The 114054-nt window shown below is 69.9% G+C and carries 108 protein-coding genes and 3 tRNA genes (2 of these 111 running past the window's edge); 67 read left to right on the top strand and 44 right to left on the bottom strand.

Features of this window, described 5'->3' with window-relative positions; genetic code table 11:
* Positions 1–2115: the 3' portion of a thiol reductant ABC exporter subunit CydD gene (cydD, locus tag ABD798_RS07725; protein WP_344872102.1), read on the top strand. 1203 nt of this gene lie to the left of the window's left edge; the window shows 2115 of its 3318 coding nt (coding positions 1204–3318); its start codon lies off the left edge, out of view; its stop codon occupies positions 2113–2115.
* Positions 2116–2125: 10 nt separating this feature from the next.
* Positions 2126–3256, top strand: coding sequence for a GAF domain-containing sensor histidine kinase (locus tag ABD798_RS07720; RefSeq protein WP_344872100.1), 1131 nt, complete (start codon positions 2126–2128; stop codon positions 3254–3256).
* Here ABD798_RS07720 and ABD798_RS07715 read toward each other — a convergent pair.
* Entirely contained in the window at positions 3225–3875 is a 651-nt protein-coding gene (locus ABD798_RS07715; RefSeq protein WP_344872098.1) for a response regulator, read from the bottom strand. The genes ABD798_RS07720 and ABD798_RS07715 overlap by 32 nt on opposite strands.
* A gap of 101 nt (positions 3876–3976) precedes the next feature.
* On the opposite strand from ABD798_RS07715, the gene ABD798_RS07710 reads away from it, so the two are divergent.
* Complete coding sequence (locus ABD798_RS07710; protein ID WP_344872096.1) at positions 3977–4429, top strand: Hsp20/alpha crystallin family protein; 453 nt, start codon at positions 3977–3979, stop codon at positions 4427–4429.
* Between the two features lie 54 nt (positions 4430–4483).
* On the opposite strand, the gene ABD798_RS07705 is transcribed toward ABD798_RS07710, so the two are convergent.
* Positions 4484–5089: a macro domain-containing protein gene (locus ABD798_RS07705; protein WP_344872922.1), complete on the bottom strand. Its 606-nt coding sequence runs from the start codon at positions 5087–5089 to the stop codon at positions 4484–4486.
* Between the two features lie 167 nt (positions 5090–5256).
* Here ABD798_RS07705 and pheA point away from each other — a divergent pair, with 167 nt between their 5' ends.
* Both pheA and ABD798_RS07695 read left to right on the top strand, forming a co-directional pair.
* On the top strand, positions 5257–6168 hold the full coding sequence (gene pheA / locus ABD798_RS07700) for a prephenate dehydratase (RefSeq protein WP_344872094.1): 912 nt from the start codon (positions 5257–5259) through the stop codon (positions 6166–6168).
* Complete coding sequence (locus ABD798_RS07695; protein ID WP_344872092.1) at positions 6132–6785, top strand: histidine phosphatase family protein; 654 nt, start codon at positions 6132–6134, stop codon at positions 6783–6785. Before pheA ends, ABD798_RS07695 begins: the two co-directional genes overlap by 37 nt.
* 206 nt (positions 6786–6991) lie before the next feature.
* Here the strand turns inward: ABD798_RS07695 and ABD798_RS07690 are convergent, their stop codons facing one another.
* Together ABD798_RS07690 and ABD798_RS07685 are read right to left on the bottom strand one after the other, a co-directional pair.
* Positions 6992–7342 (bottom strand): metallopeptidase family protein, encoded by a 351-nt coding sequence (locus ABD798_RS07690; protein WP_344872090.1) that lies wholly within the window; start codon positions 7340–7342, stop codon positions 6992–6994.
* 7 nt (positions 7343–7349) lie between these two features.
* Positions 7350–8423 (bottom strand): septum formation family protein, encoded by a 1074-nt coding sequence (locus ABD798_RS07685; RefSeq protein WP_344872088.1) that lies wholly within the window; start codon positions 8421–8423, stop codon positions 7350–7352.
* Between the two features lie 165 nt (positions 8424–8588).
* Between ABD798_RS07685 and ABD798_RS07680 the strand changes: the two genes are divergently transcribed.
* From ABD798_RS07680 to ABD798_RS07655, 6 genes are all read left to right on the top strand, one after another.
* Positions 8589–9326 (top strand): hypothetical protein, encoded by a 738-nt coding sequence (locus tag ABD798_RS07680; RefSeq protein ID WP_344872086.1) that lies wholly within the window; start codon positions 8589–8591, stop codon positions 9324–9326.
* The gene (locus ABD798_RS07675; protein ID WP_344872084.1) at positions 9327–10493 is read left to right on the top strand and encodes a glutathionylspermidine synthase family protein; all 1167 of its coding nucleotides are present in this window, start codon (positions 9327–9329) and stop codon (positions 10491–10493) included.
* 67 nt (positions 10494–10560) lie between these two features.
* Complete coding sequence (locus tag ABD798_RS07670) at positions 10561–11028, top strand: DUF350 domain-containing protein (RefSeq protein WP_344872082.1); 468 nt, start codon at positions 10561–10563, stop codon at positions 11026–11028.
* Between the two features lie 71 nt (positions 11029–11099).
* Positions 11100–12362, top strand: coding sequence for a serine--tRNA ligase (serS, locus tag ABD798_RS07665; protein ID WP_344872080.1), 1263 nt, complete (start codon positions 11100–11102; stop codon positions 12360–12362).
* A 181-nt stretch (positions 12363–12543) separates the two neighbouring features.
* The gene (locus ABD798_RS07660) at positions 12544–13095 is read left to right on the top strand and encodes a TetR/AcrR family transcriptional regulator (protein WP_344872078.1); all 552 of its coding nucleotides are present in this window, start codon (positions 12544–12546) and stop codon (positions 13093–13095) included.
* Entirely contained in the window at positions 13092–14624 is a 1533-nt protein-coding gene (locus ABD798_RS07655) for an MFS transporter (protein WP_344872076.1), read from the top strand. The genes ABD798_RS07660 and ABD798_RS07655 overlap by 4 nt, the downstream gene beginning before the upstream one ends.
* Here ABD798_RS07655 and ABD798_RS07650 read toward each other — a convergent pair.
* Positions 14613–15428: an alpha/beta fold hydrolase gene (locus ABD798_RS07650; protein WP_344872073.1), complete on the bottom strand. Its 816-nt coding sequence runs from the start codon at positions 15426–15428 to the stop codon at positions 14613–14615. The genes ABD798_RS07655 and ABD798_RS07650 overlap by 12 nt on opposite strands.
* Positions 15429–15449: 21 nt before the next feature.
* Complete coding sequence (locus ABD798_RS07645) at positions 15450–16310, bottom strand: LLM class flavin-dependent oxidoreductase (RefSeq protein WP_344872071.1); 861 nt, start codon at positions 16308–16310, stop codon at positions 15450–15452.
* Between the two features lie 37 nt (positions 16311–16347).
* Between ABD798_RS07645 and ABD798_RS07640 the strand changes: the two genes are divergently transcribed.
* Positions 16348–17148: a Cof-type HAD-IIB family hydrolase gene (locus tag ABD798_RS07640; protein WP_344872069.1), complete on the top strand. Its 801-nt coding sequence runs from the start codon at positions 16348–16350 to the stop codon at positions 17146–17148.
* Here the strand turns inward: ABD798_RS07640 and ABD798_RS07635 are convergent.
* From ABD798_RS07635 to ABD798_RS07625, 3 genes are read right to left on the bottom strand one after another with little or no spacing between them, the layout of a single operon-like run.
* Complete coding sequence (locus ABD798_RS07635) at positions 17093–17662, bottom strand: hypothetical protein (RefSeq protein ID WP_344872067.1); 570 nt, start codon at positions 17660–17662, stop codon at positions 17093–17095. The two genes, ABD798_RS07640 and ABD798_RS07635, sit on opposite strands and share 56 nt — an antisense overlap.
* Entirely contained in the window at positions 17659–18423 is a 765-nt protein-coding gene (locus ABD798_RS07630; RefSeq protein ID WP_344872065.1) for a helix-turn-helix domain-containing protein, read from the bottom strand. The genes ABD798_RS07635 and ABD798_RS07630 overlap by 4 nt, the downstream gene beginning before the upstream one ends.
* The gene (locus tag ABD798_RS07625) at positions 18401–19618 is read right to left on the bottom strand and encodes an MFS transporter (protein WP_344872063.1); all 1218 of its coding nucleotides are present in this window, start codon (positions 19616–19618) and stop codon (positions 18401–18403) included. Before ABD798_RS07625 ends, ABD798_RS07630 begins: the two co-directional genes overlap by 23 nt.
* A 147-nt stretch (positions 19619–19765) precedes the next feature.
* Here ABD798_RS07625 and ABD798_RS07620 point away from each other — a divergent pair, with 147 nt between their 5' ends.
* From ABD798_RS07620 to ABD798_RS07610, 3 genes are all read left to right on the top strand, one after another.
* Positions 19766–21649 (top strand): DUF8189 domain-containing protein, encoded by a 1884-nt coding sequence (locus ABD798_RS07620; RefSeq protein ID WP_344872061.1) that lies wholly within the window; start codon positions 19766–19768, stop codon positions 21647–21649.
* A 79-nt stretch (positions 21650–21728) separates the two neighbouring features.
* Positions 21729–23123: a hypothetical protein gene (locus ABD798_RS07615; RefSeq protein WP_344872058.1), complete on the top strand. Its 1395-nt coding sequence runs from the start codon at positions 21729–21731 to the stop codon at positions 23121–23123.
* Positions 23124–23223: 100 nt separating this feature from the next.
* Positions 23224–24045 (top strand): helix-turn-helix domain-containing protein, encoded by an 822-nt coding sequence (locus ABD798_RS07610; protein ID WP_344872056.1) that lies wholly within the window; start codon positions 23224–23226, stop codon positions 24043–24045.
* Here ABD798_RS07610 and ABD798_RS07605 read toward each other — a convergent pair.
* The 6 genes from ABD798_RS07605 to ABD798_RS07580 all read right to left on the bottom strand — a co-directional run bounded on the left by ABD798_RS07605 (position 24014) and on the right by ABD798_RS07580 (position 29453).
* On the bottom strand, positions 24014–24742 hold the full coding sequence (locus tag ABD798_RS07605) for an ESX secretion-associated protein EspG (RefSeq protein ID WP_344872054.1): 729 nt from the start codon (positions 24740–24742) through the stop codon (positions 24014–24016). The two genes, ABD798_RS07610 and ABD798_RS07605, sit on opposite strands and share 32 nt — an antisense overlap.
* Positions 24743–24744: 2 nt before the next feature.
* Entirely contained in the window at positions 24745–25839 is a 1095-nt protein-coding gene (locus tag ABD798_RS07600; protein WP_344872052.1) for a PPE domain-containing protein, read from the bottom strand.
* Between the two features lie 18 nt (positions 25840–25857).
* On the bottom strand, positions 25858–26442 hold the full coding sequence (locus ABD798_RS07595; protein WP_344872050.1) for a DUF3558 domain-containing protein: 585 nt from the start codon (positions 26440–26442) through the stop codon (positions 25858–25860).
* Positions 26435–26842 carry a hypothetical protein gene (locus ABD798_RS07590; protein WP_344872048.1) on the bottom strand — a complete coding sequence of 136 codons (408 nt, stop codon included), beginning with the start codon at positions 26840–26842 and terminating at the stop codon, positions 26435–26437. Before ABD798_RS07590 ends, ABD798_RS07595 begins: the two co-directional genes overlap by 8 nt.
* An 86-nt stretch (positions 26843–26928) precedes the next feature.
* The gene (locus ABD798_RS07585) at positions 26929–27918 is read right to left on the bottom strand and encodes a lysylphosphatidylglycerol synthase domain-containing protein (RefSeq protein ID WP_344872046.1); all 990 of its coding nucleotides are present in this window, start codon (positions 27916–27918) and stop codon (positions 26929–26931) included.
* A gap of 404 nt (positions 27919–28322) precedes the next feature.
* Positions 28323–29453, bottom strand: coding sequence for a hypothetical protein (locus tag ABD798_RS07580; protein ID WP_344872044.1), 1131 nt, complete (start codon positions 29451–29453; stop codon positions 28323–28325).
* A 186-nt stretch (positions 29454–29639) separates the two neighbouring features.
* On the opposite strand from ABD798_RS07580, the gene ABD798_RS07575 reads away from it, so the two are divergent.
* The 3 genes from ABD798_RS07575 (at position 29640) to ABD798_RS07565 (ending at position 32279) form a co-directional block, all read left to right on the top strand.
* Positions 29640–30737 carry a DegT/DnrJ/EryC1/StrS family aminotransferase gene (locus ABD798_RS07575; protein WP_344872042.1) on the top strand — a complete coding sequence of 366 codons (1098 nt, stop codon included), beginning with the start codon at positions 29640–29642 and terminating at the stop codon, positions 30735–30737.
* Entirely contained in the window at positions 30734–31705 is a 972-nt protein-coding gene (locus ABD798_RS07570; RefSeq protein ID WP_344872040.1) for a Gfo/Idh/MocA family protein, read from the top strand. Before ABD798_RS07575 ends, ABD798_RS07570 begins: the two co-directional genes overlap by 4 nt.
* A gap of 175 nt (positions 31706–31880) precedes the next feature.
* Positions 31881–32279 carry a hypothetical protein gene (locus ABD798_RS07565; protein WP_344872038.1) on the top strand — a complete coding sequence of 133 codons (399 nt, stop codon included), beginning with the start codon at positions 31881–31883 and terminating at the stop codon, positions 32277–32279.
* On the opposite strand, the gene ABD798_RS07560 is transcribed toward ABD798_RS07565, so the two are convergent.
* Positions 32258–33898, bottom strand: a complete 1641-nt coding sequence (locus tag ABD798_RS07560) for a hypothetical protein (protein WP_344872036.1) — start codon at positions 33896–33898, stop codon at positions 32258–32260. The two genes, ABD798_RS07565 and ABD798_RS07560, sit on opposite strands and share 22 nt — an antisense overlap.
* A 117-nt stretch (positions 33899–34015) precedes the next feature.
* Between ABD798_RS07560 and ABD798_RS07555 the strand changes: the two genes are divergently transcribed.
* Together ABD798_RS07555 and ABD798_RS07550 are read left to right on the top strand one after the other, a co-directional pair.
* Entirely contained in the window at positions 34016–34933 is a 918-nt protein-coding gene (locus ABD798_RS07555; protein ID WP_344872034.1) for a hypothetical protein, read from the top strand.
* Between the two features lie 94 nt (positions 34934–35027).
* Entirely contained in the window at positions 35028–35744 is a 717-nt protein-coding gene (locus ABD798_RS07550; protein WP_344872032.1) for an ABC transporter ATP-binding protein, read from the top strand.
* 24 nt (positions 35745–35768) lie between these two features.
* Here the strand turns inward: ABD798_RS07550 and ABD798_RS07545 are convergent, their stop codons facing one another.
* On the bottom strand, positions 35769–38003 hold the full coding sequence (locus tag ABD798_RS07545) for a hypothetical protein (protein ID WP_344872030.1): 2235 nt from the start codon (positions 38001–38003) through the stop codon (positions 35769–35771).
* 163 nt (positions 38004–38166) lie between these two features.
* Here ABD798_RS07545 and ABD798_RS07540 point away from each other — a divergent pair, with 163 nt between their 5' ends.
* Both ABD798_RS07540 and lhgO read left to right on the top strand, forming a co-directional pair.
* Positions 38167–38922: a glycosyltransferase gene (locus tag ABD798_RS07540; protein ID WP_344872028.1), complete on the top strand. Its 756-nt coding sequence runs from the start codon at positions 38167–38169 to the stop codon at positions 38920–38922.
* 7 nt (positions 38923–38929) lie between these two features.
* Positions 38930–40111, top strand: a complete 1182-nt coding sequence (gene lhgO / locus ABD798_RS07535) for an L-2-hydroxyglutarate oxidase (protein WP_344872026.1) — start codon at positions 38930–38932, stop codon at positions 40109–40111.
* Here the strand turns inward: lhgO and ABD798_RS07530 are convergent.
* Positions 40108–41493, bottom strand: a complete 1386-nt coding sequence (locus ABD798_RS07530; protein WP_344872024.1) for an MFS transporter — start codon at positions 41491–41493, stop codon at positions 40108–40110. The genes lhgO and ABD798_RS07530 overlap by 4 nt on opposite strands.
* Positions 41494–41598: 105 nt before the next feature.
* Between ABD798_RS07530 and ABD798_RS07525 the strand changes: the two genes are divergently transcribed.
* Positions 41599–42435, top strand: coding sequence for a helix-turn-helix transcriptional regulator (locus ABD798_RS07525; protein ID WP_344872021.1), 837 nt, complete (start codon positions 41599–41601; stop codon positions 42433–42435).
* 210 nt (positions 42436–42645) lie between these two features.
* On the opposite strand, the gene ABD798_RS07520 is transcribed toward ABD798_RS07525, so the two are convergent.
* Entirely contained in the window at positions 42646–42828 is a 183-nt protein-coding gene (locus tag ABD798_RS07520; protein WP_344872019.1) for a hypothetical protein, read from the bottom strand.
* Positions 42829–42854: 26 nt separating this feature from the next.
* Entirely contained in the window at positions 42855–45302 is a 2448-nt protein-coding gene (locus ABD798_RS07515) for a GcvT family protein (RefSeq protein ID WP_344872017.1), read from the bottom strand.
* Positions 45303–45400: 98 nt separating this feature from the next.
* Here ABD798_RS07515 and ABD798_RS07510 point away from each other — a divergent pair, with 98 nt between their 5' ends.
* Together ABD798_RS07510 and ABD798_RS07505 are read left to right on the top strand one after the other, a co-directional pair.
* A complete protein-coding gene (locus ABD798_RS07510; protein WP_344872015.1) occupies positions 45401–46327 on the top strand; it encodes a phosphotransferase in 927 nt (308 codons plus the stop codon).
* Positions 46328–46341: 14 nt separating this feature from the next.
* Positions 46342–46914 (top strand): DUF3558 family protein, encoded by a 573-nt coding sequence (locus tag ABD798_RS07505; protein ID WP_344872013.1) that lies wholly within the window; start codon positions 46342–46344, stop codon positions 46912–46914.
* Positions 46915–47073: 159 nt separating this feature from the next.
* Here ABD798_RS07505 and ABD798_RS07500 read toward each other — a convergent pair whose 3' ends face one another.
* Complete coding sequence (locus ABD798_RS07500; protein WP_344872010.1) at positions 47074–48927, bottom strand: PIG-L family deacetylase; 1854 nt, start codon at positions 48925–48927, stop codon at positions 47074–47076.
* Positions 48928–49062: 135 nt separating this feature from the next.
* Between ABD798_RS07500 and ABD798_RS07495 the strand changes: the two genes are divergently transcribed.
* The 7 genes from ABD798_RS07495 to ABD798_RS07465 all read left to right on the top strand — a co-directional run bounded on the left by ABD798_RS07495 (position 49063) and on the right by ABD798_RS07465 (position 58325).
* Positions 49063–50079, top strand: a complete 1017-nt coding sequence (locus ABD798_RS07495; RefSeq protein ID WP_344872008.1) for a glycosyltransferase family 2 protein — start codon at positions 49063–49065, stop codon at positions 50077–50079.
* Entirely contained in the window at positions 50076–50498 is a 423-nt protein-coding gene (locus ABD798_RS07490) for a GtrA family protein (protein WP_344872006.1), read from the top strand. Before ABD798_RS07495 ends, ABD798_RS07490 begins: the two co-directional genes overlap by 4 nt.
* Positions 50495–52732, top strand: a complete 2238-nt coding sequence (locus ABD798_RS07485; protein WP_344872004.1) for a hypothetical protein — start codon at positions 50495–50497, stop codon at positions 52730–52732. Before ABD798_RS07490 ends, ABD798_RS07485 begins: the two co-directional genes overlap by 4 nt.
* A gap of 738 nt (positions 52733–53470) precedes the next feature.
* Positions 53471–54658 (top strand): UDP-galactopyranose mutase, encoded by a 1188-nt coding sequence (glf, locus tag ABD798_RS07480; protein ID WP_086820882.1) that lies wholly within the window; start codon positions 53471–53473, stop codon positions 54656–54658.
* A 6-nt stretch (positions 54659–54664) separates the two neighbouring features.
* Complete coding sequence (locus ABD798_RS07475) at positions 54665–56638, top strand: glycosyltransferase (RefSeq protein ID WP_344872002.1); 1974 nt, start codon at positions 54665–54667, stop codon at positions 56636–56638.
* A 245-nt stretch (positions 56639–56883) separates the two neighbouring features.
* Complete coding sequence (locus ABD798_RS07470; protein WP_344872000.1) at positions 56884–57396, top strand: phosphatase PAP2 family protein; 513 nt, start codon at positions 56884–56886, stop codon at positions 57394–57396.
* Positions 57397–57398: 2 nt separating this feature from the next.
* Positions 57399–58325, top strand: coding sequence for a decaprenyl-phosphate phosphoribosyltransferase (locus ABD798_RS07465; protein WP_425549174.1), 927 nt, complete (start codon positions 57399–57401; stop codon positions 58323–58325).
* A gap of 57 nt (positions 58326–58382) precedes the next feature.
* Here the strand turns inward: ABD798_RS07465 and ABD798_RS07460 are convergent, their stop codons facing one another.
* The 6 genes from ABD798_RS07460 to ABD798_RS07435 all read right to left on the bottom strand — a co-directional run bounded on the left by ABD798_RS07460 (position 58383) and on the right by ABD798_RS07435 (position 70508).
* Positions 58383–59546, bottom strand: a complete 1164-nt coding sequence (locus ABD798_RS07460) for a phosphotransferase (RefSeq protein ID WP_344871997.1) — start codon at positions 59544–59546, stop codon at positions 58383–58385.
* 126 nt (positions 59547–59672) lie between these two features.
* Positions 59673–62498: a PQQ-dependent sugar dehydrogenase gene (locus ABD798_RS07455; RefSeq protein ID WP_344871995.1), complete on the bottom strand. Its 2826-nt coding sequence runs from the start codon at positions 62496–62498 to the stop codon at positions 59673–59675.
* A gap of 259 nt (positions 62499–62757) precedes the next feature.
* Positions 62758–65565 carry a PKD domain-containing protein gene (locus ABD798_RS07450; RefSeq protein ID WP_344871993.1) on the bottom strand — a complete coding sequence of 936 codons (2808 nt, stop codon included), beginning with the start codon at positions 65563–65565 and terminating at the stop codon, positions 62758–62760.
* Positions 65566–65652: 87 nt separating this feature from the next.
* Positions 65653–66408, bottom strand: a complete 756-nt coding sequence (dprE2, locus tag ABD798_RS07445; protein WP_344871991.1) for a decaprenylphospho-beta-D-erythro-pentofuranosid-2-ulose 2-reductase — start codon at positions 66406–66408, stop codon at positions 65653–65655.
* On the bottom strand, positions 66405–67760 hold the full coding sequence (dprE1, locus tag ABD798_RS07440; RefSeq protein WP_344871989.1) for a decaprenylphosphoryl-beta-D-ribose oxidase: 1356 nt from the start codon (positions 67758–67760) through the stop codon (positions 66405–66407). The genes dprE2 and dprE1 overlap by 4 nt, the downstream gene beginning before the upstream one ends.
* Before the next feature lie 24 nt (positions 67761–67784).
* Positions 67785–70508 (bottom strand): arabinosyltransferase domain-containing protein, encoded by a 2724-nt coding sequence (locus tag ABD798_RS07435; protein ID WP_344871987.1) that lies wholly within the window; start codon positions 70506–70508, stop codon positions 67785–67787.
* Between the two features lie 53 nt (positions 70509–70561).
* Between ABD798_RS07435 and ABD798_RS07430 the strand changes: the two genes are divergently transcribed.
* Both ABD798_RS07430 and ABD798_RS07425 read left to right on the top strand, forming a co-directional pair.
* A complete protein-coding gene (locus ABD798_RS07430; protein WP_344871985.1) occupies positions 70562–70690 on the top strand; it encodes a hypothetical protein in 129 nt (42 codons plus the stop codon).
* A 107-nt stretch (positions 70691–70797) separates the two neighbouring features.
* Positions 70798–71232 (top strand): GtrA family protein, encoded by a 435-nt coding sequence (locus ABD798_RS07425; RefSeq protein ID WP_344871983.1) that lies wholly within the window; start codon positions 70798–70800, stop codon positions 71230–71232.
* Between the two features lie 147 nt (positions 71233–71379).
* Here ABD798_RS07425 and ABD798_RS07420 read toward each other — a convergent pair whose 3' ends face one another.
* From ABD798_RS07420 to wzm, 5 genes are all read right to left on the bottom strand, one after another.
* Positions 71380–73980, bottom strand: coding sequence for an arabinosyltransferase domain-containing protein (locus ABD798_RS07420; RefSeq protein ID WP_344871981.1), 2601 nt, complete (start codon positions 73978–73980; stop codon positions 71380–71382).
* A 267-nt stretch (positions 73981–74247) separates the two neighbouring features.
* A complete protein-coding gene (locus tag ABD798_RS07415) occupies positions 74248–74511 on the bottom strand; it encodes a hypothetical protein (protein ID WP_344871979.1) in 264 nt (87 codons plus the stop codon).
* 86 nt (positions 74512–74597) lie between these two features.
* Complete coding sequence (gene glfT1 / locus ABD798_RS07410; RefSeq protein ID WP_344871977.1) at positions 74598–75533, bottom strand: galactofuranosyltransferase GlfT1; 936 nt, start codon at positions 75531–75533, stop codon at positions 74598–74600.
* Complete coding sequence (gene wzt / locus ABD798_RS07405) at positions 75530–76321, bottom strand: galactan export ABC transporter ATP-binding subunit Wzt/RfbE (protein WP_344871975.1); 792 nt, start codon at positions 76319–76321, stop codon at positions 75530–75532. Before wzt ends, glfT1 begins: the two co-directional genes overlap by 4 nt.
* 17 nt (positions 76322–76338) lie before the next feature.
* The gene (wzm, locus tag ABD798_RS07400) at positions 76339–77202 is read right to left on the bottom strand and encodes a galactan export ABC transporter permease subunit Wzm/RfbD (RefSeq protein ID WP_344871973.1); all 864 of its coding nucleotides are present in this window, start codon (positions 77200–77202) and stop codon (positions 76339–76341) included.
* Positions 77203–77346: 144 nt separating this feature from the next.
* Here wzm and ABD798_RS07395 point away from each other — a divergent pair, with 144 nt between their 5' ends.
* Genes ABD798_RS07395 through ABD798_RS07380 form a run of 4 tightly spaced genes read left to right on the top strand, consistent with a single transcriptional unit; the run spans position 77347 to position 81137 of the window.
* Positions 77347–78336: an ABC transporter substrate-binding protein gene (locus ABD798_RS07395; protein WP_344871971.1), complete on the top strand. Its 990-nt coding sequence runs from the start codon at positions 77347–77349 to the stop codon at positions 78334–78336.
* A 49-nt stretch (positions 78337–78385) separates the two neighbouring features.
* Positions 78386–79357, top strand: a complete 972-nt coding sequence (locus ABD798_RS07390; protein ID WP_344871969.1) for a FecCD family ABC transporter permease — start codon at positions 78386–78388, stop codon at positions 79355–79357.
* Positions 79354–80364 (top strand): FecCD family ABC transporter permease, encoded by a 1011-nt coding sequence (locus tag ABD798_RS07385; RefSeq protein WP_344871967.1) that lies wholly within the window; start codon positions 79354–79356, stop codon positions 80362–80364. Before ABD798_RS07390 ends, ABD798_RS07385 begins: the two co-directional genes overlap by 4 nt.
* Positions 80361–81137, top strand: coding sequence for an ABC transporter ATP-binding protein (locus tag ABD798_RS07380; RefSeq protein WP_344871965.1), 777 nt, complete (start codon positions 80361–80363; stop codon positions 81135–81137). Before ABD798_RS07385 ends, ABD798_RS07380 begins: the two co-directional genes overlap by 4 nt.
* On the opposite strand, the gene ABD798_RS07375 is transcribed toward ABD798_RS07380, so the two are convergent.
* Positions 81119–82378: an MFS transporter gene (locus tag ABD798_RS07375; RefSeq protein WP_425549173.1), complete on the bottom strand. Its 1260-nt coding sequence runs from the start codon at positions 82376–82378 to the stop codon at positions 81119–81121. The two genes, ABD798_RS07380 and ABD798_RS07375, sit on opposite strands and share 19 nt — an antisense overlap.
* A gap of 117 nt (positions 82379–82495) precedes the next feature.
* On the opposite strand from ABD798_RS07375, the gene amiA reads away from it, so the two are divergent.
* The 5 genes from amiA to ABD798_RS07350 all read left to right on the top strand — a co-directional run bounded on the left by amiA (position 82496) and on the right by ABD798_RS07350 (position 87280).
* Positions 82496–82600 (top strand): streptamidine family RiPP, encoded by a 105-nt coding sequence (gene amiA, locus ABD798_RS07370; RefSeq protein WP_246842970.1) that lies wholly within the window; start codon positions 82496–82498, stop codon positions 82598–82600.
* A gap of 78 nt (positions 82601–82678) precedes the next feature.
* A complete protein-coding gene (locus tag ABD798_RS07365; protein WP_344871957.1) occupies positions 82679–83518 on the top strand; it encodes a hypothetical protein in 840 nt (279 codons plus the stop codon).
* Entirely contained in the window at positions 83515–84900 is a 1386-nt protein-coding gene (locus ABD798_RS07360; protein ID WP_344871955.1) for a CocE/NonD family hydrolase, read from the top strand. The genes ABD798_RS07365 and ABD798_RS07360 overlap by 4 nt, the downstream gene beginning before the upstream one ends.
* The gene (locus tag ABD798_RS07355) at positions 84897–86240 is read left to right on the top strand and encodes a YcaO-like family protein (protein ID WP_344871953.1); all 1344 of its coding nucleotides are present in this window, start codon (positions 84897–84899) and stop codon (positions 86238–86240) included. Before ABD798_RS07360 ends, ABD798_RS07355 begins: the two co-directional genes overlap by 4 nt.
* Positions 86237–87280, top strand: coding sequence for a hypothetical protein (locus ABD798_RS07350; protein ID WP_344871951.1), 1044 nt, complete (start codon positions 86237–86239; stop codon positions 87278–87280). Before ABD798_RS07355 ends, ABD798_RS07350 begins: the two co-directional genes overlap by 4 nt.
* A 36-nt stretch (positions 87281–87316) precedes the next feature.
* Here ABD798_RS07350 and ABD798_RS07345 read toward each other — a convergent pair whose 3' ends face one another.
* The 3 genes from ABD798_RS07345 to ABD798_RS07335 form a co-directional block, all read right to left on the bottom strand.
* Positions 87317–87661, bottom strand: a complete 345-nt coding sequence (locus ABD798_RS07345) for an RNA polymerase-binding protein RbpA (protein WP_344871949.1) — start codon at positions 87659–87661, stop codon at positions 87317–87319.
* A gap of 147 nt (positions 87662–87808) precedes the next feature.
* Complete coding sequence (locus tag ABD798_RS07340) at positions 87809–89089, bottom strand: YncE family protein (protein ID WP_344871947.1); 1281 nt, start codon at positions 89087–89089, stop codon at positions 87809–87811.
* Between the two features lie 79 nt (positions 89090–89168).
* On the bottom strand, positions 89169–89726 hold the full coding sequence (locus ABD798_RS07335) for a bacterial proteasome activator family protein (protein ID WP_344871945.1): 558 nt from the start codon (positions 89724–89726) through the stop codon (positions 89169–89171).
* A gap of 123 nt (positions 89727–89849) precedes the next feature.
* On the opposite strand from ABD798_RS07335, the gene ABD798_RS07330 reads away from it, so the two are divergent.
* Positions 89850–91049: a cysteine desulfurase-like protein gene (locus ABD798_RS07330; protein WP_344871943.1), complete on the top strand. Its 1200-nt coding sequence runs from the start codon at positions 89850–89852 to the stop codon at positions 91047–91049.
* Positions 91050–91069: 20 nt separating this feature from the next.
* Entirely contained in the window at positions 91070–91726 is a 657-nt protein-coding gene (locus ABD798_RS07325) for a class I SAM-dependent methyltransferase (RefSeq protein WP_344871940.1), read from the top strand.
* Positions 91727–92225: 499 nt separating this feature from the next.
* Here the strand turns inward: ABD798_RS07325 and ABD798_RS07320 are convergent, their stop codons facing one another.
* Positions 92226–93221, bottom strand: coding sequence for an NAD(P)H-quinone oxidoreductase (locus tag ABD798_RS07320; protein WP_344871938.1), 996 nt, complete (start codon positions 93219–93221; stop codon positions 92226–92228).
* Positions 93222–93448: 227 nt separating this feature from the next.
* On the opposite strand from ABD798_RS07320, the gene ABD798_RS07315 reads away from it, so the two are divergent.
* The gene (locus ABD798_RS07315) at positions 93449–95005 is read left to right on the top strand and encodes a M28 family metallopeptidase (protein WP_344871936.1); all 1557 of its coding nucleotides are present in this window, start codon (positions 93449–93451) and stop codon (positions 95003–95005) included.
* A 57-nt stretch (positions 95006–95062) separates the two neighbouring features.
* Here ABD798_RS07315 and ypfJ read toward each other — a convergent pair whose 3' ends face one another.
* On the bottom strand, positions 95063–95989 hold the full coding sequence (gene ypfJ / locus ABD798_RS07310; RefSeq protein ID WP_344871934.1) for a KPN_02809 family neutral zinc metallopeptidase: 927 nt from the start codon (positions 95987–95989) through the stop codon (positions 95063–95065).
* An 88-nt stretch (positions 95990–96077) separates the two neighbouring features.
* Here ypfJ and ABD798_RS07305 point away from each other — a divergent pair, with 88 nt between their 5' ends.
* From ABD798_RS07305 to ABD798_RS07295, 3 genes are read left to right on the top strand one after another with little or no spacing between them, the layout of a single operon-like run.
* A complete protein-coding gene (locus ABD798_RS07305) occupies positions 96078–97238 on the top strand; it encodes an alpha-hydroxy-acid oxidizing protein (protein WP_344871932.1) in 1161 nt (386 codons plus the stop codon).
* A 12-nt stretch (positions 97239–97250) separates the two neighbouring features.
* Positions 97251–98402: an endonuclease/exonuclease/phosphatase family protein gene (locus tag ABD798_RS07300; protein WP_425549172.1), complete on the top strand. Its 1152-nt coding sequence runs from the start codon at positions 97251–97253 to the stop codon at positions 98400–98402.
* Positions 98399–98971: a GNAT family N-acetyltransferase gene (locus ABD798_RS07295; RefSeq protein WP_344871930.1), complete on the top strand. Its 573-nt coding sequence runs from the start codon at positions 98399–98401 to the stop codon at positions 98969–98971. Before ABD798_RS07300 ends, ABD798_RS07295 begins: the two co-directional genes overlap by 4 nt.
* Before the next feature lie 63 nt (positions 98972–99034).
* On the opposite strand, the gene ABD798_RS07290 is transcribed toward ABD798_RS07295, so the two are convergent.
* Complete coding sequence (locus tag ABD798_RS07290; RefSeq protein ID WP_344871928.1) at positions 99035–100741, bottom strand: bifunctional metallophosphatase/5'-nucleotidase; 1707 nt, start codon at positions 100739–100741, stop codon at positions 99035–99037.
* A 183-nt stretch (positions 100742–100924) separates the two neighbouring features.
* Here ABD798_RS07290 and ABD798_RS07285 point away from each other — a divergent pair, with 183 nt between their 5' ends.
* From ABD798_RS07285 to ABD798_RS07260, 6 genes are all read left to right on the top strand, one after another.
* Positions 100925–101356 carry a MarR family winged helix-turn-helix transcriptional regulator gene (locus ABD798_RS07285; protein WP_425549190.1) on the top strand — a complete coding sequence of 144 codons (432 nt, stop codon included), beginning with the start codon at positions 100925–100927 and terminating at the stop codon, positions 101354–101356.
* Positions 101357–101393: 37 nt separating this feature from the next.
* Positions 101394–101478: transfer RNA gene (locus tag ABD798_RS07280), tRNA-Ser, on the top strand.
* A gap of 121 nt (positions 101479–101599) precedes the next feature.
* Positions 101600–102340, top strand: coding sequence for a DddA-like double-stranded DNA deaminase toxin (locus ABD798_RS07275; protein ID WP_344871926.1), 741 nt, complete (start codon positions 101600–101602; stop codon positions 102338–102340).
* A complete protein-coding gene (locus tag ABD798_RS07270) occupies positions 102337–102756 on the top strand; it encodes an Imm1 family immunity protein (RefSeq protein ID WP_344871924.1) in 420 nt (139 codons plus the stop codon). The genes ABD798_RS07275 and ABD798_RS07270 overlap by 4 nt, the downstream gene beginning before the upstream one ends.
* Positions 102757–102762: 6 nt before the next feature.
* Positions 102763–102918 (top strand): hypothetical protein, encoded by a 156-nt coding sequence (locus ABD798_RS07265; protein ID WP_344871922.1) that lies wholly within the window; start codon positions 102763–102765, stop codon positions 102916–102918.
* A gap of 57 nt (positions 102919–102975) precedes the next feature.
* Entirely contained in the window at positions 102976–103776 is an 801-nt protein-coding gene (locus ABD798_RS07260; protein WP_344871920.1) for a lysophospholipid acyltransferase family protein, read from the top strand.
* Here ABD798_RS07260 and ABD798_RS07255 read toward each other — a convergent pair.
* Complete coding sequence (locus tag ABD798_RS07255; protein WP_344871918.1) at positions 103715–104164, bottom strand: Lrp/AsnC family transcriptional regulator; 450 nt, start codon at positions 104162–104164, stop codon at positions 103715–103717. The genes ABD798_RS07260 and ABD798_RS07255 overlap by 62 nt on opposite strands.
* A gap of 92 nt (positions 104165–104256) precedes the next feature.
* Here ABD798_RS07255 and ABD798_RS07250 point away from each other — a divergent pair, with 92 nt between their 5' ends.
* Genes ABD798_RS07250 through ABD798_RS07240 form a run of 3 tightly spaced genes read left to right on the top strand, consistent with a single transcriptional unit; the run spans position 104257 to position 105958 of the window.
* Positions 104257–105084, top strand: coding sequence for an LLM class flavin-dependent oxidoreductase (locus tag ABD798_RS07250; RefSeq protein WP_344871915.1), 828 nt, complete (start codon positions 104257–104259; stop codon positions 105082–105084).
* Positions 105081–105497 carry a nucleoside deaminase gene (locus tag ABD798_RS07245; RefSeq protein ID WP_344871912.1) on the top strand — a complete coding sequence of 139 codons (417 nt, stop codon included), beginning with the start codon at positions 105081–105083 and terminating at the stop codon, positions 105495–105497. Before ABD798_RS07250 ends, ABD798_RS07245 begins: the two co-directional genes overlap by 4 nt.
* Before the next feature lie 38 nt (positions 105498–105535).
* On the top strand, positions 105536–105958 hold the full coding sequence (locus tag ABD798_RS07240; protein ID WP_344871908.1) for a VOC family protein: 423 nt from the start codon (positions 105536–105538) through the stop codon (positions 105956–105958).
* On the opposite strand, the gene ABD798_RS07235 is transcribed toward ABD798_RS07240, so the two are convergent.
* The gene (locus ABD798_RS07235) at positions 105959–106405 is read right to left on the bottom strand and encodes a hypothetical protein (protein ID WP_344871906.1); all 447 of its coding nucleotides are present in this window, start codon (positions 106403–106405) and stop codon (positions 105959–105961) included.
* Between the two features lie 10 nt (positions 106406–106415).
* Positions 106416–106874 carry a hypothetical protein gene (locus ABD798_RS07230; RefSeq protein WP_344871904.1) on the bottom strand — a complete coding sequence of 153 codons (459 nt, stop codon included), beginning with the start codon at positions 106872–106874 and terminating at the stop codon, positions 106416–106418.
* A gap of 364 nt (positions 106875–107238) precedes the next feature.
* On the opposite strand from ABD798_RS07230, the gene ABD798_RS07225 reads away from it, so the two are divergent.
* The 4 genes from ABD798_RS07225 to ABD798_RS07210 all read left to right on the top strand — a co-directional run bounded on the left by ABD798_RS07225 (position 107239) and on the right by ABD798_RS07210 (position 109188).
* Positions 107239–107757, top strand: a complete 519-nt coding sequence (locus tag ABD798_RS07225; protein ID WP_344871902.1) for a hypothetical protein — start codon at positions 107239–107241, stop codon at positions 107755–107757.
* Between the two features lie 157 nt (positions 107758–107914).
* A complete protein-coding gene (locus ABD798_RS07220; RefSeq protein ID WP_344871900.1) occupies positions 107915–108424 on the top strand; it encodes a hypothetical protein in 510 nt (169 codons plus the stop codon).
* Between the two features lie 63 nt (positions 108425–108487).
* Complete coding sequence (locus ABD798_RS07215; RefSeq protein WP_344871898.1) at positions 108488–108748, top strand: hypothetical protein; 261 nt, start codon at positions 108488–108490, stop codon at positions 108746–108748.
* Positions 108745–109188, top strand: a complete 444-nt coding sequence (locus ABD798_RS07210) for a PIN domain-containing protein (protein ID WP_344871896.1) — start codon at positions 108745–108747, stop codon at positions 109186–109188. The genes ABD798_RS07215 and ABD798_RS07210 overlap by 4 nt, the downstream gene beginning before the upstream one ends.
* Here the strand turns inward: ABD798_RS07210 and hisC are convergent.
* Positions 109185–110240: a histidinol-phosphate transaminase gene (gene hisC, locus ABD798_RS07205; protein WP_344871892.1), complete on the bottom strand. Its 1056-nt coding sequence runs from the start codon at positions 110238–110240 to the stop codon at positions 109185–109187. The two genes, ABD798_RS07210 and hisC, sit on opposite strands and share 4 nt — an antisense overlap.
* A gap of 139 nt (positions 110241–110379) precedes the next feature.
* Here hisC and ABD798_RS07200 point away from each other — a divergent pair, with 139 nt between their 5' ends.
* The 5 genes from ABD798_RS07200 (at position 110380) to ABD798_RS07180 (ending at position 113639) form a co-directional block, all read left to right on the top strand.
* Positions 110380–111084, top strand: coding sequence for a dienelactone hydrolase family protein (locus ABD798_RS07200; protein WP_344871889.1), 705 nt, complete (start codon positions 110380–110382; stop codon positions 111082–111084).
* 51 nt (positions 111085–111135) lie between these two features.
* The gene (locus ABD798_RS07195; RefSeq protein ID WP_344871887.1) at positions 111136–113124 is read left to right on the top strand and encodes an acetoacetate--CoA ligase; all 1989 of its coding nucleotides are present in this window, start codon (positions 111136–111138) and stop codon (positions 113122–113124) included.
* Complete coding sequence (locus ABD798_RS07190) at positions 113121–113300, top strand: hypothetical protein (RefSeq protein WP_344871885.1); 180 nt, start codon at positions 113121–113123, stop codon at positions 113298–113300. The genes ABD798_RS07195 and ABD798_RS07190 overlap by 4 nt, the downstream gene beginning before the upstream one ends.
* A 138-nt stretch (positions 113301–113438) precedes the next feature.
* Positions 113439–113528 (top strand) — tRNA-Ser (locus tag ABD798_RS07185).
* Between the two features lie 38 nt (positions 113529–113566).
* A tRNA-Arg gene (locus tag ABD798_RS07180) sits at positions 113567–113639 on the top strand.
* Positions 113640–113703: 64 nt separating this feature from the next.
* Here ABD798_RS07180 and ABD798_RS07175 read toward each other — a convergent pair.
* Positions 113704–114054 carry the 3' portion of a hypothetical protein gene (locus ABD798_RS07175; protein WP_344871883.1) on the bottom strand. 102 nt of this gene lie beyond the right edge of the window, so the window shows 351 of its 453 coding nt (coding positions 103–453); its start codon lies off the right edge, out of view; it ends in the stop codon at positions 113704–113706.

Here is a 114054-nt window from a genome sequence, read left to right as displayed (position 1 = left end):
ATCACGCGGCTGGACCTGCCGAGCGGGGCGGGGAAGTCCACGGCGCTCGGAGTGCTGCTGGGCTTCGTGAAGCCGGAATCGGGCACGATCACCGTCGACGGCACCGAACTGTCCACTGTGGACATCGACAGGTGGCGCGAGCAGATCGCCTGGGTGCCGCAGCGTCCGGCATTCGCGGCGGGAACGGTGGCGCAGGAACTCGCGCTGGCGGTGGTCGACCCGACAGCCGAAGAGCTTGCGGAAGCGCTGGACTCAGCCGCCGCGCTGCACCTCTGTTTCCGTGATGTGGACGAACTCTCGCTCGGTGAGCGGCAGCGCGTCGCGATCGCGCGGGCGTTGCTGCGCGTGAACCGGGGCGCGCGAATCCTGTTGCTGGACGAGCCGACGGCGCACCTCGACGCGGCGACCGCGCAGCGCGTCATGGCCACTGTGCACGAAGCCGCCCAGCGCGGTGTCGCGGTGCTGCTCGCCGCCCACCGCACCCACGATCCCGCCGCCGAACTCGACGCCGGCGGTGGCGGCACGGTGCGGGCGGCCACCCAAGCAGGTCGTCCGCACCGGCCCGCACCCATCCGCGAGCTGATCACCGCGCGTTCCCTCGGCGGAGCGCTGATCGGGGCGGCGGCGCTGTGCAGCGGCATCGCGTTGACGGCGGTGTCGGCCTGGCTGATCGCGAAGGCGTCGCAGCAGCCGCCGATCCTGACGCTCACGGTCACAGTCGTTGCGGTGCGCACGTTCGGGATCGGGCGCGCGGTGCTGCGCTACCTCGAACGCCTGGTGTCGCACGACGCCGCATTCCGCCTCGCGAGCAGGCTTCGCGTGCGGTTGTGGGAAACGTTGGTGGCACTGGGTCCTGCGCGGATCGACCGCGAAGCCGCCCAGCGCCTCGCGGAGGACACGGACACGATCCGCGACCTCGTGCCCCGCGTGCTCGTGCCACCGCTGGTCTCGGTCGCGGTGCTGGCGACGGCGGTCACGGTCGAAGCGATGATCCTGCCGGAGGCGGGATTGGTGGCATTGATGGTGTTGGGCGTCGCGGCGGTGCTCGCGCCGGTGACGGCGTTGGTGGTGGAGCGGCGCGCATCGGTCGCACTGGCCAACGGGCGCCGTGACGTGAGCGCGAAGGTCCTCGTGCTGCTCGAAGCCTCGGCGGACCTGATTTCCTTTGGCGCGCACCATGATCGGCGGGCGGACCTGGCGAGGGTGGACGCCGAGCTGGCCGTGCGCTCGCGCCGTCAAGCGCTCGGCGTCGGCGCGGCCAACGCGGTGATCGTTCTCGCGACGGGCCTCACCGCGCTCGCGGGCATCGCGCTCGGCGCGGTGGCCAAGATCGACCCGCTGCTCATCCCCGTGCTGGCCCTCATCCCGCTCGCCACGGCGGAAGCGCTTGCCCTGCTGCCGCCCGCTTTCCAGCAGTTCCGCGCGCTCCGCACCCATCACGTGCGCGCCGACACGACACCGGAGCCTGTGAAGCGTGTTCACAGGACGACAGGCGGTGTTCGGCTGCACGGCGTCAACGTCGGGTGGGCGGGCAACGAGGTGCTGCGCGAGGTCGACCTGGCGGTGGAGCGCGGGAGCTACACCGTCGTCGTGGGGGAGTCGGGGAGCGGGAAGTCGACCTTGCTGGCGTTGCTGCTCGGCTTCCTGGACCCGAGCGCCGGACGCGCCGAAGTGCCGGAGCGCGTCGCCTGGTGCCCGCAGGACGCCCAGCTGGTCTCGACGACGCTGAGGCAGAACCTGTTGCCCGCCAAGCCTCACGCCACCGACGACGAGCTGAGAGCGGCACTGCGGAGCGCGGGCATGAGCGAGTGGACGGACCGCATGGACGTGCTGCTCTGCGCAGGCGGTGCGGCGGTCTCCGGGGGCGAAGCGCAGCGGATCGCGTTGGCGCGGACGCTGCTCGCGGCCGACGAGGCGGACCTGGTGCTGCTCGACGAACCCACGTCGCACCTCGACGAGCGCACCGCCGACGAGGTGCTCGGACGGCTGCGCGCGGCGCTCGCGGGGCGGACGGTCGTGCACGTGACGCATCGACTTGACGACGTCCGTCAAGGCGACACCCTCATCGAGGTAGCCGCAGGTCGGGTGCTGCTGCACGAGCCGGTCCATGCGTAGTCTGGCAAGTGTGGACCCCACGCTCGCGGCCCGCGCGCTCGCTGCCTCCACCGAGATCACCACGGCCGCCCTCGAAGGTGACGACGTGGACGGAGTGCTGCCGCTCGTCGTCCAGCGAGCCGCCGCGCTCGCCGAGGCGGACCTGGGGCTCGTCACGGTCCGCGCGGAGGACGACCGGCTGACCGTCGAGGCGGCGCACCCCCTCGCGGACGACGGCCTGGTGGGGCTCACGCTCTCCGCCCGCTCGGCCGCCGCTCGCGTGGCGCGGGGCGGAGTGCCCGTCGCGGTGGACGACTTCGTGGTGGACCCGCGCACGGCGCCGTTCGTGCCCGCCGCGCTCCGTGGCTACGGGCCGTTCGCGGTCGCGCCGTTCGGCACGCGGGAGCGGCGCCTCGGCGCGCTCGCGGTGTACCGGCGCAGGGGCGCGGAGCCGTTCAGCAAGATCACCGTGGACCTGCTCGCCAGCTTCGCCGCGCAGGCTGGGCTGGCACTGGTGCTCGCGGAGGGCGCGACCGCCCGGCGGCGCGTCGCCGTCTACGAAGAGCGGGAGCGCATCGCCCGCGACCTGCACGACGTGATCGTGCAGCGGCTCTACGCGGCCGGGATGCAGCTCGACCTGCTGGGGCGGCGGTTGGCGACGCGCCTTGACCGGGCCGACGCCGCGCGGATCGCCGACGCCGTCGACCAGCTCGACCAGACCATCGAGGAGGTGCGCGGCACCGTCCGCGCGCTGCGCTCGCCCGACCCCGAACCGCCCGCCGACCTGCTCGCGTCGGTGCGCGCGGAGGTGGACATCGCGGGGGAGCTGCTGGGCTTCCCACCGAGCCTGGATGCCAAGGGGGACTTGGACAGCGTGCCCTCGGAGGCCGCCGACCACGCCAGGGCGGCGCTCCGCGAGACACTGTCCAATGTGGTCAGGCATTCCGGCGCGCACACGGTGGGCGTGCGCATCCGGCGGAAGAACTCCTTGCTACGCCTGGAGATCGTCGACGACGGCTGCGGCATCCCGAAGGACGTGTCCAAGCGCGGACTGCGTCACCTCGAAGAGCGCGCCGAAGCGGCGGGCGGGCGGTGCAAGATCACCTCGTCCGCGCGCAGCGGCACCAAGATCACCTGGGAGATTCCCCTCGCGTTCGCTTAGCGATCCACGCGGCGGCCTGGGTGCGTCGTTGCATGCGCAGCTTCGCGAGCACGGACGTGACGTAGTTCTTCACCGTCTTCTCGGCCAGGAACAGCCGCTCCGCGATCTCGCGGTTCGACATGCCCTCGCCGATCGCCTCCAGCACCTTGCGCTCCTGGTCGGTCAGCGCCGCCAGCTCGTCGGCTGGCTCAGCCGCCTCGCGCCGCATCCGCTCCAGCACGCGCGCGGTGGTCTGCGGGTCCAGCAGTGAGCGTCCGGCCGCGACCTCGCGCACGGCGGTCACCAGGTCCTGGCCGCGCACCTGCTTGAGCAGATAGCCCGACGCTCCGGCGAGGATCGCGCCGACCAGCGCCTGCTCGTCGTCGAAGGCCGTCAGCACCAGGCAGAACGGCGGCTCCGGGAGATCGCGCAACCTGCGGCAGAGCGTCACGCCGTCGCCGTCGGGCAGGCGCATGTCCACCACGGCGACCCGGGGGCTCGCGGCCTGGGCGCGGACCACCGCCTCCTCGGCCGTGCCCGCCTCGGCGACCACCTCGATGTCGGGCTCGGAGTCGAGCAGGTCGCGCAGTCCCCTGCGGACCACCTCGTGGTCGTCGACGAGCAGCACGCGGGTTGTCACGCGTCACACGGTACTGGGAACAAGCGGCGGGGGTCGTCCGTTAGCACTCATAGACGCCGAGTGCTAAAGCCGGTAGTCAGAATACGTAGGGAGGGATTCGGATGGCTCTCGCAGTGCGTGACCCGTTCACGTCGTTGATCAAGCAGATCGACGCCGACTTCGACCTGCTGACCCGTCGTTCCACCAGGGTCAACAACCGCGCCGGGGCCTTCGTTCCCCCGGCCGACGTGCACCGTGACGGTGAGGACGTCGTGATCACCCTGGAGCTGCCCGGCATCGACATCGAGAACGGTGTCGACGTCGAGGTCAGCGAGCGCAAGCTGACCGTCAGCGGCCGCCGTGACGCGGGCGCCGAGGACGGCGCGGTCTTCCGCGAGCTGCGCGGCGGCGAGTTCCGCAGGGAGTTCCGCCTGCCGGAGGGCGTGACCGGCGACAACGTCGAAGCAGACTACGACCGCGGACTGCTCCGGGTCCGGGTGCGCGGCGTCGTCCGCAAGCCCGTCGAACCCGCGAAGATCAAGGTTCGCGGTAGCGAAGGCAGCGCTGTCAACTGACGCTGCCAACGAAGGCGCCCTGGTACCTCCCCCACCAGGGTGCCTTCGCCTTTCCTAGGCCATGACCTCGTCCCACGCCGCGGCGATCTGCCGCGCGCAGTCCTGGGGCGAGACCCCGCCGACGCCGGTGCCCAGGCCGGGCATGGCCAGCGCGCTGACCGCGCGCCGCAGCGGGGTGCCGCTCTCCAGCCGCCCGCTAGTCCAGAGCCGGAACACCGCGCGCGCCGCGAGGTAGGGGTGCACGGTGTCCTTGGGCAGCCGCTCGCCGGGCTCGCGCATGGTCGGCGCGCTCACCAGCCACGCGGGCATGGGGCGGCCCGTGCGCACCACGAGCGCTTCACCGACGGGCAGCTCACCGCCGTGGTAGGTCAGCACCGCCCGCCGCACGGTCTCCTCGATCTGCGGGAACACCTGCGCGTAGACGGCGTCGATCCCGCCGCGCATCCAGCCGTAGGAGTTCGCCGGGCTGACCACCGCGTCCACGTCCAGCTCCAGGATCGAGCCCCGGTGCACGCTGATCTCCGGCCGGTCCCGCGCGATGTCCAGCCACGCCTCGGCCAGGTCGTCCTCGACCGCGCAGAGCACGAGCTGAGGGGTGCGGCGCGGAGCGGGGATCACCGCGGGGGAGGTCTCGTCGATCCGTCGGTCAGCCGTGTCCATGCGTTCCGCATCGCCGCTCACAGCTCAAGCATCGCTTGAGAGGGGGGAAACATTGCAAGGGCGGAGAAGGGGAGTTGATATGTCTTTCGCGTCTCACCCCGATCTGACCCGTTCGGCCGCAGCCGATTCGTCTTCTGGGTGCCGAAACGCCGCTTAAGGTGGAGCGTGTGCCGCGCATCGCTTACCTAGGTCCTGAGGGGACGTTCACCGAGCAGGCCGTGCGCCAGCTGCTCACCGACGTCGCCTCCGCAGAGCTGGTCCCCGCCGAGTCCGTCGCCGCCGCGCTGGACGCCGTCCGCTCCGGTGAGCGCGACGCCGCCTGCGTGCCCATCGAGAACTCCGTCGAGGGCTCGGTCACCTCGACGATGGACGCCCTCGCGGACGGCGCGCCGCTGGTCGCGGTCGCCGAGACCATGCTCCCGGTGCGCTTCGACATCCTGGTCCGCCCCGGCGTCCGCGCCGAGGACGTCCGGACCGTCACCAGCCACCCGCACGCGCTCGCGCAGGTCCGGCGCTGGCTGAGCGTCCACCTGCCCGAAGCCGCCCAGTCCGCGACCACCTCGACCTCCGCTGCCGCTGTCGCCGTGCGCGACGGCAACGCCGACGCGGCCGTGTGCGCGCCGCTGGCCGCCGAGCGGTACGGGCTGGACGTGCTCGCGGGTCAGGTCGCCGACGTGGAGGACGCGGTCACCCGCTTCCTGCTCGTCCGCCGCCCCGGAGAGGTGCCCGCGCCCACCGGCGCCGACCGGACCACCGTCGTCGTCGTGACCGGCGACTCCGTCGGCTCGCTGGCGCGGGTGCTCAACGAGTTCGCGCTGCGCGGGGTGAACCTCACCCGGATCGAGTCGCGGCCGATCAAGGGCAGCTTCGGCGAGTACCGGTTCTTCCTCGACTTCGGCGGCCACGTCGGTGAGGCGCACGTCGGCGAGGCGCTCGCGGCGCTGCGGCGGCACTGCCAGGACGTGCGCTTCCTCGGCTCCTTCCCGCGCGCCGACGAGGGCGGCTCCAGCGGCTCCGACGAGGCGTTCACCGACGCCGCCGCGTGGCTGGCCGACATCCGTTCCGGAGGGCGGGCGTGAGCTGTCTGCGCGTCGTACTGGTCAGGCACGGGCAAACTCAGTCCAATGTGGACTTGATCTTGGACACCAAGCTGCCGGGCCCTCCGCTCACCGGTGAGGGGCGCAGCCAGGCGCTGAAGGCCGGCCTCGACCTCGCCCACGAGCCCGTGATCGCCGTCTACGCGAGCGAGGCCGCGCGCGCCCAGGAGACCGCCGCGCCGATCGCCGACGCGCACGAGCTGGACGTGGTCGTGCTGCCCGGGGTGCACGAGGTGCAGATCGGCGAGCTGGAGGGGCGCTCAGACCAGCCTGCCGTCGAGCAGTACCGCGAGGTCTACGAGGCGTGGATGGCGGGCGAGCTCGACCGCGCGATGCCTGGCGGCGGCGAGACCGGACGGCAGATCCTGGACCGCTACGTCGAAGCGCTCGACCGCGTCAGGAGCGCGCACGCCCAGGGCACGGTCGTGCTGGTGAGCCACGCCGGGGTGATGCGCTTCATCGCCGGGCAGCTCGTCGCCGACCTGGACGAGGTCGCCGCCGGGCGGTGGTACCTGCCCAACACGGCGCGCGTGGTGCTGGAGGTCGACCACGAGGGCTGGCGCTGCCTCTCCTGGCCGGACGAGCAACTGACCGCCTAGCGTTCGATCCCGCGCGCCGCCAGGTTCGCTGGTCTTGAAGTACAGCGAACTCCCGCCGCGGCTGTCTCCAACCGCCACAAACTCCGGGGCGGCTCGCGGTGATGCCCAGGTTTGTGGCGGTTAGCGATGATCATCGGCGGGGTTTGCTGGTCTTGAAGACTGGTGAACGTCGGCGTTGACGGAGTGCTCGACGATCAGCTGACCGCCTAGCCCCAGCCCATGTCGTGCAGCTTGTGGTCGTCGATGCCGAAGTGGTGGGCGATCTCGTGGACCACGGTCACGGCGATCTCGTCGACCAGCTCGTCCTCGTCGTTGCAGAAGTCCATCAACGCCTCGCGGTAGATGAAGATCCGGTCGGGCAGGACGCCGCCGTAGGTCGAGGTGCGCTCGGTCAGCGCGACGCCCTCGTACAGCCCGAGCAGCGTCGGCTCGTCGGGATTGCGCTCCTCGACCAGCACCACGACGTTGTCCATGGCGGCGGCCAGCTCCGAGGGGATCAGGTCCAGCGCCTCCGCGACCAGCTCGTCGAAGCGCAGCCGCGAGATCTCGACGGGCATCGGCGGATCAGCCGCCGCCCTGCGAGGTGGGCGGGGTGGAGCCGCCGGGACCACCGTGCTCGCCGCCCTGCTGGTCGACGGAGACGTCCAGCTGGTCGGTGACGTCGGTGCCGGGCGCACCGGGCGGGGCGGGCGCACCGGGCGGCGCGACCGGGACCTGCGCCAGCGCGGGCTCCTTGCCGATGTCGACCTTGCCGGGGGCGCCGGCCTTGACGCTGCCGCTGATCGGCGCGAGGCCGGACTTGTCGGGCAGCTCGGTGCCGACCTTGCAGACCACCCTGCGCGAGCCCGCCATCCAGCTGTCCTGCTTGCGGGTGTCCCAGTAGACGGTCAGGCCCTTCTGCTCGACCGCGTTGGGGCCGCCCGCGTACTCCGCCGCCAGCTTCGAGCACTGCACGCCGAGCAGGGTGTCCTGCTTGGCCCGCTCGTCGGGGTACTCCGACGGGAAGTGCGCGCCGAGGTCGACGACCCCGACCACCTCGTAGGCGTGCGCCTTGTCGCAGGTGACCGGGTCGGCAACGGCGCGCCCGCTGATGCCGACGCAGGTGCCGACGGAGTGCACGTTGGACTGGTCGATGGCCTTCGCACTGCCCACGATCGGGTACAGCACGCCCGACGGGCCCGCGGCCTGGACGCCGCACCAGAGCTTGCGGTCGCCGTCGTCCCAGCTGTTCTTGGTCGGCTTGAGCGCGCTCACGCTCAGCCTGCCCGCCGGGTCCAGCCTGCCCTCCAGCGCCTCGACGGACTTCTCGGCGCACCAGCTCTGCCCGATCTGGTTCCACCTCGGCTCGTCGGGGAAGGCGGCGTCGTCGCCGAAGTTGGGGTCGGTGGACAGGTCGGCGGTCAACGTCAGCTCGAACAGGTGCGGCTTCTCGCAGCCGACCTTGGAGACATCGCTCGCATCGGCCTTCGTCCAGTTCAGGCACGTCCCGGGCGGGGCGTCGGCGAGCACGTGCCCCGGCCCCGCGCCCGCGCCGGAGGAGCCGAGCTTCCAGCCGAACGCCGTGCTCGCCACCAGGATGAGCAGCGCACCGGCGAACGCGCCCGCCATGACTCGGCGGGTGCTCTGGGTGTGATCCATGCGGTGGGTCCGATCGCGGGTCTGGAGGGCAGGGGCTAACGGCATCTACCCCATGATGCCCGTTCCGGCCAATCCAAGCGTCTATCCGGGTGACCTGGGTTGCTATTTGGCCACTGTCGTACGTCACACCCGGGACCTCGGTACGGTGCCGCTCGGGAGTGGTTGATGACGAACAACGAAACGCCGGGCGGCGAGCACCCGCCCGAGCCGAAGCAGACACCGTCGACCCAGCAGGGTCCGTCGGGGTCCGAGCCCGCCTCCGCCGAGCAGCGGCCGTCCGCCGACGCCCGGCCCGACCCGGCCGCCGAGTCAGCCGACCAGCCGACGGCGCAGGTCAAACCGGTCGAGACGCCGGCGCGGCCCAAGCGCGGCCAGATCAACTTCCAGGACCCGGGCACGACAAGGGCCCGCCCCCCGACCGTCGCGGAGCAGCGCGCCCGCGAGGCCGCGCGGCGCGAGGCGCGGGCGCGCAGGGAGGCCGAGGAGGCGGAAGCCGCCCGCAAGGCCAAGCTGCGCAAGCGGCTGCTGATCGGCGGAGGCGTCTCCGTCGGCGTCGTCGCGCTGGTCGCCATCTGGTACGCCGCGTCGCAGCCCGACGACGTCGAAGCGCGCTGCGTCGACAACACCAACACCGTCGTCGACGACAAGTACTGCGACGACGACTACGCGCGCTCCAACGGCGGCTACAGCAGCGGCGGCGGCAGCACGTTCATCTACCTCGGTGGAGGTGGCCGCCAGTACAGCTACAACTACGGCGGCTCCGGGGCCATCGGGCAGAAGGTGACCGGCGGCAGCTCCATCAAGCCGAGCGGCGCCAACATCTCGACCCCGTCCGGCAAGTCGGTCCAGCGCGGCGGCTTCGGCGTCCGCAGCGGGACCAGCGGCAGCAGCGGAGGAAGCTGAGTGCACAGGCAGACCTCCGAGCCGCGCGCGGACTGGGAGCGCAAGGTCGCGGAACAGGGCCTGGTGTTCGGCAGTCCGGCCGCGGGCCCCGGCGGCGTGCAGCGCCCGTACTGGGACGAGTCGACGCACTACGTGTTCAGCCTCGACGAGGTCCTCTCGGTCGAGGCCGACGTGGAGCTGCTGCACTCCATGTGCCTGGACGCGGTGGACAACGTGGTCACCACGGAGCGCTACCGCGACTTCGGCCTGCCGGAGTGGGTGTGGCCCGCGATCGCGGACTCGTGGAAGCGCGGCGACCCGCACCTCTACGGCCGCTTCGACCTGCGCTACGACGGCAAGGGCCCGGCGAAGCTGTTGGAGTACAACGCCGACACGCCGACCTCGCTGCTGGAGGCGGCGGTCGTGCAGTGGCACTGGCTGACCGACACCCACGAGGGCGACGACCAGTGGAACTCCATCCACGAGAAGCTCGTGGAGCGCTGGAGCCAGCTCGCCGACCGGCTCCCGGCCGGGCAGGTGCACTTCACCTGGTCGGCGGCGGACTCCAGCGGTGAGGACCACGTCACCGCGGCCTACCTCCAGGAGACCGCGGCCGAGGCGGGACTGGACACCGTCGGGCTGGCCATCGAGGAGATCGGCTGGGACCCCGAGCTCAAGCGCTTCGTGGACCTGCGCGAGGACGTCATGTCCACCGTGGTGAAGCTCTACCCGTGGGAGTGGGTCGTCGACGACCCGTTCGGCAAGCACGCGGTGGAGACCCAGCCGGGGACGCTGTGGGTCGAGCCGCTGTGGAAGATGCTGCTGTCCAACAAGGCGCTGCTCGCGGTGCTCTGGGAGATGTACCCCGGGCACCCGAACCTGCTGCCGTGCTTCCTGGACGAGCCCGGCTTCCTCACCGAGTACGTGCGCAAGCCGCGCCTGGGCCGGGAGGGCTCGAACATCCAGATCGTCGCTCCCGGCATGGAGCACGAGACCGGTGGCGTGTACGGCAAGGAGGGCTACGTCTACCAGCTCTTCGACCCGCTCCCGGAGTTCGACGGCATGCGCCCGGTGCTGGGCGCGTGGGTGGTCGGCGACCACTCGGCGGGCCTGGGCATCCGGGAGACCGTCGGCCTGGTCACCGACGACGGCGCGGCGTTCGTGCCGCACCGCATTCCCGAGTCATGAGATCGCCCATCACCATCCATAATGGACAGTCAGGGAGTCTTCCCGGCTCCGTCGTAGGAGGAAGTTCGTGACCACCCAACTCGCCGTCTCGTCCCTGGCGCTGGAGGAGGGCTTCGGCGGAGCGCTCCTGCGGGGCGTCGGCGCCATCGCGCTGTACGCGGTCGTCGGCCTGCTGCTCATGCTCGTCGGCTTCTACGCCATCGACTTCACCACCCCAGGCAAGCTCAGCCAGCTCGTCCGCAACGGCGCGCCGAACGCGGTCGTGATCACCTCCGCCGGTCTGATCAGCATGGCGTTCATCGTCGTCGTGGTGATCAACAACGCCGGTGGCAAGCTGTCCGAGGGCCTGCTCTCGGCGCTGGTCTTCGGCTTCGTCGGAGTGATCGTCCAGGTGCTCGCCGTTCGGCTGCTGGAGTGGGTGACCCGGATCGACATCGGCAACCTGATCCGCTCCGAGGTCTACACCCCGGCCAGCCTCGTCGTGGCCTCCGCGCACCTCGCGCTGGGCCTCGTCGTGGCCGTCGCGATCAGCTAGGTGGATCTTGGGAAACCGGGAATCGGCGGGCAGTCGATTCCCGGTTTTCCGCACCACTAAGCTCACCAGGTGTGATCGACCTCAAGACGCTCCGCGAAGATCCGGAAGCCGTACGCGATTCGCAGCGCGCGAGGGGCGAGGACCCGTCCCTCGTCGACGCGCTGCTGTCCGCCGATGAGCGGCGCCGCGCCACGGTCTCCCGCGCGGACTCCTTGCGCGCCGAGCAGAAGCAGTTCGGCAAGCAGGTCGGCAGGGCGCAGGGCGAGGAGCGCGCCGCGCTGCTGGCCAAGGGCAAGGAACTGAGCGCCGAGGTCAAGGCCGCCGAGGCCGAGCAGCACGAGGCCGACGCGGAGTTCACCGCCGCGCACCGCCGCGTCTCCAACGTCGTCGAGCAGGGCGCCCCGCACGGCGGCGAGGACGACTACGTCGTGCTCAAGCACGTCGGCGAGAAGCGCGAGTTCGACTTCGAGCCCAAGGACCACCTGGAACTGGCCGAGCGCCTCGGCGCCATCGACATGGAGCGCGGGGCCAAGGTCTCCGGCTCGCGGTTCTACTTCCTCACCGGCGTCGGCGCGCAGCTGCAGCTGGCCATGCTCAACCTGGCCGCGCAGCAGGCGATCGGCGCGGGCTTCACGCTGATGGTCCCGCCGGTGCTGGTGCGCCCGGAGATCATGGAGGGCACCGGCTTCCTCGGCGCCCACGCCAGCGAGGTCTACCGGCTGCGCGATGACGACCAGTACCTCGTCGGCACCTCCGAGGTGCCGCTCGCGGGCTACCACTCGGACGAGATCATCGACCTGAGCGCGGGCGCCAAGCGCTACGCGGGCTGGTCGACCTGCTTCCGCCGCGAAGCCGGCTCCTACGGCAAGGACACCAGGGGCATCATCCGGGTCCACCAGTTCGACAAGGTGGAGATGTTCGTCTACACCCGCCCGGAGGACGCGCACGAGGAGCACAAGCGGCTGCTCGCGTGGGAGGAGCAGATGCTGGCCAAGGTCGAGCTGCCCTACCGGGTGATCGACGTGGCCGGTGGCGACCTCGGCAGCAGCGCGGCCCGCAAGTACGACTGCGAGGCGTGGCTGCCCAGCCAGCAGGCCTACCGCGAGGTCACCTCGACCTCCAACTGCACCACCTTCCAGGCCCGCAGGCTGTCGGTGCGCTACCGCGACGCCGACGGCAAGAGCCAGATCGCGGCGACGCTGAACGGCACGCTGGCCACCACGCGGTGGATCGTGGCGATCCTGGAGACCCACCAGCAGGCCGACGGCTCGGTCAGGGTGCCGGAGGCGCTGCGCCCGTACCTCGGCAAGGACGTGCTGGAGCCGATCCGCTGAGAGCGAGTACACGCACGTCGGGGGCGGTGTCCACTTCGGACACCGCCCCGCTGTCTGAGAGACGTCTGAAGAACTCGGCCGCGGTGTTGCGGGTGGACGGTGCGCCGATGCAAGATCATGAGTTTCGAACGTTCTCCGCATTACTGAGACGCCGCTGTCTCAACCGTGTTAGCGTCCCGCCGTGGTGACCGATCGGGACCAGGTTTTGCGCGCGGCCGCGTCGCTGCTGGTGCGCAACCACGGCGCCTCCATGACCGAGGTCGCCGAGGCCGCCGGGATCAGCAGGGCCACCCTGCACCGGGTCGTGCCCAACCGCGACGCCCTGCTCGACCAGCTGCTCTGGCTGGGCCTCGGGGAGACCGTCACCGCGCTGACGGCGGCCCGGCCCGAAGCCGGTGCTCCGCTGGCCGCCCTCGAACGGGTGGTCGTGGCGCTGACCCCGGTCGCCGAGCTGTTCCGCTTCGTCACCACCCAGCCGCTGGACGCGACCACCCCCGAGTTCCAGGCAGGCTTCCACGCCCTCGACGAGCGGTTGACCGCGCTGTTCCTGCGCGGCCAGGATTCCGGAGCCTTCCGGGGCGACCTGCCCGCGACCTGGATGGTCGACGCGCTCGCCAGCCTGCTCTTCGCCGCCGCGCTCGCGGCCCGCGCGGGCAGGCTTCCCGGGAACGACAACCCCCGCGCTGTCATCGACCTGCTGGTGGGTGGCGTCACGCGAGGAGAAACCGAGTGACCGCTTTGTCCTCCGTCCACGAGACCAGCCCGGTGAGCGTGCGGCACCGGTGGATCGCCCTCGCCACGCTGGTACTGGCGATCCTGTTGGTGTCGCTGGACACCACGGTGCTCAGCCTCGCGATCCCGCACCTCACCGAGAGCCTGAAGCCGACGAGCACCCAGATCCTGTGGATCGGTGACATCTACGCGTTCGTGCTGGCCGGGCTGCTGGTCACGATGGGAACGCTGGGCGACCGGGTCGGCCGCAAGAAGCTGCTGCTGATCGGTTCGGCCGGGTTCGGCCTGTTCTCCGCGATCGCCGCCTTCGCCCCGAGTGCGAACCTGCTGATCCTGGCGCGCGTGGTGCAGGGCGTCGCGGGCGCGACGCTGATGCCCTCGACGCTGTCGATCATCCGCAACATCTTCACCAACCCCAGGGAGCGCGGGTTCGCCGTCGCCGTCTGGGGCGCGATGGCCTCGGCGGGCGCCGCGCTCGGCCCGCTGGTCGGCGGCGTGCTGCTGCAGCACTTCTGGTGGGGCTCGGTCTTCCTGATCAACGTGCCGGTGATGATCGTGCTGATCGGCGTCGGGCTGTGGGTGCTTCCGGAGTCCAAGGACCCGGTGCCAGGGGCCTGGGACCTGCCGAGCGTGTTCGCCTCGCTGGTCGGCGTCGTCGCCGTGGTCTACGGCGTGAAGGAACTGACCGTCTACGGCTGGGCGCAGCCGCTCGCGCTGCCCGTCGCCGCGCTCGGCGTGTTCGCGCTGGTCTGGTTCTGCCGCAGGCAGATGGTGATCCCGCACCCGCTCGTGGACATACGGCTGTTCAGAAACCCGAAGTTCAGCAGCGCCATCATGTCCACCCTGCTCGCCGTGCTCGGCCTCGCGGGCGCGTCGTTCATCCTGTCCCAGTTCCTCCAGCTGGTGCAGGGCTACAGCCCGCTCAACTCCGGTCTGCTGAACCTGCCCGGCACGGTCGGCGCGGTCACCGGCGGCCTGATGTCCAGCACCATCGCGCACCGCTGGTCGGCCAGGAAGGCCACTTCGATCGGCCTCGTGGTGATCGCGGCGGGCCTGTGCATCGCGCTCGGCTTCGAGCCCGACACCAGCGCGTGGACCGTCGGCCTCGTCATGTTCACCGCGGGCGGCGGCGCCGGACTGGCGTTCACCGTCAACGCGAACCTGGTGCTGACCGCGGCCCCCAAGGAGAAGTCCGGCGCCGCGTCGGCGCTGTCGGAGACGGCCTACCAGCTCGGCGCTGCGCTCGGCATCGCGCTGCTCGGCTCGGCCACCTCCATCGTCTACCGCAACAGCATGGCCGTGCTGGCGCCCGTGCTCCCGCAGGACGTGTACGCCGGAGCACGGGAATCGATCGGCGCCGCGCTCGCCGCCGCGCCGAAGCTCCCGCCGGAGCAGGCCGCTCAGCTGGTGGACGTGGCCCGGCACGCGTTCGTCAACGGCGCCGTCGTCGCCGCGGGTGTCGCTGCCGCACTGCTGATCAGCGCCGCGACGTTGTCGTGGTTCGTGCTCCGCGAGAAGTCAGAGTCCTGAGCGGACCGCTTCGACGAAGGCGGTCGGGTGGGACAGCTGGGGGGCGTGGCCAGCGCCTGGGATCACGCGCACCCGCGCCTCGGGGAGCAGTTCGGTGATCGCCTGCACCACCGCGCGGTAGATGGGCAGCGTGTCTCCGCCGGTGGTCACGGTGACCGGGATGCCGAGGCCCGCGAGCGCTGACGCGTCGACGGCCAGGCGGTCGGGGTCGCGGTACTGGTCGAGCCAGGTCTCCGCGTTGGCCATCATCGTGGCGCGCTGTTCGGCGTCGAACAGGCCCAGCCAACTGCCCTCACCGAAGCCGACGTGCTCGACGAAGGTCCGCGTGCCCGCCTCGACGTCGCCGAAGCCGAGCAGTTCAGCGGCCTCGCGCATCCGCCGCGCGGCGGTCAGCCGCAGCTCGTCGGCCTCGGGGTCCTTGATGGACAGCGCGGCGAACAGGGGTGGCTCGTGCACGAGGACGCTGCGCACGGCCTCGGGGCGTGTCGCCGTGGCCAGCAACACGATCGACGAGCCGTAGGAGTGCCCGACGAGGTGCGCTCGGCCGCCCGCCACCGACTCCACGACGGCGAGCAGGTCGGAGACGTCCTCCAGGATGCTGCCCTGGCCGCGCGGAGCGGTGCTCGCCGTGTGGCCGCGCCGGTCGTAGCGGATCACGGTGGCGTGCTGGGAGATCGGGCCTGCGACGCGGTCCCAGCTGCGGTGGTCGTCCCAGGAGCCGTGGACGAACACGATCGGGTCGCCACGGCCCTCGCTGGTCCACGCCAGCCGTGTCTGCCCGAGGTCCAGCACTCCGGTCCGCATGGTCCCGGACGCTACGCCGGGCTAGCGGTAGCGCGGGATGACGCTCGTCACCACGTCTTCCAGGACGTCGATGTCGCCCGCGTACCAGTCGCTCTGCCTCGGCCAGTGCGTGATGACGTCGGTGAAGCCCAGCTCGGCCGCACGCCCGGTGGCGTCCTCGAAACTGTCCACACTGGACAGTGAGAAGACCGGGGCGGAGTCGAGCGAGAGCGCTCTGTCCACTGTGGACTCCCCGGTGAGGTCCCGGTGCCGCGCGATCAGCTCCGCGACCGCCTTCCACCACGACTCCAGGTCGTCGGACTTCGGGCCGGTGGTGACCCAGCCCTGGCCGTGGCGCGCCGCGAGCCGCAACGACCTCGGGCCGTTGGCCGCCACCAGGAACGGGATTCGCGGTCGCTGCACGCATCCGGGCAGTGTGCGGGCGTCCACGGCGTTGTAGTACTCGCCGGAGAAGTCCACGTGGTCGGTGGTGAGCAGCGCGTCCAGCAGCTCCAGGAACTCGCCGAAGCGGTCGACCAGCGCGCGCGGGGGCAGCGGTGTCTCACCGAGGATCGTCGGGTCGAGCGCGGCGGCTCCCGCGCCGACGCCGAGCGTGCAGCGACCGCCGGAGATGTCGTCCAGCGCCATGAGCTGCCGCGCGAAGGTCACGGGGTGCCGGATGCTCGGGTTGGCCACGAGCGTGCCCAGCCGGATGCGCGAGGTGCTGAGCGCGGCGGCGGTCAGCGTGCTCATGGCGTCGAACCACGGGCCGTCGGCCAGCGAGCGCCAGGCGAGGTGGTCGTAGGTCCACGCGTGGTCGAAGCCGTAGGACTCCGCCCTCCGCCAGCGGTCGCCGCCCTCGGACCAGGGCTGATCAGGGAGAATCACGATTCCGAAGCGCACTCCGACCACGCTATCCCGGATTGGGCAGGATGGGCGTGTGACGACTCCGCGCTTGATCGCCTCCGACGCCGACGGCACCCTGCTCACCCCGCTGGAGCGGGTCAGCGACCGCACCGCGGCCGTCGTGCGGCGCGCCGTGGACGCGGGCGCGGTGTTCGTCATCTCGACGGGGCGGCCGCCGAGGTGGACCCGGCCGATCCTGGACCAGCTCGGCCTGTACGGCCTGGGGGTCTGCAACAACGGCTCGATGGTCTACGACTTCGCCGAGGACCGCGCGCTCAGCGAGCACTCGCTCGACCCGATCCTGCTGCGCGACGCGGCCGAGGCGGTGCTGAAGGCCATCCCGGGCAGCGCGCTCGCGGTGGAGCGGGCCGAGGGCTCCTCGGAGCAGTGCTTCCTCGCCGAGCAGGGCTACGTCCACGCGTGGCCGATGGACGAGTCGGTCCTGGCGCCGCGCGATGAGCTGCTCGGCAAGCCAGCCGTGAAGCTGTTGGTCCGCAACACGTTGATGACCAGCGACGAGATGGCGACCGCCGCCAAGGCCGTGCTCGACGATTCGGTCGACGTGACCTTCTCGATCGGCTCCGGGCTGATCGAACTGGTGGCCAAGGACATCACCAAGGCCACCGGGCTCCAGCTCGTCGTCGACCGGCTCGGCCTCACCGCCGCCGACGTCGTCGCGTTCGGCGACATGCCCAACGACATCGCGATGCTGGGCTGGGCGGGGCTCGGCGTCGCCATGGGCAACGCGCACCCCTCCGCGATGGAGGCCGCCGACGAGGTCACCGCGCCGAACTCGGAGGACGGGGTGGCTCAGGTGCTGGAGCGCTGGTTCTGACCAGTCGCGCCGCAGCTCGTGGGTCGTCCGCGTGGAAGCGGACGCCGTGGACGGTGCGCCCGTCGAACTCCTGTGGCGGGTCGAACTCCACGAAGACCGTGGTGGTGTCGCCCGCTGCGATGTTCAGCACCTCGCCGACCACCGCGACCTGGCGTTCGTGGTTGCCCTTGCGCTCGGTCCGCACCGCGCGGACCGCGGCGAGCGGGAAGGACACCGCTAGGCCCGTTCCGTTGCGCAGCAACAGAGTTTCGGAGCTGACGACGTGCGGGCGGGTGATGAGCGACGCGATGTGGCCGAGCAGCCAGAGGACTCCGTAGACGCTGAGCACCAGCAAGATCCAGCGCACGGTCGCCCACGGCACGAGGAACTCCACGGCGACGATCTCCACCAGTGAAGCCACGAGCAGGGCGACGAGGACGGTCGTGGACTCGCCGGAGTACCCCACGGCCGTGCCGCCTTCGGGCACGTCCTTCTTGCCTCGCAGCAACAGGAAGAGGGCTCTGAACGCGATCACTTCGGCTCCTTCCGCGACACGCGCTCGGCGATGACGTGCATGAACCTCCGCTGTGCGGGGGCGAACGAGTCGACGAAGTCGAGGAACAGCGCGTCCATCGGCCCCGCGTTCTCCTGGAGGTCTCCTTGGGCCATCTCCGCGAGCTGTGGATTGCCCGCCAACAACTTCTCCACCAGCCGCTCGACCTCGGGGCTGTCCTCCGGCTCGTCCGCCAGCGCCTGGAAGCTCCGCGAGAACTCCACCATCGCCGCTTGGTGGCCAGGGCTGCCCCACAGCGCGCGGTAGGCCTCGGTCAGCCGGTCGACGCTGTCCGGCGAGGTCACGATGACCAGCAGCACGGCCTCCTTCTCCCGGCGCAGCAGCTGTTGGTCCACCCCGGCCGCTTCGAGCCTGCGCAGCATTTCGCCCAGCTCGCCGGGGATCTCCGGGTCTTCGGTGGACGTGCGCAGCTCCGCGATCCGCTTGCGCTGCGCGGAGATCCGTCGCTCCTGCCCGGCAAGCTCATCGTCCAAAGTGGACAGAGCTTCGTCGAGCGAGCGCGGTTTCTCGCCGAGCAGTCCGCGAATCTGCTCCAACGACAGGCCCAGATCGCGCAGTCGGCGAATGCGCGAGACGGTGATCAGCGCCTGGGTGCCGTAGCGGCGGTAACCGGAGGCGTCCCTCGGCGGCTCCTCGATGAGCCCCTCCGCCGTGTAGTGCCGGACCGCGCGCACCGTCGTTCCGGCGAGTTTGGCCAGCTCACCGATGGTCAGCACCGACACGCACCTCCTCCATCCTCCGCATCCCGGGGAGCAGCAGCACGCCCACCGCGAGCACGGCCCAGACCACTGTGATCAGTGTGCCGGTGGTGTGCACGCCTAAGCCGCTGATCAGCCAGCCCCCGGCGAAGGTGCCCACCGGCGTCGCGCTCAGCAGCGCCGCGTTCTGCACGCCGAACACCCGCCCGCGCGCGTCCTCCGGAACTCGTTCGCTGGTGAGCACCACCATCAGCGGCTGCATCGGCCCGCTGACCACGCCGAGCACCGCCGATGCCGCGACGAGCCACCAGTAGCCGGGCAGCGCGGCCAGCCAGGCGATGGCGCCGACCGAGGCGACAAGCGAAGCGGTCAGCCAGCCGCGCCTGGACAACCTCGCGCCGACCGCCGCGTAGACCAGGTTCCCGCCGATCATGCCGAGCGCCGAAGCCATGATCACCGGGCCGAGCTGACCCGCCGAGCCGCCGGTGGCGATGAAGTGCGCGGGCAGCAGGAGCATCTGCAACGGCGCCATGACCAGCACGCTCGCCGCAGCCAGCGCCGTCAACATGATCAACACTGGCTCGCTCCGCAGCACCGTCGCCGCGACCTTGAGGTCCTTCGTCCAGTGCTGCTTCTCCGACGGCGTCGCGGTGCCGAGGGTCGCGGGCAGCAGCCAGGTCAGCAGCGCCGCGGCGGCCGAGGTCGCGGCCGTGACCCACAGGGCGGTCGCGCTGTCCAGCCAGGTCAGCACGAGCGCGCCGAGCGCGGGACCGGCGATCAGGGTGGTGCCGACCATGGCCTGGCGGAGCCCGCTGAGCCGCTCCAACGTCATCCCCGTCGCCTTCGCGACGTCCGGCAGCAGCGTCTCGCGCGCGGTCATCCCCGGGATGTCGAAGATCGCGCCCGCGATGCCCAGCGCGATGAACCAGCCGATGTCGAGCCCGAAGACCACGTCCACCACGGGCAGCGCCGCCACGCACGCCGCGGAGGCCAGATCCGCCCCGACGGAGATCCGCCGCCGCCCGATCCGGTCGATCACCACGCCGCCCGCGATCGCCGCGACCAGCATCGGGATCCCGGTGGCGGCGGTGACGACCCCGGCAGCCGCGGCGTCGCCGGTGCGGGTGAGCAGCAACCACGGCAGGGCCATCCCGGCGATGGAGTTGCCCAGCAGGGACAGCGTCTCCGCGCCGAGGAAGAGGACCACCAGTCGCTTCATGCGGACAGCGTCGAGGGTTGACGCGGCGTCAGGGTCAAGACGCTTGCCGATTGGTCACAGTTTCGCCACGTCACCCGCACCGATCAGGCGAACTCAGGACACTCGAAGCAGTGACGGGGGTCACTTTCTGTCTGGGGGGAGCGACGAATGTCGTGCATCAAACGAAGGACTCTGCTCGCGGCCGGAGCAGTCGGCGCGGTGGTCGGAACCGTCGGCTTACCGGGATCACCGAGCTTCGCGCTCGCGGCCGACAAACTCGCGGCCAACAACGCTGAACGGCACTTGGCGGTGGTCGGGCACCCCGACGATGACCTGCTGTTCATGAATCCCGACATCCAGCAGGGGATCGCTCGCGGCTGCGTCACGCGCACGGTCTTCCTGACCGCCGGTGAGTACAACGGCACCGACGACCTCACGCGCGAGCAGTACGCCGCCGACCTGCAACGAGGGATGCACGCGGCCTACGCGGTGCTCGCGGGCGTCGCCAACGACTGGACGCGGAGCGCGGTGACGATCGCGGGCAAGCAGGTCGAGCTGCACACCCTGCGCCCCGCTCCGCACGTCGAGCTGATGTTCGTGAACATCCCGGACGGCTTCGACGAGCGCTACGACCACCCGATGACCAACCTCTGGTCGCGCTCCGGGTTCGCCACCGACACCCTCGTGCCGACCGGCGGGCCGATCACCGCTGTCCAGCGCTACGACCACAACTCGCTGACGGCGATGCTCACCGAGCTGATGCGTCAGTTCGCGCCGACCGTGATCCGGCTCCAGGACACGGTTCCCGACCCGCGCTACCTCGGCGATCTCGGTGAGCACGAAGACCACGTCGCCACCGCGAACTTCGCCATGAAGGCTGCGCGTGCGTATAGAGGGCGGGCCTACATCTCCGCTTACCGCTGCTACAGCATCGACCACTTCCCGGAGTGCGTTCCCGAACCGTTCCTTGGCACGAAAACCACGGCGTTCCAACGGTTCCAGGACTTCGACCCGTTGACCGGTCCGACCTTCGACGCGCACCTGCGCCGCGTGTACCGCCGCTGGCCGGTCGACGGCGGCTGGGCGATCCCCGGCTTCGTCTTCGCTGTAACGGCCGAAGGACTCCTTGTGTGGCAAGGGAATTCCTCGGGTTGGTCGGCTCCCGTGCTCGCGGGATCGGGCTCCTACGCGCCGCGTGTCTCCGCTGCGCTCAACGCCAACGGCCGCCCTCAGGTCGCCGTGCTCGACCTCGACAGCGGCCAGCTGCGTACGGCCTTCCGCTCCGGTTCGGTGTGGGTGTGGTCCACGGTCAGCCGTCCGCCGGGCAGCGGTGAGTTCTCGTCGACGCCCACGTTGGTCAGGGGCATCGACGGCAGGCTGCACCTGTTCGCCCGCAACAACTCCGGTGGGTTGAGCGCGACCGCGCAGACCAGCGCGGGCGGCTCCTTCGGCGCGTGGAGCAACCTCGGCGGCGGGCCCGACGTGCAGGACTCCATCTCCGCGTTCCTCGGCCCCGACGGCCAGATCGACGTCTTCGCCGACGGCCGGGGCAGAACCCTGCGCTGGCGGGCGGCAGCCGTCGGCTTCGCGCTCGACTCCGCGTTCCCGCAGATCGAGTGCGTCGGCGCGTCCGCCGTGGCCAGCAACGCCGACGGGCGCGTCCAGATCTTCAACCGCGAGCACGTCGACGGGGCACTGGGCACCGCGTACGAGCTGCCCGGCGGTGGGTGGTCCCCGCAGATCGCGCACCTCGGCGGCACGGGGTGGACCACGCCGGTCGCGGTCACCACTCCGCAGCCCGACAGCCGGATGGTCGTGTTCGCGCGCAACGACTCCGGCGGCGTGAGCATGGCCCGTCAGTCCACAAAGGACGGTGGATTCACGCCGTGGACCGACCTCGGCGGAGCGGTGGAGTCCGGCCTCGCGGCCCACCTCGACGGCTCCGGCCGCATCCGCCTCTTCGCCCAGCGCGGTGACGGCGGTGTGTGGGAGCGCGTTCAAGCCGCTCCCGGGGCCGACGCGTCCTTCGGGGCCTGGCAACGACTCCCGTGACGCTCGGGTGGCGCTAGCTGGGAGCCGCCACCGTCACTAGCTTTGTAGATCGTTACTTCGCACCGAGGGGGAGTACAGCATGGCCGAATTCTCCGTCGCGTTCACCCGGACCGACATCACGCCGGGCCCCAACACCGCACGCAACCGGTGGATGGCCGGCTACGGCTGGGACCCCCGAGGCAACCCGAACTTCACCACCGCGCGGCCGCTGCGCGCGGAGTGCGTGATGATCCGCCAGACCACGGGTGACCCGCTCATCGCGGTGCGGGTGGACCTGCTCAACCTGCCGACGTACATGTCGCGCAGGATTCGTGCTCGCGTGGTCAACGAGCTGCGCCTCACCGGCAACGCGTCGTTCATGCTCCAGTCCAGCCACACGCACTCCGGTCCCGCGCTGCCGGAGGAGCCCGATCCGTACATCATCTACGGGCTCTCCGGCGCGCAGCTCGACGAGGTCAACGAGTACGCGGACTGGCTCATCCGCCGGATCGTCGCACTGGTCAGGGAAACCGTCGCCAAGGCACCGACCCCGGTCACCCTCTCCTACGGCGAGGGCGTCGCGCGGGCCGCCGTCAACCGCGTCGGCCTCGGCTGGTCGCCCGACGAGGTCCCGGTGCTGCTCGCCCGGCGCGAGGGCACCAACGCCTCGTTCCTCGCCCTCTACGGCTACGCCTGCCACCCGGTCGCGCGGGGCAGCGAACCCGTCTTCGACAGCGACTTCCCGGGTGTGGCGGGCAAGCTCATCGAAACGCAGCTCGGCTGCCCGGCCTTCTTCTTCAACGGAGCGGCGGGCGACCGCAACCCCGACCGCATGGGCAGCGACGCCGACGTCGTCAACGTCGGCACTCGGGTGGGCGAGGGCGCGGTCAAGATCGTCCGCGACGGCGGCCTCACTCCGGTTCGCGGGCCCGTCAAGGCGATCCTGCGCGCCGCGCGGCTGCCGCTGGCCGAGGACCTCACCAACCCGGACGTGCTGCTGCGCTTGGACGCCGCCTACGAGCAGGAGCGCCTGCGCGCGGTGCAGGAGGGCGACGTCCCAGGAGCCCGCTTCTGCGAGTCGATGCGCCGCGAGCTGGCCGACGGCTCCACGCCGGTGGTCTACAACGTGCCCGTGCAGTGCTGGAAGTTCGGCAGCGACTTCGGCATCCTCGGCCTCGGCGGCGAAGCGCTCTCCGGCTACAACGTCGGCACCCGGGCGGCGACCAACCGCAGGCTGTGGGTCATGGCCTACGCCAACGAGATCCCCGGCTACGTGCCCGCCGACGACGTGCTCTGGCACTGGCCGGGACCGGCCTGCTACTACGAGTCCGGCTGGGACGAGAACCCCAAGTTCAGCGGACGGGGCACGAGCATGATGGCCTTCGGCTGGCCCGTCCCGCTCGCCTCCTCGCAGCCGGTCGGCACCAGCCCGGCCACCCCGCAGAGCGCGGAGGGCGTGCTCATGGCCACCTGCCGCAGGGTGCTCGCCGACTGACCCGATCCGGTGAAGCGCACCGGCTGCCCTGGTCCGGGCCCACCCGGCGCAACAAACATGATCGGTTGTGACCGACACGCCGACCGTACGCAAGCGCCGGGTGGGCCGGATCCTGCGGGAGCTGAGGGAACGCGCGGGGCTCAGCCACACCGACGTGGCTGGCCGGATCGAGTCCTCCACCACGGTGATCTCCCGCATCGAGAGCGGGCAGAACAAGATCAAACCGGGGGACGTTCGCGACCTGCTCGACATCTACGGTGCCCCCGACGACCTCCGTGACCAGGTGCTCGACCTGATCAAGGAGGCGGACCGGCCGCGCTACTGGCAGCCCTTCCAACGGCACCTGCCGAAGGTCCAGCGCACCTACCTCAGCCTGGAGTCCGAGGCGTCGCTGCTCTGCGGCATCGACACCGGCACCTTCCACCCGCTGCTGCGCACCACCGACTACGCCCGCGCCGCGCTCGCCGCGGACTGGCGCGCCGGTGATGACGAGACCCGCCGCGACCAGCTGCTGGCGCTCGGCGTCGCCCGCCAGGACCTCATCGGCCGCGCGGAGGACCCGCTCGGCGTCAGCCTCTTCGTCGACGAGTCCGTGCTGCGCAGGCCCATCGGCGGCTTCGAAGTGCTGCGCGAACAGCTCCTGCACGTCCAGGCGCTCGTGGAGTCACCGCACATCGACGTTCGCGTCGTGCCCAACAAGGTCGGCATGCACCCGGGCGTCGACGGGCCGTTCACCCTGCTGCACTTCGACGAGCCGGACATGGAGGTCGGCTACGTCCCGCACCGCGACGGCTGCCTCTACCTGCAACGCTCCCGCGAACTCGACGAGCTCGGCCGACGCCTGGAAACCCTTGCCGCACTGGCGTTCCCGGCATCGGCCACCGCCGGGTTCATCGGCTACCTCCTCGGCGAGATCGGCTGAGCAGCACCTGCTCGACCCGCTGGCTGATCCGGGGCGCGTCGGCGGGAACGACCGTCGTCCACCCCCGCAGCTCCTCGATCAGGTAGCGCCCGGCCGGGGTGTCGAAGCAGGCCACGACCCGGTCGCCCCTGCGCGAGGCGACCGTCACGCCGAACTGGGCGCCGTTGCACCTGCCCCGGATCATGTTCCCCAGCCGCCGCGCGTCACCACTCGGCACACCGGCCGCGGACAGCGCGTCGACCAGAGCCCACTCCGACGTGCCAGCACTGCGGGCGGCCGCGCCGAGCACCTCGCTGGGCACGTTCACGACCTGGCCCGAACCGGCCGCGAGCGGCGGCAGCACGGAGACCGCTGCGCGCGCGAGGTCGCCGGGCCTGATCCACCGCACGGAGAAGCTGTCCTCGGTGAGCACGCCCAGCACCGCGCGGCCCCTCGCCCGCGCGGCGAGCGCCCGCACGTTGCGGTCGACCCACATCCGTCCATCCACAGTGGACTCAGGATTCGCCAGCAGGTGCAGCGCCTCGGCCAGCTCGTCGTGGAAACCTTTGTCCTGCAACTCTTCCAGGGCTTTCGCGATCTCCGCCCTTCGCTCGTCCTCCTCGAATCCACGCGGCGTCACCATGAGTTCGATGGGCATCGGCGGCAGCGCGAGCCGTTCCCACAACACCTGGTAGGCGGACGGCGAGAGCGCGAACACGGCTACTCACCGATGACCGGAGGAGCGACCTGGGGCAGATCGCCGACCAGGTCGTCAGTCACCGAGTACTTCCTGGCGTGCTCGGTCTCCCCTTCCTGTTGCGGTGAGCCAAGAGCAGGCTGCATGAACGACTGTCCCGGCTTGCCCGGCGCGCTCCGCCCGGCGTCCGCGGCGGTGGGCGACGGCGTTGCCGCTCCGCCACCTCGTCCCGTCCCGCCGCCCGGCCGACCGCCCCTCGTGGAACCACCGCCGGAGCCTCCGTTCCCACCGCTTCCCCAGCTCGCGACGCCCCCGGCGAGACCGCCTCCGCCTCCGGTCGCGGCGTGACCGCCGCTGCCCCGGGCCGTCGGATGGGCGCCAGGTTCGGTCGGCGTCGGCTGAAAGCCTTGATGCTCAACGTTTCCGCTGCGACCCGGGTCGCTCGGCGCCGGGTCGCGGTGCTGCTGTGCGACCTCACCGCTCTGCTGCTGCTCGGCAGAACGGCCGCCACCGTCGATCCGGCCACCCGCGCCACCGACCGGCGGGCGGGGCGCGGGGGTCGGAGCGCCGGGAACCTCGATCCCGACCTGCGGGGGCGGGGCGAACGCCGGGAAGTTGGTCCCCGTCTGCGTCGAGTTCTGCGCGTAGGACCGCATCACCTCGGCGGCCCGCAGGTGCGCCTCGTGCGCGGCCTTCTCCTGGGCCTGCCGATCGGTGGTGATGCCGAAGAAGTTCGCGATGCCCTGGATCACGCCGTTGTCCGGCATCGCCGTGACGGCCTGCGGCTCCGGCATCCGGTCCCGCGCCTGCGTGTAGTGCCAGGACTGCATGACCGTGGAGTTCGTGCAGCTCGACGCGTTCGTCCCGGCCAGCTCCGCCCACGGCCCGAACCGTCCGACGTTGGTGCTCGCGCGACTCGCCGCGAGCCCGTCCCACGCCGCCCCGAGCGCCTTCAACCCCTCCGCCAGGTCGAACACCGCGTCCTCGTACTGCGCGCGGAGCTTGCGGTAGAAGGCCTCCGCCAGCCGCGCCGCCGCCACCCCCCTGCCCGATCGGATCTGCCGGTGGAGCTCCTCGTGCGGAACCGCCAGCCAGTTGATGCCCGTCACGTCGCCCATCTCGTCCCCCCGGACTCGTCACGTCGTGGTCATGAGCGTGCTGATCGCCGCCTCGGCCGCCTCGTGCGCGCGACGGCAGGCGAACCCCTCGTCCCGCACCGGCCCGTACCCCCGGGTTTCGCTGAACCCGACGATGAGCACCTGACCGGGCGCGACATCGACGACGACGTCGCAAGCCGGTGCCTCACCAGGAGGCCGTGTTCTGACGACGAGGTCCCTGGACGGGAACCCGCTGACGGCGGTCTCTCGCACGTCGGCGTTGACCTTGCCGCCGGCGAACCGGTCGGCCCCCGTGTGCGGGACCGGCACGAGGTAGAAGCTCTCGAAGGCCTTGTCGTTGGGAAAACGGCAGGACTTCGACTCGAAGACCGAGCTCTCGCCGGGACGCGCGGGCGAATCGATGCCGAAGACGCGTTGCTGCGCGGCGGAGAAGAGCGTGCAGGGGTCGACGTGGGTCAGGTCCAGGACCCGTGGCCGGTCGACGTGCGGGGTCGTCGACGTCGACGTGATGGGCGTGTCGGCACCGACGACGGTGACGCAGCCGGTGAGGGACATCGCGAGCAGGCCGGTGCCGAGCCAGGCGAAGTGGCGGCGATCAGCCATGGTGACCGCCCTCGAACGCCTGGCGGTTCGCCGCCTCGGTGGTGCTCATGAGGCGCAGGGTGTCCTCGAGCCGGTCGATCATCGCTTGCAGTTGGCTCCGGAAGGCGATGATGGCGTTGCGCGCGCATTCGGGCTCGGTGAGCCCTTTGGCGGTGAGCACTTCGGCGATGTACTCGCTGACGCGGTCCTCGGCCATGGGATCGACGACAAGCGCGTGCCTCGCTTCTTCAGAGAGGTCGTCCATGCGCTTTTTGACCCGGGTGATCAAAGCAATCGCTTGCGGGATCTTGTCGCGGTCGATGCGCAGTGTTCCTGGCCGGGCAACGTCCTCGCGCGTGGGCACGTCGGTCCACGCGGTTCGCCAGCGCGGATCTCCGGATATCCCCCCGATGTCCGTCATGAATTGACGGTAACAACGAATAAGGGTAACGAAGAAGGGTCCGCGAAGAATTCTTCGCGGACCCTCCATCTGTCGGGCTAAACGCGTTAGGCATTCACCGGCGTTGTCTTCGACATCTTCCAGCGCGCGAGTCCGGCTGCTCCGCCCGCCATCGCGATGTCGGCCACGGTGAACATCAGCCGGGACACGAGGGTGAACGCGAGGGCCTGCTCAACGGGCATCGTGGTGCTGAGCGCGGAGACGAGGACGAGCTCACGGACACCGGCGCCGGAGGGCAGGATGAACGCGATCAGGCCGACGGTCATGCCGATGGCGACGGCACCCGCGCAGAGCAGCAGCACGCGCACGCTCACCGGGCCGGAGCTGATCGACAGCAGCCACAGGTGCACGCCGAAGAGCACGTAGGACAGCAGCGCGTAGCCCAGCGAGCGGCCGACGGTGCTCCACGGGAGGACGTGGTCCAGCGGTGCCTTCTTGAGCACCTTCAGCACGAAGGAAGCGCCCCAGGTCAGCACCTTCGGGTGCAGCGCGATCAGGCCGACCGGCAGCGCGAGGTAGAGCCACATCAGGCCGGGCGTGGAGCTGAGCATCACCGGCAGCGCCAGGACGCCGAGCAGCAGCGAGGCCACCACGCCGACGCCGAGGTTGATCAGGGTCGCGGTGAACACCCGCGCGCGGGGGAGTCCGGCCTGGCGGCCAAGCTCCATCTGGAGCAGATAGGCCCACACGGAGCCGGGGACGTACTTGCCGAGCGAGCCGACGAGCATGATCTGCGCGCCGCGGAGGGCGCCGATCGGCTTGCCGAGCCCGTCGACGATGGTCTGCCAGCCGAGCGTGCCCGCGGCGATGCCGAGCACGACGGCGAGCTGGCTGAGCACGGTCGAGTGCCACGGCACCGTGACCAGGGTCTTGGACACGCCGTCCCAGTGCGAGTACAGCGCCCATCCCGCCGCGGCGAGCACGAGGACCAGCAACGCCCTGCGCAGCCAGGTCATCAGCACGGCCCTGCCCGTCGGGGCCGGCTGCGGGGCGGGCGCTGCCGATTCGGCCGGCGCGGCCTCGTCCTGCACGGTCATGGGACCTCCGTTGCTCCCGTTGGCTCTCTTCGATCGAAAAAGCATGCGGCTACCCGTCAACCCTGCTGGGAAGTTCGGCGCCGGGACCGGCGACCGCTGAGGAGAGGGCAGCACGCCACGGGGCGGACCCGGGCACAGTGCTCACCACCTGAAAGACGCCGTACCGCCGCGCCGGTTGTCCAGCACGGGTGGAAGCGACCCGATTCACCTCGTTGGGGTAACGCCCCCGGGCGTTACCCCTGGTGGAACTCAGACTGGGGTCAGTCACAGTTCTCGCTCGTCCTGTGCGTGTGCGGCCGGTCGGGCCCATGGAGGCTACCGGCCGTCTCGCGGTGAAACTCAGCCGGTCCTGCTCCGATCGGCGGGAAAACCGACGATTGGGACACCCGGGTGAAGCCGGTGTGCTATTCGCCGGTCACGCTGCGGTGGCCCTCCGACCACGGCCACGAGCCGCCGAAGCCCAGCTCGCGCAGCGCGCTCGGCGAGCAGTGCAGCACGAGCGGGCGCAGCGTCTCCGAAGCCGGCAGCGGCAGCCGTTCCACCCCGACCGCGAGCGCTCCGCCGTCGGGCAGCGCGAGCACTCCGTTCAGCGTCAGCCTGCCGCGCGGACCGAGCGGGCGAGGCGTGCGCAGCCGGTGCCACGCCCCGGAGCCCAGGTGCGCGGCGTAGGCGTCGTCGCCCTCGGCGAAGCCGACCGACACCCGCCCGTCGACCGCGTTGAGCTGGCCCTCGGCGCCCGGCGACCCCGTGAGCCGCCAGCCGGAGCCGGACCAGGTCATGGTCAGCGGGAAGCGCACCCCGGCCTCGTCGGTGCGGTAGCCCACCGCGACCGCGTCGCCGCTGTCCGGGAGCATCGCCACGTCCTGGAGGCTGTGCTCGACGCCGGGCTCGGCGGGGGTGGCGAAGCGCTGCCAGTAGTCGCCGTCGAAGTGCAGGACGACGGCCGTCTCCACGTCGTTCTCGAAGGCCCAGCCCACCGCCCAGACGTTGGTGGCCGAGGTCCCCGCGACCCCGGACAGGCCCCAGTGCTCGCCGATGTCGGGAAGCACCAGCTCGCTCCACGCCCGGCCGTCCCAGCGCTGGACGATGCCGCGCCGGTGGCTGTCCGAGCGGCGGCAGAGGTCGCCGACCGCCCACACGTCGTCCGGGCCGAACTCCGTCATGCCCAGGTAGGAGCCGTGCGAGTCCTCGGGGAACGGGGTGTCCGCGCGCCGCCAGCCGGTGCCGTAGTGGTGCAGCACCCTGCCGTTGTCGCCCGCCGCCCAGAGCTCCTCACCGGCGGCGGTCGTCGCGGTGATCCTGCCGATGTCCGGGACCGGGGCCTCCCGCCAGACCGCGCCGTCGCGGCGCAGCGCCTTGGTCATGTGGCCCGTTCTGGTGACCAGGAAGCCCAGCGCCCACACCTCGGGCACACCCGAAACGCCGATACCCGCGGTGCTGATCACATCGGTCAGCACCGCGTTCAGTTGCGGGGTCCGCTCCTGCTGCCACAGTCGCGTCGCCGTGCCCGCCCCTGGCGAACGTGAAGGCTCCATCACCTGTGTATTCGCTCGAAGGGCCCGCAACGTTCTCCTCCCGGCAGCGTGTCGTGCGCCATATCCCCTCGGACGGGGGACGAAGGCCGTCGTGACGCGGGAGCGGACCAGGCCCGGGGTGACCGGGGATACATGGGTAACGTGGCCGACTGCCATGTTGGTCCTGCCGAGCCGAAAGACGAGTGAATGATCCCCATCACCGTCGTCGACGTCGCCGACGCGGAACCGCTGGTCATGGAGGTCCTGCGTTCGGGCGTCATCGCCCAGGGCCCGATGGTCAAGCGGTTCGAGGATGCTTTTGCCGAGGTCGCTGGCGTGCGCCACGCGATCGCCGTGAACAGCGGCACCACAGCGTTGGTCGCCTCGATCCAGGTCCTGGACCTGAAGCCGGGCGACGAGGTCGTCACCTCGCCCTTCACCTTCGTCGCCACGCTGAACGCGATCCTGGAGGCGGGCGCGACCGCGCGCTTCGCCGACATCTCCGAGGACGACTTCTGCGTGGACCCTGACGCGGTCGCCGCCGCGATCGGGCCGAGGACCAAGGTCCTGATGCCGGTGCACCTGTACGGGCAGATGGCCGACATGAGCCGCCTCGCCCCGCTGGCCGAGAGCAACGGCCTCGCGCTGGTCGAGGACGCCGCGCAGGCCGTTGGCGCGAGCTTCGCCGGGAACAGGGCGGGCAGCTACGGGCTCGGCTGCTTCTCGCTCTACGCGACGAAGAACATCACCACCGCCGAGGGCGGCGTGATCACGACCGACGACGACGTGCTCGCCGACCGGCTGCGCGTGCTGCGCAACCAGGGGATGCGCGCCCGCTACCAGTACGAGGTCGCCGGTCACAACTACCGGCTGACCGACCTGCACGCGGCCGTGGGCATCCCGCAGCTGGAGAAGCTGGCCTCGGTCACCGAGCAGCGCCAGCGCAACGCCGAGGCGCTGTCCAAGGGCCTCGCCGACGTGCCCGGCCTGCGGCTGCCCCAGGTGCTGGCCGACCGCACCCACGTCTGGCACCAGTACACCGTGCTGGTCGGCCCGGACGCGGCCGTCGACCGCGACGAGCTGTCCGCGAAGCTGACGGAGAAGGGTGTCGGCAACGGCATCTACTACCCGAAGGTCGTCTTCGACTACGACTGCTACCGCGACCACCCCGGCGTGATCGCCTCCGACGTGCCGGTGACCGAGCGCGTCGCCCAGCAGGCGCTGTCGCTGCCGGTGCACCCCAAGCTCTCCGAAGCCGACGTCGACAAGGTCGTCGGCACGGTGCGGGAGGTGCTCGGAGCATGAGCAACCCCAGGATCGCCCTCATCGGCGGCGGCCAGATGGGCTCGCTGCACGCCCGCGTGCTCGCCCAGTCCGCCCGCGCCGACCTCGTGCAGCTGATCGAGCCGCGCCAGGAGTCCGGCCGCGTGCTCGCCGACAAGCACGGCGTCGCGTGGGCCCCGGACTTCGACGATCTGTCCACTGTGGACGCCGTGGTGATCGCGGCGGCGACCGAGGCGCACTACGCGCTCGCCAAGCGGGTGCTGGAGCTGGGCAAGCCGTTGCTGGTGGAGAAGCCGCTCGCGGCCACCTACGAGCAGTCGGCGGAACTGGTCGCGGAGTCCGAGCAGCGCGGTCTGCCGCTGCTGTGCGGGTTCCTGGAGCGGTTCAACCCGGCCGTGCTCACCGCCAAGCAGTTCATCGGTGAGGTCGTGCAGGTCAACGCCACCAGGCACTCGCCGTTCGTCTCGCGGATCAAGACCGGTGTCGCCACCGACCTGCTGATCCACGACGTCGACCTGGCGATCGGGTTCACCGGCCAGGAGCCGGACTCGGTGAAGGGCTCCTTCGGCTACTTCCACGGCCAGTCCAAGTCCAACCGGTCCGAGGACAGCGCCGACGCCACGATGTCCTTCGCCAACGGCGCGCTTGCCACCATCTCGGCCAGCCGGATCAGCCAGCGCAAGATCCGCGAGATCTCGGTGATGGAGCTGCACCGGCTGATCGAGATCGACCTGCTGCGCAAGGGCATCACCATCTACCGGCACGTCGCCGACTCGCCCGCCTCCGACGGCGTCGGCTACCGCCAGCAGACGGTCATCGAGATCCCCTCGATCCAGCACAGCGCGGAGCCGCTCGCCGCGCAGCTGGACCACTTCCTCAACCTGCTCGACACCGGCGCCGGGGTCGACGCGGAGCGCAAGGCGATCCTGCCCGCGCACCGCGCCGTGCACGAGGCGACCGTGTCGGCGACGGCGGTCGCCGCCGTCTAGTCCGACCAGCGCGAACGCGGCGGTGAGACTCGTTCTCACCGCCGCGTTCGTTTTTGTGAGTGATTCTCGAATTCGCTGCGAACGATTCTATTGACGTTTTCTTGACAATTGCCAAGATCGCTTGCGTGAGTAATGTCGACAGGGTCCCCGTTGGAACTGGTTCCTGTGAGGAAAAATGCGCAGCTTAATTCTCGTTCCCGTTGTCGCGGCCGCCGCCCTGTCCGCAGGCCTCGTCGGGACCGCCGCCGCGGCACCCGCGGGCATGCCCGCCGCGTGCGCGCAGTTCGCGGCGCTGGTGAAGGACCCGCAGGCCGCGTTCAACATGGAGTGGACCGAGAAAGGCAAGCACATGCGCGGCTGGAAGTGCGCGGTCAAGGAGGCCGCTGCCTGCGAGGTGAACGAGTTCGGCAACACCGCGAAGGTCGTCGACGTCTGGGTCTCCAAGAAGCACCAGCTGAAGTTCTACGAGGGCCTCGGAAACCACAAGTTCGTTGAATCCTACGCACCGACCGGAACTGTGACCCACCTCGCGAAGCCCATCGCTGCCGACGCCTACTGCGTCGCCAGGGGCTGAGGAGCCCACACTCCGGTGAACTGACCGCAGGTGATGCGCTGCCCGTTCAGCCCGGCGCTGATCCTCGCCTCCAGGTCGGTGTAGCCGGTCTCCTGGAACAGCACGAGGTAGTCGCCCTGGGCGTTCAGCTTCGGCACCGTGGCGAGCATGCGCTCCCTGGCGTCGCCGACGAGCTCCAGCGGCAGTGGCCAGTCCAGTGGGAACGGGTTGCGCAACCCGAGCGCCGGGTAGGCGAAGGCGTTGTCCGGCAACACCGCGACGCGTCCGGCGGGGTGGGCGCGCACGCACTCCGCGATCTGCGCGACGTAGCGGTACGTCGACGGCGTGGTGCGCAGCCCGTTCAGCGCGGGGGCGATCAGGCCGAGGCTCGCGGTCAGCTCCTGCTGCGGCTGGTCGCGGTAGGGCGAGGCGTCGTGGGCGTCTGCGACCAGCTTGGACGTGCCCAGCAGGACAACGGCCGCGACCGCGAGCCCGGCCACCGGTCGCAGTGAGCACCTGGGCAGCTCGGGCGTGAGCGACCACAGCACGCTCAGCACGAGCGAGCCGCCGAGCAGCGTCGGCGAGTCGTAGCCCCAGGAGAGCGCGGACATCGCCGCCAGCGCCAGCACGGCCACCGCTCCGTGCGGCGCCCGCTCGTCGAGCGCCCAGCGCGCCACCACGGCGAAGACCAGCGCCCACAGCAGCACCATGCCCCAGTCGCCCGCGCGGAGCATGTCGCCCTGCAGGACGACGAGCAGCGCGAGCGCCGCGGCGAACACGGCCGGGAACGTGGCGATTTCTTTGCGCCGCAACAGGACCAGTGCCGCAGTGCAGGCGGCGAGCCAGAGCATCGTCGTCGCCGCCTCCGGTGACTCCCAGACGGTGAACGCGCGCCGGGGCCACGCGCCCGACGCTCCGCCGAGCTGCTCGACCATCGCCGTGAAGCCGCCCGCGAGCGAGACGAAACCCATATAGGCCAACGGGAACGCGCTCGTCCACAGGAAGTCCAAAAAGGACAGTGAGTGCCGTGCGAGCAGGTAGGTCAGCGTGAGGGCGGCGGCGAACACGAAGCTCTGCTTGGTGAACGCGGCCATCCCGACCAGGAACAGCCCGCCGTACCTCGGCAGCGCCGCGCCCGAGCGCAACCCCGCGCGCAGCGCCCACCAGCCGCAGGCGACGAGGAAGATGCCGTCGATGGTGTGCCAGGCCATCAGCGGGAACGTGTGCAGGTTGACCAGCGCCGCCGCCGCGACCAGACCGGTGCCCAACGGCCCCCAGCTGAGCACGGAGCGCCCGGTGACCAGCGTCGCCAGCGCGATCGTGGCCACCACCAGCTGCACCATCGCGATCATCGCGGAGGTCAGGAACAGCGGGCCGGGCACCGCGAAGTCCAGCGTGTGCAGCAGCGCCGACGCCAGCGGCCGGGCCGAGACGGCGTCGCGGTGCGGGACCTCGCCGTGCAGCAGCCGCCAGCTCAGCGCCAGCGTGAAGCCCTGGTCGGTCGGGTGGAACCCGAACCGGCCGATCCGCGCGACCGCCCAGCCGCTGAGCAGCAGCACCCAGGCGGCGTGCGCGGCGGGCCGCCGCCAAGAGGCGGGCAGTGCCGCGGACCGTGCCCGCGCGGCCAAGGAGACAACCATGCTCCTTACAGCTTCGAAGAGGCGTTCCGGTTGTCCGTGAATTCGCACTTCGGCGAGATTCGAAGGAAAAATCGCTCACGTTCAGCCTTTTTGTGCTGATTGCACTATCTTCTCGGCGTGCGCCGCCCCGTTGTCCTCCCTGTCCTCCTTGTCACCGCCGCCCTCGTCGCCGGTTTCTCGCCCTCGGCCCTCGCCGAACCGCTCGAATCCGCCAAGCCGGACATGACCGCGGCGGTCGCCGTCTACGACCGCCAGCGCGACCGGTTCACGGTCGAGCGGGACGCGGACAAACCGTTCCGCGCCGCGTCGGTGGTCAAGCTGCTCATCGCGCTCGACCACATGTACCAGCGCGATCCCGAGCTGGTGCTGGAGAAGGCGAAGACCGACGAGGCGCGCAACGACATCCTCTACCTGCGCGCGATGCTGCGCGGGAGCTGGGACTACGCGGCGAGCGTGTTCTGGGTGCGCGGCGGCTACACCGACATCGTCAAGCGCATGGTGGAGCGAATCGGCCTGAAGGGCACGAATCCGCCGGAGAAGCCCGGGATGTGGGGCTACACCTCGCTCACCCCGCACGATGTCGTGCGCGTCTACCGGCACATTCTCGACGACGCGCCCGCGAAGTACCGCGACTTCATCATGACCAACATCCACACGTGGGAGAAGTGCGGCGAGGACGCCTGGAACCAGTCCTTTGGAATCCCGCGCGCATTCGGCAAGCCGTGGAGCGCGAAGCAGGGTTGGTCCGCGTGGGGCGCCACCCCGCCGCCCGGTCAGGACTGCTCGCTCGGCGCCGCGCGGACGCCGGCCGGTCCGCCGGTGCCCGCCGCCAAGGAGGACGTGGTCGACCTCAGCAGTCCGCTGCTGCACACCACCGGCACGGTCGGCAAGGACGACCGCAGCATCGTGGTGGTGTTCTCCACCTTCCCCAAGGGCACGACCTGGCAGGAAGGCTCCGACCGCATCACCAGGTACACGCGGGCCCTGTTGCCGTACGTGCCCGGAGCGCGCCCAGGCAGGCCCTCCGATATTTGAGAACCTGACCCCGGTCTATACGCCGAATGGGTGCAGTTCTACGCTGTGTGACCGCACGTAGTAATCGGACTCCGGCGCGGAAGGCATACCCGCGATGACCGAGACAGCGATCGCCACGAGGAACCTCGGCAGGCGGTACGGCAACAAGTGGGCTCTTCGGGACTGCACCCTGCGGGTTCCGGCCGGGCGGGTGGTCGGCGTCGTCGGCCCCGAGGGCGCTGGCAAGTCCACCCTGATGAACATGATGGTCGGCCTGCTGCACCCCACCGAGGGCGAACTGGAGCTGCTCGGCGAGCGGGTCGGACCCACCAGCGTGCTGGAGCGGGTCGCCCACATCGCCGAAGAGGACGCGCTCTGCCGCAACTTCAAGGTGGCGGACCTGCTCACCGCCGCGCGGCTGTTCAACGTGCGGTGGACGCAGAGCATCGCCGAGGACCGGCTGCGCGAGCACGGGATCTCCGTCGACTCCAAGGTCGGCGAGCTCTCCTGCGGTCAGCGCGCCCAGCTCGCGCTCACCGTCGCGCTGGCCACCACGCCGGAGCTGCTCATCCTCGATGTGCCGGTGACGGGCTTGGATCCGTTGGCGCGCAAGGAAACCTTCTCCGCGCTACTGGCGGCACAGGCCGAGACCGGGTGCACCGTCGTGGTGTCCGCGCGCTCGGTCGCCGACCTGGAGCAGCTCTGCGACTACCTCGTCGTGCTCGACGGTGGCGAACTGCGCTTGGCCGGTGACACCGCGGACCTCGTGCGCCGCCACCAGCTCGGCCTCGAAGAGCTCGTCGCCCGCCACCTGGCCCAGCCCGTCGCCTGACGGACCGGGCCAGCGCAGCGGGGGTCAGGCGCTCGCGCGGTCGCGGCGCTTGCGCACGGCGTACAGCACGCTGAACCCGGCGCCGAGGAGCAGTCCGACGCCCAGCAGCGGGATGCCGAGGCCCCAGCCCGGCGGGAAGTAGCTCAGCACCACGGTGCCGTTGGCGGCCTGCGGCAGCTCCAGCTGGACCAGGCCGGCGGGTCCCTGCTTCACCTCGACCGGCTTGCCGTCGACGGTGGCCTTCCACCCCGGCCAGGCCAGCATCGCGAAGGTCACCTTGCCGCCGCCGGAGTACTTCACGGTCTCGCCGGTGAACCCGGTCGAGCGGTCCTCGCTGACCCGCACGCCGGGCGCGGCGTAGGACAGCCGCCCGTCCGGCCACTCGATCTTTCCGTTGCGGTGCAACACGTTCACGATGTGCGTGGTCTGCTGGACCGACCAGCCTGCAGGCGGCTTCGCCGGGTTGAAGTCCGGGACGTAGTCGTTGAGGACCACGACGGTCTCCAGGCGCATCAGGTCGGCGAGCGTCTTGCCGCCGTTGGCCTGCTCCTTCTGCCACAACCGTTGGTAGGCCTCGGGTTGCGTGCCGCCGTGGTACTCCATGTCGAGCTCGTCGGCGAAGGAGGTGAAGCCGATACCGGTGTAGCTGTTCTGCGCCTTCACCCCGGCCACGTGGTACATGTTGCCGAACAGCAGGTCGCGCCACGCGCCGTCCGGGCTGTAGCCGTGCCGCCCGATGGCGGGGCCGATCTCCGCGATCTGCAAGGTGTTCCCGGTGTAGCGGTCGGCGAAGCGCTCCTTCAGCTCGGCCACGTTGGTCGGGAAGTACCACGGCGTGAAGTTGCCGTTCTGCGGCATCACCAGCACCTGCAACAGCAGCACCAGCGCGGTCCCGGCGACGAGCACGGGGGGCAGCAGCTTCGCGCGGTTCTTCATCACCACCCACACCGCCGCCGCCGTGCCCGCCGAGACCAGCACGAAGGCGGGCGCGTGCCACTCGATGTTCTGCGGGGTGTTCGCCCACGCCTGGTAGGTGCCGACGAAGATGATCGCGGCCGAGCCGAGCGCCCTGCGCCGCCACTGGCTCGTGCGCAAGCCCACCGACAGCGCGATGGCCACCAGCACGAGCACCGGCAGGAACACGTACTGCGTCAGCCGCGCGGGCCAGCGGAACAGCCACAGGTCGGACGGCGCGATCGCCATCAACAGGTAGATCGTGCCGAACAGGAACAGTCCGAAGCGCGTGCGCAGCCCCGCCCGCATCGCGCGCCAGGACAGCCACGGCGCGAGCGGCAGGATGAACCACGCGAGGTAGGTCATCGGGAACGTGGTGAACGTGGGGTCGAACATCTCCACGCGCGGCTGGTAGGTCGGCGAGGACATCGTGGCCAGGTCGCCGATCCCCGGGACCATGAAGCCGCTGTTGGAGATGCCGGCGGGCTTGCGCCAGGTGACGGCGGCACCGGTCAGCAGCGGCAGGAACGCCACCAAACCGGTCATTCCGACCGAACCGCCCAGCATGACGATCTGCCAGAACCGCTTGATGTCCTTGATCAGCAAGCGTTCCACGCCGATCACCAGCAGCACGATGATCACGCCGAGCGCGCCGTAGGGGTTGCCGGTGGTCATCGCCAGCGCGCCGAAGGCGAACGGCACGATCGGGTTGAGCAGCCCTCGGGAGAACCGGCGCAGCGACCACCAGAAGTGCGTCAGGTAAGCGAATCCGATCAACCCTGCGACCCAGGCCGAAGCGTCGACGTAGAGCGTGTAGCCCGAAACGGGCAGGGAGATCGCCACGATCGCCGCCGCGAACTCCTTCGCGCCGTACTCGCGGGCCAGGAAGTAGACGCCGAGCGCGAGCACGATCAGGAACTCGACCTTGACGACGGTGGCCGCGAGCGCCAGGTCGGGCAGCGTCGCGACCAGCGCGTAGTTCAGCAGCGAGACCGGGTTCCACAGGCTGATCTGCGCCTCACCGGCGAGGTTGCCGCCCATCCACATGTCCGGGCGCAGCACCGGCCAGTCGCCGGAGAGCAGCTGCTTGCCGATCTCGTGCCAGTACGGCAGGAAGGCCGCGGCCGAGTCGTCCCAGAAGTAGAAGATCGGGTTCTTGATCAGCGGGAACAGCGCGAGCAGGCCGACAACCACGGACACCACCAGCGGGGTGCGCAGGCTGCTCAGCCGCTCCGCCTGCTGGTGGCGGTGCGCCTGCGCTGGGGGAGGGGCGGCCGCGTCACCGCGGGTCTCCGTCGCCGTCACGGGGGTCCTTCCTGGGGCTGCGCCGCGCGCAACCTGGTCGTTCTGGCACAGGGCCCGTCGCGGGTCAGCTGCGGAAGGGCCCACCGCGGCTGCGTGTAAGGTCTGGGCCGCCGTAGCCGGACTTTCACGTCCTCCGGCGGCCATATCGTGCCAGGGAGCTCCAGTGCCGACTTCAGGGACCACCATCTCACTCAGCTACGTGGTGCCCGCGCACAACTGCGCGGCCATCATCGAAGCGACCGTGCGGGAGCTCGGTGAGAGATTCAGCGGTGGTAACGCCGAGATCCTGGTGGTGGAGAACGGTTCCACCGACGAGACCCCCGAGGTCCTCGCGCGCATCGCGGCGAACTGGGCGGTCCCCGGTGTCGAGTTCCGCTCGCTCAGCAGTGAGAAGGGGCTCGGCAACGCGCTGAAGCTCGGCCTGCTCTCCTCGCGCGGCGAGGTCGTCGTGACCACCGCCGACGACCTGCCCTTCGGCTTCGACGAGTACGACGCGGGCATCAAGGTCGACCTGAACCGCTTCCCCGTCGTGGTCGGTTCCAAGGCGCACCCGCAGTCCCAGGTCGGTCGCGGCCTCGTCCGCTGGGTGGCCACCAACGGCTTCCTCGTGCTGCGCACCCTGGTGCTCGGCATGCGCACCCGCGACCCGCAGGGCACCTTCGTGCTCAACGGCGACTGGGCCCGCGAGGTCGCGGTTCGGCTGGAGGAGAAGGGTTTCCTGCTCACCACCGAGCTGATCTACATCGCCGAGCGGCAGGGCGTGCGCACGGTCGAGGTGCCGGTGAGCCTGCGCGCATCGCACGGCGAGCACGGGACCCGGATCAAGCTCGCCGACGTCTGGTACATGGGCGTCGGCCTGGTCAGCGTGCGGCGCAGGCACCGCAAGGCCGCGCGTCGCCCCGCGACAACCAAGGTCTGAGCCGCACGTGCACGTCGCGGTAGTCGGTGGGGGCATCGTCGGCCTTGCTGTTGCGCACGAACTGGCGACGGTTCGCGGTCACACGGTCACGGTGCTGGAGAAGGAGTCCGACTGGGCCACCCACCAGACCGGGCGCAACAGCGGCGTCATCCACGCGGGGCTCTACTACAAGCCCGGTAGCCACAAGGCGAAGATGTGCGTCGCGGGCAACGCGTCGATGGTGGAGTTCGCGCGCCGCAACGGGATCGAGGTCGACGTCTGCGGCAAGCTCGTCGTGGCGACCTCGCCGTCGGAGCTGCCCCGCCTGCGGGTGCTGGAGGAGCGCGCCACCGCCAACGGCGTGCCCGCCGACTTCCTCGACGCCGCCGACGCGATGCAGATCGAGCCCGAGGCGTTCTGCGTCGCCGCGCTGCACGTGAAGAGCACCGGCGTGATCGACTACCGCGAGGTGTGCTCGGCGCTGGTCAAGCGCGTGCGCGCCCGCGACGCCGATCTGCGCACCGGCACAACGGTTCGCGGGATCTCGTCCACTGTGGACGGTGTGGTGCTGGAGACCACGGACGGCGACATCAAGGCCGACTACCTGGTCAACTGCGCGGGACTGCACAGCGACCGCGTCGCGCGGATGGCCGGATTGCGCCCCTCCGCTCGGATCGTGCCCTTCCGCGGCGAGTACTACGAACTGCGCGCCGACCGCCGCGATCTGGTGCGCGGGCTGATCTACCCGGTCCCCGACCCCGCCTTCCCGTTCCTCGGCGTGCACCTGACCCGCATGCTCGACGGTTCGGTGCACGCGGGCCCCAACGCCGTGCTCGCGCTGCGCCGCGAGGGCTACCGCCGCCGCGACGTGACGCCCCGCGACCTCGCCGGAACGCTCGCCTTCCCCGGGTTCTGGCGGATGGCCCGCAAGCACGTGCGCACCGGCTTCGACGAGGTGGCGCGCTCGGTCTCCCGCAAGCGCTTCGCCGCGAGCCTCGCGCGCCTGGTCCCGGCGATCACCGCCGACGACCTGGTGCCCGCGGAGTCCGGCGTGCGCGCGCAGGCGGTCAACCCCGACGGCAGCCTCGTCGACGACTTCCTGATCGAGACCGCGCCGCGCCAGGTGCACGTGCTCAACGCGCCGTCCCCCGCCGCGACCAGCGCGCTGGAGATCGCCCGGCACGTCGCCGACCACGTACCCGCTGACTAGCGCACGGCCCTGGACAGCGCCAGGCCGCTGACGGAGCCGAGGACGAGCAGTCCGGAGAGCAGCGCGAGCGTCACCGAGATGGCGTGGGAGCTGGGCGCGAGTCCCAGGAACACGGTTCCGAACGCGGCGACGCCGACGACCTGGCTGAGCTGCAAGGTCGTGGTCAGCAGTCCGCTGGCGTCGGCGGCCTCGGCCGGGGGCACGTTGCGCAGCGAGTTGCTCAGCAGCGGGCTGAACCCGGCGCCGATCGTCGCGCCCCAGACAGCGAACGCGATGAGCGTGGTCAGGCCGCCGTGGCCGCCGGAACCGAAGCCCACCGCGACGGCGAGGCAGGAGAGCGTGGCGACCGCCAGGCCCACCGGGGTCAGCCAGCGGTGCCACCGCTGGGGCAGCCGCTGCCAGTAGAAGCTGGCGAGGCCGAACGGCAGCCCGAACGCCGTGAAGATCAGCGCGGCGCGCGAGGGGCTGTCGCCGAGGCCGACCTGGAGGTGCAGCGCCGTGCTGAACAGGAACGCGCCGTAGGCCATCGTCGCCAGTGCGAGCGTCACGAGGCCGGAGCGCACTCCGGGAACGCGGAGCACATCGAGGTTGAGCAGCGGGTGCGGCACCCGGCGCTGCACACGGACGAAGATCACCAGCAGCAGCACGCCGACCGCCATCGCCGGGAACGCCCACCCGGGCCAGCCCTGCTCGTGCCCGAGCACCAGCGGTGTCACGACGAGCAGCACTCCCGGCAAGGACAGCGCGAGCCCGACCAGGTCCAGCCTGCGCGCGCCGGAAGGGGTGTCAGCTGGAGCCACCCGCTTGACCAGGGCGAACACCGCGATGCCGATCGGCACGTTGATCAGGAAGACCGGCCGCCAGCCCAGCCCGAACAGGTCGGCGTCGATCAGCGCCCCACCGACGAGCATGCCCGCGACGCCGCCGGTCGCGATCACCGCCGAGTACGCGGACAGCGCCTTCGCCCGCGCCGCCCCGGCGAACCGCAGCTGGATGACGCTCATGACCTGCGGCATCATCAGCGCCGCACCCGCGCCCTGGGCGAACCGCGCGACCACCAGCGCCGCGGCCGTCGGGGCGAGGCCGCACAGCAGCGAGGTCGCGGTGAAGATCAGGACTCCCGTCCGGAACAGCCTGCGCGTGCCGAACAGGGCGCCGAGCCGCGCTCCGGTGATCAACAACGTGGCGTAGCTGACCGTGTAGCCCGCGACGACGAGCTGCAACTCGCTGCCGGAGGCGGCCAGGTCCGCGCGGATGCTGGACAGGGCGACGTTGACGATCGTGACGTCGAGCAGCGCCATGAACTGACCGAGCAACAGGGTGCCGAGCAGTAACCAGCTACGGCGGTCGGGGAGAGCGGGGGACGGGTCGAGAACGGTCATGACGACCACCGTGCGCGCCCGGTCCGGGCGCTACCGAGAGCCCAACGATGCTGGTAGTCCCACTACCACCTTCGTTCTGTCGTACCTCGGTGCCACACTCGTACCGTGACCACGACGGAGCGACCGGGCACCCGCCGCCGCACGGCGCTCGCCGAGTTCCTCAAGGCACGGCGAGCGCGGATCGACCCCACCGACGTCGGCCTGGAACCGGGCGGGCGACGCCGGACCGCCGGCCTGCGCCGCGAGGAGGTCGCGCTGCTCGCCGGTGTCGGCCTGACCTGGTACACGTGGCTCGAGCAGGGGCGGCCGATCAACGCCAGCTACCAGGTGCTCGACGCCATCGCGCGCACCCTGCTGCTCGACGCGCCCGCGCGCCTGCACCTCTACGACCTCGCCGAGGCCACGCCGGTCCGCTTCACCGCGCCGACCACCGAGGTCCCGGAGTCCGTGCTGATCGTCCTGCGCTCGCTCGACCCCGTGCCCGCCGTGCTGGTCAACTCGCGCTTCGACGTGATCGAGGCCAACGACGCGCACACCGAGCTGTTCAGCGGCTGGCACAGCCTGCCGTGCGTGCACAAGAACCTGCTGTGGTGCTGCGTCACCGAGCCACTGGCCCGCCAACGCATCACCAACTACGACGAGGTGGTGCCCTACTTCATCGGGCGGCTGCGCGCGGAGTACGCGCGGCACGTCGACGACCCGGAGTGGGGCGAGGACATCCGCAGGCTCTCCGAGCTGAGCGAGGAGTTCCGCGAGCTGTGGGGACGGCACGACGTCATCGCCCCCAGCCCGAGCAACCTGCGCTTCGACCACGGCCGCGCGGGCGAGCTGACCTTCGTCAACCAGGAACTCGTCGCCGAAGGAGCCGGTGACCTGCGGATCCGGGTCTACACCCCCGCCGACGCCGCCACCTGGGACCGCCTCCCCCGCACCCGCGCCTAGGACCTGTCCTGTAAGCGGTTGAGCTGCGCATTCCGGTCACGGTCTCGCCGGGGGGTTGGGGTGTCTTCAAGACCCCCCAACCCCTCTGTTGATCATCGTTAACCGCCGCAAACCCAGCGGCCTTGCGGGGTTTGCCGTCGTTCGAGACGGCTGGGGCGGGGGTTTGCGGGTCTTGAAGACCGGCGAACCCGATGACTTACAGGACAGGCCCTAAACGGGGGCCACCAGGCCGGGGAAGCGGCCCCGGCCGTCGCAGGAGCGGCAGGGGCGGATCTCGTCCATGGTGATCGGGCGGCCCTCGGTGATGCCGCAGCGGCCGACGCTGCGCTCCCGCATGCCCAGGCAGCCGGGACAGAGGGTGTGCGCGGTGGTCGCTCGATTGGGGGTGCTCACGAGTCCCGAAGGTACCGATCCGTCGCTCACTGTCGAACGCGTTCTCCCCGGGGATCGAACAGCGGTTGCTTGGACACAACGGCCGGTACCCAGGTGCCGAACAGCTCGACCTCGGCGCGCGTGCCCGGTTCGGCCAGCTCAACGGGCAGGTACGCGTAGGCGATGGACGCGCCGACGGTGTAGCCGTAGCCGCCCGATGTGACCCTGGTCAGCACCTTGCCGTCGACGCGAACGGGCTCGCTGCCGAGCACCACGTGACGCGGGTCGCCGAGCACCAGGCAGGCGAGCTTCCTGGTCAGCCCGCGCTCCCTCGCGGAGAGCAGGGCGTCGCGGCCGAGGAACGGCTTGTCGAGCTTCACGCAGAACCCGAGCCCTGCCTCGTACGGGTGAACCTCGGGGGAGAGGTCGGAGCCCCAGAGCCGGTAGCCCTTCTCCAGCCGCAGGCTGTCGATCGCCCGGTAACCGCCCGCGACCAGGCCGTGCTCCGCACCCGCCGCCCAGAGCGTCCGCCAGAGCGCGGCGCCGTACTCGGCCGAGCAGTACAGCTCCCAGCCGAGCTCGCCGACGAAGGTCACGCGCAGCGCGCGCACGGGAACGTCGCCGACGGTGGTCTCCTGCGCGGTCAGGTACGGGAACGCCTCGTTGCCGAGGTCGGCGGGGGTGAGCGGGGCGAGGATGTCGCGGGCGCGCGGCCCCCAGAGCGCGAAGCAGGCGAACTGCCCGGTCACGTCGGCGATCCGGACGTCGGCGCCCGCGTGCCTGCGCAGCCAGCCGATGTCGTGCGAGCCGAAGGCCGTGCCCGTGACGATCATGAACTCGTCCTCGGCGAGGCGGGTGACCGTGAAGTCGCACTCGATGCCACCGCGCGCGTTCAGCGCCTGGGTGTAGGTCACCGCGCCGATCTCGCGCGCGACATCGTTGGCGCACAACCAGTTCAGCAGTTCTGCGGCGCCGCGCCCGCTGACCGAGATCTTCGAGAACGAGGACTCGTCGAACAGTCCGGCGCGCTCGCGGGTGGCGAGGTGCTCGGCGCCGATCGCGGGCGACCAGTTGCGCCCCGCCCAATCGTGCGGCCGGAGCGAGGCGTCTCCACCGTCCACATTGGACTCGTAGTGGTTCACCCTTTCCCAGCCGGACTTCTCGCCGAAGCTCGCGCCGTGCTCGACGTGCCACGAGTACGCGGGGGACACGCGCAGCGGCCGTCCCGCCGAGCGCTCGCGGTGCGGGTAGGGGATGTCGTAGTAGGTCTCGTAGTTCTCCACGACGCGCTTGCGGGTGTAGCTCGGCGAGCCGTAGTGCTTGCCGAAGCGCCGGATGTCCATGTGCGAGACGTCGAGGCCGGGATCACCGCTGACGATCCACTCCGCCATCACCTTGCCGACGCCGCCCGCGCCCGCGATGCCGTGCGCGCAGAACCCCGCCGCGACGAAGAACCCGCCGACCTCGGTCTCTCCCAGGCAGAACTCGTTGTCCGGGGTGAACGCCTCCGGCCCGTTGATCATGCGGCGGACGCCGATCGTGCCCATCACCGGCACGCGCGCCTCGGCGTTGGCGCCGATCTCGGTGAACCGGTCCCAGTCCTCGGAGAGCAGTTTTCCGTTGAAGTCACTGGGAATCGCCTCGAACGCTGAGCCGCTCTGCGCCCACGGCCGGGAATCGCGCTCGTAGCCGCCCATCAGCAGCCCGTCGACCTCCTCGCGCCAGTACACGAGGTTGTCCGGATCGCGCAGCGTCGGCAGGTGCGAGCCGTCGCGCTCGCGCACCGGATCGGTGACCAGGTACTGGTGCGACATCGGCACGATCGGCACGCGGACGCCCACCATCCGCCCGATCTCGGCGGCGAACATGCCACCGCAGTTCACCACGATCTCCGCCTCGATCTCGCCGGAGTCGGTTCGCACGCGGTGCACCCGCCCGTCGCGCAGATCGATGCCGAGCACGCGCGTCTTGGTGAAGATCTGCACGCCCCCGGCTCGTGCGCCCGCGGCCAGCGAGTACGTCAGCTGCGAGGGGTCCACGTAGCCGTCGGTCGGCAGGTACGAGCCGCCGAGCACGCCGTCGGTGCTCATCAGCGGGAACAGCTCTTTGGCCTCAGCGGCGGAGATCTCGCGCAACGGCAGGTCGAAGGTGCGCGCCCAGCCGATCTGCCGCCGGGTCTCCTGCAAGCGCTCCGGCGTGCAGGCGAGCCGGATGCCGCCGCAGGGCACCCAGCCGACGGGGTTCGCACCCGCCTCCAGCTTCGCGTACAGCTCAGCCGAATAGGTGTTCATCCTGGTCAGCGTCGGGTCCGCGCGCAGCTGGCCGACCAGCCCGGCGGAGTGGAAGGTGGAGCCGCTGGTCAGCTCGGCGCGGTCGAGCAGCACGACATCGCGTTCGCCCAGTTCGGCGAGGTGGTAGGCGATGCTCGTGCCGCCGACGCCACCGCCGATCACGACGACGCGGGCGCGGGCGGGGAGCTTTCGGTCCGTGGCCACACCCCATTCGTACCGGCCTGCCGCGCGCGGGGGAACGCCTTGACGCAGACGATCACCCGCAAGACACTCGACGGTTCCCGGCTGGGGGAGGACGCGCGATGACGGCGACTGTTTCCGACGTGCTCGACCTTGTGCCCGGCTGGGCGGGGAAGTCCGTCGAGCGGTTGCCGCTCACCGGCGGGCTCAGTCACCAGGTCGGCCTGGTCAGGGTGGACGGCACCGAGTTCATCGTGCGGGTGCTCGACCCCGCCGTCTCCACCGCCGGGCTCGGCGTTCCGTTGGAGCAGGAGATCGCCAACACCGTGCGCGCCGCGGAGTCCGGCGTCGGCCCCGCCGTGCTGCACGTGCTGGACGAACCGCCGACGCTGGTGCTGGAGTACCTGCCCGGCACCACGTTGTGCGCCGCCGCCGTGCGTGAGTCCGCGCGCATCCCGAAGATCGCCACCGCTGTGCGCGCGCTGCACACCGGGACGCGGCCGTTCGTCAACGACATGGACATCTTCGACAAGCTCGCCGAGCTGCTCGGGCTGTGCGAGCGGCACGGGCTGACCACGCCCGAGGACTACCGCGATCACCTGCCGCTCGTCGAGGACGTGCGCGCGGCACTGTCGGCGAATCCGCTGCCGAAGGTGCCGTGCCACAACGATCTCCTGGCGGAGAACTTCATCGACACCGGCGACCGCGTGCGCATCGTCGACTACCAGCTGAGCGGGATGAACGACCCCGGCTTCGAGCTGGGCAACATCGCGGCGGAGTCCCAGTTCACTTCGGAGCTGACCGAACTGCTGGCGCGGTCGTACTTCGGCGAGGAGTTCCGGCCCGGCCTGCTCGCGCGGACGCGGCTGTTCTCGATCATGTCGAACTTCACCTGGACGCTGTGGTTCTGCATCCACCACGGCCTGCTCGCCAGGCCCGGCAGCGACTTCGACTACTGGGGCGAGGCCGCGTCGAAGTGGGGGCGCGCGCGGGCGGCGCTGGCCGATAACGAGCTGGGCCGGTTGCTTGACCTCGCCCGCCGGGGGTGATGGACACTCTCCTGGTGAGGCGTACCCACCTGACCGCTGCCCTGCTCGTCGTCGCGACCGTCGCCGCCGGTTGCGCCCAGCCGGTGCGCGGTGAGGCGCTGGCCGGGCCGACACCACCGCCCACCACCACGTCCCGGCTGCCGGGCTCCGCGCCGTTCGACCCGTGCAAGATCATCAGCTGGAAGGACTTCCCGCTGGACGTCCGCACCGTCGAGGACGTCACGCCCAGGCACCGCCCACCGAACCCGCAGGAGCCCAACGAGGTCTACTCCGACGGGTGCGCGTTCGACAACAACGAGCTCGTGCCGTTCAAGGCGTTCATGACCCTGGTCATCTGGGGCTCGATCACCAAGATCCGGGTGGACCCGAAGAACCCCGGCGACAAGCCCGTCATGTACGGCAACCGGCGCGGCGTGCAGACCGCCGACGTCGACGAGAAGGGCGTGAAGGGCTGCGTCACCCGCTTCACCCTGGACTACGGCCAGGTCGGCGGGGTCTCACTGATCAACGGCCGCTTCCCGGACGTCGACCCGTGCACGGTCGTCGACGCGCTCGCCGCGAAGATCGTCGAACGCCTCGACTCCTGAGGCCGCCGGGTTCGGGTGTCTTCAAGACCCGCAAACCCCCGCTTCAGAGGTCGCCAACCGCCACAAACCCCACCCGGGGTTTGCCGTCGTCAGCGACGTCCTGCGCTGGGGTTCGTGGTACTTGAAGACTGGTGAACCTCCGTGCTGCCCCGTCGCGGCCTAGCCGCCGAGGGGGACCCAGGGGCGGAAGGTGCCACCGGGAGCGGTCTGCGAGCTGGTCAGCAGGCGTCCGTCGAGGCCGAGCGCGAACAGCGTGATCTTGTTGTCCCGCACCGTGGTCGCCGGGCTTTCCACGACCTGGCCGGGCACCGAGGTCCACGCGCCACCCGTCGACACGGAGACCCCGGCGTTGCGGTCGCGCACGAAGACGGCGAGGCGGTCACCGGCCCACGCCAAGCCCGGAGCGCCGAGGCCACCGGGCGCGGGCAACAGCTGAGGGGCGCTGCCGACGCGCACGACCGCCACGTTCGCCGAGTCCGCGACGCGGTAGGCCAGCGCGAGCTTGTCGCCGCCGATCGCGGTGAGCGGTCCGCTCGGTGCCGGAGCACGGAAGTCGGGGTCCGGGCGAGCGGCTCCACGGAAGTCCTTGCGCGACCAGTGCAGTACGCCCTGCCGCGTCGGCGCGAACAGGTCCCACCCGTCGCGGACCGCAGCGACCGCGATGCCGTCCTGCACGTCGGAGCCGCCGAGGTCGGCCCACCCGGCCGGCCAGGTCCGGCCGTCCAGCGAGGTCCGCATGCTCACGCCGCCCCCGCCGTTGCGGACGAACACCGACAGCTGGCCGTTGACCGCGACCGCGACAGGTGCGCCGCCGTCGAGCTGCCGCGCTCCGCCGCTGTTGGGGTTGCCGAGGTTCGCCCAGCTCGTCCCGGACAGCGCGACGATGTCGTTGGTGTCCAGGCGTCGCGCGAAAACCTGTTGTCCCGCAACGGAAATCGTGGGAGCGAGCGGCCCTCCGGGGTCGGCTGCGGGGACCGGACCGGTCCACTCGCTGTCGGTCTCCTCCCACCGCACGAGCCGCCCGCCGAGCACGGCGAACGCGCGCAGGCGCCCGGCCTTGTCGGCGTCCACCCAGTTCACTCCGCGCGGCCAGCGGTAGTACGTGCGCCGCGCCCACGCGTCGTAGGGGCCGCCCATGCTGACCTGGTCGTCGTGCGGGACGTAGGCGGAGAAGGTGTCCAGCTTCTCGCGCTGCTCCTCGGGCGTGATGTTGATCGGCGCCTCGTCCACGTTGTAGTCGCGGTAGCCCACTGACACGAAGCGCGGAGCCGTGGCCGAGCGCTGGTAGAGGTCGGCGGCCTCCCTGGCGAACAGCGCGGCCATCACGTGGTCGGGGTGGTCGTGGAAGGGCACCCAGTTCCCGGTGTAGCGGCGGTCGGGCGCGGTGTCCTGCGACCGGAGCACGGTCGGCCGGAAGTGCGCGTAGAGCCCGACGAGCGTGTCGATCACCGACTGGCGGTCGTAGAGGCAGTTGACGCCCTCGATCCCACCGGTCGGCTTGAGCGCGCGCACGTGCACAGCGTTCGCGCGGTCCTGCCACAGCCGCACGAGCGCGCGCGGGCCGCCGAGCGCCTTCGTGTCGGCGTTCTCCGGCAGGTTCACGAACACCAACTGCACGGAGGGGCGGGCTTTCAGGGTGTAAAGCTCGACGCGGTGATCATGATCAAGAACAAGCGGTTCCGCATTCCACTCATCACGAACGCGAGCCATTCGCGCATAAGCCGCGCGCGTTCCCGCCTGACGCTTCGCGGCGTAGCCGGAGGTGTCCGCGACGTTGGCCTCACCCGCCGTCAGATAAACCGTCGCGACGGGCTGGCCAACCTTTATCGCGGTACTGACGTCAGGGTTCATGAACAGGATGTCGTCGTCCTGGTGCGCGACCACCTGCAGGTGGCGGACCTCCGGAGCTGAGCCGGGGTTCGTCGCAGGTGGGACCGCGACGGGCTCCGTGCAGGAGAACAAGGCCGCCGCGAGCACCGCCACCAGAACAACCGATACTCCACTGCGACGCATGGTGGCGACGTTAGCCAAGGGCGAAGCGAGGAGAACTCGGGGCCTATAGCAAGGCAACCTGAAGCTCAGCTGAAGCGTCGTACCGAGCGTGATAGCTTGGCGGAGCGGCCCGGTGGGCCGTTTGGGGGAGTGGCCGTGCGTCTGTCCGTAGTCGTGCCGTGTTTCAACGAGGAGCGCGGTCTTCAGCATCTCCACGACGCCCTCAGCACTGTGCTGGCGGTGGCGGCGGAGGAGTTCGAGGTCCTGCTCGTCGACGACGGCAGCTCCGACGGAACCCTCGACGAGCTGCGTCGCATCTGCGCCGAGGACACCAGGTTCCGGTTCATCGCGCTCAGCAGGAACTTCGGCAAGGAAGCCGCGATGCTGGCCGGGCTGTCCCAGGCGACCGGCGACGCCGTCGCGCTGATGGACGCCGACCTCCAGCACCCGCCGGAGCTGCTGGCGAAGATGGTCGAGCTGCTCGGCCACGGCTACGACCAGGTCGTGGCGCGGCGCACCCGCAAGGGCGACAAGCCCGTCCGCACGCTGGTCTCGCGGCTGTACTACCGCGTGATCAACAAGCTGGTGGACGTCGAGCTGAAGGACGGCGTCGGCGACTTCCGCGTGCTGTCCAAGCGCGCGGTCAAGGCGCTGCTGTCCCTCGGCGAGTACAACCGCTTCTCCAAGGGCCTGTTCTCCTGGATCGGCTTCGACACCGCGGTCGTGCCCTACGAGAACGTCCAGCGCCAGCACGGCGAGACCAAGTGGACCTTCGGCAAGCTGCTCAACTACGGCATCGACGGCGTCGTGTCGTTCAACAGCAAACCGCTCCGGATGGCCATCTACCTGGGCCTGCTCACCACGGGGCTGGCGTTCATCTACGCGGTGTACGTCATCCTCGACTCGATCATCGGCGGGGTGGACACCCCCGGCTACGCGACCGTGATGGTCGGCGTGATCGCCTTCGGCGGACTGCAACTGCTGTTCCTCGGCGTGATGGGCGAGTACCTGGGCCGCATCTACTACGAGAGCAAGCGGCGCCCGCACTTCCTGGTCAAGGAGTCCAGCGGGGACACCCCGGTCACCGTCGCGCTCGGCACCGAGGCGATGGAGCACGCGGAGTTCCTCCAGCACGTGCAGGTGCACGGCCACCCGGAATCGACGGCGAAGTGAACTTCGGCAAATACGATCGGGTCGTCCGGTTCGCGGTCGTCGGCGCGATCAACACCGGCGTCTACTACGGCCTCTACCTGCTGATCGGCCAGGTCGCGCACTACCAGGTCGCGCACATCTCGGCGTTCCTGATCGCCATGGTCGGCTCGTACTTCCTCAGCTGCTACTTCACCTTCAAGGTGCGGCCGACCTGGCGGAAGTTCCTGCTCTTCCCGTTGTCCAACGCCACGAGCTTCCTCGTGCAGACCGTCGGCCTCTACCTGCTCGTCGACGTCGTCCGCATGAACGAGGACCACGCGCCGCTGATCACGATGGCCGTGTCCATCCCGATCACCTACCTGGTCGCGAAGTTCGTGCTCACCGATCGTCCAGCCGCCGCGAGCGCGCTCGCCGCCGCCCCACAGGAGAACCCGCGGTGACGACCGCCACCCCTGCGTCCACCGGACCCGTTGAGTCCACTGTGGACGGTAAGAGCGACAAGCCCCTGCTGCGCTTCGGAGTTCCGGTCGGCGTCGCGGTGCTCGTCGCCGTGCTGTCGCAGATCCCGGTGCTGGTCAACCGCGTCTTCTACTACTGGGACGACAGCGCGGCCCAGTTCCTGCCGATGTGGTACCGGCTCGGCCAGCGGCTGATGTCCGGTGACTTCCCGCTGCTGCTGGACACCGAGGCGTGGATCGGCGGGAACCTCACCGCCGAGGCCATGTTCGGCGTGTGGAACCCGGTCAACCTGCTCAACTACCTGCTCGTCGCGAACTTCGACGACCTGGCCAGCGCCGGTGCCGTGGTCAAGGCCGAGTTCATGGTCGTCCTCGCGCTCGGCGTCTACTTCCTCGCCCGCGAGTACGGGGCTTCGCGCTGGGCCGCCTCGGCCGTCGCGGTCGCACTGCCGTTCTCCGGCTTCACGCTGTACTTCGAAGCCAGCATCTGGATCGCCGGGCTGATGGCCTTCGCGTGGGTGCCGCACTTCTGGTGGGCTGCCCGCAAGCTCGCGCGCGGTCGCATCGGCACCATCTGGCCGTTCCTGTTCGGCGCGTTGTGCGTGACCGTCGGCAACCCCTACGGCCTGCTCGGCGTCGGGCTCGTGCTGCTCGTGCTGATGATCGAGTTCCGCGCGCGCAAGGCGATCGTGCGCCTGTTCGCGCTCGGCGCCACGGTCGGCGGCGTTGCGCTGCTGGTGTTCCTGCCGCTGCTGGGCAACTCCGGCGTCAGCTGGCGCAACAGCAAGGAGCTGTTCAACAACGCGCAGCTCGTGCCGTCGTTGCAGGACTACCTCAGTTCGAGCCTGCCGAGCTACGTGCCGGGCATCCACTCGTTCTCCACGATCTCCGTGCGGATGACCTTCCCCGCCATGTACCTGGCGTGGTTCGTGGTGCCGCTGCTGGCGTGGATCGACTGGTCGGTGCTGCGCCGGCGCTGGCGGCAGCTGCTCGGCGTGCTTGTGATCGGCGGCGTGTACCTGGTCGCCACGCTCGGCCCGTCGAACTTCTGGATGTTCCGGTGGCCGCTGCGCCTGGTGGAGTACTTCTACCTCGCGGTGATGGTGCTCTTCGCCGTGCTGCTCTCCGCCGGGCTGCGCCGCGACCACGTCCGCCGTCGCGCGTGGATCACCGTCGGTGGGCTCGCGGTCACCGCGTACCTGTCGTTCTCGTCCTGGCCGAAGATCGCGGTGTGGCACGTCGTCGCGGTGCTGCTGCTCGGCGTGCTCGTCGCGCTCGCGGTGATCCTGTTCCGGCGCGGCGGCAGCCGTCCGCTCGTCGCGGTGCTGCACGTCGGTACGGCGGCGGCGCTGCTGCTCCAGATCGTGTGGTTCCCGATCAACCGCGACGTGGCGCCCTACGGCTTCCCCAGTTCCGTCGCGGAGCTGAAGACCTTCGCCGCGCGCTACCCCGGCACCATGGTCCAGGTCGCCGACCGCGATCCCGTGATCTACAAGGGCAAGGGCCAGTTCCTGGAGCCCGACACCGCCGTGTGGCGCGACCTGTTGTTCGGCAACGTCTACCGCGTCGCGGGCGTGGACACCACGACCTCGTACTCCGGCATGGGCTTCAAGCCGTTCCACAAAGCCTTGTGCCTCAACGACTACGGCGGCGCCAAGGTGCGCGACTGCCCCGGCGACACCTTCTCCAACCTGTGGACCTCGACCCCCGAGGGCGTGCTCGCCGACCTGATCAAGGTGCGCACGATCGTCGTGCAGCGCGCGCTGATCGACGTGCCGTACGTGCCGAAGGGCTGGAAGGTCGCCGAGCGCACGGACTACGTCACCGTGCTCCGGCGTGAGCGCGACATGCCCGACTGGGGTGCCGCCCGGCTCAGCCGCACCACGCCCGGCATGAAGGTCACCGAGGACGCGATGCCCGCCCAGCACAAGGAATCCGTGGCCTTCGAGCGCGGAACCGCCAAGGGCCCGCTGTCCATGACGTTCGCTCGGCTGAACTGGCCGGGCTACAAGGCGACCGTGGACGGCAAGCCCGTCGAGGTGCGCAACGGCCCCGGCGGCCTCGTCACCGTCGACCTGCCCGCTGACGTCTCCTCTGGGCGCCTGGCGCTCACGTGGACGCCTCCTGGCCTCTGGATCGGCGTGGGGGGCGCTGTCGTCGGCCTCCTGGCCGCACTGGTCCTCACCCTCGTCCAACGCCGCCGCCGCTCCTCCTGATCGCTGCCGAGGTTCGGCAGTCTTCAAGACCCGCAAACCCCGCTCGCCGGGGTCTCCAACGGCAGCAAACCCCACGGTTTGCTGCCGTTGGCCGTTTCGGGGTTCGGGGCAAACGGTGGTACTGGCGCCCGAAATGGCTAGACCGGCATCCACCAGAGCAGGTGGGCCGGTCCGCAGAACCCAGCCCAGACCGTGTCCGGCGAGCCGCTGGGGTTTGCCGGTCTTCAAGACCACATGACCCCCGTCCCAGCGGTCTTCAACGACGGCACACTTTGGGCCGCGCTGGGTTTGGGGCGGTTAACGATGACCGTGAGGGGGTTTGCGGGTCTTGAAGACACCAGTACCTTCCGGGGCGAGTGTTCGCGACGTGCCAAGGTGCTTCAGGCTGGGTGGAAACGAAGTTTGTGCGCCAGGTCTCGGGGCGATCTGGGCCACGCCCCGTGACTACGTTGCGTGTCCGAACGGTCGCGGTTGCGCGGGCGCGCCGATCACCTGACAGATGGATGTCTTTCGGGTTGCCGCCGGAGTGCCTCGACGGGGTCGCGGCTGTTCAGCAGCGGCGGCGGCGGGAGCCGGCCGCATCGGGGGGTAGGCCGAACGGGGGCACTTTCCGGGGCGCGGGAAGGGCTGACGTCGGCGTGTCCTGGAAGCCGCGAGCGCGGTGAGTGATAACACCTGATCAAGCCCTTGACAGGGCCGGTTCGGATCGTCGTCGGGACGTCGGTACCCTGGCCAACCGTGAGCTTCGCAGGCTATGACCTGATTGTCGTCGGTTCCGGACTCTTCGGCCTTACGGTTGCCGAGCGCGTCGCCAGCCAGCTGGACAAGCGAGTGCTGATCATCGACCGCCGCGACCACATCGGAGGCAACGCGTACTCCGAGGCCGAACCAGAGACCGGTATCGAGGTGCACCGCTACGGTGCCCACCTCTTCCACACGTCGAACAAACGCGTCTGGGACTACGTGAACCAGTTCACTGAGTTCACCGACTACCAGCACCGCGTGTTCGCCATGCACAAGGGACAGGCGTACCAGTTCCCGATGGGCCTGGGGCTGCTGTCCCAGTTCCTCGGCAAGTACGTCTCGCCCGAGGACGCGAAGAAGTGGGTGGCCGAGCAGGCCTCCGAGATCGACTCCAAGGACGCCAAGAACCTGGAGGAGAAGGCGATCTCCCTGATCGGTCGCCCCCTCTACGAGGCGTTCGTGCGGGACTACACCGCGAAGCAGTGGCAGACCGACCCGAAGGAGCTGCCCGCCGCGGTCATCTCCCGCCTCCCGGTCCGCTACACCTTCAACAACCGGTACTTCAACGACACCTACGAGGGTCTGCCGGTCAACGGCTACACCGCGTGGCTGGAGAAGATGGCCGACCACCCGAACATCGAGGTTCGGCTGAGCACGGACTTCTTCGACATCAAGAACGACATCCCGCAGGGCACGCCGATCGTCTACACGGGCGCGCTGGACCGCTACTTCGACTACGCCGAGGGCTGGCTGGGCTGGCGCACCGTCGACCTGGTGCCCGAGGTGCTGCCGATCGGTGACTTCCAGGGCACGCCCGTCATGAACTACAACGACGCGGACGCCCCGTACACCCGCATCCACGAGTTCCGGCACTTCCACCCCGAGCGCGACTACCCGACGGACAAGACGGTCATCGTCCGCGAGTACTCCCGCGCCGCGGAGAAGGAAGACGAGCCGTACTACCCCATCAACACCTCGGACGACCGCACCAAGCTGGAGCGCTACCGCGAGCTGGCGAAGGCGGAGGCCAAGAACAACAAGGTCCTCTTCGGCGGTCGTCTCGGCACCTACAAGTACCTCGACATGCACATGGCCATCGGATCGGCGATGAGCATGTTCGACAACAAGATCGCGCCGTACTTCACCGAGGGCCGCGCGTTCGACGGTTCGCTGGAGGATTGAAGAGAAGTGGCCGAGCAGCAGAGCACCGCGACCGCGCAGGGGCGTGACGACGCGCCGGACGCCAAGCTGAGCGATGTCAGCTCGGTCCGCGTGGCGGGACGCAACAGCGAGGTCCCCGCCAACCGCGTCCTCCAGCGGGTGATCTTCCCGCGCGACGAGGACCCGTTGGACGTCCGTCCGCTGTACGTGGACGAGCCGTCCAACGTCTCGAACCGGGTGCACTTCACCTCGCGCCGCTCGGTGACGGTCCCGTCCTCGACGAAGACCTCCTTCGCCGCGTACTTCAACGCCTTCCCCGCCTCCTACTGGAAGCGGTGGACGTGGGTCAGCGACGTCGTGCTGCGGATGACGGTCCGCGGCTCGGGCCGGGTGGACGTGTACCGCTCCAAGCCCAGCGGCGACATCGTGCACCTGCAGGGCAAGGCCGTTCGCGGTGCCAAGAACTGGACCGTGCTGGAGTTCCACGTCTCGCTGCAGCCCTTCGAGGACGGCGGCTGGATCTGGTTCGACGTCTTCACCGAGGACGCCCAGCTGGAGATCAAGGACGCCGTCTGGTCCACCGACAAGGACCTGCCGGAGCAGAAGGTCTCCGTCGGCATCTGCACGATCCGCCCGCAGGACGCGGTCATCGCGCTGCACGCGCTGGGTGAGGACCCGGCCGTGCTCGACGTGGTCGGCAAGGTCTTCGTCGTCGACCAGGGCGGCAAGAGGGTCCGCGACGAGCCGGGCTACCCGGAGGCGGTCCGCCGCCTCGGGGACAAGCTGGAGGTCATCGAGCAGGCCAACCTCGGCGGTTCCGGTGGCTTCACCCGTGCGCTCTACGAGGGCATGGAGAACACCGACTGCGAGCAGATCCTGCTGCTCGACGACGACATCCGGCTGGAGCCGGACAGCGTGCTGCGCGCCAACGCCTTCGCGCGTGCGGCGGCCAGCCCGGTGGTCGTCGGCGGGCACATGCTCAACCTCCAGGCCAGGGCCCGGCTGCACAGCTTCGGCGAGGTCGTCGACCTCAAGTCGGCCACGTGGCGCAAGGCACCGGGCGCGGTCACCGACCACGACTTCGGCGAGGAGCCGCTGCGGGAGACCGAGGAGCTGCACCTGCGGATCCACGGCACCTACAACGGCTGGTGGATGTGCCTGTTCCCGCGCCAGGTGATCGACGAGATCGGCCTGCCGCTCCCGTTGTTCATCAAGTGGGACGACGCCGAGTACGCGCTGCGCGCGGGTGCGCACGGTTTCCCGACCGTGTCGCTGCCGGGCGCCGCGGTGTGGCACATGCCGTGGACGGACAAGGACGACGCCACCGACTGGACGGCGTACTTCCACGTCCGCAACCGGCTGATCATGGCCGCGCTGCACAGCCCGTACGACGTGCGCGGGCCGCTGCTCAAGCAGGGGCTCAAGCTCTCGCTGCGGCACCTGTTCTCCATGGAGTACTCCACGGTCGCCCTGCACCAGAAGGCGATCGAGGACTTCCTGGAGGGGCCGGACAAGCTCTTCGAGACCCTGGGCAGCAAGCGCCCGGAGATCCTGAAGATCCGCAACGAGTACAGCGACGCGCACATCCTGCCCTCGGCACGGGAGTTCCCGCCGCCGACGTTCGACCCGGTGAAGGCTGAGCGCCTGCTCAAGCCGCCGGTGAACCCGGTGGTCATCGCGGCCCGTGCCGCGCTGTCGCTGGCGCACCACCTGAAGGAGCCCGACCGCGAGGCCATCGACCGCCCGCAGATCAACGTTTCGGCCCAGGCCGGACGCTGGTTCCTGCTCGGCGCGCTGGACAGCGCGACGGTCTCCAACGCCGACGGCAGCGGGGTCGCCTTCCGCCGCCGGGACCCGAAGCTGTTCAAGCAGCTGATGGCCCGGGCGCTGAACAACCACAGGCGGCTGGCCAAGGAGTGGCCGCGGGTGCAGCGCGAGTACCGCCAGGCGCTGCCGCAGCTCTCCAGCCGGGACGCGTGGAAGCAGCTGTTCGGCTCCTGACGCAACACCGGCCCGGGACCGCGCGTCCAGAAGTAAAGCGCGCGGTCTCGGGCTCAGGTCGTGTTTCACAAGTCCATGTTCGCGATGGCCGAGCCCGCCCCTGGCTGCGCCGTCGGAAAGCCCACGTACAACACCGGTACGCGGTCTTCCCGCCGTCTTGCCAGGAACGACCTCGATCCCGACCCTCATCGAACGAGACTCGTGAAACGCGACCTCGCGTCTCACACGTTAAGAGCTGGAGAAAGATGTCTACGCAGGAAACCGCCGCCCTGTCCGAGGTGCAGCGCCGGATCGCCAAGCCCCCCGTGGTGAAGGCGGCCAAGGCGATGTCGTTCTTCGGCGAGCACGCCGCGGGCTGGCTCGCCATCGGCGCGCTCGGCGCGGTGGTGGACCGCAAGCGCCGCAAGCAGTGGCTGGTCGGCGCGGCGGGTGTCGCGGCCGCGCACGGCGCCTCGATCGCGGTCAAGCGCGTGGTGCGCAGGCCCCGTCCGGACAGCCCTGACGTGGAGATCCTGGTCGGGACGCCGAGCAAGCTCAGCTTCCCGTCCTCGCACGCCACCTCGACCGCTGCGGCCGCGGTGATCTACGGCGGGCTCACCGGCAAGCGGCTCACCCCGCTGCTGGTGCCGCCGATGCTGCTCAGCCGCCTCGTGCTGGGCGTGCACTACCCGACAGACGTGCTGGCCGGGTCCGTACTCGGCGCCACGATCGGCGCCGGCGTCAGCCGCTGGCTGCGCAAATCCGAACGTTCGGAGTGACCATGACCACCTCCGCCCCGGAGACCGCCGCCGTGGAACCAGGTGAGAACAAGCCCAGCCTGGTGCGCACCACCAGGGGTCTGATCAAGGCCGCGCGGCCGCGCCAGTGGATCAAGAACGTCCTCGTCCTCGCGGCGCCCTTCGCCGCAGGCCAGGTCAGCAACGTCGACGTGCTGTTCAAGGCGCTGATCGCCTTCGTGGCGTTCTCGCTGGCGGCCTCGGCGATCTACCTGGTCAACGACAGCAAGGACGTCGAGGCCGACCGCGCGCACCCGACCAAGCGCAACCGGCCGATCGCCGCGGGCATCGTGCCGGTGCCGCTGGCCTTCGGCACCGCCGTCGCGCTGCTGCTCGGCTCGCTCGCCGTCTCCATGACGGCCAGCTGGGACCTGGTCATCATCATCGCGGTCTACCAGGTCGTGCAGCTGGGCTACTGCTTCGGCCTGAAGCACCAGCCGGTGATCGACATGTGCATCGTCGCCTCCGGCTTCCTGATGCGCGCCATCGCCGGTGGTGCCGCGACCGGTATCGCGCTGTCCCAGTGGTTCCTGCTGGTGACCGCGTTCGGTTCGCTGTTCATGGTGGCGGGCAAGCGCTACGCGGAGATCCGCCTCGCCGAGCGCACCGGTGCCAAGATCCGCAAGTCGCTGGAGAGCTACACCGCCAGCTACCTGCGCTTCGTCTGGGCCATCGCCGCGGCCATGGTGATCATGACCTACGGCCTGTGGGCGTTCGAGATCGGCGAGCGCGTCGGTTCCGACTGGTCGGTCGTCTCGATGGTGCCGTTCGTGATCGCGATCCTGCGCTACGCGGTCGACGTGGACAGCGGCAACGGCGGTGAGCCCGAGGAGATCGTGCTCAAGGACCGCTGGTTGCAGGCCCTCGGCCTGGCCTGGGTCGTCTTCCTGGGCGTCGGCTACTACTTCTGAGTCATTCCGCGAAACCGCCGCTTCCCTCGGGGAGCGGCGGTTTCGTCGTTCCCGGGCCTACTCCTCCAGTGCCGCTAGGCCGTCCAGTTCCAGCAGCGCGACGCCGGTGCGCTCGATGATGCCGAGACTGACCTCGTCGGGCTGGTACTTCGGCTGGATCGCGCTGTGGCCGATCGTGGCCAGCCAGACGAAGTACGGGAAGAACGACTGCCTGCGGTAGGCCAGCCACGCGGCGTCGGCGCCCGGGGCCTGCGCACCCGCCTCGGCCAGGCGCTCCAGGTAGAACTCCAGCAGTTCCCGCGCCCACGCCCGCCGGTTGGCGAGGTCCAGCCCGGAGTTGACGGTGTAGGCGAAGTCGAAGGCCCAGCTGCCGCGCATCACGATCTGCCAGTCGGTGAAGCCCATCCGCCCCGCCGAGGTGCGGTAGGTGTTGCCCACGTGTGAATCACCGTGCAGCAGCGTCAGCGGCCCCTCGCTCGCGATGGTCAGCGAGCGTTCGAGACCGCGATAGAGCTTGTCCTGCAAGGGGATCAGCGCGTCAGGGATGACCGAGCGGGCCCGCTTCGCCCCGACCTCGCAGCGCTTGGCGAAGCCGATGAGCCGGTCCAGGTTGTCGAAGTGCCCGCTCGGCGGCTTCAGCCAACCGTGCCCGCGCAGCTCCTCGGAGTCCCAGAACCGCCCGTGCCAGTGCGCCATCGCGGAGAGCAGGTCCTCGATCTCCGCGCGCGAGATCGGCGTCTTCGGCGTGCAGAACGTCGCGCCCCTCGACGCCGCGATGTCCTCCATCAGCGAGATCGAGCGCCCCGACGCCAGGTCTGCCGCGCCGTGGAAGCCGCGCGCCGCCTCAATGTCCAGTTCGGGCCGCAGGTGCTCGAAGAAGTTCGGTTCCCCGTCCAGCACGTGCGCCAGGCTCAGCGTGAGCCGCTGTTTGAAGCCGCGCGTGGTTTTCACGAAGAACGCCGTCGGCAGGTCCGTCCGCCGCCCGGTCTCCTTGTAGGTCACCGTGATCCGCCAACGGGAGGAGGTCCCGCTGCTGACGTCCTCGGTGCTGAAGGAGGTGACCTCCCCGCCGAGCACGGCGGTCAGCCATGCCGTGGTGATCTCCTTGCCGGAGACGGGGATGTCCGCCGCGTTCGTCGCGCGAGTGCTGGTCAGCCGCTCGCGAACGACGTGGCCGCCGATGCGCGCGAGTGTCTTCGCGATCTCAAGCCCTGGATGCATCCGTGCAAGGTACGGGGATTCGATCTTGCTCGGATAGGTGCGGTCGGGGGAGAAAAAGACGGCGGCGACGGCGCCCTGCACACCGTCGCCGCCATCTGTCCACAAAGGACATTCAGGTGGTCTTCGTCAGCGGGAGTCGGTCACCTTGCCCGTCGCCCGCTCCCAGGTGATCTTCCCGTTCTGGAACAGGTTCCTGCGCCCGCCCGGCACGTCCAGCTCGCCGGAGGTCGGGTAGCCGAGGTAGGACCGCTCCCAGCCCAGCTGCGCCCAGCGCGCCTTGATCGCGCCGTAGATGTCGTGCGCCCCGGTCGTCCCGGTCCAGTAGACCGACCCGCCCTTGCTGAAGTGGTTGTAGCGGCCGACGCCGTCCGGGGTGCCCATCTCGTCGGTCGTCGGGTAGCCCAGCGGTCCGGCCTCCCAGCCGGTGCGCTCCCACGCCTTGCGGATGTCGCCGTAGATGGCCTGCGCGCCGGTCGCCGGGGTCCAGTAGACCGAGCCGTTCTTGCTGAAGTGGTTGAACCGGCCGGTCCCGTCGGGCGTCCCGGACTCGCTGGTGATCGGGTAGCCCAGCGGTCCGGCCTCCCAGCCCGTGCGCGCCCACGCTCCCCGGATGTCGCCCCAGATCGCCACGGCGCCGATCTGCGGGGTCCAGTACACCGACGCGTAGCCGCTGTACGGCGTGCCCGCGAAGTGGTTGAAGCGCCCGGAGCCGTCCGGCGTCGGCAGCTCGTCGGTGCTCGGCGCGCCGAGCCGCGAGTGCCCGCCGTTGGCCAGGTAGGTGGCCAGGATCGCGCCGTGGACGGCCTTCACCCCGTCAGCGGGCGTCCAGTAGAGCCGCCCGCGCTCGTACTCGCGGTAGCGCAGCCCGCCCTCGGAGACCTCCGGCGCGAGCGGGGCGCCGAACTGCTCGCGCAGCGCGGCATCGCCCTCGTAGCGCTTGTCGATCGGCGTCACGTAGTCCGCCGTGACGGTGATGTCGGCCTGCCCCATGATCACGTTGCGAGTGCGCGCGGCGGAGCCGTCGGTCCACTTCGCGAACGTCGCCGCGCCGTCGGAGGCCAGCTCAGCCGCCTCGATCCCGACCTCGGAGCCCACGGTCATCAACGCGGTGGTCGTCGCGCCGTTGGAGCCGATGCGCACGCCCGCCGGGATGTTGCTGGCCACGGTGAGCCGCTGCTGCCACGGCAGCGCCGAGTAGGACTCCGTGGTGGTCACGCCGTAGCGGTCGGTGGCCTTCGCGGTGATGTCCACGCGGGACTCGGGGTGGTCGGTGAACGGCATGCCGAAGTTCTGCCCGGTCCCACCCACGTCCGGGTGCGAGTGGCACGCGGCGTTGGTCGGGCAGTGCACGAGGTCGCTGCTCCACGTCACCGTCAGCGCGCCGTCCTCGACGTCGGTGGCGGTCGCGCTCAGCTGCACCGGGTCGTTGATCGCGAAGACCTTGTTCGCGGGTGGCTTGGTGAGGGTGATCGTCGGAGCGTTGTTCGACGGCGCCACGGTCAGCTGCGCCGTGCCCGTCTTGCCGAGCGCGTCCGTCACGGTCAGCTTCGCGGTGAGAACGCTCTGGCTGGTCGTGTACTTGTGCGTGACGGTGATGCCTTCGCCGGTGGTGCCGTCGCCGAAGTCCCACTTGTAGGTCAGCGCGTCACCGTCGAAGTCGTAGGACTTGCTCGCGTCGAAGGTGACCTCGCGCGTGGCCGGGGTCGTCTTGGAGGTGGCCTTCGCGATCGGCGCGTGGTTGGCCGAGGAGTAGCTCAGCCTGCGCAGCTGGCCGGAGTAGATGTCGGCGATCACGATGTCGCCGTTGCTGGCCGCGCCGAACTTCACCGGCCCGCCGACCTGCGTGCCGAACGGCGGCTTCACCGAGCCGGGCACCAGCGTGCCGTCCTGGTTGTAGCGCAACGTCCAGATCTTCTTCTGGGCGTAGTCGCCGTAGAAGTAGGCGCCCCGGTACTCCGCGGGGTAGGCGGTGCCGGAGTACACGATGCCGCCCGCGACCGCGTTGCCCTCGCTGCGGATGTAGGACAGCAGCGGCGGGGTGTTGACCGTGCTGGCGCACAAGGGAATCAGGCTGTAGGCGGGCGTCTGGATGTCGCCCTCCCAGCACGGCCACTTGTAGTTCTGGCCTGGCTGGACGAGGTTGATCTCCTCGCGCCGCTCCCACCCCACGTCGGCGAGCACCGGGGCGCCCGAGGACGGGTCGAGCGAGAAGCGGAACGGGCTGCGGAAGCCGCTCGCGTAGACCTTGCTCCGCCACGAACGCGGGTTTTCGGCCTGGTAGAAGGGATTGCTCTGCGCGCCGCTGCCGTCCGGGTTGAGCCGGAAGAGCTTGCCGTAGGGCTCGTCGACCTCAAGGGACTTCAACGCGAACTTGTCCACGTTGTCCGGGGTCGCGCCCTCGGAGTAGCGCACACCCGCGCTGTCACCGACCGAGACCCAGATCGAGTCGTCCGGTCCGACCGCCAGGCCGGTGATGCCGTGGATGTCGGTGTTGCCCGGGATCTGCAGCAGCGGGACCTCGTTGGCGAGCCCGTTCGGCTGCTGCTGCGCGTTGAGGGTGAGCGTCCACCGGCTCATCCGCAGCTCCTTGCCCGCGCCGACGTTGAGCGCTCGCACCAGGTAGAGCTGCCGCGTGGTGGCGAAGTCGTTGGCCAGCGCGAGCCCGGTCAGCCCCAGGTCGCCGCTGGAGCGCGTCGGCAGGGTCGCGATGGTGCGCGGCTCCCCGGCCGTCGGCACCCACGCCACGGTGCCCTTCTTGCCGGTCGTCAGCACGCTGCCGTCGGCGAGGTGGGCGAAGTCGGTCAGCTCGAACGGCTCCTGGCCGCTGCGCTGGTCGGTGAAGACGAACCCGGCGGGGAGGACCGGGACGTCGTCGGCACTGGCCACGCCGGGCACGAGCACGGCGGCGGCGACCACGGCAGCCGTGGCGGCGGAGAACAGGCGAAGGCGCACGATCCCTCATTCGTAGGACAAGCCAGCGGTGTTACCGACCGTCACCAAGTCGACATTCAGTAACAACGCCCAGCTCAAGCAGCTGGATGGCAACTAACAGGGGATCGCTGGAAGGTGGGGGAGAGTTGACGGAGCGGAGGCGGGGGAGCCGATCACAATAACGATGATATTGCTCAGGTCCAGCCCTTCCGACCAGCGCGAAGGCGCACCCGGCCCAGCCGGGTGCGCCTTGTGCGGTCGCCGAACTCACCTGTTCGGCTCAGTTGCGGAAGTCTCGAACCTCCCCGGTCGCCGCCGTCCAGGTGATGTACCCGCCCTGGAAGTTGCTCCGCCGCCCGCCGGGGATGTCGAACTCCTCGCTGGTCGGGTAGCCCAGGTAGGACCGTTCCCAGCCGAGCGCCTTCCACCGGTCCTTGATCGCGCCGTAGACCGGGTGCGCGCCCGTTCCGGGCGTCCAGTACACCGAGCCGCCCTTCTCGAAGTGGTTGAACCGCCCGAGGCCGTCCGGAGCGCTCAGCTCGCTCGTCACCGGGTACCCCAGCGACCCGACCTCCCAGCCCGTCTTGGACCAGACACTCCGGATGGCACCGCTGACGCCGTGCGCCCCGGTCCTCGGCGTCCAGTAGATCGAGTCCTCGTTGCCGAACCCGTCGAAGTGGTTGAACCGCCCCACACCGTCCGGAGTGGACAGTTCGTCCGTGCTCGGTGCCTGCAGCTGCCCGCCCTGAGCGCCGAGGCTCCGCCAGGTCGCCAAGATCGCACCCTTGATCCAGTGGCCACCGTGTTCCGGCGTGATCCACGCGTCCTTGCTGAACACCTGGTAGAAGCAGTTGCCGACGGCGCAGGACACCGTGTTGCCCAGCGGATGACCGAGCTGGCCGGTCTCGTAGCCGCTGCGCGCCCACGCCTTGTCGATGGTCCCCCGCACTGCGAAGATCGCGCCGTTCAGCGGAGCTCGCAACGTCGTCGTCTGGTCGGAGTACCTGACCCGGAACCGTTGGTACACACCAGAACCGTCGGGCGCCTGGTACTCCTCACCCGAGGGAACGCCGATCGACAAGTCGTAATCACCGCTGCGCACGTAATAGGACAGGAGCGCCCCGCGCAGGACGTGCACGCCGGTGGAGGCGCTCCAGTAGAGCCGCCCGCGCTCGTACACCCGGAAACGGATGTGGTCGCTGTCGTAGTTGAAGTCCTCGTGACGAGCCTGTTCCGCCCCGACGGGCTCACCGAGCAGGTCGCGCACGCCCGGGTGGTGGTTGTCGATCGCACTGCGGTACTGAGAGGTCAGCACCTGGTCGGCCTCGGTGAACTGGAGCGAGATCTGGCGTTCGGTGGAACCGTTGGACCAGCGCTCGAAGGTCCACCCCTTGTCGAAACCGGTCGCCGCGGTGGTAGCGGTGGTCTGCGCGCCGACGATCCCGCGCTGGCTCCGAGAGGCGACGGCTGTCCCGAAGTGCGTCAGCGCGGGCGCGGACGGTGCCACGGTGATCGTGCTGAGCTTCGGCTTGGCGGTGAAGCTCGCGCTCTTCGCCACCCGCCCGTGCGCGTCCGTGACCGTCGCCGTGAAGACGAGCTGTTCAGTGATGCCTTGCCGGTCGTAGACGAGGTCTGTCACCGGGCTCGGAGTGTTGTTCCGGCAGTCCCGCCACCGGCACGAGTTGATCTGCCGCGTCCACTGGACTGGCAAGCCATTTCCGTTGGCAGCCAAAGGAATTCGCTCGTCGAGCGCGAAGGTGTCGCGCTCCGGCACCTGTGTCAGGGTGACCTTCGGCTCGGCGGCGTCCGGCTTGATGACGAAGCGGGCCCCACCCGTGGCGCCAGAGGAGTCGGTCACGGTCAGCAGGGCGTCGACCTTGTCCCCGCTGGAGTAGGTGTGGGTGGCGACCGCGCCGTCGATGTCGCGGCCGGTGCCCAGGTCCCACCGGAATCGCAGTGCTGACAACGGATCGTGGTCGTCCCGCGTACCGCTGGCATCAACGGTCACCGTGCGTGTCACGGGGTCCGTGGTCGTTCGCACCTGCGCCACCGGCTCGGTGTTGCGCGGGCCGTGCACCAGCCTGCGCAGCTTGCCGCTGATCTCGTCCGCGAGCACGAGATCCCCGTTGCTGGTGGCTGATTCCAGCGCGACGATCCGGCCGAGGCCTGAGGCGAACTGTACGGGCTGCTCGGAGGTTCCCCCGGGGGCACGGACGAGCGTGGTGAGCAGCTTGTCGTCATCGGCGATGAATGTCCGCCCCCACTGCGCCATGGAGTAGGTGAGGCCGCCGTAGAACGCGACACCGCCGCCCGAACCGTTGCGCAGCAACGGTGTGCTGGTGTGCTGGCCCGGAACGATGTGGTGCACGCCCCGGCTACCCGCGACGACCATGGAGAGGCCGAGCGCGATGTAGTTGCGGTCCCCGTCCATTCCGCCGAGGTCGGTGTAGACGAGGCTCCGCTGCGCGGTGGGGTTCTCCGGAACGTGGAAGGGGTTGCCGGGCAAGCCTTTCCCGTCCGGCGTGAACCGCATCAGCCGCGAGGTCAGGTCCTGCGGAGCGGCCGGATCGTTGAGTGCTTTCCGGCTGGTGGTGAGCCACAACGTTCCGTCGTCACCGACCGCGAGGTCCGACCACGGCGTCGGCTTGTACGACGGGAGAGTCTCGGTGATGGTCCGTTCCTGGCCGAGGCTCTGGCCGTTCACCAACGGCACCTCGGACACGCGGACGACGAACTCCGAGATCGGGCGGCTGACGTAGAGCCGAGGCTTGGCCGTGAAGTCCGGCGGCACCGCGAGCGCGACCCGGTCCGAGTACGTGGACGTGGACGCGGTGGGCAGGGTGCCCAGGCGACGTGACTCGCCGGTCGCGGAGAACGAGACGAGCTCGCCGCGTTTGGAGCTGGTCACGTACCCGCCGTCGGGCAGGAACACGAAGTCGGAGAGGTCCCTGCCGGCGTGCCCGCTGGGCAGGTCGACGAGGGAGTAGCCGGACGGCAGGGCAGGGGCCGCCGACGCCGTGGGAGGTGCCACCACGGCCAACGAGCACGCCACGGCTACCGCCGCGGCCAGTCCTTTGCGTTTGCGCACATCAGCGCCATCGCAACGTGAAACACCTTCGTTAACGAGAAGGCGCACCCACTTCGCGTGGATGCGCCTTTTCTCGAAATGTCAGGATCAGATCGGCAGCTTGCGGAAGATCGCGCGCGGGATGTGCCGCAGCACCGACATGACGAAGCGCCACGCGCCCGGCGCCCACACCAGGTCCTGGCGGCGGCGCACGGCGGTCACGGCGATCTCGGCGACCTGCTCCGGCTGGGCGGCCAGCGGAGCGGCCTTCATGCCCTTGGTCATCTTGGTGTGCACGAAACCGGGGCGGACCACGGTGACCTGCACGCCGTGCGGCTTCAGCGCCTCGCCGAGGCCCAGGTAGAAGCCGTCGACACCGGCCTTGGTGGAGCCGTAGACGAAGTTGGACCTGCGCACGCGCTCACCGGCGACGGAGGACAGCGCGACCACGGCGCCGTGCCCCTGCTGGCGGAGGCGGTTGGCCAGCGCGACGCCGACGGTCACCGGCGCGACGAAGTTGACCTCGGCCATCTCGCGGGCGTGCTCGACGTCCTGCCACGCGCGCTCGGCGTCACCGAGCACGCCGAAGGCGACCACGGTCACGTCGATGTCGCCGTCGGAGAACGCCTTGTCGACGACCTCCTCGTGGGTCTCCGGCTTGCGGGCGTCGAAGGCCAGCGTGCTGACCGTGCAGCCCTTGGCGCGCAAGCGCTCCGCGGCCTCGTCGAGGCGCTCGGACGGGCGCGCGGCCAGCACGACGCGCAGCGGACGCTGGTCGGCGAAGCGGTCCACGATCGCCAGGCCGATCTCGGAGGTGCCCCCGAGCAGCAGCAGGGACTGGGGGTTGCCAACGGCGTCGATCACAGCATCAGCCTTCTGGAGAGGTCGGAGTTGAACACACCACGCGGGTCGACCGCGTCCCGGACCTTCTGCCACTCGGCGAGGCGCGGGTACATCGAGCGGAACGCGTCCGGGGTCAGCCTGGAGTCCTTGGCCAGGTACAGCCGCCCACCGGCCTCCAGCACCAGCTGGTCGAGCTTGTCCAGCAGCGGCGCGAGCCGGTCGGTGATCGGGATGTCCACGGCCAGCGTCCAGCCGGGCGAGGGGAAGGACAGCGGGGCGGCGTTGCCCGCGCCGAAGCGCTTGAGCACGTTGAGGAACGACACCGCGCCGGAAGCGGAGATCATCTCCATCGACTTGCGCACGGTGTCCTCGGCGCCGTAGGGCACGACGTACTGGTACTGAAGGAAACCGCGCGGCCCGTAGACCCGGTTCCAGTCCCCGACGATGTCCAGCGGGTGGAAGAACTGGGTGATGTTCTGCACCTCGCCGCGACGCTCCTTGGGAGCCTTGCGGTACCAGACCTCGTTGAAGGCGCTCACGGTCAGCTTGTTCAGCAGACCGCTCGGGAACACCGGCGGCACCGTGGCCAGCTGCGGCGCGTTGAACTTCAGCGGAGCGCTGCGCAGCTTCGCGGGCAGGTCGTCGAGCTTGGCCGACCAGCCGCGGGTGAGCACCGCGCGGCCCATCTTCGCGCCGGTGGACGCGGAGTCGAACCAGGCCACCGAGTAGGTGTACTGGTCGTCGTTGTCCATCAGCCTGGACATGAGGTCGTCCAGGTCCTTGGTGCGCTCGGTGTCGACGAGGAAGTACGCCGACTCCACGGACTTCAGCTGCACCGTGGCGCGCAGCACCACACCGGTCAGGCCCATGCCGCCCGCGGTCGCCCAGAACAGGTCCGCGCCGGGGCCATCCGGGGTCACCGTGCGGATCTCGCCGTCGGCGGTCAGCAGCTCGATCGCCAGCACGTGGTTGCAGAAACTGCCTTCCACGTGGTGGTTCTTGCCGTGGATGTCCGCCGCGATCGCGCCGCCGACGGTGACCTGGCGGGTGCCCGGCAGCACCGGGATCCACAGGCCGTGCGGCAGCATCTCGCGCATCAGCTTGTCCAGGCTCACCCCGGCGTCCACCGTGACGATGCCCGTCTCGGTGTCGACGGAGTGGATCTGGTTGAAGGCGGTCATGTCCACGACGAGACCACCGGCGTTCTGAGCGGCGTCGCCGTAGCTGCGGCCGAGGCCCCTGGGGATGACTCCCCGGGCATCGGCCGCGCGCACGGCGGTGGCCAGCTCGGCGCGGTCCGGGTGTTCCAGGACCCTCGCGATGGTCGGGGCGGTGCGGCCCCATCCGGTCAGTCTGCCGAGCTTCTCAGGCATAGGTGCAAATCTCCGTGGAGTGCGCTACTCGTTGAGCCAGCCATCGCGGGCGCCCACGTAGTCGAACTGGGCCAGCCTCGGCCAGGAGACCAGGCCCCATTCGACGCGTTCGGTGCGCGAAACCGTGTAGCGGCCCGGAGGATGACGGTACACGACACGCTCCAAGTGCCCCCACGGCGCTCGTGGCGTCGCGGTCGGCACCACGTTCACCGGCACGCGGTCGATCGTCGCGACGCGGTTGATGAACGCCTGCGTACCGCCGACCCGCTCGTTGAGCGTCACCGTGCGCGTGCCACCGAGCTGGTCCGAAGCGACCAGGCGGTACTCCGCCGGGGCCGTCATGCCGTCCTTCACCGGGAGCACAGGGACGCACGGGTAGGCGAGCCCGATCGGCCAGTCCACGAACGTCGGCTGGTCGCGCACCAGATCGCGCACGAGGATCGCGCCCTTGGCCTCGCGCAACGCGGGGCGGTCGGGGCCGCGCAACACCGGCGTCAACTGGTCCAGCGGCACGTACAGGTCGTCAGCGAGCCCGCACGAGCCGCCGACGATGCTCTTCAGGTTGCCCTTCGCCGGGGACCACTGCGGGCGCTGGTTGATCGGCGCGATCACGAAGACCGCCAGCATCAGCACCACCAGCGAGGCCTGCACGACGGTGAACAACCGCGCGCTGCCCAGCGCCGCCCAGCGCCGTCCTCCGCCACCCATCGCCCGTCGCGCGAGCCACCAGCACAGGCCGACGACCGCCAGCCACAGCACCATGTTGCTGAACTTCAGCGGACCGATGTGCGGGATCTGGCCTTCGAGGAGCTGCTTGCCGCTCAAGGCGTTCGGGTCCTTGGCGACCGCCGCCGGGTCCGGCATCGAGACGTGGTCGCCGAAGGGCTGGCCCCAGTCGGAGAAGGCGTGCCAGGAGTTCGTCCCGCTGAAGATCACCACTGTGGCGAAGGCCGCGACCCCGCCCGCGAGCAGGGCGGGAGCCGTGCGTCGGACGCGTGCGGGGATGGGGCTGGCGAAGGCGGTCAGCGCCAGCAGCAGGATCGCCGGGACCGCCATGCCGCCGAAGTGGTGCACCCACTTCGTCGGGGAGATCGCCAGCGCCGCGAGCCCGATCCCGGACATGGCGGCGCTGCCGATGATCAGCCGGTCCATCGGGCCGCTGCGGTCGCGCCGCGTCGCCAGCCTGATCACCACGAACACCAGAGCCACCGCGGTCAGCAGCACCGCGCCGCGCTTGGCCCAGTTCCCGAGGGTTCCCGGGTGCAGCAACGCGTTGTAGCGCTCGATCTCCTGGTACCACGGCGTGACGAACCAGTACCAGGTGTGGATGCGGGTCGTCTCGATCAGGTCGCTGAGCTTCATGTCCCAGAACACCGCCGGGAACGCGGCGGTCCCGGACACCAGCAGCATGCCGAGGTAGGCGATGCGCTCCTTGACCGCCCAGTTCCTGGTGTAGCGCACCAGGTGCGGGGCGTGCAACAGCAGCGGCCCCCACGCGACGACGCCCGTCGCCGTGGTCAGCGTGGTCAGCGAGGCGACCGCCACCACGACCGCGTACAACCCCGGCCACTCGCGCCGCCGCGCGTACTCCGTGAGCGCCAGGTTCACCGCGACGCCAAGGCACACAACGGGTTCCGGCCGCAGCGTGAGCTCGAACGGCATCCACCACACCAGGAAAGCCAGCGCCAGCAGGTACGGCAGCGCCTTGTACGGCCGTCGCACCGAGCGCCTGCCGCCCAGCGCCGCGTGCAGGTAGCGCCGGAGCACGAACCACACCGCGATCCCGATGACGGTCGGGAACATCCGCATCCACAGGGTGGACTTGCTGATCAGCCCCCACGCGCCGAGCAGGTACTGGCTGAACATGAACGGCGCCTCTGGCGCGTTGAACGAGTGGTAGTAATTGCCGACGTACCCCGAGTTCGGGATGTTCAGCGCGTGCCGCAGGTACCACCCGTCGTCGTCGTTGAACGGCCCGATGACCGCCCACAGCACGAGGATCGCCGGTACCGCGATGTCGATCAGCCCGAGCTTGAACCGCGGCTCGTCGGTCTCCCGCCGCGCGCGCTCGGAGTAGCGGTAGCGGCTCACGCACAGCCACAGGCAGCCGAACAGGCAGAGCGCGTGCAGGACGAGCAGCACCAGCTTCAGCGTCGCGGGCGCGGACTGGAAGCGCGCGTCCGTGTTCAGCTTCGCCGAGAGGCCGTTCGCCTCCTGCATGTTCTCCGCGGCCGTCTCCAGCATCGCCACCTGCGGCGGCAGCAGGCCCGGCCGGTCGGCCACCACCTTGCCGTCACGCAGCACCGAGACGCCCTTCGACGTCGCCACGAAGCGGTAGTCCTTGACGCCCGCCGGGCGCCGCTCGCTCAGCAGCACCTGCTCCGAGGCCGAGATCCGCACCTCACCGCCGCGCGTCTGCACCCGCAGGCCACGGCTCACCGGCTGGTTCTCGTCCTCCGGCAGCGTCGTGAGCACGTCAGCCCACTTGCCGCCCGCCGTGAACCGGCTCCGGTCGAGCGCGTCCATCGTCCGGCTCGGCAGCTCCGCGGTCATCTCCAGCGGCCGGTACGGCACGAGCGGGACGACGGTGGAGCGCGGCTGAGCGCCCGCTTCCGGCCAGCTCAGGATCGGCTGCTGGACGCGGACGGGGGCGAGGGGCAGCAGGACCGCCAGCACAGCTGTGATCACGGCTGCGCCGACCAACACCCACGCGGTGACGGCGTGTTGGCCCTTGAGGCGCTGTGGCATGCGAAAACGCCCATTCGTCAAGGCGGTTGGCCGTGCTTCACGGGTCTCGTTCGATGAGAGTCGGGATCGAGGTCGTTCCTGGCAAGACGGCGGGGAGTCCGCGTACCGGTGTTGTACGTGGGCTTTCCGGCGGCGCGGCCAGGGGCGGGCTCGGCCCGGCTATCGCGAACACGGACCTGTGAAGCACGGCCCAGGTCACGCGGTAGCGTACTTACGGGGTCTCCGGCTCTCCGGTGGCACCCTGCCGACGCTGTCGGCGAAGGATCGGCGAACGAGAAGGCGGACCGCAGTGACCACCTCCGAAGCGGCCGAGCAGGCCTCGCCAGAGGCTCCCAAGCTCGGCCTTGCCGCGCAGCTCACCCGGTTCGTGCTGGTCGGTGGGTTCTCCGCGCTGGTGGACTACGGCACCTACCAGTTGATCATGGCCCTCGGCGTGTGGGTGCACCCCGCCAAGGCGCTCGGCTTCGTCTTCGGCACCACCACCGCCTACTTCCTGAACAAGAAGTTCACCTTCCAGGCGGCGCCCGCCGGCGCTGGGCGGCTCGGCGGCTTCATCCTGCTCTACGGAGTGACGTTCTTCGTCAACGTCGGCGTGAACGCACTGGCACTGGCCCTGCTGCCCGGCTCCGCCCTCAAGATCACCATCGCGTGGGTGATCGCCCAGGCCACCGCGACCGCCATCAACTTCGTCATGCTCCGCCTGGTCGTCTTCAAGCCCCAGTAACTCCCCGAACGCCCCCTTCAGGTACCTGAACGCGCTGAATGACTCATTGAGGTACTTGAGCGCCCTCAATGACTCATTCAGGCCCCTCAACTCCCCCAATGTGCCTTTCGGGTACTTCGGCAGGCGCCACTGCGGAGTGCGACGGCGTCAGCGGAGGCCGAGGGTGTCGTAGCGGTCGCCGTCGGTGTCCTTGGGCAGGCGCTTCGGGTCGATCGCCTGCTCCACGAAGCCCTCGGGCACCCCGACGTACTCCAGCCGCGCGATCGTGGGCGGGCCCTTGAGGCCGTCCTCCACGCGGTGGGTCATGGTCACGGAGTAGCGACCGGGTTCGTGCCGGTACTTCACCCGCTCAAGGCCGCCCCACGGGAAATCGGCGGAGTTGGGCGCGTCGGTGGGCACCTTGACCATCTCCGCCACCCGGCCGAGGAAGCCGTGGGTGCCGCCGATGCCCTCGTAGACCGACACCAGGCCACCCATCGTCAGCTTCTCGGCGGCGAGCACGCGGTACTCCGGCGGTGTCACCATGCCGTCCTTCACGGGAGGGATCGCGACGCAGGGGTAGCCGATTCCGACGCTCCAGTCGACGTAGGCCACCCGCCCGGCGAGGTGGTCGGTGAGCGTTCTGCCGTCCCGCAACCGCACGGAGTCGGCGAGCCCGCAGCCGTTGCGCAGCGTGCCGCTGGCCAGCGACCAGCCGGGCAGTTGCCGCAGCGGTGCGATCACGAATAGCACGAGCAGCAGCGCGACCACGAGCGCCTGGGTGCCGAGCAGCACCCGCGCCGAGCCGAGGCCGGCCCACCGCCGTCGCCGCCGCAGCAGGAACCAGCAGAGCCCGATCGCGCCCGCCCAGAGCAGCGCGTTGTTGGCCTTGACCGGCCCGATCGCGAGCATCAGCGACTCGACCAGGTCCTTCTCGTCGGGGTGCAGGGCGCGCATCGGGTCGAGGTGCCCGGTCAGCGAGAACGGCTGCCCCCATGCGCCGAAGCCGTGCCACATGTTGGGGCCGCTGAAGATCAGCATGCCGGTGAACGCGACGAACAGCCCTCCGGCGACAGCGGGAGCGGCTCTGCGCACCCGTGCCGGAAGGGGCCCGGCGAAGGTCGTCAGCGCGAGCAGCGCGATCGCGGGCGCGGCGATGCCGACGAAGTGGTGGGTCCACTTGGTCGGGATGATCGCCAGCGCCACCACGCCGAAGCCGAGCACCCCGGCTAGTCGCAGCATCACCGCGTCGACGCGCCACTTCCTGCGCCGCGCCCGCACCGCGACGAACACCAGGCAGACGATCAGCAGCAGCACCGGCGCGCGCTTGGCCCAGTTGCTGGAGCCGGTGGGCACGAGCAACGTGCCGTAGCGGACCCACTCCTCGGTCCAGCTCAGGGTGATCCAGTAGTAGTAATGGATCTTGGTGGCTTCGAGCAGGTCGGCGAGCTTGCCGTCGGCGAACAGCACGGTGAAGGCCACGGTCCCCGAGCTGAGCACGGCTGCGAACAGCGCGAGCCGCTCCCGCCCGCGAACCGAGCGCCACAGCCACGGCACCTGAAGGGCGACCGGCGCCCACGCGATCAGCCCCGCGCCCATGGTCAGCGTGGTGAGCGAGGCCAGCAGCACGGCGGGTGCCATCAACCCCGGCCACTCGCGGCGCCGCGCGTACTCGCACAGCGCCAGCGTCGCCGCGACCCCGAGGCAGGTGACCGGCTCCGGTCGCAGCGTCGGGTTGTACGGCAGCCACCACACCAGGAAGGCCAGCGCGAGCAGCCACGGCAGCGCGCGATAGGCCCGGCGCTCCCCGAGCGCGCTGTGCAGGAACCACCTCAGCGCGAACCATGTTCCGACGCCGAGCACTGCGGGGAACAGCCGCACCCACAGCATCGAGGTGCCCATCGAGGTCCATCCGGCGAGCAGGTACTGGGCGACCAAGAACGGCGTCTCGGGCGCGTTGAACGAGTGGTAGTAGTTGCCTACGTAGCCCGCTTCGCCGAGGTTCAGCGCGTGCTTGAGATACCAGCCGTCATCATCGTTCGTCGGCCCGAGCACGGTCCAGGCGAGTAGTACGGCAGGCACGAGGAAATCGACCGCCCGCCAGCGAATTCGATCTTCGGAGGCGCGTTTCGCCCGGTATCGAAGAACGGCGATCGTCACGCAGCCGACCAAGAGAAATCCATGCGCGATCAACAGCACGAATTTCGCGGTGGTCGGCGTCGACTGGAATCGCGCGTCGGTGTGGAGCACGACCCGCATGCCCTCGGACTCGGCCATCCCGGCTGCCCCGGTCTCCAGCATCGCGACCTGCGGTGGCAGCACGCCCGCGTGTCTGGCCAGCCGCATGCCGTCGCGCCAGACCTCGATCCCGGTGCCGTTCGCGACCACCCGGTAGGAGCAGTCGGTCCTGGGCAACCGTTCCTCGACGAGCGACTTTCCTGAGGCCCTGACCTGCACCATGCCGTTGACCACGCGCATGGTCAGCCCGTGGTCCTGCTGTGCGGCGTCGCGGGCGGCCGGCAGCGTGCGCAGGACCTCCCCGCCTGCGGAGTTCACCGCCGAGATGGCCGCGCAGGGCACCTCCGCGGTCAGTTCGAGCGGTCGGTAGGGCAGCAGCGGGACGACGGTGTTGCTGACCCGCTCGCCCTGTTTCGGCCAGGTGACGATCGGCTGGTCAACGGTGACGGGAGCCAGTGGGAGCGACAGCGCCATTGCTGCGGTGACTAGTGCGGAGACAAGCAGAATCCACGCGGTAAAGCGCTGTTGCATGGGGAATCCCCGATCGCGGTCGCATGTGGTCCGCAATCATGTAACCCCGAGCGGCGCAGTCTTTCCACCCGTCGTGAAGATGTCGAAATCGCAACAACCTTAATCGGTTAAGTACGAAGTCGGTGTTTAAATCCGGAATTAATGGTTACCGAGAATTTTCTGCCGCACAATGGCCAGGCCGGGTAGACCGGTCGACCGACGTCGACCGGCTGGCAGCGGTTTCGGCGAGAGGTGCCCGTCCCGGCATGTGGGCGAGATCAGGACTGGTCAGGCGAGCCCGCGCATGCGCCGGTCGGGCGCGCCGTAGACCTCGCCGACCGTGGGCAGCGCCCCGATGTGCGCGGTGACGACCTTGCCGAAGTCCACGACGACTTCGGAGCCGTCCGCGCAGCGCACCGCGCTGGTCGAGCCGGAGCGGACGAGGTCGAGAAGGGAGCCGTTCAGCTCGGTCGCGGTGTCGTCGCCGACCGCGAACAGCAACGGGCTGGGAACGCCGGACAGGTGCAGCACGAGGGTTTTCTTGTCGCTCATGCCGTCACGACACCAGTGCGGGGACGCGTGCGGCAAGATCGGTTCGCCGTCAGCGGATCAGCTGACGGCGAACCGGGACGTGCTGCTCAGCGGCGGAAGAACTTCTCCGAGCGGCCCTGGTTGACCAGTTTCGCCCATTCCACGAAGGCCTTGGGGTCCTTGCGCTGGGCGAGGAAGTACAGCCCGAAACGGGCCACCTCCAGCATCCCGAGCTTGCGCATTCCCGGCTGTGCCAACAGGTATCCGCGGTTGCGGTAGGTGTAGTAACGCTTGATCGAGTCGCCCGGGTCCTGCGCGTGGAAGCGCCCGCCGAGCATCGGCTTGAACTCGTCGGAGCCGTCCGGGTGCGCGTAGGCGACCCGCAGCGTGGTGCCGAAGCGCAGCCCGGTGCGCACGATCCTGCGGTGGATCTCCACCTCGTCGCCGCGCACGAACAGCCGGTAGTCCGGAACGCCGATGACGTCCAGGGTGGACGCCCGGAACAGCGCGCCGTTGAAGAAGGAGGCGATACCGGGCAGGAAGTCCGGGCTCTCCTCGGAGGACAGCTCCTCGCGCTGGCGCTTCCAGGTCAGGCCGCGGCGCAGCGGGAAGGCGAGCTTGTCCGGGTGGTTGATGTTGACCACCACCGGGGAGACGGCCGCGAGCTTGCGCTTGTCGGCCTCCTCCAGCAGCACCTCCAGCACGGAGTCGTCCGCTGGCCTGCCGTCGTCGTCGGCCAGCCAGACCCACTCCGCGCCCAGCGCGAGCGCGTGCAGCATGCCGAGCGCGAAACCGCCCGCGCCGCCCAGGTTGCGCTTGGACAGCAGGTAGGTGGTGTTCAGCGGGCAGTTGTCGACGACGTCCTTGACCGGCTGGTCCGGGCCGTTGTCGACGACGATCAGGTGGTCGGGCTGTCGCGTCTGCGACGCCATCACCTTCAGCGACTCCGTCAGCAGCTCTCGCCTGCGACAGGTGACGATGACGGCGACGACCGCCCCCGCCGGCAGCGCTGGCGGGTTCTCGGGGGTGGCCTGGTTGCTCATCGGCTCTCGCCGATCCTTTCCAGAACGTGCTGGGGGAGGTTCTCGAACGGGTCGCGGCCCTTGTACTCGGTGAGCACCTCGCGCAGGCCGCCCTGCATCTTGATCTGGCCGTGGTCCATCCAGATCACCGAGTTGCACAGCTCCATCAGGAACTCGTCGGAGTGGCTGGCGAAGACCAGCAGGCCCGAGCGCTTGACCAGGTCGTTGAGCCGGTCCCGCGCCTTGGCCATGAACGCCGCGTCGACGGCGCCGATGCCCTCGTCCAGCAGCAGGATCTCCGGGTCGATCGAGGTCACCACGCCGAGCGCGAGGCGCACCCGCATACCGGTGGAGTAGGTGCGCAGCGGCATCGACAGGTAGTTGCCCAGCTCGCTGAACTCGGCGATGTCGTCGACGCGCTTGAGCATCTCCCTGCGGCTCATCCCGAGGAACAGGCCGCGGATCATGATGTTCTCGTAGCCGGAGATCTCCGGGTCCATGCCGACGCCGAGGTCGAAGACCGGCGCGACCCTGCCGACGATGCGAGCGTTCCCGCGCGTCGGCTCGTAGATCCCGGAGAGCAGCCGCAGCAGCGTGGACTTGCCAGCGCCGTTGTGCCCGACCAGGCCGATCCGGTCACCGTGCTGGATGGACAGGTTGATGTCCCGCAGCGCCTGGATGACCGGCACCTTGGTGTCGGTGCCGATCTTGCCGCCCGCCTTGCCGAGCACGGCCTTCTTCAGGGAGCGGGTCTTCGCGTCGAAGATCGGGAACTCGACGGAAGCGTTCCACACGTCAATGCTGACCATTGGTTTTCGGCCCTCACTCAGACCCAGTAGGACACGCGGGCGCGGTAGTTGCGCATGAACAGCAGAGCCAGCGCCCAACCGACGACGGTGATGATCCCGGCGACCATCCAGTGGTGCCAGATGATGTCCCTGCCCAGCATGGGCTGGCGGAGCATCTCGACGAAGTGCAGGAACGGGTTGAGCTCCAGCACGTCCTTGCCGATGTTCGTGCGGTTGCTGAGGGTCGAGAGTTCCCAGACGATCGGCGTGCCGAAGAACAGCAGCTGCATGATGCTGCCGATGATCGGCGGGATGTCCCGGAAGCGCGTGGAGATCACGCCGGTCAGGAACGCCACCCAGAGGCCGTTGAGCGCCAGGATGAAGAACGCCGGGATCGCCATGAGCATGGTGAACTTCCAGTGCGCCGTCACGCCGTCCGGCGGGAAGATCGCCAGCATCGCGACCCAGACGAGCAGGTTGTGCACGAAGAACAGCACCTGCCGCCAGACCAGCCGGTAGACGTGCACCGACAGCGGCGACGGCAGGAACTTGATCAGGCCCTCGTTGGAGATGAAGACCTCGGCGCCCTCGTTCACGCAGCCCGCGATGAAGTTCCACACGATGAAACCGACCGTGACGTACGGCAGGAAGTTGTGGATCTTCGCGTCGAAGAGTTGCGAGTAGAGCAGGCCGAGGCCGGTGGCGGTGACCGCCATGCTGAGCGTGATCCAGATCGGACCGAGCACCGAGCGGCGGTAGCGCTGCTTGATGTCCTGCCAGCCCAGATGGCCCCACAGTTCCTTCTGCTGCCATCCACGACGCAGGTCGTCGAAGGCCTTGCCCCAGGTGCGGTGCGTGTGCGCAGGGGGGGCGGCGTGCTCGTCAATGGTGCTGGTGGACACGCGGACGAGCGTACCGGCGTGCCGACGGGCCCCCGGTTGGCCCTGTGGTTCGGCTGGTAATGCCTCGATAACGGCGCTCGACAGCCGCTTTTGAAAACCGTTATCGTCTTCGGTGTCCTCGTGGCCGACCCCGGAGGTGTCCCCGTGCGCAGCCCGCGCGCCCCGCTCGCGTTACTCGCCGTGCTCGCGCTCGCCGCGTGCACCTCCGCCCCCGCGCAACCCCCTGCCGCGCAAGGCGGAACCACGCAGGTCGACACCCGCGTCGAGCCCCTGTCTCCCTCGCTCGACATCACCGACCCCCGCGGCACCAGGATCACGCTGCCCGCGACCCCGTCGCGAGTGGTCTGCCTGACCGGGCTGTGCGATGACGCGCTGACCGAGCTGGGCCTCAAGCCCGCCGGGACCAGCAACGCCGCGCTGCTCGTGCACCCCGCCCTGCTCGGTCCGGAGGGGCGCTCCGTTCCCGTGGTGCCGGGCAGCTTCGGCTCCGAGGACGTCGAGGCGATCGCCGGACTGCGGCCCGACCTGGTGATCGGCCTCGCCGGAGTGCACGACCAGCTTCGCCAGGCCCTCGCCAAGTTCAACGCTCCACTGTGGACGGTCGATCCGAAGGACTGGAAGGACTCCGTCGGCTACCTGCGCGCGCTCGGCTCCCTGACCGGGCGAGCCAAGGAGGCCACCGACGCCGAGACCCGCTTCCGCTCGAAGCTCGCGACCGCCGTCAAGTCCAGCCGCGACAAGGGCAACGACAAGAAGACCGTGCTGTTGATGTACGGGAGCGCGGACTCCATCGGCGTGGACACCACCGACTCGCTCGTCGGCAAGCTCCTCGGTTCGCTCTACACCTATCCCTGGACCGCGAAGGGCACCAACGCCGAGACCGCCAGCACCTTCAGCGTCGAGGAGATCCTGGCCAAACGACCAGACACCATCTTCGTGTACTCGCTGCTCTTCGGGACCGACAAGAAGCTCTCCGAGCAGCTCGCCGCCAACCCCGTCTGGGCGCAGATCCCCGCCGTGAAGTCCGGCCGCGTCCACGAGGTCGCTCCCAAGCCGTGGGGCTCGGGCCGCGGCACCCGCTCGCTCTCCCTGGTCATCGACGAATCCCAGTCCCTCCTCTCCACCACCCCCTGACCCCCCACGCTCAAGCAACGTTGACCAGCTACGGACGGTTCGTCGTCGCATGAAGAGAAGCGTTGTGGTGGCCGCGCTCGCCCTGCTCGTGGTGTGCGTGGCCGCGCTGTGTCTCGGCACTCCGATCGTCGGCGTGAACCGGTTGCCCGCCGCCTTCGCGGGTGAGACCGACCTGGAACACGCCGTCGTGGTGCTGCTCCGAGCCCCGCGCCTGGTGCTCGGCCTGCTCGTGGGCGCGGCGCTGGCGGTGGCGGGGCTGCTCCTCCAGGAGTCCCTGCGCAATCCGCTCGCGGTGCCGGAGCTCCTCGGAGTCTCCAGCGGCGCGGCGGTCCTGGTCGGCGTCTGCGTGGTGTGGGCGCTGCCGATCCCCGGGGCCCCGCTGGTGCCCGCGCTGATCGGAGCGGTGGTCGGCGGCCTCATCACGCTCCTCGCCGCGAGGCGCGCGGTCGGCCCGGCAGCGGTGCTGCTCGTCGGAGCGGCGGTGAACGCGGCGATGCAGGCGTTGCTGCTCACGGCGGTGTCGCTCTCCGACTCGCGCGAGCAGGGCGTGCTGTTCCGCTACCTCCTCGGCTCGCTCACGGGCACCACGTGGGAGTCGGTCGCGCTGTCCGCGCCGGGCCTGATCGCCTTGCTGCCCTTGGCTTTGCTCTGCGTGCCGCTGCTCGGAGTTCTCCGGCTCGGCGACGAGACCGCCTCAGCTCTCGGAGTCCGGGCCGACCGCGCGCGGTTGATCGTGCTCGTGGTCGCGAGCGCCTTGGTGGCCATCGCGGTGGCACCGTCCGGGCCGATCGCCTGGGTCGGTTTCCTGGGCCCGCACCTCGCCCGCAGGCTCCGCCCGAACGCAGATCCGCGCGTGTGGATGGCGTGGTCCGCGCTGTTCGGAGCGCTGTTGGTGGTGGTCGCGGACCTCGCGGCGCGCACAGTGCTCTACCCCGTTGAGCTCCCGGTCGGCGGCCTCACCGCGCTCGTCGCGATCGTGCTGGCGGCGTTGCTGATCCGTCGACGAGGAGAGGTGGCATGAGGTTCACCCTGATCGTCCTGCCAGTGCTGATGGTGCTGGCGGCCTGCGCGGCGCTGCTCGTCGGCTCGACGGTCTCCCCGGCGGACACGCTCACGGCGATCTTCGGCGGAGGCGATGAGCTGACGCGCGGAGTGCTACTCGAACTCCGAGTGCCGCGCGTGCTCGTGGGCCTCGGCGTTGGCGCGGCGCTCGGCCTCGCGGGAACGATCCTGCAAGCGGTGCTGCGCAATCCGCTGGCCTCCCCGGAGGTGACCGGCGTCGGTTCGGGCGCGGTCCTGGGCGCGGTGGCGGGCACGGTGTTCCTGGGCATCGCCGACCAGCCCGAAGCTCTGACCATCGCGGCAGTGCTCGGCGGAGTCCTTGGAGGAGCATCGTTGTGGCTGATCGCGGCGAAGTCCGATCCGCTGCGGCTCGCGGTGCTCGGAGTGCTCGTGTCGGCGGTCCTCGCGGGAGCGTCGCTGGTCCTGCTCACAGCTCGGCCCCAGCTCGCCGGAGCCGCCGCGCGCTGGCTCGTCGGCTCGTTGTCCGGTCGCACCTGGGAGCACTGGAACGGCTTGTGGCCCTGGCTGCTCGTCGTGGTGCTGGCCGCCGTGGTGCTGGCCCCAGCGCTCGATCTCCTTGCCGTGGACGACGACCACGCCCGCACGGTCGGCCTCGCGGTGGTGCCGTGGCGCCTCACTGCCCTCGGAGCGGCAGTGCTGGCGACGGCGGCGGCGGTCGCGGCGGCGGGCACGGTGTCCTTCGTCGGCCTGCTCGCGCCGCACGCAGTTCGCAGAGTCCTTGGCGCAGAACACCGTTGGCTGCTCCCGGCGTCCGCGCTCGCCGGAGCGGCCTGTGTCGCCGGAGCCGATTTCGCAGCTCAAGCGCTCACCGCGCTCGTGCCGTCGTCCGGCTCGCAGCGCATCGGCATCCCGACCGGCGCCGTGACCGCGCTCCTCGGAGCGGTCGTCCTCGTCGTGGTGGCCCGGCGCGCGTCCAGAGCACAGGTAGAAGGGGGTTCACGGTGATCACCGTCTCCGGTGTGACCGTCAAGTTCGGCCAGCGCACGGTCTTGTCCACAGTGGACTCGACGGTGGGCGAGGGGGAGTGGGTCGCGCTCGTCGGCCGCAACGGCTGCGGCAAGAGCACACTGCTGCGCGTGGTGGCGGGACTGCACAAGCCCGACAGCGGGGCGATCCACATCGCCAATAAAGCCCTGGAGACCTTGTCGCGCAGGGAGATCGCGCGCCGAGTCGCGACGCTGCCGCAGGCAATGCCAGCCGTACCAGGCATGACAGTCCGCCAGCTCGTCCGCCAAGGCCGCTACGCCGTGCGTGGACCGCTGGGAATGCTCAGGACCGGCGACGACGATCAAGTCCGATCAGCCTTGGCCGCAACGGGCGTGGAGTCCTACGCGGACACCGCGGTCGACCACCTCTCCGGCGGCGAGCGGCAACGCGTCCGCCTCGCGCTGGCGCTCGCCCAGGACGCGCCGGTGCTGCTGCTCGACGAGCCCACGACCTACCTCGACGTCCGTCACCAGCTCGAAGTGCTGGAACTGATCGCCGGTCTTCAGCGCGAGCGCGGCCTCACGGTGGTGAGCGTGCTGCACGACCTCCAGCAGGCGGCGCGCTACGCGGACCGGATCGTGGCTCTGCACAAGGGAATCGTGCACACCGACGCTCCGGCGGGGGAGGCCGTGGACGCCGGTCTGCTGGCCGAGGTGTTCGGCGTTCAGGGGCGCGTTTGGCACGACACCACCACAGGCCGTCCCGCCTGCGCCTACGACGCGGTGCTCTGAAGCTGCCGTTCAGCCTCGGTTCGCAGTGGCGAGCACCACGCCGCGATCACGCCGACCGCGAGCACGCCCACGGCGGAAGCCAGGCCGATGCGCGGGTCGGTCCACACCGCGACGGCTCCCGCCAGCGCGGCGCCGATCGGGTGCCCGACACCCCACGCCAGCATGCGTGCGGTGGTGTTCACGCGGCCCTGCAACTCGTCCGGAGTGACCTGCTGCCGATAAGTGATCCCGTTGATCACAACAGTGGTGAAAGCCGTGCTCCACAACGTGATTGCGGCGATGGCGAGCAACCAGTGCGAGGTGGCGATCACCAGCACGCCCGCGCCGAGCGACGTCGGCAGCGCCAGCAGGGCGAGTCGCGCGGCGCCGAACTTCTTGGTCAGCCGTGGCACCAGCCGCGAGGCGATGAGCCCGCCGACCGCCCAGCAGCTCAGCAGCACGGCGAGCCGCGCATCGCCGGAAGGAGCGATGCCGAGCACGCGGTCCGCCCACGGCAGCTGCATAGCGATCCACGCGCCGCCGAGCGCCGAGTGCGTCGCCCCGACCAGCGTCAGCGTGCGCACGATCTTGTTCTGCCACAAGAAGTTCAGACCGCCGCGCACGTCGAGGAGGATCTCACCGGCCGAGCGCGGACGTGATCTGTCCGAAGTGGACAGAGGGTGCGCGATGGCCTTGATCAGCAACGCTGAGGCCGCGTAGGTCAACGCGTCGAGCGCGATCAGCGGCGCGGGCGTCATCATCGTGACGGCCAGCGCGGCCAGCGGCGGCACGGCGATCTCGACGACCGTGGTCGTGCCGAAGACAGCCGAGAACGCGGCAGTGGTGCGCTCGCGGCCCACAAGCGCTGGCAGAGCACCGAAATTCGCCGCGTCGAAGAGCACGAACATCGTTTGCGTCAGGAACGCGACCACGAGCACATGCGGTGCCGTGAGCGTTCCCGTCGCCCACGCGATCGGCACGCTCGCCAGCAGTCCGGCGCTGACGAGGTCCGCCGCCACCATGAGCTTGCGGCGGTTCACCCGGTCGGCGAACGCGCCCGCGAAGAGCCCGAAGAGCAAGTACGGCAAAGCCTCCGTCGCGGCCACCGCCGACGTCCACGCGGCCGACCCGGTGAGTTGGTAGGTCAGCACCGGGAGCGCGACGACGCTCACCAGGGTCCCGCCCACGGAGATCGCCCTGGCCAGCAGGTATCGCCGGAAATCAGGGTCGCTGCGCAGGGCTTCGGTGCTCACCCTGGACATGCTAACCGACAACGATTGTCACAGTCGTCACCCGTTCAGCCCTATTGGGAATGATTATCGTTTGTGGTACTTCTGGAAACCGATGTCAGACGAGACAGGGGGGAGGTGAACTGCGAGATGGAGAAGATCTTCGTGCGCGTCGAGTCCGAGCGCGAGCTGCCGCACAACTCGGCCAGCCACAGCAACGCCCTGGTGGAGAACCCGTTCGACGACCAGGACTGAGTCACCAGGTGGCCGCCGCTCCCGCTCAGGGGGCGGCGGCCACCGCTGTGTCAGCCACCTGTTCTGGAAGGAGTCCCAGTGGGCGAGCGCCTCATCCCCGGAGCTGTCCTCTTCGACGTGCCCGGCCGCGGCCCCGCGCTGCGCTGCCCGGACGGCGAGATCGTCGGCGTCGCCCTGCCCGAGGACGCGGCGGCGGCCGTGCGCGGCGCGCTGGCTGTGGACAACTCGGCCGACGCGCCCGCTGAGCTGGGCGCCTTCCGCGAAGCGGGCTTCCTCGGCGGTCGCGCACAGTGGCCTGTGGATAACTCGATCGTGGCCCTCATCGGCTCGTCCGTGCTGGTCGAAGGCCTCAAGGTGGCCCTGAGCAGGGCAGGTGCACAACCCTGCGTCCTCGGACCACTCACTGAGCGAGGTGATCTGTGGACAACTGCCCCTCAGTTGTCCACAGAGTTGTCCACAGGTGGGTTCTCGGCTGTGTGCACAGTCTCCGACGGGCCCGCGCCCTCGTGGTGGGACAGCCTCGATGACCTGCCCGAACGCGGGATCGCGTGGCAGCGCGTGAGCCGCGAGGGACGCCATGCGCTGATCGAGCCGATCGCCGCCGAGCCTGGGGATATCCGGCACTCCGACGTCCGCAAGCGCCGCCTCGCCGCAGCCGGGTCCGGCCACGAGCACCTGAGTGCCTTCTGGGCCGCCGAAGCTCCGGTCACCGGCGAAGACGCCATGGACGACGTGGACGTGGCGGCCGTCGCATCGCTGGCCGCGCTCGATCTCCGCGCATGGGCGCTCGGTGCGACGGAGCGCGATGGCTCGTTCACGTCGTCGCTGCCTGCCCGCCGACGGCTCCGCGTGCTCGACCTGGACACCGCCGCGATCACCGATCACCCGGTGCTCCGCGTCCCAGAGGCCGCGTCGTGACCCCTGTGGAAGAGCACGTCATCCCACGGGGCGGCGCACGTCTGGCAGCCACCGTGGTCAGGTCCGCCGAGCGCGGCCCCGCAGTGCTGATCCGAACGCCCTACGGCCGCCACAACCACCTCGCGGAGGCCCATGGCTGGGCGAAGCGCGGCTTCACCTGTGTCGTGGTCGACGTGCGCGGGCGCTACGGCTCCACCGGCGACTTCGAGCCCTACGCCAACGAGCGCGCGGACGGCGCCACAGTGTTGAAGTGGTTGCACGACAACGATTTCTCCGACGGCCGAGTCTTCGCGGTCGGCGCCTCCTACGCCGCGTACTGCGCCGTCGTGACCGCACTGGAAGGCGACCTGGCCGGAGTGATCGCCGCAGTTCCCGCGCTCGGCCTGGGCGAAACCGCGCGCGAACCGGGCGGTGCCGCACGCCTGGCCTGCCGCCTCGGTTGGTGGGCCGAGCACGGCGGCGCTCCGACCGCCCGCGCCACTCCGCTCCCGTACTCCCTCGAAGCCCTGCCGATCCGCGAGGCCTTCACCACGCCCGCCTGGCAGACCCTCTGGGACGCGCCACCACTCAGCGACCTGTGGACCGAGCTGTCCACAGTGGACACTCCGCTGCTCGCCGTCGGTGGTCTGCGCGACCCCTTCCTCCGCCACACCCTCCGCCTCGCCGACACCTGGCGCGGTCCCACCACCCTCGTCATCGGCGACTGGGCGCACGACCTCGACACGCGAAGCACGCTGGCAGGCAAGCGAATCGGCTCCCTCTACACCTCCTGGGCCACCGCCCCGCCTTCGCGGCACTCCGCCATCGCCGTCTCGTCCCGTTTCGTGCTCAAAGCAGTGAGGCGAGCACCTCCGACTCCTGTTATGAGTACGAAACGGGAGTTCCAGGCTGAGCCGACGCGTCCGTTCCCGTCGCGTGACGTTGGCGTTGACCTGCGGTGCGACGCCGAACGGGAGGATCGGGCGCTCGCGGTCGTTGAGGTTGAAGCAGGGGTGCTGGCGGGCCTGGTCGACGTGGAGATCGAGGCGGTGGCCGACGCGCCGGACGCCGACTGGGTGTTCCGCCTCGCGGTGGAGATGCCCGACGGATCGTGGCCGCAGCTCGGGAACGCGGTGGTGCGGCACAAACACACACCGGGCGAGCCCACGACGGTTCGAGCCGAGATCGGGCCGGTCGGCGCGGAGGTGCCACCGAACTCGCGGCTGCGCCTGGAGATCGCCGGGCACCACTGGCCGCGCCACGCCCGCAACCCGCACACCGGGGTCGACGCGGTCGACGCGACGGAACTGCTGCCGAGCCGGCGCGAGGTCCTGAACTGCTCGCTCGCTCTGCCGTGGTCAGACGGGGAACCGGTTGAAGTGATCAAGGAGGTCGGCAGGTGACACTGCCCGTTGACGCGCTGATCGATCCGCTGACCGGAGTCATCCGGCGGTTGGTCGACGTCGAGCACGTTCCAGGTGCTCCCCACCGCTACCGAGGGGTGACCGCCGAGGTCGCGGACGCGCGGCGGCTCGGGGCGTGGCCCGCCGACCGGGTCAGCCTCGGCACCACGTTCGGCGACGTCGACGGCGCGCGCATCGCCGCGATCGGCGAAGCCGTCGAGCGCTACTGCGGCAACCGCGTGCCCAACGGCCTGCGCCGGGCGACAGCGGCCGAGCTGCAAGCCGAGGGCGCAAGCCTGTTCGGCCCCGATGACCTGCCGTTCTTCGCGCCGTGGCAACAGGTTCCGTATCGGCCCTTCGACGCCGACCTCGCCCAGCTGTGGGTGGAGGGCGAGGAGGACGGCCAACCGTGCTGGCTGCCCGCGTCGTGGGTCTACCTGAACTTCTTCTCCGGTCAGCGCCGCCGTGAGCCGCGCACGCACCACCTCAACTACGCGGGCATCGCCACCGGCGCCGACGGCGACGACGCGTTCCGGCGCGGGTTGCTCGAACTGCTGGAGCGCGACGCGCTGGAGCTGTGGTGGCACCTCGGCGGCCCGACCCGGGGCATCGACCTGGACTCAGTGCCCGGCCTCGCCGGTGAGCTGGCTGGATCACGCCTGCGGATCCACCTCGTCGAGCTGCCGACCGAACACCCCGTCGCCTGCGTCGCGGCGGTCGCGATCGACGAGACGACCGGCATCGTCGCAGGTGGCGGCGCCGCGCGTTTCGATCCGGCCGAAGCCTGCGTGAAGGCCGTGCTGGAGGCCGTGCACACGTGGGTGTTCACGCTCGGCCTGCTCGAACCGGACGGTTGGGTCTTCGCGGCGATCAAGGCGGGCGTGCTCGCCGAAGGGCTCTACCTGCCGCACCGCGAGGACCGCGCGTACTCCGACGACACCGGTGTCCACTTCGGACGAGTCCGGGATCTCGGTGCGCAACCCCAGGTCTGGCTGGACAAGCGCGTCCAGGACCGGCTCCTGCCGAGGTTCACCGAGCCCAGCGAGCTGATCGGCGTCGAGGACCTGCCGCGCGGTGATCTCCACTCGCTCCAGGCAAGTCTGCGGGCGAGCGGCTGCCGGGTGGCCAGTGTCGATCTTACGACCTCCGATGTGGCCGAGACCCCGCTGCGCGTGCGCCGCGTCTGCGCGACCGGCTTGGTGCCCAACGCACCTGGCGCGTTCCGCTACCTCGGCCTGCCCCGATGGCGCCAGGTGATCGCCGAGCGGGGGTGGGCGCCCGGAGCGGACCCGCTCTCCGGCCCGGAAGGCCTGGTGCTCGACCCGCCGCCGTTCCTGTGAGCGCCGTTCTCGCAGCTCTGAACGCCGCGTGGTCCGGCGCCGACCCCGGCCCCACCGTGCCCGAGCTGCGCCCGCCCGCACGCCGGACTTGGACGGGCGAGCCGGTTCCGCTACCGCGCTGGCCTGACGACGGCATCGGCGGACTGCTCGATCTCGCGCTCGCGGCCGACCCAGACCGCAAGCTCGGCGGAGTCCGGCTGCGCCGCGTGCCCTCGGCCGGTGGGCGCTACCCGGTCGAAGCGCACGTGGTCATCGATGACGTCGCGTGGACCTACGACCCGTTCGCCCACGCCTTGGCCGAGCCCCGTGAAGGCGCGGGCAACGGCGTGGTCCTCTCGCTCGTGCCGTCGCGTACGACCTGGCGTTATGGCCCGCGCTCGCTGCCGGTCCTGCTGCTGGACCTCGGCCACGCGCTCGCGGGGTTCGGCGAGGCGGAGGTGGTCGTCGGCGGTGTCGCGCCCGCCTCGCGCTCGGAGTTCCCGCTGGCGATGATCGGATCGGTCCACATCGGACAGATGCCGGAACTGCCAGCGCCCGAGCTGTCCCTTGTGAACTCCGCGCTGGCTGAGCTGGCCGCTCTCGCACCGATCCCGCTGCCGAAGAGCGAGCCGGTGGACGTGAACGAGGTCCTCGCCAGGCACAGCGCGCCCTGGCCGGTGTCGGGCCGCGTGCCCCAAGACGTCGCGGAGGAGGTGCTGGCAGCGGCCGACGGCGTCGAGGCCGTGCTGATCGAGCCCGCTGACCACCCCGAGCTGGCCGCCGCGCTCGCCGCGCGGTCGTGCGGTCAGCCAGAGGTGGCGGACAGCGGCGCGCTGCTGCTCGTGCTGGGCGAGGTCGAGCCGACCCCGGAGCAGGCGCTGCGCACGCACGTGCTGGCCGGGATGGCGGTGCACCGGGCCTGGCTGCGCGCCACCGCGCACGGTCTCCGGTGCCGACCGCTGGGGTGCTGGATCGACGTTGTTCTTGATCTTGGGCACCGGCGCAGGCTCGTGCACGCGCTCGCCCTCGGTGCGCCCGATTTAGGTCAATCGATTGCATGAATAGGCGCCCGAAATGGGCGGTAGTGCGTTTTTCGGCTAGGTCACTTCGCTGTCGAGTTCACGCCGCTGGCGCAGCAGCGCCAACCGCTCGTCGAGCAGCTCTTCGAGATCGCTGATCGTCCGCCGCTCGCGCAGCATGTCCCACGGGGTGCGGCCGGGCTTCGCCTGCTGCTCGGCGGGCTTGCCGTCCACGATCACCGCCGTGACCCCGTGCTTTCGGCAGATCCAGGTGTCCTGCGGTTCGGCGTCGACGGCGAAGATGACGCCGAACTCGTGGCCGCGAGGGCAGGCGAACCGGGTCACCTGGCGCGGGGCCAGATCCTTGTCGGTGTCGGCCTCGTAGCTCACGCCGCCGATTCTGCTGCCACGGAGCGCATTCACAGGGGGCTCCTCCGAAATTGGGAGTCAGGGACTGCAACTGTGCCCCCCAGTGTGCAACCCACGGCGATTTTGCGCTTCTCCGGCACATTCCCGGTCGGGTGGAAAAGGCGCGCGTCCCACGGACGGCGGAACGCGCGCCCGCCCGCGCTAGCGACCGACGGTGTCCGCGTGCGACACCCCCGGCTCCCAGATGGCGATCGCGCCGCCCCGGTCGAGTGCCGTCGGCACTGCCAGTGACCTGGTGACGCGTCCGGCCGCGGTGTCCACCACGTCCACCCGCCCCTGGCCACCGGCGGTCAGGTAGGCCGTCGCGCCCCGGTCGTCGAGGGCGATCTTCCTCGTCTGGGCGGTGAAGGGATCTTTTCCGGCCTGGGGGCCGCCCGGCAGGACACCTAGATCGACTCGACGCGTCAGCCCGCCGAAGCCGCCGTTGCGCGCGTTGACGTCGACCAGGGCCAGCTCGTCGCGCGCCGCGCCGTGCACCACGTACCCGGCCAGCTCGTCGGAGAGCCCGAAGCGGAACACGTAGCCGCTGCCCAAGGACGTGCGCGTCGTCTTCCCGCTGCGCACGTCGAGCAGGTACGCGTGCTCCGTCCACTTCGTCCAGTCGGGGTCGGCGTTGTCGCGCACGTAGGTCACGGCGGTGTCCGCGTCGTCGTGCAGGCGGAGGTAGAAGCCGCGTCCGGGGCCGCCCCACGCCGCGACGCGCTGATCGCCGAAGCCGCCCTGGCGGGTCACCTCGGTGAGGTCCACGCCGCGCTCGGTCGCGGTGATCGCGCGCCGGTGCTTCGGGGAGAACGCCTCGCCGTGCCCGTGCTCACCGATCGCCTGCTTGGCGGCAGCCGTCAAGTGCTCGCCGTTCGCCTTGACGACGTCAGTCAGGCGGTAGCTCTCCAGCTGCGCGGGTGCGTCGTTGCGGTGCAGGACCGTGCCACCGTCGACCAGCACGCCCGGCTCTCCACTGTGGACGACGCCGTGCCCGGACTTGAAGGTCGTCAGGTCGACCGCCGTGAGCGTGGCGTGCCCTGCGTGCTCTTCACGGGCGGTCTCGTGCTCGTGGCCCTCGCTGCCCGCCACGACGGCGAAGCGCGCCGTGGCGTCCACGGCGAAGTGCGAGACCTCGCCCTCGACGGGGGCGGTGCCGACGATGCGGGGCTCGGCACCCGCGACGTTGACCACGACGAGCTGCTTGGCCGCGTCGTCCACGAAGAGCACGCGTCCGTCGGCGAGGACGACGGTTCCCGCGTGGTCGTTGAGCTTGCGACCGGGCAGCGAACCGGTGATCCGCCCGGTGCGGGCGTCGAGCACGTGAACGGTGCTCGCGGCGGGGTCGGCGACGAGCAGCCGGGCCGGGCCCGGGGCCGCCTGCGCGGGGCTGGCGAGCGCGACCGCGCTCAGTAAGGCGGTCGCGAGGGGAAGGGAACGCATGGCTATCGCCTCTCTGGAAGGAATCCAGAGAGAACGATAACCATTTTCAACTAGGTTGTGGCTCCGCCGAACGGAGCAGTCAGAGGTACTGGCCGGTCCCGCTGATCTTCGGTCCGCCCTGCTCGTCCCCGCCGCCGAGGCCGGGCGGCAGCGCGCCCCTGCGCATCTGCTCCAGCTGCACCCGCGCGGCCATCTGCTGGGCGAACAGCGCGGTCTGGATGCCGTGGAAGAGCCCCTCCAGCCAGCCGACCAGCTGGGCCTGGGCGATCCGCAGCTCGGCGTCCGAGGGCGTCGAGCCCTCCTCGAACGGCAGGGTCAGCCGCTCCAGCTCCTCGCGCAGCTCGGGGGCGAGCCCCTGCTCCAGCTCCTTGATGGAGGAGCGGTGGATCTCCTTGAGCCTGCTGCGGCTGGCGTCGTCGAGGGGAGCGGCCCGCACCTCCTCCAGCAGCTGTTTGATCATGGTGCCGATCCGCATCACCTTGGCTGGCTGTTCGACGAGGTCGGTCACCTCGTGCGAGCCGTCGGCATCCTCGCCGTTCTGGCCGAAACCTCCGGTCGGCAGCGCGCCCATCGGGGTGCCGTCCGGTCCGATGACCACGACCCGCTGCTCGCCGTCGTTGTCGCTGGGCTGAGTCATGCCACCATCCTGGCCCGAGCGGCCACCGCGATGCGACCCGGCCGTGGTAACCGTCCGACTCTGCTGCGTGACGTCGCCTACCCGCCGACCACGGGACTGGACATCCTCCGTACGGTGTGTCGCATGGCGTTCGACGTCGCTCAAGTCCGTGGGCTCTTTCCCGCACTGGGCGACGGTTGGGTGCACCTGGACACACCGGCCGGTATGCAAGTCCCCGAAGGGGTGGCGACGGCGGTGTCGACGGCGTTGCGCGCCCCCGTCTCCGGTCCCGGCGGGATCTTCCCTGCCTCCCAACGGGCGGAGGCGATCGTCGAAGCCGCTCGCCGCGCCTTCGCCGACCTGGTCGGAGCCGATCCAGCCGGGGTCGTGCTCGGCCCGAGCTCGGCGGTGCTGCTGGAGCGCCTCGCCGACGCGGTCGGCCAGGGCTGGCTGCTCGGCGACGAGGTCGTCGTCTCCCGGCTCGACCACCCCGGCAACGTCCTGCCGTGGCAGCGCGCCGCCCAGCGCTCGGGCTGCACGGTCCGCTGGGGCGAGGTCGACATCGAGACCTGCGAGCTGCCCGCGTGGCAGTACGGCGACCTGGTCAGCTCCCGCACCAAGGTCGTGGCGATCACCGCCGCCTCCGGTGCCGTCGGCACTCGCCCGGACGTGCGCAAGATCTCCGACTACGCGCGTGCGGCGGGCGCGCTCGTGGTGGTCGACGCCTCCGCCGCCGCCCCGTTCCTCCCGCTCGACATGACCGCGATGGGCGCCGACATCGTGGCCGTCTCCGCGTCCGCGTGGGGCGGCCCGCCCGTCGGAGCGCTGGTGTTCCGCGACGCGAGCCTGCTCGACCGGCTGGCCTCGTGCTCGCTGGACCCGGGCGCGCGCGGCCCCGAGCGCCTTGAGCTCGGCCCGCACGCCTATCCGCTGCTCGCCGGCGTCGTGGCCTCCGTGGACTACCTCGCGACCCTGGACGACGCCGCGATCGGGCCGCGCCGCGAACGGCTGCTGACCTCGCTCGGCTCCGTCAAGGCCTACCAGGCGGGCCTGATGGCCAGTCTCATCAACGAACTGCGCGCGCTGCGCCACGTGATGGTCATAGGCGATGCCATGCGCCGCATCCCCTCCGTGGCGTTCACCATCGCCGGAACCAAGGCGTGGGCCGCCGTCGAGCACCTCGCCGAACGCGGCATCTGCGCCTTCTCCGACAACGGCCAGAACGGCGTCTTCGCCGCGCTCGGCGTCGGAGAGGTCGGCGGCGCCGTCCGCGTCGGCCTCGCGCACTACACGAACACCGTCGAGGTCGACCAGCTCGTGCGCGCCATCGCCGAGCTGCGCTGACCCAGGAGCTGGAGGCCGGGTTGGACGAGTCGCTGCGCCGCGCGATGGCGGACCTCAACGCGTGGATGCGCCTGGGTCCGCTGCTCACGGAGTACCTGCCGTTCTCCGCGACCGCGACGCTGCGCCCCACCGGCCTGACCGCGCTGCTCGACGAGGTCCTGCTCGGCGGGCGCACCGTGCTCGTCGAGTGCGGCACCGGCCCGTCGACCATCGTGCTCGCGAGGCTGCTGGCGCGGCGCGGGTACGGGCGCCTGCTGTCCATCGACAACGACGAGCGCTGGACCACCTACGCCGAGACGCAGCTGCGCCGCGAGGGCCTGCACGGCGTCGCCAAGGTCGTGCACGCCCCGCTCGCCAAGAACGCCAACGGCATGCGGTGGTACTCCACCGAGATCGTTTCCCCTGCCGTCGCCGCCTACGTCGACCAGTACGGCCTGGTGGACATGCTGATCGTGGACGGCCCGCCGAGCACCGACCCCGGCCAGTCGATGATCCGCTACCCCGCGCTGCCCACCCTGCGCTGGGCCATGGCGCCCGGCGCCACCCTCGTGCTCGACGACGTCGACCGCCCCGGCGAGCTGACCGTGGCCGCCCGCTGGCAGGACGAGTACGACCTCCTCACCCGCTCCGACCCCTCCGGCACCCGCCTCGCCATCTCCACCCTCGCCCCCTCCTGACCCCGGCCTCCGCGATGGCGGACGCGCTGAACGACCCGTTCAGTGCGTTGAGCGCGCCGAACGACCCGTTCAGTGCGTTGGGAGCCCTGAACGGGTCGTTTAGTGCGCTGACGGCTCTGAACGGGTCGTTTGGTGCGTGCCGAAGTACCTGAATGACTCATTCAGTGCGTTGGGCGTCCTGAATGAGTCATTCAGGACGCTCAAGTACCTCAATGACTCATTCAGCGCGTTCAGGTACCTGTGGGGGCGTTGTGGAGGGCGCGTGCGGGGGAGTTGTCCACAACGGGGGTGGTTGTCCACAGGTTGGGGACAGGTGCTTTCGCGCTGGCCACGTTGTCCTGAACACTGGAAACAGGGGGACCCCCTGGGCGGGGACCCTCACGTCGTGCCGGGGTTGTCCACAGAGTGCGCGGGGCTGTGGGTGGGCGCTGTGGAGAACTCCGTTTCGTACCCGTAGCGGGGGCGGGTGGGCACCGCTACGGGTACGAAACGGCGGGGCTCAGGATGAGCGGACCACGAGGATGATCTTGCCGATGACGCCGCCCGCTTCGAGGATGCGGTGGGCGTCGCCCGCGGACTTGACGGGCAGCGTGGTGTGCACGACGGGCTTCACGGTGCCGTTGGCGATCAGCGGCCACAGGTGCTTGCGGACCTGCGCGACGATCTCGCCCTTGCCGTTGCGGCCCTCGACGGGGCGGCTGCGCAGCGCGGTCGCGGACACGGTGGCGCGCTTGGTCAGCAGCGAACCGAGGTTGAGCTCGGACTTCACCCCGCCCTGGAGGCCGATCACGACCAGGCGGCCGTCCTGCGCGAGCACCTCGACGTTGCGCTCGAAGTACGCGGCGCCCATGTTGTCGAGCACCACGTCCGCGCCGCGCTCGCCGGTCGCCTTGCGCACGACCTCGACGAAGTCCTCGGTGCGGTAGTTCACGGCGATCTCCGCACCGAGCTCGCGGCAGCGCTCAAGGCCGGTGTCGGTGCCCGCGGTGACGGCGACCTTGGCGCCGAGCGCGCGGCCGACCTGCACGGCGAACGTGCCGATGCCTCCGGCGCCGCCGTGCACCAGCAGGGTCTCGCCCTCGGTCAGGCCGGCGTTCATCACGAGGTTCGACCAGACGGTGCAGGCCACCTCGGGCAGGCCCGCCGCGGTCACCAGGTCAACGCCCTGCGGCACCGGGAGCAGCTGCGCGGCGGGCACCACAACCCGTTCGGCGTAACCGCCGCCCGCGAGCAGCGCGCACACCTGGTTGCCGGGCTTCCAGCCGCTCACCTCGGGGCCGACGGCCAGGACCGTGCCGGAGCACTCCAGGCCGAGCACCTTCGAAGCCCCGGGCGGCGGAGGGTAGAAACCCTTGCGCTGCAACAGGTCTGCGCGGTTCACCGCTGTCGCGGTGACCTCGATGAGCACCTCGCCCTTTCCCGGCTTCGGGTCGGGCAAGGGCGCCCACCTGAGCACCTCGGGACCACCTGGTTCACGGATCACGATCGCCTGCATGGTGCCGACGCTATCGGCAAACGGCCGACACCCGGGCCCGGCGCCGCGACGATCACCCGACCCGAGTCGGGATGGGACGGTTACCCGAACGAGACGAACCCCTTGCGCGAGGTCGGCCGCGCCGATACCGCCGCCTGGCCTAGTCCGGACGGCCGGATAACCCCTTGAACAGCAAGGACGTGCCGACAAGGGTGTCGCCATTGGGCGGAACTAATTCAGGAGCACGCATGCGTTCACCCCGTACGGCTCTCCGAACATCCCTGCTCGCGACCGCGGTGTGCGCGGGGCTGGCGATCAGCTCCGCGTCGGCGGGCGCGATCCCCGGCCCCTCGGCGCCCGGCGGTGAGATCGACGGCCCCGCGCTCGCCAAGCAGCTCGACCGCAAGGTCACCGTCGAGAACGTGCACCGGCACCTGCGAGCCCTCCAGCGCATCGCCGACGCCAACGGCGGCTCCCGCGCCGCCGGCACCAAGGGCTACGACGCCAGCATCGACTACGTGGCCGGAAAGCTGCGCGCGTCGGGCTTCGACGTCGCCACACCGACCTTCACCTACGACCACGAGATCATCGACGCGGGCACGGTGGACGCGGGCGGCGTGAAGGCCGCGGCGGACCCGCTGGAGTTCTCGCCGAACACCGCGGTCGGCGGCGTCTCCGGCCCGCTGGTGGTCGTGCCGGAGGACGGCAGCCCCGGCTGCGAGACCAGCGACTTCGCCGGGCTCCCGGTCAGCCGCGCGGTCGTTCTGATCCGCAGGGGCGCGTGCTCCTTCGCGCAGAAGCAGCTGAACGCGGCCGGACTCGGCGCCAAGGCCGTGATCATCTCCGACAACAGCGACACCGGGCCCGAGGGCTGGACGCTCGGCGACGCGGCCAGCGCGAAGGTCCCGACCGGCGGCGTGACCAAGGCCGAGGGCACCGCGCTCGCGGCCAAGGCGGGCGCTGCCACCGCGGTGGACCTGCGCGTGCACATCGAGGCCCGGCCCAGCCGCAACATCATCGCCCAGACCCGCACCGGTCGCGTCGACAACGTCGTGATGGCGGGTTCGCACCTGGACAGCGTCGACGGCGGCGCGGGCATCAACGACAACGGCTCGGGCTCGGCTGCGCTGCTGGAGACCGCTTTGCAGCTCGGCGGCACCGCCAAAGTCAAGAACGCGGTCCGCTTCGCCTGGTGGGGCGCTGAGGAGCTGGGCCTTGTCGGCTCGACCAAGTACGTCCAGGGCCTGACCTTCGAGCAGCAGCTGGACATCGCGCTCTACCTGAACTTCGACATGGTCGGCTCGCCGAACGCGGCGTACTTCGTCTACGACGGCGACGACTCGGACAAGACGGGCGCGGGCGCCGGCCCGTACGGCTCGGCGCAGATCGAGAAGACCTTCGTCGACTACTTCGCCAAGCGCGGCGTTCCCAGTGAGGGCACGGACTTCTCCGGTCGCTCCGACTACGGCGAGTTCATCAAGGTCGGCATCCCGGCCGGTGGCCTGTTCACCGGCGCCGAGGGGATCATGACCGCCGCGCAGGCCGAGAAGTGGGGCGGTCAGGCGGGTGTCGCCTACGACAAGTGCTACCACCAGGCGTGCGACAACCTCGGCAACATCAACCAGGCCGCGCTGAACCGGAACTCCGGTGCCATCGCCTGGTCGGTCGGGGCGTACGCGACCAGCACCGAGGACGTCAACGGCGTTCCCTCACGCGCTGCCCGCAAGAACGCCAGGCTCGCCGCGCTGCGCTCGGCCCCCGGCCTGAAGCTGGCCAAGCACACGCACGACCACATCACCGCCTGATCAGCTCGCCACCACAGCCCCGGGCCCTTACCCGGGGCTGTGGTGTGTCCTGGTGTGTCAGCCGAGGTCGTTGGTGCGGAAGGTGTCGCAGGAGTTCGGGTTGCCGGAGCGCAGCCCGGTGGTGAACCACTTCTGCCGCTGCTGCGAGCTGCCGTGGCTGAACTGGCTCGGATCGACCTTCCGCCCGCCGAGCTGCGACTGGATGAAGTCGTCGCCGATGCGGGCCGCCGCGTCCAGCGCGCCGTCGATGTCCTTCTGCGTGACCTGGGTGATCAGCGGCTTGCCCGAGCTGGTCGGCGTGGTCGTCGCGTGCTTCGCCCACGCGCCCGCGTAGCAGTCGGCCTGCAACTCTAGGCGCACCGAACCGGACGTCGGCCCGGTCGCGCTCCCGCGCACCTGACGCGAGGTGCCCAGCAGGTTCTGCACGTGGTGCCCGTACTCGTGCGCCAGCACGTACGCGTGCGTGAACGGTCCGCCCTGCGCACCGAACTTCTGCCTCAGCTCGGTGAAGAAGCCCAGGTCGATGTAGACCTCGGAGTCCGCGGGGCAGTAGAACGGCCCGACGTCGGAGGTCGCGCTGCCGCAGCGGGTGTTCACGCCACCGCGGAAGAAGTTGGTCGGCGCCGCCTGGTAGGTCCGCCCGGACTCGGCGAACTGCTGCTTCCAGTAGCCCTGGATCGAGTTGATCACCGCGACCAGCGCGCAGTCCTCCTTGGCGTTGGCGTCCGCCCCGGTCCGGCACTCCTCGGCCAGCCTGGCGTTGTCCACCCGGCCGCCGCGCTCCACCTGCTCCAGGCCGAATCCGGGCACCGCTGGCAGGTTCACCCCGCCGCCGATCTGCGAGAACAGGAAGTAGAGCACCAGCCCGACGATGCCGAGCCCGCCACCGCCGATGGCGACGCGGCCGCCGACCCCGCCACCTCCGGAGCCACGGAGGTCCTCCACCTGTGAGACGTCCAGATCGGCGTCCTCGTTGAACCGCACGGCTGCCTCCACGTGATGTGCTGCGAGCGCAGTCGAAGATATGCGAACCGCCTTCCGCCCACTCGTCGCGGCGGGTAGACATACCCCGGTGGGCCACTTCGGGGACTACCAACAGGAGATCTACGGCGACGTCGGTGAGGGACTGCCGATCACCTACGACGGCATGGAACGCGCGGCGGAGAGCGCGATGTCGGCCCAGGCCTTCGCCTTCGTCGCGGGAGCCGCCGGGACCGAGCGGACCGCGCGCGCCAACCCCGGAGCCTTCGACCGCTGGCGGCTCGTTCCGCGAATGCTGCGCGACGTTTCCCAGCGCGACCTGTCCACCACGCTCTTCGGCACCCCGATGGCCGCGCCCGTGCTGCTCGCTCCGGTCGGGCTCAACAGCATCGTGCACAACGACGCCGAGCTGGCCCCCGCCGCCGCGGCCGCAGCGCTCGGGCTCGTGCACGTCGTGTCCACGGCATCGACCACGCCGCTTGAGAAGATCGCCAACGCCGAGCCGGAGGGCCGCCGCTGGTTCCAGCTGTACTGGCCGCGCACCGACGAACTCGCGAAATCCCTTGTGACGCGGGCGGAACGCGCCGGGTACGAAGCGATCGTGCTGACCGTGGACACCAGCGCCGTGTCGTGGCGCCCGCGCGACCTCGGCTACCGCAACCTCCCGTTCCACAGCGGGCAGGGCATCGGCAACTACCTCACCGACCCGGTGTTCCGCGCGGGGCTCTCCGCGCCGCCGGAGTCCGGCGAGGACGCCATGCGCGCCGCGATCGACGAGTGGTCGCGGCAGTTCGGCAACCCCGCGCTGACCTTCGCCGACCTCGCGCGACTGAAGTCCTGGACCAAGCTTCCCGTTGTGGTCAAAGGGATCTGCCACGCCGAGGACGCGCGCGCCGTCGTCGACGCCGGGGCTGACGGGATCATCGTGTCCAACCACGGCGGTCGCCAGGTCGACGGTGCGCGCGCCGCGCTGGACTGCCTCCCCGACGTCGTCGGAGCGCTCCCGGGCACTGTCCCGGTGCTCTTCGACTCCGGAATTCGTTGTGGCGCAGACATGATGGTCGCGCTGTCGCTCGGCGCGTCGGCCGTTCTCGTTGGCAGGCACTGGGTCTACGGACTCGGTGTCGCGGGGCGGCGCGGCGTCGAGCACGCCATGCGCTGCCTGCTCGCCGAGTTCGACCTGATGCTCGCGCTCTCCGGTTACGCCAACCCCGCCCAGCTGGACCGCACCAGTGTGGTGCGGGAGTCCTGAGGAGTTCGAAAGTTGTTCCGACGCAGTCTCACCGCCGCGCTCGCCCTGGTGGTCATAGCCGCTCCGACGGCCGTTGCCGAGCACAAGCTCACCACGCGCTTCGCCACCTTCAACGCGTCGCTGAACCGCGCGACGGAGGGTGAGCTGCTCGCCAATCTGTCCACCAAGGACGACCCGCAGGCGCGCAAGGTCGCCGAGGTCGTGCAGCGCGTCCGGCCGGACGTGTTGCTGCTCAACGAGTTCGACTACGTCTCGGGTAACCGCGCCGTGGACGCGTTCCGCCGCAACTACCTCGAAGTCGGCCAGCAGGGTGCGCAGCCGATCCAGTACCGCCACGCCTACACGGCTCCGGTCAACACCGGCGTCCCGACCGGCGTCGACCTCAACAACGACGGCAAGATCGGCGGCGGGGACGACGCGTACGGCTTCGGGTTGTTCCCGGGGCAGTACGGGATGGTCGTGCTTTCGAAGCACCCGATCGACACCGCAGCGGTCAGGACCTTCCAGAAGTTCCGGTGGGCCGACATGCCGGGCTCGAAGCTGCCGAGGGACTACTACTCCAAGCAGGCTCAGGACATCCTGCGGCTGTCGTCGAAGTCGCACTGGGACCTGCCCGTCCAGGTCGGCCGCAAGAAGGTGCACTTCCTCGTGTCGCACCCGACCCCGCCCACCTTCGACGGCCCCGAGGACCGCAACGGCAAGCGCAACCACGACGAGATCCGCTTCTGGGCCGACTACGTCAACCCGGGCAAGGGCGGCTACATCTACGACGACGCCGGCAAGCGCGGCGGGCTCGCGTCCGGGCCGTTCGTCTTCGCCGGCGACCAGAACTCCGACCCCGTCGACGGCGACAGCGACAACCTGCCCGCGCAGCTGCTCCTCAAGGCGCACAAGGTGATCGATCCCAAGCCGCACAGCATCGGCGCCGTCGAGGCCTCGCTCGTGCAGGGCGGGGCGAACAAGGACCAGCGCGGGCCGTCCTGGCAGGACACCGGCGACTTCAACGACAAGACCCCCGGGAACCTGCGCATCGACTACGTGCTGCCGTCGCTGCCGCTGATCCCCGTGCGCGCCGGGGTGTTCTGGGAGCCGAGCCACTCGCCGCTCGCGCGCCTGAACGACGCCTCCGACCACCACGCCGTCTGGGTGGACGTGATCGGATGAGCGAGCAGGTCGTGACCACGTGGTCCCTGGAACAGAACGACCCTGACGGGCTCCGTCAAGCGAAACCGCCCGCCGAGCCGGTCGACCTGGTGCGCGTGGACGTGCCCAGCCCGGAGTTCAGCCGCTTCCTCTACACCGCGGTCGGCGGGGACTGGCACTGGACGGATCGGTTGGGGTGGAACCACAAGCGCTGGTCGGAGTGGCTGGAGCGGCCGGGCGTCGAGACCTGGGTGCTGTACTCGCGCGGCACTCCGGCCGGCTACGTCGAGCTGGAGGCGCAGCCGAACGACCAGGTGGAGATCACCTGCTTCGGTCTGCTGCCGGGCTTCGTCGGGCGTGGGCTCGGCGGCCACATGCTGCACGAGGCCGGAGTGCGCGCGTGGAACCTCGCGCAGCGCTGGCCGCAGCTCCAGCCGACGAAGCGCGTGTGGGTGCACACGTGCTCGCTGGACGGCCCTTCCGCGCTGGCGAACTACAAGGCGCGCGGCTTCGAGGTCTTCCGCGTCGAGGAGGAGACGATCGAGGTCTCTGACACGCCCATCGGACCGTGGCCGGGGGCCCGGAACTAGGAAAACCTCTTGAGGACAGCGAAAGGGCGCCCTGGGAGTCCCAGAGCGCCCTTTCTGCCGTTGCTACTTCGCGGTGATCCGGTCGGTCGCCGGGGGAGCCGCGTTGGGGTTCTTCCCCAGGTACTCGATGAACGAGTCCAGGTCGACAGCACCGCCCGTGAGCTCGGTGCCCTTGGACAGCTCGGTGAAGCCGTCACCGCCGCCCTGGAGGAAGTTGTTCACCGTCACCCGGTACTTGGTGGCGTCCTGCACCGGCTGCCCGGCCACGGTGATGCCGGAGATCCTCGAGCCCTTGGGGGCGCCAGCGGTCCAGGTGTACTTCAGCGTGCTGGACGGCTGGAGGATGCGCATGATCGCCGCACCGTCCGGACCGGTCTGGAACTGCTGCTCCAGCACGGTCTTGATCTGCGCCCCGGTCAGCGAGACCGTCTGCAGGATGTTGGCGAAGGGCTGCACGGTGTAGGCCTCGCCGTAGGTCACGACGCCGTCGCCCTCCGGCCCCTTGAACACCAGGTCGGCGCGCACACCGCCCGGGTTCATCAGCGCGATCTGCGCACCGGCGCCCTTGGTCGACTCCAGCTGCGCGTCCGCGATCATGTTGCCCAGCTGCGACTCACCGGAGGGCACAGCAGCCCGCATGACGTCGGCGCTGATCGTGCCGACAGCACGGCCCGCGATCGGGGCTGCCTTGGTCTTGGCCTCCTCGACCAGTGCCTTGGTCGCCTTGTCCTCGGGCACGTCACGGGTGACGACCTGGTTGAACGGCTTCACCGTCGACCGGATGATGTCGCGGGTCCACCAGTCGATCTTGGCGTCCACCACGGACAGGATGCGGCCGAACGAGGCGCCCTGGAGCACCGGGCGCGGCTTGCCGGACGGGTCGTTGATGGAGCACACGTACTGCTGGTGGCTGTGCCCGGTGAAGATCGCGTCGACCTTGGACGAGGCGCGCTGCGCGATGTCCCGCGCGGGCCCCGGCGTGGTCTTGCAGTCGTTCGGGCCGCCACCCTCGGTGTTGTCACCCTGGTGCAGCAGCACGACCTGGGCCTTCACGCCGAGGCGGTCCAGCAGGTTCGCGGTCCGGTCGATCGCCTTGACCTCGTCCTCGAACTTGAGGCCCTTGACGGCATCGGCGGAGACGACGGTCGGCAGGTCCTTCAGCGGGACGCCGATGACGCCGATCGGCATCAGCCCGGAGAACTCGATCGAGAACGGCATGAGCGCGGGTGCGCCGGTCTTCTCGAAGGTCATGTTGGCGGCCAGCATGGGGAACTTGGCGCCCTTGAAGGACTTGCGGAACTGGCAACCGTCCTTGGGGTGGCAGCCGCCGCGGATCATCCGCTTCAGCTCCTCGTAGCCCTCGTCCAGCTCGTGGTTGCCGATCGCGGAAGCCTTGACGTCCAGCGAGTTCAGGAACTCGATGGTCGGCTCGTCGTGGAACAGGGCGGACACCGCGGGCGAGCCGCCGATGTTGTCGCCGGCGGACAACAGGATCGAGTCGCGCGCCTGGCTGCGCAGGTTCTTCAGGTGGGTGGCGAGGTAGGCCGCCCCACCGGCGTCGACGGTCTTGCCGTCGGAGAGCGTGATCCGGCCTGAGGAGCCGGACGGCGGCTCCAGGTTGCCGTGGAAGTCGTTGAAGGCGATCAGCCGAACGTCGCTCGTCCAGCCGCGCGGGGTGGCGGCAGCGGTCCCGCTCGTGCCGGCCACCAGTGCTGCGGCGGCGAGCGCGACGATCGCGAGCGCGCGGCCGCGCCGGGTGGTCGTGGTCATACTTGCGTCCTCCTCCAGGCGCCTGCGGGGGCGCACGGGCGTGGAGTGTGCCCGCTGGCACCCGCCGGCACCAGGTCAAACGGTTACATCGTGATGAAGGGCAGATACCGGGTGGGTACGCATAGCCTTGACGGTGTGACCCGGATTACCGACACCGAGCCCCGTTGGCTGGACGACAAGGAGATGCGCGCGTGGCGCGCCTACATCGTCGGTTCCCAGATGCTGTCATACCGACTGCACCGGGAGCTCCAGGACAACCACGGCCTCGCGCTCGCCGACTACGAGATCCTCGTCCGGCTCTCCGAGCAGCCCGGCCTGCGGCTGCGGATGAGCGTGCTCGCCGGTGACATGGCCTCCTCCAAGAGCCGCCTCTCGCACCAGGTCACCAGGATGGAACAGGCGGGCCTGGTCATCAGGACCGAGTGCCCCAGCGACGGCAGGGGCGTCTTCGCCGAGCTCACCGACAAGGGCGTCGAGGTCCTCAACACCGCAGCCCCCACCCACCTCAACGGCGTCCGCACCCACCTCATCGACCTCATCACCGACGAGGAGCAGGCCGTCCTGGCCAGCGTCTTCGAGCGCGTCGACGAGCACCTGCGCGGCCAACGCAACTGATCTTGACTGCGCGGGCTAGGCTGCCCGTGCACGACAGGGAAGTGTGGCAGAGCGGCCGAATGCACCCGCCTTGAAAGCGGGAGACCTTCACGGGTCCGGGGGTTCAAATCCCTCCACTTCCGCGTTCTGAGCAGCGAAAACAGGGGTGGCTCGCCGGTCGGCGAGCCACCCCTGTTCTGCTCCATCGGGTGGCGTTCTCCGGAACCGGTCCGCCGCCGGACAAGCGTCGGCATGGTCGAGGCTGTGTCCATCCGCAGCGACTTGATCGCGGCCGTCCGGGCCGCCGTGAGCGGGCTGCCCTTTGAACTTGTCGACGCCGCCGAGGAAGCCATCGACTCGGCTGCGACGCATTGGCAGCACGCGACCCTGAGCGGACTCGACGATGCGGTCGACGAGGTGCACTTCAGGTTCGAGGCGGCCAAAGACGATCTACATGCTGTACGGAGCCTTCTGGCTCAGGTACCGATCCGAGTCGAGGCGTGGATCGTGGGTCTTGGCGGTCGTGCCCTTCCCGGTGCTCCATCCGCAGCTGCCGAAGTAACTCCCGCTGAGCGTGCTCGCGTTCTCGAACGCCAGCGTGCGACTTTGACTCCGGGAGCGCCTGGAACTCGCGCGCTGGGCAAGTGGGTGGCGCCGAACGGCACGGTGCACGAGCTGTCCAGTGGGCCTGGCGAGTGGTTCGGCCCCACGCAGGAGTGGGCGCGTGAGCGCGGACATGCTCCGCCGGTCGGGATGTGGATGATGGCCAGGCACATCGAGTTGCAGTTCGCGATCCGAATGCGCGCGATGCTCCGAAGCCGGTCAGCAAGCGCTGGACCGTTGCACGAGACGATCGCGATCGACAGGCCGCCCTGCCAGCCTGTGGTTCCAGGTGGGCAGTCCTGCGACACGCTGCTTTCGCTGTTTCTGCCGCCCGGCTCATCGCTGACGGTGCTGGTGGAAGATGGCAGCCGGTACACCTACCAAGGGGTCGAACAGAAATGACCATCAACGTCGCGTGGCAGACCCGGCACACCGGTGCCTGGACCACCACCCGTGTGGAGATTGGCGACCCGGCCGACATTCCCGCGATGCTGCAACGCCTTGAAACCGAGCAAGGGCTGGACGCCACTGCTGTTCACCTGGACCGACCCCGCATCGCTCCTCATGACCACCCGGACCACGATCTCCGGTTCGGCGTGCGTCGTCGTGATGGTGGCTGCGTCGGAGCGATCTTCTTCGCTGACACGGCTGGCTCGTGGGTGACCTTGGGTGAGGGGCCCGAAGAAGGGCCGGTCTATGCCGAGATGGAGTTTCCGGCGCGCTGTGAGGTCTCCCTGAACCAACTCGAAGGCGCGTTGATCGAGTTCCTGCGCACGCGGCAGCGGCCGACAACCGTCGACTGGCAACCCATTGAGTAGCGGGACATGGAAAACAATTCCCCAGAACTGGTGACGGAGCGGCGCAAGCTCGACGAGTTGATCGCGGCGGCTGAGGCGGAGCACGGGGCGATCACTGCCGAGGAGATCGAGGAGAAGCGGCAGGCGCTCCTCCGTGCGCGGGAAGTAGTTGTGGAGAACTGAGCCGGGTGGACATGTGGGTGTCAGCTGGGGTTCAAGGGCGGGCGCCACAGTCGGGGTATGACAGCGCATGCCTGGATGCCGCAGTCGCCCTGCGGAGTGGGATGCCTACAGGACGAGAGCGCGGTGGCGCCGCTGAGGCAGGCGCTGCGCGTGGTGGCGCTCGTGGTGGTGGTGCTGGCGGCGCCGTTGTGCCTGCTGGGAGGCCGCAGGTGGTGGTTCCGGGCGGTGCTCAAGGCGGTGGGGGCGAAGCTCAGGATCATCGGGGAAGCAGAGAAGCACGGTGGCGTGCTGGTGGTGGGGAACCACACGTCGTGGATGGACATCGTGGCGGTGAACGCGGTGCAGCCGGCTCGCGCGCTGGCCAAGGGGGAAGTGCGGGACTGGCCGGTGATCGGAGCGCTCGCCAAGAGAGCAGGCACGGTGTTCGTGGACCGGGCGAAGCTCTCCGCGTTGCCAGCGACGGTCGAAGAGCTGGCGGGGGTACTGCGTGGCGGAGCGGCGGTGAGCGTGTTCCCGGAGGGGACGACGTGGTGCGGGCGCGAATCGGGGCACTACAAGCCAGCGGCGTTCCAAGCGGCGATCGACGCGGGCGTGCCGGTGCGACCGCTGGCGTTGCGGTTCGTGGTGGGCGGTAAGCCGACGACGGCGACGGCGTTCCTGGGCGAAGAAACGTTCCTGGCGGCGTTGCAGCGCACGGTTGCCTTGCGGGGCCTGGAGATCGAGGTCCACGTGTTGCCGCTGATCGACAGCGGCGGTCAGACGAGGCGGAGCCTGGCGGTGCGGGCAGAGGAATCAGTCAGGACGGTCGCTGAGGACCGCGATAGGGCAGCGTCTGGCTGTACACCACATTGGTCGTAGTGCTACCGAAGTGCGCCAGGTCGTCGATGATCTTCTCCAGGTGCTCCATGGAGCCAGCGGCGACCTTGAGGGTGTAGCAGTCGTCGCCGGTGGTGCGCAGGCACTCCAAGATCTCGGTGCGCTCGCCGAGCATCTGGTGCAGTGGTTGGTGCCGGTTGCCGGGGTACTTGAGCCGCACGACGGCGAGCACGGGGTAGCCGACCTTGGTCAGGTCGACGGTGGCGCGGTAGCCGCTGATCACGCCCGCGGCCTCCAAGCGCTTCACGCGCTCGGTCGTGGCGGACGCGCTGAGGTTCACCCGGCGGCCGAGCTCGGTGAGCGGGAGGCGGCCGTCGCGCTGGAGCTCGACGAGGATCTCCCAGTCGGTCGGATCGAGAGTCTCGGTCATGGGCCGAAAATACCGCGAGATCCACTGCGTTACGCGCTTAACGCCGTGATGAATCCCTTCACTGTCCGAGCACCGCTTCCTAGGCTTGAGCTGTGGAAATCGGTGTGAACGTGCCGAACTTCGGCCCAGGGACGGACCCGGCGACGCTGCGGGCGTGGGCCCAGACCGTCGAGGGTCTTGGCTTCGACCTGCTGATGATGTCCGACCACGTCGCGGTGACCCCCGACGTCGCGGAGCAGTACCCGGCGCCGTTCTACGAGCCGTTCACGACGCTGTCCTGGCTCGCCGGGATCACCGACCGCATTCGCCTCGGCACCACGGTGGTCGTCGCGCCGTACCGCCACCCGTTGGTGCTGGCGCGCATGTCGTCGAACCTCAACGAGCTGAGCGGAGGGCGGTTCATCCTCGGCGTCGGCGTCGGCTGGGCACGCCAGGAGTTCGCCGCGCTGGGCGTGCCGTTCGAGCGGCGCGGACGCCTGACCGACGAAGCCCTCCAGACGCTGCGCGAGGTCTGGCAGGACGAGAACGACTACGGCTCCAAGCGAATCCCGATCTGGGTGGGCGGCAACAGCGACGCCGCGCTGCGCAGGGCTGTGCGCTTCGGCGACGCGTGGCACATGCTGCGGTTCACCCCGGCCTGGATGCGCGCGGCTGTGGCGAAGCTGCCTGAGACGGGAGCCCCGGCGCTGGCGCCCCGGATCGCTCTGCGGCTCACGGACAAGCCCGTGCTGGACGCGGATCGCCTTGCCGGAGAAGGAACTGTCGACCAGATCGCCGAGGACATCGCGGAGCTTCGAGCGCTGGGCGCCGAATCCCTGCTGCTCGACCCGTTCAACGGTGACCCCCAGGAGACGCTGCGACCGGAGGCCGCCTGGAAGGCGCTGGCCACCATCGCCGACATCAGGAAGGACCTCCAGTGACCGAGGAATTTCTCCGCCGCGCCATCGGGCTCGCCCACGAGGCGCATGACAACGGCAACCCGCCCTTCGGATCGCTGCTGGTCGGACCGAACGGTGACGTGCTGATCGAGGAGCGCAACAGCTCGATCACCGACTCCGACATCACCGCGCACCCCGAGCTGAAACTTGCCAGGTGGGCAGCTCGCGAGCTGGACGCGGAGACCGCCGCGGGCACGACCATGTACACCAGCTGCCAGCCGTGCGGCATGTGCGACGGCGCGATCGCGCGCTCCGGGCTGGGGCGTGTGGTGTTCGCCCTGTCCACCGAGCAGCTGCTGAGCATCAAGACCGGAGGCGATTTCCCCGTGGTGCCCAAGGAAGGCCCCGCGCTCTTCGAAGAAGCGAAGGCCGCCGTCGCCAGCTACTACTCCTGAGGACACTGGCTGACCTAGATGGCTGTCAGGGTCGCGGCATGACCCAGTCGAAACACCCCGCGACCCTGCACACCTACCTCAGCTACCGCGACGCCAACGCGGCACTTCGTTGGCTGGAAAGGGCTTTCGGCTTCGAGACCACCGCCGAGTTCCCCGACGACAAGGGCGGCGTCGCCCACGCCGAGCTGCGCCGCGAGGACGTCGCGATCATCGTCTTCAGCGACGACGGCGCCGGGTACGACCGCTCCGAGCTGCGCGGTCCGACCACCGGGCACGGCCTCTACGTCAGCCTGCCGTCGGAGGACGCGGTGGACGCGGTCTTCGCGACGGCGGTCGCCCGTGGGGCCACCGAGGTGTGGAAGCCGGAGAAGTCCCAGTGGAACTACCGCTGCCGGGTGCTCGACCTGGAGGGCTACGAGTGGACCTTCGGCATCCACGTGCCCGGAAGGCCGATGGGGTAGCTAGCGGCGGAACTGGTTGCGGTGCTTGCGCCCGACGGCGCGAGCCCGCAGCACCAGGTCGTCGACGACCTCGGGGCTGGTGAGCGGCGCCTCGCCGGTCTCCGAGCAGCACGTCGGACGCGTGCGCTTCCAGCTCGGCGGCGGGGTCACACCCGCCAGCTCGTAGAGCCGGTCGTAGACGTTGCGGCCGGGGTCGCCGTCCTCGTGCGGGCCGACCAGCAGTACCCACGCCGAAGACCGGTTCTCGAACGCCACCACGACGCGGTCGTTGCCGCGCAGGTGTTTCACGCACAGGTGGGGCAACGGCTCAGGCCCGGTGACGCGGTAGCCCAGCGCCGCGCAGCCCCGGTTGGCCAGGTCGTCGAGGAACGTCTCGTACGCCTTGCGGGCCGGGCCGCGCAGTCCGGCGGCCTGGGACCCGGCGAGCGTGGTTTCGGTGACCCTCACCCGGTACGCCTCAGCTGTCCGCCTCTGCCTGGCGGACCACTCTGCCCTCGCCACGGTGCATCTGATCGATGCTCTCCGCCAGGTCCTCGCGGTCGAGCAGCGCCAGGTCGCTGAGCCGCCGGTAGACCTCGTCGAGCAGTCCCCTGGTCTTGCCCGCCCTGCGGAGGTCTGTCACCAGGTGCAGGACCTCGTGCAGCCGTGCCGGGTCGAGCAACATCCTCGGTTCCGTGCTGAGCACGGTCAGCACGCCTTCGTGCGCCCACGCGCGCACGGTCTTGTCGGTCATGTCCAGCAGGGCACCCGCGACCACGGGCCGGACCGGTGGCACCTGCGCCAGGATGCGGTCGGCGACGTCGACGAGCTTCTTGCGCCGGTGGTCGTCCAGCGGTAGCGACTCCGCCACCTCTTCGATGTCCTCGACCTGCTCGAACAGGTCCATCAACTGGCGGGTCTCCTCGGTGACCGTCATGGCGACCTCCCCGTCCGGTTCGACTACCGAGTATGCGCCCAGTTCTCGGTAGACGTCAAGGCGTGGTTTCGTTCCCGGGCGAAGAGTCAAAAATGTGAAAGGCAAGTGTTCCGCGCGTTTGGCTGTCCGACTTGATGTGCCCTTGAGCTGCAACTTTCGCAAATGGAGCAGCGTTTTGTCATATCACTCCGTGATCGAGCGATGGCGCTGCGTTTCCTTGGCTGATCAGAATCCGCCGATACATGCGCTTCGAATAATGTCAATATGGTTGTGGTCGTGAACGCTGCTTACGCTCTTGCTCACTTGGGGAACCGAGGTCCCGCCCCCTGTAGGGGCCTTGGTGTGAATGACATCAGGAGAGCTAATGCGATTCAGGACCGCGGTGACCTCCACCGCCCTCGCATTCACCGCGACGATCGTTCCCGCCGCGGTCGGCCTCGGCGCACAGGCCTTCGCCGCCTGCCCGGAGGTGGGGGAGGTCTACTACTCGATCTCCAACGGCGCGAAGGACTGGAAGGCCACCAACCTGCGCAGCGACTACCTCACCGGTCCTGGTGCGATCACCTACACCAAGAGCGCGACCTCCGAGACCAACGCGTCGCTGACCGGGACGACCACGGCGGAGGCCGGGGCGATCTTCGCGAAGGCCAGCGTCTCGCTGGGCGTCCAGGTCGGCAAGAGCTGGTCGAAGACGGACTCGTGGTCCTACCGCGCCGATGTTCCTGCCGGGCAGACCAAGCGCCTCCAGCAGTACAAGGAAGCACGCAAGTTCACGGTCAAGAAGACCACCATCGTCGCCCCCTGCAATGTCAAGACGGTGTGGACGAAGAATGTTGTCGCCCCGGTGAAGAACAATAACTTCCTCTGGAAGCTCACGAGCTGACACACTGGGCGCAGTGGGGCGATCGGTGGCGGTCGCCCCACTTTTCACGTCTTTTGTTCACCTTTCGGGCTGAAGTGAAACCGGCGCGCCCGAAAAGGGCTCGCTTTATCGATGCCGAGTCCCCTGCGCTGCGGTGATAGTGCCATTATCTCCCGCCGTGACCCGCATACTGAACGCGGCGCTGTCCGCCGCCCTTGCCTGCGCCGGGGTGAGCGCGCTGAGCGCTCCGGCCGCCTTTGCCGCTTGTGCCGAAGCCGGACAGGTTTCGTATTCCGTCTCCGGCGCCGCCACTTCCTGGTTGCCGACAGACCTGCGCAGCGACCACCTCGAAGGTCCGGGCGAGATCATTTTCGACGCCTGGGCCGACGTCCGCGCGAATGCCGTGCTCGCCGGTGTTCCCAGGGCGGAGGCGGAAAGGATCTTCACTTCCGCCAGGACCTCGCTGCGCGCCGCCGTGGTCGTCAGCCACGCGCACGGAGCGCGCTGGAACCACTCCGCCAAGGTGCCCGCCGGGCAGATCCGCCGGGTCCAGCAGTACGTCGAGGCGCGCACCTTCACCGTGCGCAAGACCTCCGTGACCCCGTCCTGCGCCGTGAAGACCGCGTGGACGAAGAAGATCACCGCGCCGCTCAGGAGCGGTTCCTACCAGTGGCGCCTGGTGGCCTGACCCGCTCCGGCAGTCGGGTGGGAAGCATCGACGACGTCCCACCCTCGGCGTACCGTGGGTGACATGACCAGTTACCGGCTCGTCCTCGACGCCAAGCGGCGGCCGACGCTGCCCGCGCAGCTGCTGCGCGACGCGGAGCTGCCGGAAGCCAAGGAACTGGTGGCCAGGGTCGTCGGACCCGGCCGCATCGTGCTGGAGGACCCCAGGGCCGCGCTCGGCAGGCTCCAGGCCGCGGTCGCGGAGGGCAAGCGCGCCAAGGGCGTCGACGCCTCGATGGAGTCCGCGCTGCTGGAGTCGCGGGCCGAGGACGCCGAGCGCGAATGAGCCTCCCGGAAGGCCCGGTGCTGCTCGACGCCTCGTTCGTGCTCGCGCTGCTCGACGGCGAACCGCGCGCCCAGCCCTACGCCGAAGTCCTGCCGAACTCGCTGATCACCTCGGTGAACCTCGGCGAGGTGCTGTACTGCCTCGCCCAGTCCGCCGGGATCGACTCCCTGGCCGCGACCGCCGAGATCGAGGCGATGGGCGTTGCCGTGGTGCCGCTGGAGACCGAGCACGCGCAGCGCTTCGCCGAGCTGAAGCGGATCGACGCGGGCCTGCGCCGCACCCGGGACCGCAGGCTCGGCAAGCTCTCCCTCGGCGACCTGTGCTGCCTCGCGTTCGCGTGGGAGGCGGGCGTGCCCGTCCTCACCGGCGACCGGCACTGGACGACGGTCGCCGGGGCGGGCATGCCCGTCGAAGTGATCGACTTCCGACTGAGCGGCTAGCCGACCAGGAAGCTCCGCGCGGCGGCAAGGAACAGGTCGTTCTCCTCGGCCGTGCTGATCGTCACGCGCGCGCCCTCCTCGCCGAACGCCCGAACGACGAGCTTCTGCTCAAGGCAGTGCGCGTTGAACGCGGGCGTGCGCTCAGCCAGCGGCAGCCAGACGAAGTTCGCCTGGGTCTCCGGCACCTCGTAGCCCATCGCGAGCAGCTCGGCGCGCACCCGCTCGCGCTCCGCGGAGATCACCCGGCAGCGCTCCATCAGCTCGTCCTCGGCGTCCAGCGACGCGATCGCCGCCGCCTGCGCGATCATGTTCACGCTGAACGGCACGCAGACCTTGCGCATCGCCGCCGCGACCTCCTCGGGCGCGTAGCAGTAGCCCACGCGCAGCCCGGCAAGGCCGTACGCCTTGGAGAACGTGCGCAGCACGGCCACGTTGTCGCGCCCGCGAGCCACCTCGATGCCGTCGGGCACGTCGGGGTCGGTGATGAACTCCTTGTACGCCTCGTCCAGCACGACCAGCGGGCCCCTCGGCACGGCGTCGAGGAAGCGCTCCAGCTCCGCGCGCCGCAGCGTGGTCCCGGTCGGGTTGTTGGGCGTGCACACGTAGATCACCCGGGTGTCGTCGGTGATCGCGGCGAGCATCGCGTCCAGGTCGAGCGCGTGTGCTCCGGTCAGCGGAACCTTGATCGCCCGTGCGCCACCGATCTGCGTGACGATCGGGTAGGCCTCGAAGGAGCGCCACGGGAACATCACACCGTCGCCGGGCTCGCACATCGCCTGCACGAGCTGCTGGCACAGCGCGACCGAGCCGCAGCCGACCGCGAGCCTGGACGGCTCGACGGAGAGCTTCGCGGCCAGGCGGTCCACCAGCGCCGTCACGCCCATGTCCGGGTAGCGGTTGATCCCGGCGGCGGCTTCGGCGATCACGCCGCGCACGCTGGGCAGCGGGCCGAGGGAGACCTCGTTGCTGGCCAGTTTGATCGCGCCGGGGATCGTCCTGCCGGGCAGGTAGCCGGGCAGTGTCTCCAGGTCCGGCCGGGTCCGCACGGTCATCGCCGCTCCTTCGTTCCGCTGCTGGTCGAACACCCGAAGACGAACCTAATGCACGAATTCCACCGGGCGGCTCGCGGTTGTTGCTCCGTATGGTTGGTCACGTTGACTGGTGTTCACCCCCACGTGATTGGCTGGCTTTATGACGCAGACCCGCACCGAAACGCTCCAGCTCACCGACGGCAGCGAACTCCGCTGCACGGTCGCGGAACCGGACACGGCGGTTCGTGGCGGTCTTGTCCTGCTGCACCAGGCCAGAGGGGTCACCGACGCGATCCGCGACGTCGCGGCGAGCCTGGCGCAGGAGGGCTGGCTGACCATCGCGCCGCACCTCTACCACCGGGACGGCGACGACCAGGTCCACGACCCCGAGGACGCCGAGAGCATCCTCGACCAGGTCAGCAGGCTCTCCGCCGACTCCGTGCTGGCCGACACCGACGCCGCCTTCGTGTGGCTGGCCCAGCAGGGCGTCGAGTCCGACCGGATGGGCGTCGTCGGCTTCGGCGTCGGCGGTTCGGTCGCGCTGTTCGTGGCGACCAGCCGCAGCATCGGCGCGGCGGTCACCGTCGCCGGCGCGGGCATCGTCTCCGCGCTCTCGCCCAACCTGCCGCCGCTGGTGGAGGTCGCGGGCGAGCTGACGTGCCCGTGGCTGGGCATCTACAGCGAGCAGTACACGATGATCCCGCGCGAGGACGTGGAGAAGCTGCGCGACGCCGCCTCCTCCGCGAAGGTCGCCACCGACGTCGTCGTGTACTCCGGCCCGATCGACCCGCACGCCGAGGACCCCCGCGCGGCGGCGGAGACGTGGCAGCGCACCCTCAACTGGTTCGACTCGCACCTGAGGTAGATCTGGGCCACATCCCTGGTCCTGCGCCTGCTGATGAGTTAGGAAGCAGGCATGAGCGAGAACCTCACCGTCGAGGAGCCCGAGCTGTTGTGGCGGCCCGACCCCGATCGGGTCGCCACCACCAAGATCGCCGCGTTCCGCGCGTGGTTGCGCGCCGAGCGCGAGCTGGACCTGCCGGACTACCCGGCGCTCTGGCAGTGGTCGGTCGACGACCTCGCCGGGTTCTGGGGCGCGCTCGCCGAGTTCTCCGACGTGCGCTTCCACGACCGCCCGAGCTCGGTGCTCGACGACGAGCGGATGCCGGGCGCGAAGTGGTTCCCGGGCGCAACGCTCAATTACGCCGAGCACGCGCTGCGCGGCGGAGAAGGCAAGGGCGACAACGACTCCGCAGTCATCTTCGCGCGCGAGGACGGGTTCGAGGCCACGCTGACCCACGGGCAGCTGCGGGCCGAGGTCGCCGCCGCGCGCGCCGGTCTCGTCGAGCTGGGCGTGCGCAAGGGCGACCGCGTCGCGGCGCTGGTGCCGAACTCTCCTGAGGCGCTGATCGCCTTCCTCGCGGCGGCGAGCCTGGGCGCGACGTGGTCCTCCTGCTCGCCGGACTTCGGCGTTCGCGCGGTGTCGGACCGCTTCACCCAGATCGAGCCGACGGTGCTCGTCGCGGTCAACGGCTACGTCTACAACGGAAGGCAGTTCGACACTCGGTCCACTGTGGACGAACTTCGGCGCGGCATCCCGGGGCTCAAGGCCACGGTGCTCGTCGACTACCTCGCAACGGGCGCCGAGCTGCCGGGCACCGTCGGCTGGCGGGAGCTGTTGGACCGCAACGCCGGTGCGGAGCTGGAGTTCGAGGCCGTCGGCTTCGACCACCCGCTGTGGGTGCTCTACTCCTCGGGCACCACCGGGCTGCCCAAGGGCATCGTGCAGGGCCACGGCGGGATCGTTCTCGAACACGTCAAAGCCCTTGCGCTGCACTGCGATCTGGGCCCGGGGGAGCGGTTCTTCTGGTTCACCACCACCGGCTGGATGATGTGGAACTTCCTGATCTCCGGCCTGATGGTGGGCAGCACGATCGTGCTCTTCGACGGCAACCCGGCGCACCCGGACCTGGGCGCGCTGTGGCAGCTCGCGGAGCGGCACAGGATCACCTTCTTCGGCACCTCCGCGCCCTACATCCAGTCCTGCCTCAAGCGCGACATGAAGCCCGCGCGCGAGCACGACCTGTCCGCCTTGCGGGCACTGGGTTCCACGGGCGCCCCGCTCTCGCCGGAGGGCTTCCGCTGGATCATGGACGAGGTCGGTGACGTGCAGATCGCCAGCGTCTCCGGTGGCACCGACCTGTGCACGGCCTTCGTCGGCGCGGCGCCCGACGTGCCCGTGTGGCTGGGCGAGATCTCCTGCCGGATGCTCGGCGCGGCGGTGGATTCCTTCGACGAGGCGGGAAAACCCGTCTCCGACGAGGTCGGCGAACTCGTGGTCACCAAGCCGATGCCGTCGATGCCGGTCTCGTTCTGGAACGACCCCGACGGCTCGCGGCTGCGCGAGGCCTACTTCGAGACCTTCCCCGGCGTGTGGCGGCACGGCGACTGGATCCGGGTGACCCCGCGCGGGTCCTGCGTGATCTACGGGCGCAGTGACTCCACCCTCAACCGGGGTGGCGTGCGGATGGGCACCAGCGAGTTCTACCGCGTCGTCGAGGGCTTCGACGAGGTGCTCGACTCGCTCGTCATCGACACGTCGGGCGTGGGTCAGGGCGACGGCGAGCTGCTGTGCTTCCTGGTGCTGGACAAGGGAACCGCGCTCCCCGACGTCGAGCCGCGACTGCGTGCGGCACTGCGCGCCCAGCTCTCGCCCCGGCACGTGCCGAACCAGTTCGTCGCGGTCGCCGACATCCCGAGGACGCTCAACGGCAAGAAGTGCGAGGTGCCGGTGAAGAAGATCCTGACCGGTACGCCCGCCGACCGCGCCGTGAGCCGCGAGGCGCTGAGCAATCCCGACGCGTTGCGGCCCTTCGAGGAACTGGCCAGGAGTAACCGGGCGTGACGAGCTCCTCCACCCGTTTGGGCGTTGCCGCGCCCGATCGGCCCTGGAAGCTTCTGCGCATGGCCTTGGACGAGCAGGACCTCTGTGGGCACACCCCGGAACCGGACGGCTACGGCGAGATCGGCCGTCCTGGTTCGGGCTTCGGCACGGTCGAGTCCGACCGCGAGGAGGCGTAGCGGCACGGGTCGCCGGGGAGCGGTTCTCCCTCCCCGGCGCCCCCCGCTGACCAGTGCGAACGCGGTTAGGGGACCCCCGTTTTGCTTTGCGATGGACGCTCTGTGTAAGGTTTACCCCGGCGGTCAGAGATGGCCCCGGGAGGCTTCGCCTAGTCCGGTCTATGGCGCCGCACTGCTAATGCGGTTTGGGTTTATCGCCCATCCCGGGTTCAAATCCCGGAGCCTCCGCAGTGCCCGACCTCGGTCGGGACACAACTGAAAAACTCGCGCTCGTAGCTCAACGGATAGAGCACTTGACTACGGATCAAGAGGTTACAGGTTCGAATCCTGTCGAGCGCACGTCTGGTTGAGACAGCTGAAAGCCCCCTGGCAACAGGGGGTTTTCTGCTTTTACGGGGCCTTTTCAGACCGCGCACAGGACGGCGGCGGCCAGCTGCCCCGCTCCCCGCGTCAGCCCGGTGACGACGATCTCGCCGCCGCCGACGAGGGCGATCCGCAGGTGCACGTCCAGCCCCAGCAGGCGGCTCACCCCGGTGTCCCCGGCGGTGTTGGTGGCGGCGGAGAACTGGTGCCACCGGTACACGTGGGCCTGCCCGGAGTGCTCGTGCACCAGACCACCCTCGTGCAGCAGGAAAACCTCGTCGGGATGGCGCACCGCGAGCCGGGCGTGCGTCCACCCCGCCCACAGGCACGGGAGAGCGACGATCGCGGCGGCGAAGGGGATCGGGAACGGCAGAGCACAGCCGACGAGGCA

This window comes from Allokutzneria multivorans (assembly GCF_039537405.1).
GTDB lineage: Bacteria > Actinomycetota > Actinomycetes > Mycobacteriales > Pseudonocardiaceae > Allokutzneria > Allokutzneria multivorans.
Note: the sequence above shows the minus strand (reverse complement) of the source record. Positions and strands in the feature narration are given on the sequence as shown.

Coding starts and splice junctions, on each gene's coding strand:
- ABD798_RS07710 (WP_344872096.1), top strand. CDS start 3,977: ATGGCTCTCGCAGTGCGTGACCCGTTCACGTCGTTGATCAAGCAGATC.
- ABD798_RS07705 (WP_344872922.1), bottom strand. CDS start 5,089: ATGGACACGGCTGACCGACGGATCGACGAGACCTCCCCCGCGGTGATC.
- ABD798_RS07690 (WP_344872090.1), bottom strand. CDS start 7,342: ATGCCCGTCGAGATCTCGCGGCTGCGCTTCGACGAGCTGGTCGCGGAG.
- ABD798_RS07685 (WP_344872088.1), bottom strand. CDS start 8,423: ATGGATCACACCCAGAGCACCCGCCGAGTCATGGCGGGCGCGTTCGCC.
- ABD798_RS07680 (WP_344872086.1), top strand. CDS start 8,589: ATGACGAACAACGAAACGCCGGGCGGCGAGCACCCGCCCGAGCCGAAG.
- ABD798_RS07650 (WP_344872073.1), bottom strand. CDS start 15,428: ATGCGGACCGGAGTGCTGGACCTCGGGCAGACACGGCTGGCGTGGACC.
- ABD798_RS07625 (WP_344872063.1), bottom strand. CDS start 19,618: ATGAAGCGACTGGTGGTCCTCTTCCTCGGCGCGGAGACGCTGTCCCTG.
- ABD798_RS07620 (WP_344872061.1), top strand. CDS start 19,766: ATGTCGTGCATCAAACGAAGGACTCTGCTCGCGGCCGGAGCAGTCGGC.
- ABD798_RS07615 (WP_344872058.1), top strand. CDS start 21,729: ATGGCCGAATTCTCCGTCGCGTTCACCCGGACCGACATCACGCCGGGC.
- ABD798_RS07600 (WP_344872052.1), bottom strand. CDS start 25,839: ATGGGCGACGTGACGGGCATCAACTGGCTGGCGGTTCCGCACGAGGAG.
- ABD798_RS07595 (WP_344872050.1), bottom strand. CDS start 26,442: ATGGCTGATCGCCGCCACTTCGCCTGGCTCGGCACCGGCCTGCTCGCG.
- ABD798_RS07590 (WP_344872048.1), bottom strand. CDS start 26,842: ATGACGGACATCGGGGGGATATCCGGAGATCCGCGCTGGCGAACCGCG.
- ABD798_RS07585 (WP_344872046.1), bottom strand. CDS start 27,918: ATGACCGTGCAGGACGAGGCCGCGCCGGCCGAATCGGCAGCGCCCGCC.
- ABD798_RS07580 (WP_344872044.1), bottom strand. CDS start 29,453: ATGGAGCCTTCACGTTCGCCAGGGGCGGGCACGGCGACGCGACTGTGG.
- ABD798_RS07575 (WP_344872042.1), top strand. CDS start 29,640: ATGATCCCCATCACCGTCGTCGACGTCGCCGACGCGGAACCGCTGGTC.
- ABD798_RS07570 (WP_344872040.1), top strand. CDS start 30,734: ATGAGCAACCCCAGGATCGCCCTCATCGGCGGCGGCCAGATGGGCTCG.
- ABD798_RS07565 (WP_344872038.1), top strand. CDS start 31,881: ATGCGCAGCTTAATTCTCGTTCCCGTTGTCGCGGCCGCCGCCCTGTCC.
- ABD798_RS07560 (WP_344872036.1), bottom strand. CDS start 33,898: ATGGTTGTCTCCTTGGCCGCGCGGGCACGGTCCGCGGCACTGCCCGCC.
- ABD798_RS07550 (WP_344872032.1), top strand. CDS start 35,028: ATGACCGAGACAGCGATCGCCACGAGGAACCTCGGCAGGCGGTACGGC.
- ABD798_RS07530 (WP_344872024.1), bottom strand. CDS start 41,493: ATGACCGTTCTCGACCCGTCCCCCGCTCTCCCCGACCGCCGTAGCTGG.
- ABD798_RS07510 (WP_344872015.1), top strand. CDS start 45,401: ATGACGGCGACTGTTTCCGACGTGCTCGACCTTGTGCCCGGCTGGGCG.
- ABD798_RS07500 (WP_344872010.1), bottom strand. CDS start 48,927: ATGCGTCGCAGTGGAGTATCGGTTGTTCTGGTGGCGGTGCTCGCGGCG.
- ABD798_RS07470 (WP_344872000.1), top strand. CDS start 56,884: ATGTCTACGCAGGAAACCGCCGCCCTGTCCGAGGTGCAGCGCCGGATC.
- ABD798_RS07465 (WP_425549174.1), top strand. CDS start 57,399: ATGACCACCTCCGCCCCGGAGACCGCCGCCGTGGAACCAGGTGAGAAC.
- ABD798_RS07460 (WP_344871997.1), bottom strand. CDS start 59,546: ATGCATCCAGGGCTTGAGATCGCGAAGACACTCGCGCGCATCGGCGGC.
- dprE1 (WP_344871989.1), bottom strand. CDS start 67,760: ATGCCTGAGAAGCTCGGCAGACTGACCGGATGGGGCCGCACCGCCCCG.
- ABD798_RS07435 (WP_344871987.1), bottom strand. CDS start 70,508: ATGCCACAGCGCCTCAAGGGCCAACACGCCGTCACCGCGTGGGTGTTG.
- ABD798_RS07430 (WP_344871985.1), top strand. CDS start 70,562: ATGAGAGTCGGGATCGAGGTCGTTCCTGGCAAGACGGCGGGGAGTCCG.
- ABD798_RS07420 (WP_344871981.1), bottom strand. CDS start 73,980: ATGCAACAGCGCTTTACCGCGTGGATTCTGCTTGTCTCCGCACTAGTC.
- ABD798_RS07415 (WP_344871979.1), bottom strand. CDS start 74,511: ATGAGCGACAAGAAAACCCTCGTGCTGCACCTGTCCGGCGTTCCCAGC.
- glfT1 (WP_344871977.1), bottom strand. CDS start 75,533: ATGAGCAACCAGGCCACCCCCGAGAACCCGCCAGCGCTGCCGGCGGGG.
- wzt (WP_344871975.1), bottom strand. CDS start 76,321: ATGGTCAGCATTGACGTGTGGAACGCTTCCGTCGAGTTCCCGATCTTC.
- ABD798_RS07390 (WP_344871969.1), top strand. CDS start 78,386: ATGAAGAGAAGCGTTGTGGTGGCCGCGCTCGCCCTGCTCGTGGTGTGC.
- ABD798_RS07385 (WP_344871967.1), top strand. CDS start 79,354: ATGAGGTTCACCCTGATCGTCCTGCCAGTGCTGATGGTGCTGGCGGCC.
- ABD798_RS07375 (WP_425549173.1), bottom strand. CDS start 82,378: ATGTCCAGGGTGAGCACCGAAGCCCTGCGCAGCGACCCTGATTTCCGG.
- amiA (WP_246842970.1), top strand. CDS start 82,496: ATGGAGAAGATCTTCGTGCGCGTCGAGTCCGAGCGCGAGCTGCCGCAC.
- ABD798_RS07340 (WP_344871947.1), bottom strand. CDS start 89,089: ATGCGTTCCCTTCCCCTCGCGACCGCCTTACTGAGCGCGGTCGCGCTC.
- ABD798_RS07335 (WP_344871945.1), bottom strand. CDS start 89,726: ATGACTCAGCCCAGCGACAACGACGGCGAGCAGCGGGTCGTGGTCATC.
- ABD798_RS07330 (WP_344871943.1), top strand. CDS start 89,850: ATGGCGTTCGACGTCGCTCAAGTCCGTGGGCTCTTTCCCGCACTGGGC.
- ABD798_RS07320 (WP_344871938.1), bottom strand. CDS start 93,221: ATGCAGGCGATCGTGATCCGTGAACCAGGTGGTCCCGAGGTGCTCAGG.
- ABD798_RS07315 (WP_344871936.1), top strand. CDS start 93,449: ATGCGTTCACCCCGTACGGCTCTCCGAACATCCCTGCTCGCGACCGCG.
- ABD798_RS07295 (WP_344871930.1), top strand. CDS start 98,399: ATGAGCGAGCAGGTCGTGACCACGTGGTCCCTGGAACAGAACGACCCT.
- ABD798_RS07290 (WP_344871928.1), bottom strand. CDS start 100,741: ATGACCACGACCACCCGGCGCGGCCGCGCGCTCGCGATCGTCGCGCTC.
- ABD798_RS07285 (WP_425549190.1), top strand. CDS start 100,925: ATGCGCGCGTGGCGCGCCTACATCGTCGGTTCCCAGATGCTGTCATAC.
- ABD798_RS07270 (WP_344871924.1), top strand. CDS start 102,337: ATGACCATCAACGTCGCGTGGCAGACCCGGCACACCGGTGCCTGGACC.
- ABD798_RS07265 (WP_344871922.1), top strand. CDS start 102,763: ATGGAAAACAATTCCCCAGAACTGGTGACGGAGCGGCGCAAGCTCGAC.
- ABD798_RS07260 (WP_344871920.1), top strand. CDS start 102,976: ATGACAGCGCATGCCTGGATGCCGCAGTCGCCCTGCGGAGTGGGATGC.
- ABD798_RS07255 (WP_344871918.1), bottom strand. CDS start 104,164: ATGACCGAGACTCTCGATCCGACCGACTGGGAGATCCTCGTCGAGCTC.
- ABD798_RS07240 (WP_344871908.1), top strand. CDS start 105,536: ATGACCCAGTCGAAACACCCCGCGACCCTGCACACCTACCTCAGCTAC.
- ABD798_RS07230 (WP_344871904.1), bottom strand. CDS start 106,874: ATGACGGTCACCGAGGAGACCCGCCAGTTGATGGACCTGTTCGAGCAG.
- ABD798_RS07225 (WP_344871902.1), top strand. CDS start 107,239: ATGCGATTCAGGACCGCGGTGACCTCCACCGCCCTCGCATTCACCGCG.
- ABD798_RS07215 (WP_344871898.1), top strand. CDS start 108,488: ATGACCAGTTACCGGCTCGTCCTCGACGCCAAGCGGCGGCCGACGCTG.
- ABD798_RS07210 (WP_344871896.1), top strand. CDS start 108,745: ATGAGCCTCCCGGAAGGCCCGGTGCTGCTCGACGCCTCGTTCGTGCTC.
- hisC (WP_344871892.1), bottom strand. CDS start 110,240: ATGACCGTGCGGACCCGGCCGGACCTGGAGACACTGCCCGGCTACCTG.
- ABD798_RS07200 (WP_344871889.1), top strand. CDS start 110,380: ATGACGCAGACCCGCACCGAAACGCTCCAGCTCACCGACGGCAGCGAA.
- ABD798_RS07195 (WP_344871887.1), top strand. CDS start 111,136: ATGAGCGAGAACCTCACCGTCGAGGAGCCCGAGCTGTTGTGGCGGCCC.